Consider the following 114,143-nt stretch of genomic DNA (forward strand, 5'->3'; position numbering starts at 1 on the left):
ACGAGGACGTCACTGGCCGGTGTGTAGGTGAAGAACTCGCCGTTGTACAGGTGTTCCAGGAGCCCGCGCGCAAGGGACCGTACCGCCTCGTCGTCGAGCGTCCCGGTGTCCAGACAGCCGTCCGCGCAGAAGGTGGTGGCCACGAGGTTCGGGACGGAGGCGGGGTAGTACGCCCAGCGGGTCTGCACGTCGAACTCGTAGCGCCACAGCCCGGCGTGGCGCCCGGAGAGCTGCTCGGCGGCCGCCGACCGGCCCAGTCGCAGGGCGCGCTCCCGCCACACGGGGGAGGCCGAGAGCCTGGCGCAGGCGCCGGCCGCGGTGCCGACGGCCGTCGCGGTGCGCAGCGGCTGAATGCCCAGGACCGGACGCAGGTCGATCCGGCTGCGTTTGACGGTCTGCAGGAGCGCCTGCCGAAGCACACGGTGCACGGCCAGCCGTCCCAGCGGGCCGGTCAGCCCGTCGTACGGGTCCGGGCCCGCCCAGTCGCGGGCGTCGGCCCACCGGAAGAGCCGGTCCGCCAGGGCGAGTACGTCCGTGGCCTCGTTGGGCGAGCCGGGGAGGCCCGGGGCGCGGCGGTCCGGGCCGAAACGGTCCCGGGGTGAGTGGTCGGTGGGGGTTCCGGTCGGCATGGGCCCTCCAGGAGGATCGCCGGTGCTGGTGGATGTCCGTGGACGTCAGTGGATGTCGTCGGTGCTGTCAGGTGTGCTGTCAGGTGTGGTGTCGGGCGTGCTGTCGGGTGTGGTGGCGGGGCGGGCAGCCGCTCAGTAGGCGCCCCTGCCCGCCACGACGGCCCCCACCGTCCGGCACAGCACCCCGAGGTCCCCCGACGGGGACCAGTTGTCCACGTACCTGAGGTCCAGGGCGACCGTCTCGTCCCAGGAGAGGTCGGAGCGGCCGCTGACCTGCCACAGGCCGGTGAGCCCCGGCTTGACGGCCAGCCGGCGCCGCTCCACCTCGTCGTAACCGGCGGCCTCGTCGGGCAGCGGGGGTCGCGGACCGACCAGGGACATGTGTCCCTGCACCACGTTGAACAGCTGGGGCAGTTCGTCCAGGGAGCAGCGGCGCAGCACCCGTCCGACGCGGGTGATCCGCGGATCACGGCGGATCTTGAACATGCGGCCGTCCTGCTCGTTGGTCCCGGTCAGCTGATACCTCAGCCGCTCCGCGTCGGCGACCATGGTGCGGAACTTGGCCATGGTGAACGGTTTTCCGCCGCGTCCGATGCGCGTCTGCCGATGCACGGCGGGACCGGGGGAGTCCATCCGTACGGCGAGGGCCAGCGCCACGAACACCGGGGCGAGCAGCGCGATCAGCAGCGCCGCGCCCAGCCGGTCCGTCACCGACTTGAACAGCGTCGCGAGCCCCCGCCGCAGGGGCGGGGCCACGGCCAGCATGGTGAGCCCGGCCACGGAGAGGACGCCCACCCGGCGCCCGGCGACCTCGGCCAGACCCGGTACGACCACGAGCGGGCACTCCTCGCCGTGCAGGGCCCACGACAGCCGCCGCAGGCGCGTTCCGTTCATGTACGGTCCCGGCACGACGAGGACCACGTCCGCGTAGAGCCGCCGGGCCGCCTCCAGCACCGGGGCGGAGTCGGCCGACGGGCGTGGCGGTGCCTGTCGGCCGATACGGGTGGCGACCGGGGCCAGTGCGTGCGGGTCCTCGTCGCCGATCGGGCACACCCCGACGACGACGAACTCGTGGTCGGTCCGCTTCGCGAGGTGGCTCACCAGACCGTCGACAGCGTTCGCCTCCCCGATCACCAGGGCCCTGCGGACGGCCCGGCCGGCGCGGCGTCGCGCGACCAGGTGACGGTGGATCAGATTCTGTACGGCGGCGCTCATCGGGGCGCAGGGCACCAGGGCGGCCAGCGCGAGGAGGAACGGGGACTCCTCGCCCGTCGCCGCCCGCACCACGGCGAGCAGGCCGACCAGCACCGGCCAGTCCCGCAGCGCGGGGCCGATGTTGTCGCGTTCACCGAGACGGCGCCCGCTGTAGCGGTCCCGTGCGCCGCGCACGAGAAGCCATGCCGCGGCCGCCACCATCGCGTAGGCCGTGGCATGCGTGCCGCCGGCCAGCGCGAAGGCCAGATACACCGGCACGGCGGCGCAGGTCATGTCGCCGATGACGGCGGCCGGCGCGTACCAGACGGGCTTGCCGGTGCGGCGGCCGATCGGCGGCTGTTCCCGGATGACCTGTGCTTGCCCAGGTCTTGCCACTGGTACGTGGGGCATCGTCTCCCCGAACAGCCACATTCGCCCTCCAAGCGCATCAAAAAAGGACTATTCGAGTGTGAAGGGCTGCCCGGTGAACAGCGGGCCGCGACGCTGGGCTGTGGGCAATTCTCACCCGATGAGCAGAGCGCCTTGCCTCGTGCATATGCGGACGCCGGGCCGGGGGCGAGAGGTCCCCGGGAGGGTACGGAACAGGGAGTCGGGAGGGCATGGAAAGGGCGTCGGGAGGGCGCGGAAAAGGTGTGCGGGGCCGCCCGTCCGTCAGGCCGGGGAGTCAGGTCGGGGACAGCGCGACACGGAACATTCTGGGCCAGAACTTCCCGGTGATCAGGAACTGACGGGTGCCGGGGACCGCCGTGATGCCGTTCAGCGTGGACCCCGGGACGAGTTCGTCGTCGCGCAGCAGGCCCGAGGCGTCGATGCTCGCCGTGACCGCTCCGGAGGCGGGATCGATGCGCACGATCCGGTCGGTGAAGAGCACGTTCGCATACACGGCGGCACCGACGCACTCCAGCTCGTTCAGCTCCGTCACCGGCCGGCCCTCTTCGGTCACGGCGACCTCGCCCGTCTTCGTGAGCGTCCTGGGGTCACGGAACGTCAGCCGTGACGAGCCGTCGCTGGTCACCAGCCGATGCCGGGCCCGATCGAAGCACACGCCCCAGCCGTCGTCCTGGTACGGGACGCGGCGCAGCTCCGCGAGCGTCCTGGCGTCGCGCTCGATGGCGGTCCGGTTCCGCCAGGTGAGCTGCCACAGCGTTCGGCCGAGCACGGTGACGCCCTCGCCGAACAAGGGTGCGGGCAGGGTCGTGCGGACCGTGGGCTTCCTGCCCAAAGGCCCCGCTCGAACCGAGGACCGGCCGGAGATGCCGGTGCCTTCGTAGAGCGTGTCGCCGGCCATCTCGAGTCCCTGGGTGAACGCCCGCGGGTCGTGCGGAAAGGTCTTGAGCACCTTGACCCGCAGGTGCTCGACCCGGTGCGCGGCGACCCGCCGCCCATGCGCGGCCCCGTCTGCCGGATCGTCCGGGGCGCGCTCTCCCGTCGCGCACGACGCGAGCAGCAGCGCACCCACGAGCACGGCCGCCCCCGTACGGCGCGAGCGCTCAGACATGGCAGGAACCGTCCGGTTTCAGCGTGGCTCGCAGGGGTGTCACCAGGTTCTGCGGCAGGAGGACCGGGGCGCGGTCCGCGTGCGGCTCCAGCAGGTGCAGCACCAGCGTGCGGCGGGAGCGGGCGGGCAGCTCCAGGTCCAGCGTGTACACGGAGTGGCCGCGTTCGACGCCGGGCGCGACCTCCGTCGGGCGGCCGTCCAGGGTGGCGTCGGTCAGGGTGGCGCCGACGCCCGCGTAGTACGACACCAGGAGCCGGTTGTCACCCGGCCGGGTGCGGTAGGGCGGGGAGTCCTCCCGCAGCGTGACGTAACCGGGCAGCCCGGAGACCGGGGCCCGGTTGGCCAGGGTCACGGTGACGGTGACCGGGCGGTCGCCGCTGGAGCAGCCGCTCGCCTCCCAGACCAGGTTCCGGTCGAGGTAGTAGTCCAGTTTGGAGCCGGCCGCGTTGTTCACCACCAGCCCCGCGAAGGGACCGGGAGTCTCCGGGAGCGTGCCCGAGTAGGGGCGCGACTCGATGAGGCGTTGCTCCGCCGCGTGCGCGCTCCACACCTTCAGCCGTCCGTCCCGCTGGGCGTCGTTCAGGGCGACGAGCAGGGCGGGCAGCCGGCGCATGTCGTCGGTCGCGGTGATCAGGGGTCCGGCGGCGGCGCGGGCCGCCTCGACGAAGAACGCCTTGCGCCGGGCGACGTCGTCGTACATGGCGTAGCTGGCCCGTTCGGTGAGGTCCACGACGTTGTCGGCGGTGAGCTCGATGCCGCCCACCATGCGGGCCGGGCCGGTGACGCGCAGGAAACGGCTCAACGTGGTGGGGTCGACGGCGAACACACCGTCCACGCGCTCGCCGGTGTGTTCGCGCCACGCCGCGGCCCAGATGCGGGCCGCGTAGGGGAAGTGCGGGCTCATGTTGGAGTTGGCCCAGACGCGGGTGGGCTCGCTGCCCCGGTACCGGGCCGCGAAGTCGGCTCCCAGGTCGAGGTCCGTCTTCGCCGTGGCCATCTCGGTGTTGTTGCCGAACCGCTCGAAGGACAGATGACCCCGGTCGGCCGACAGCACCGCGAAAGCCCCCGGAACGCCCCCGGTACCACGCGCCTCGGCGATGTTCTGGAACGCGAGGAAATAACGCCGTTCCCCTTGGGCGCCGAGCATGGGCGGCAGGACGCGGGCCGCCAGGGAGGCGTCGGTCATCACCGGGCCGAGGCGGTCGATCTGCCGTGCGAGCCCGGCCCGGGCCCGGTCGGCCGCCGGCAGCCAGGTGGACCGGGGCAGCCCGTCCACATCGGCCTGCACCTCGGTCGCGGCGCGGGCGGCCCGGACGACTTCCGGCGCGTGCTTCTGCAGGGTCATGAGGGCCTCGGACATGCCGTCACCGCGGCTGTCCGGCGTGGGCGCCGGCAGGGCTCGCACCATCGGGGACAGCACATCGCCGGCCAGCCGGTCGGCTGCGTACGCGGCCCCGCGCGCGATCCTGACCGGGCCGCCGAGGAAGGGCAGCGTGGCCGCGGGGTACCAGGCCGGGCCGGTGGTGAGGCGATGGGCCCGAGCGGCGTGGGCGGCGGCGGAACGCACCTCCTGTTCCCGTTCCCGGGCGGACGCGGGCACGGCATCGGAGGCGGCGCCGGGCACGGGCGCCACCGACTGCCGCAGCGCGTCGAGGTCCCGCCCGGCCGCGATCAGCTCCGAACGGGCGAGCAGCCCGGTGACACCGATCCAGACGGCGCCGGCCAGGGGAAGCGCCGCGGCGGCCAGCAGGGTGTTCCTGAGCAGACGACGGCGGCCCGGTGCCCCCTCACGGGAGCGGCCGGGCCCGCGCATGCGGAAGGCGCCTCGGCCGGGGCCGGGATGCCGTGGTTCCGCCGTGCCGGTGTCCTGCTCCGTCATGAACTGCGGCGACGGCGCACGGCCAGCATCGTGCCTCCGCCCGCCGCGACCAGCCCCGCCGCGGTGCCGCCCAGCGCCAGGGCCTTTTCACTGCCTGTTTCCGCAAGGTTCGCGCGGTGATGGGGGTGCCCCGAGCCGCCGGGTTCGCTGCCGGGCAGGCCGAGCCTGCCCGGCACGCTGATGCCGACGGAAAGCGTCAGGTTGGGGTGGCGGGCGGTCAGTTTGAGCGTGTGGCTGCCCAGCGTGGTGCGCCTGGGGATGGTCACCTTGCCTGTGACGACTCCTGTCCTGGTCGCCCTGTACCTGCCCAGGACGACTTCTTGCGAGAACAGCGAGGCGGTGACCTCCTGCCTGGCGGCGAAACCGGTGCCGACGAAGGTCAGTGCACCTCCGGCGGGCACCGTGGTGCGGCTGAGGGTGAGGTTCGGGGGCGGTGGCGGGTACTGCGCATGGGCGGTCTGCGCCCCCACGAGCGGTGCCGCGACGAGCACGGCCGCCGATGCCGCCGATGCCAGAGCAGCCCGCCATCCGGGCGATGTCGTCATCTTCTTCACTCTCCTCGACTTCAGTCCGGGCCAAGCCGCAGCGTCGGCCGTGAGCAAGGTATGGGTACCAATACCTAGATACATGGAATAAATGGGATATATATGCACCGACTGGCGTGACGACGGCCAGAAGCCACCGGATGGTGGAGCGCTAGGTTCCCGACGGCCCACGTTCGGCGGGCCGACACAGGGGGTGGCTCCCCCGGTTGGCGCGCGCGAGTCCCTATCGTCGGCTGCGTACATAGGGAACAGAACATTCCATTTCGGGTGGTTCCCTCGGTCCCATGAGGGGTGCAGCTTGGATCTCCACGGATTCCTGAAGGCTCTTGCCGGACGCTGGCCGACCGTCGTGGTCTGTCTCGTTGTCGCGACCGGGGCGGCGCTCGCCGCGACGGGCTTGAGCACACCCGTCTACGAGGCCAGGACCCAGCTCTTCGTCGCCACCCGCACCGGCGACGACACCGCCCAGCTGAACCAGGGGCAGAGCTTCTCGCAGGCGCGCGTCCAGTCGTACGCCGCGATCGTGACCACCCGTCAGGTGACCCGGCCCGTGGTGGAGGAACTGCGACTGCGCACCACTCCGGAGGAACTGGCATCGCGGATCACCGCCGTCGCCCCGCTCAACACCGTGCTCATCGACATCACCGTCCGGGACACCGAGCCCAGGCGCGCGGCGCTCATCGCCAACGCCGTGGCGCAGCGGTTCAGCGCGGTCGTCGAGCGACTGGAGGCGCCCAAGCGCACGCCCGGCTCGGAGCGGTCGGGAAAGAGCCGCCTCACGGGCGACGGTGTCTCGCCCGTCTCCCTGGGCGTCACCCAGGAAGCAGTCGCCCCCGTCGGTCCGGTCTCACCCCGCCCGCTGCTGAACCTGGCCGCGGGAGTGCTCGGCGGCCTGCTGCTCGGTGCCGGACTCGTCGCCCTGCGTGAGACGCTCGACACCACCTTCAAGACCAGCGAGGCGCTGGCCGAGTTCACCACGCTGCCGGGTCTCGGCACCATCCCGTACGACAGGAACGTCCCCAGGCAACCGCTCGTCAGCGCCGACGGGCACTCCCCCCGTGCCGAGGCCTTCCGCAAGTTGCGCACCAACCTGCAGTTCTCGCAGGTCGACGAGGTGCCCCGGATCATCGCGGTGACAAGTTCGGTGCCTGGTGAGGGCAAGACCAACACCGCGGTGAACCTCGCCCTCTCGCTCGCCGAAGCAGGTCTGTCCACCTGCCTCGTGGACGGCGACCTGCGCCGACCATGTGTGGCCTCGGCCTTCGGTCTCGTCCAGGACGCCGGTCTGACCACCGTGCTCATCGGACAGGCCCGCGTCGAGGACGTGATGCAGCAGGCCGGCGGCCGGCTCTCGGTTCTCGCCAGCGGCGCCGTACCGCCGAACCCCACGGAGCTGCTCGGCTCGGCGCGCATGGAAGAGGTACTGCGCCAACTGGCGGACACCTACGAGGTCGTGATCGTCGACACCGCGCCGCTGCTGCCGGTCGCCGACACCCTCGGACTCGCCTCCTTCGCCCAGGGCGCGCTGCTCGTCGTCCGAGCCTCGAAGACCAGCCGGGAACGGGTCCGCACCGCCGCGGAATCGCTGGACCGCGTGAGTGTCCGCGTCCTCGGCACCGTCTTCAACATGGCTCCGGTGCCCCGGGGCGATCGCTACGGCACCTACGGGTCGTACGGCGAGCTGCCCGCCCCTCGTGTGTCGGACCCCCGGAAGGAGACCGCCGCGGCGACACGTCTCGCGGGCGGGAAATGACCCGGGTCCTGTTCGTCTGCACGGGCAACGTGCACCGCTCGGTGCTCGCCGAGCGGCTGCTGGCCGCGAGGCTTCCGCCCGGCTCGGCCGTACGGCCGGAGAGCGCCGGAACGCACGCACGGCCCTGGTCCGGCATGGAGGCCTCCACCAGGGCGGTGCTGGAGGACATGGGCGGTGACGGTTCCGGCTTCGCGGCCCGCCCGCTCACCGCGCGGCTCGTCGCGGGAGCGGCGCTGGTTCTCGGGCTCGCGCACGAACACCGGGAGGCGGCCGTACGGCTCGCGCCGACGGCGCTGCGGCGCTGCTTCACCCTGAAGGAGTTCGTACGTCTCGCTGTGGGGGGAGCCGACGCGGTACGGGGAGGGGAAGCGGGCGGGGAAGGTACGGCGACCACGCACGGCGGCGTACCGGATGGCCAAGTCCCCCGGGCCGTGGACGGTTTCGACCTCGTGGTCGCGGCCGCGGTCGGCCGTCGGGGCGCCGTCCCCCCGGTCCCGCCGGCCGAGGACGAGATCCCGGACCCGTGGGGGAGGCCCCACGCCGTGCTGTACGGGTGCGCCCGCGAGATCGACGGGGCGGTGAGCGCGCTCGCCCGGTTGCTGGACGGCGGAGCGGGCCGGTGAGCCGAAGGCCCGTGCGGAAGGACTCCGAGGATGCTCCGCCCGCGTCACCCGCGCAGATAGGCCAGGACCGCCAGCACCCTGCGATGGGTCGCGTCGGCCGGAGGCAGGTCCAACTTGGCGAGGATGCTGCCGATGTGCTTGCCCACGGCCGCCTCGGAGACCACCAGTTCGCGGGCGATCGCGCCGTTCGACCTGCCCTCCGCGATCAGCGCCAGGACCTCACCTTCGCGCGGGGTGAGCCGCTCCAGCGGGTCGCGGCGCCGGCGCAGCAGTTGTCGTACGACTTCGGGGTCGACGACCGTACCGCCGTCCGCGACCTCGCACAGGGCGTCCACGAACTCCTCGACCTGTCCCACCCGGTCCTTCAGCAGATAGCCGATCCCCGATCCGTCGCCGGTGTCCAGCAGTTCCGAGGCGTACGTCCGCTGGACGTACTGGCTGAGCACCAGGACGGGCAGCGCGGGCCGCTTCTCGCGCAGCCGCACCGCCGCGTGCAGCCCCTCGTCCTGGAACGCCGGGGGCATACGGACGTCCGTCACGACGATGTCGGGTGCGTGCTCCTCGACCGCGGCGACCAGAGCCGGGGCGTCCCCGACGGCCGCGACCACCTCGTGGCCGCAGCGGGTGAGCAGGCCGACGAGGCCCTCCCGCAGGAGCACGCTGTCCTCGGCCAGAACTACGCGGAGAGATCGGTCCGTTCGCAAGGAAACTCCACACGCAACAGGGTCGGTCCGCCCCGCGGACTGGACAAGGAGAGTCTGCCATCGAGCACCGACACCCGGTCCGCGAGTCCGGTCAGCCCGCTGCCGGCCGCGGCGTCCGCGCCCCCGTGGCCGTCGTCGCGCACCTGCAGGAACAGACGCCCGTCACGGTGCTCACCGCTCACCACCGCGCGGCTCGCCCCACTGTGCCTGGCGACGTTGGCGAGGGCCTCGCAGACCACGAAGTACGCGGCGGCCTCGACCGCCTGGGGCAGCCGTCCGGGCAGTTCCAGGCCGTCGGTGTCGACCGGGACCGTGGAGCGGTCCGCGGCGTCCGCGACCGCCGCTTGGAGGCCGTAGTCCGTGAGGACCTTGGGGTGGATGCCGTGGATGAGTTCGCGCAGCTCCGCGAGTGCCCTGCCCGCCTCCTCGTGGGCCGTGGCGAGTTGGTCGGCCAGTGGCCCGGGCGGCGCGTCCAGACGGGCCAGTCCGAGCGTCATCGTCAGGGCCACCAGGCGCTGCTGGGCCCCGTCGTGGAGATCGCGCTCGATGCGCCGCCGCTCCGCCTCGAAGGCGTCCACCAACCGGACGCGTGAACGCGCCAGTTCCGCGACCTTCGCGCCCAAATCGCCCTCGCGCGGCGCGATCAGCACACGCGTCAGTTCCGCCCGGGCACCGGCCGCGACCCCCAGGACATAGGCACCCAGCGCGAGGAGGACGAGCCCCAGCACAGCGGCGGCGAAGGCCGTCGGCCAGGTGGTGACCGTCCACTGCTTGAGCACCTTGGTCTCCCGGTCGTCGCCGGCCGTGGCCATCAGCAGCGGGGTCGCGGCCATGGACAGCGGGGCGAGCAGGGCGACCGTGATCGCGAGCGCGTCGACCGGCCACAGCAGCCCCGCGAAGAGCAGGGCGTACCCCAACTCCCGCCATGTCACCGGCTCCCTCATCCGCGTCGTCAGCCAGCACCACAGGCCCCCTGTCTCGGGCACCCGATGCCGGTCGGGGGCGGGGTCCCGGTCGATCAGGCGGAGCCTGTGCCGCTCCACCCAGGTCACCGGGATGCCGGAGAGGGCCGCGAGGACCAGCAGCGGAAGCCCCACGAGCACGAGGGCGAGGATGCCGCCCGCGGCCGCCGTGATCACGATGCCCACCAGGGCGACGACGCCGGTCAGGACGCCGGTGAGCAGGTACCCGGCCGAACGCCACGGCCACGACGACAGCAGGAAGTCCGGCCTGGGCAGGGCCTGCCAGACATTCCGGGGGTGCGCGGGCGGAGGGTTCGTGGGCCGTTGCCGGGGATGCATGGGCGTCACCGTAGAAGGGCGGCCCCGGGCGGTGCCATCGGGGCAGGGGGCGGATCGGAGGTATGCCTGGCCCTACCCCAAGTCTCGCTTCCGCCGTACCGCGCCGCGGTGCCTCCACACGGTTTCGTGAAGCCATGAACATCGACGCGATCCAGTTGCACTCCGTCAGCAGGCGGTACGGGGCGGGCGACGGTGTGGTGACGGCACTCGACGAGGTCTCGCTCGCCTTCGCCGAGGGAACGTTCACCGCCGTCATGGGCCCCTCCGGCTCGGGCAAGTCGACCCTGCTGCAGTGCGCGGCCGGGCTGGACCGCCCCACGTCGGGGTCGGTCACCGTGGGCGGGACCGATCTGACGAAGCTGAGCGAGACCAGGCTGACCCTCTTGCGACGAGAACGCATCGGCTTCGTCTTCCAGGCGTTCAACCTGCTGCCGTCCCTGACCGCCGAGCAGAACGTGGCGCTGCCCCTGCGGCTCGCGGGCCGCCGCCCCGCCCGGGCCCGGGTGCGCGAGGTGCTCGAACAGGTCGGCCTGGGCGACCGGGCGGGGCACCGGCCGACGGAGCTGTCCGGAGGCCAGCAGCAACGCGTCGCCCTGGCCCGCGCCCTGATCACCCGCCCCGAGGTGCTCTTCGGCGACGAGCCGACAGGTGCCCTCGACTCGCGGACCGGCCGTGAGGTACTGAGCCTGCTGCGCGGCATGGTCGACGGCGGGCGCCAGACGATCATCATGGTCACGCACGATCCGGTGGCCGCCGCGTACGCCGACCGCGTGGTCTTCCTCGTCGACGGACGGGTCGACGGTGAGGTGGCCGGTGCCGGTGCCGAGGACATCGCCGCGCGCATGACCAAACTGGAGGCCCTGCCGTGCTGAGCGTCGCCCTGCGCACCCTGCGCACCCGCTGGGTCACCTTCGCCGGCACGTTCGTCGCACTCTCGCTGGGCGTCGCGCTGATCGCGGTGATGGGACTGGCCCTCGCCTCGTCGCTCAACGCGCCCGCCGGGAAACCCGAACGGTTCGCCGCCGCGCCGGTCGTGGTCAGGGGAGCGGACACCCTGCGCGTGCCCACCTCGATCGGCGTCCGGGTGGACAAGCTCGCCCAGCCGCGTGCCGTGCCCGCCGGGACCGTCGCGAAACTGAGGAAGCTCGGCACGGTCGTCGAGGACCGGTCGTTCGCCGTACGGGCCCGGGGCGGCCCCGGCGACCTGGTGGGCCACCCCTGGTCCACCGCGGCCTTCGCCCCGTACGAGATCGACGCGGGACGCGCGCCCCGGGCGGCCGACGAGGTCGTCCTCAGCGGCGGCTGGGCGAAGCCGGGGGAGCGCGTACGGACCGATCACGGCACGGTACGGGTGGTCGGCACCGTACGGGTGGTCCGCACAGAACGGGTCGGTGGCCTCGCCGCCGGACGTGGCTTCGAGAACGCCGTCTTCTACGTCGACGAGCGCGCCGCCGCGCTGTCGACCGGCAGCGTCCAGCTCGTCGTGGACGCCGACGCGGCGGCCGTGCGCGAGGCGGTACGCGCCGGTACGGGCGTCCGGGTCCTCACCGGTGACGCGCGCCGTTACGCCGACGCCGACCCGGACCGGGACAGCGAGGCGCTCACCGCGATGAACGCCCTGTTCGGCACGGCCGGCGGTGTCACCGGCTTCGTCTCGGTCTTCGTGGTGGCGTCCACCTTCGCCTTCGCGGTCGCCCAGCGGCGCCGGGAGTTCGGGCTGCTGCGCACGGCCGGGGCGACCCCGGGACAGCTCCGCCGAATGGTCTTCGCCGAAGCCCTGGTGGTGGGCGTGCTCGCCTCGGCCACCGGATGCGTGCTCGGCGCGTACGGTGCGCCACGGCTGGCCGCACGGATGGTCGACGGCGGACTCGCACCGAGCTGGTTCACCATCGGCGACGCCACCTGGCCGTACCACTTGGCGTTCTGGACAGGCCTGCTCGTCGCGCTGTGCGGCGTGGTCGCCGCCTCCTGGCGGGCGGGCCGCACGGCCCCCGTCCAGGCGCTGGGCGAGGCCTGTGTGGACACCCGGACGATGACCACGGGCCGCCGGCTGTCCGGCCTGGCCCTGCTGGCGACCGCCGCCGTGACGCTCGTCCTGGCCCTCGTCGCTGACCCGGGCGAACTGCTGCACCGGAAGACCTATGTGAGCCGGCCGATGCTGCTGATCACCGCGGTCGCCCTGCTCGCGCCGGTCGTGGTGCGCCCGCTGACCCGGCTGATCGCCTGGTTTCCGGCCCAACTCCCCGGCGCCGGCGGCATGTTGGTCCGGGAGAACGCCGCCGCCGGTGTGCGCCGCACCGCCGCGATCGCGGCGCCGGTCCTGGTCACCGTCGCCCTGACCGGCTCGCTGCTGGGCGCCACCGCGACCCTGAACGAGGCGAAGGCCGACGAGACGCGCCGGCAGACGTCCGCCGACTTCGTCGTCACCCCGGCGAACGGCGCGGGCTTCGACGCGGCGACACTGCGCGGGCTGCGCCAGGTGTCCGGCGCGAAGGTGTCCGCGACCTCGTCGAGCGCCGTCCACGTTCTGGAGGACGGCGTGTCACTGGTCGAGTCCGAGGCACGCGCGGCGGATCCCGGACCGCTCGCCGCCACCACCCGGCTGCCGCTCGAGGCCGGGAGGACGAGCGACCTCGACGACGACTCGATCATCGTCAACCGGGAATGGCAGCGTCACACCGTGGGGCAGCGGGTGCGGGTGTGGCTCGGCGACGGCACGAGGAAGTCGCTGCGGATCGCCGCGGTGATGACCACGGGCACCGGAAACAACGGCGTGTACGTCACTCCGCGCAACGCCCCGGGCGCGACCGTCGACCGGGTCGACGTCGCCCTCGCCGCCGGTGCCGACGCGCGCGCCGTGGCCGCGGGGCTGCGTGCGGCGGTGCGTACCTCGGGCGGACAGGTCCTCACCAAGGACCAGTGGGTGCAGGCGAGTTACCCCGAGACGAACCGGACGACCCGGCTCGGCCTCCTGCTGGTCCTGGGCATCGCCCTCCTCTACACCGGTATCTCCCTGGCCAACACCATGGTCATGGCGACCTCCGACCGGGTGCGCGACCTGGCCGTGCTGCGCCTGGCCGGAGCCACCCGATGGCAGGTGCTCCGGCTGGTGGGTGCGGAGGCACTGACGGTCGTCACGGTCGGTGGAGTACTGGGACTCCTCGTCGCGGGGGTCAACCTGTCGGGCATGTGGAGCGCCCTGGGTCTGCTGTCGGCCCCGACCACGATCGAGATCCCGTGGACGGCCATCGGTGCGGTCGTCGGCGCCTGCGCGGTGCTGGCCGTCGTCTCGTCCGTCATCCCCGCCGCACTCGCTCTGAGGCGCCGAGCGGTGGAACTGGCGGGCGTCCGGGAGTGAATCCCAGTGGCGCTAGGTGGTCGTCCGTGCGGTGGTCGCGGCGATGGTTTCCAGCGAGCTGATGAGCAGGTCCCACAGACGCTCGGTGTGCAGCTTCGTCGCCACGGAGGTGTTCGCCGGCCCGGAGCCGCCGCGGAAGTCGGTGACCGTCATGCCGTAGGTCGCCGTACCCCGTAGCTCGACCTCGACATGGGCCGGTGTGACCTCCATCAGGCTCGGGTCGATGGCCCGGCCGACCGCGCACGCGTCGTGGATCGTGGCCGTCGCGCCGTGCACCTTGCCGACGGTGGCGTTGTAGTGGTCGAGGAGGTCGACGACGAACCGGGACACGGGCGTGCCCAACGCCCCGATACGGGCCAGCAGTTGCGGTGTGGCGGTGGCCTGGGCGGTCAGGTCGAGGCCGACCATGGTCAGGGGCCAGCCCGCCGAGAAGACGACCGCGGCCGCCTCGGGGTCGGCGTGGATGTTGAACTCGGCCGCCGGTGTGACGTTGCCGCGGGTGTACGACCCGCCCATCAGGACGACCTCCTCGACCAGTGCGGCGATACGGGGTTCCCGGCGCAGCGCCAGCGCGATGTTGGTCAGGGGTGCGGTCGGGACGAGGGTGATCTCACCGGGGTGGGCGAGGACCGTCTCGATGATCAGATCGACGGCGTGCCGGGGGTCGGCCTCCATGGCCGGGGGGATGAAGGCGGGGCCGTCCATCCCGGTGTCGCCGTGGATCTCGGCGGCGAGGGTCTGGTCGCGGACGAGGGGACCGGCGGCACCGGCCGCGACCGGTATGCCGTGCAGGCCCGCCAGGGTGCACACCTGGCGGGCGTTCAGGGTGACCTTCTCGATGGTCTGGTTGCCGGCGACGGTCGTGACGGCGACGATCTCGACGTCGGGGTTCCCCGCCGCGAGCAGGATGGCGATGGCGTCGTCGAGCCCGGGGTCGCAGTCGATGATGATCTTCTTGGGCATGGGCGTCCTTCGGGGTGGGACGGGATGCGGACCGGATCACTGGAAACAGCGTGCGCCAAGCCCACCCTGCCCTTGTCGGCCACACGCCACCCCTGTCGGCCCCACCCCGCCCCTTTCACGCAGGCTCGCCTCATTCACGCAGGCTCGCCTCATTCACGCAGGCTCACCTCATTCGCTCAGGCTCACCTCAGCGGATGCGAGGTCCTCCCCGATGCCTCGTCGATCTCGTCGTGCGCCTTGGTCAACAGCTTCATCGCCAGTTCGTTGAGCGCCCGCGCGCCCGCGACCTCCTCGCCGACTCTCGGCTGATTGGAGTCGGAGGGGTGGCGGCTGGCGTACCCGTGGGCGCGTACCTCGTTCCCGTCGGGGAGCCGAAGGAGAGCGGCGGCGCGGGTGCGGTGGTCGTCCTCCTCGAACTCGATCTCGACGTGCCAGCCGACGGCGGTCATTCCGCGCGCCGCGGCCGGTTGCGACTGTGTCGTCTGTGTCATTGCGATCACCTCCGAGGCGGGCCCCAGCCCCCGGTACGGGCCTCGGCCCCTACTACCAGAGTGTGCTTCTTCGCCCGACTCCGCACGGGATGACGGCCGACATCGACAAGGAGTGACGGAAAGACCACGAACCGCGCCGGAAACGAGGTTGTCGGCTCACCGCGGTGGGGTTTCCAGGATCAGGCGGATCTCCGTCACCTCATAGCCCGCGCGGTCGAAGGCGGCGGCCATCGGAACGTTGACGGTGTCCGTCGTGGCGGTGACGCGGTCGGCGCCCTCGCTCGCGTGGAACCTGGTGATCTCGGCGAGGACTTCGTCGATCAGGCCCTGTCCGCGCTGTTCCGGGACGACACCCAGGTAGCCGACGTTTCGGTGGTAGGGGGTCGCGGAAGGGATGGCCAGGCCCGCCAGAGTTCCGTCCGGGAGTTCGGCGAGGCGCCACCAGGAGCGCTCACCGGGACAGTCGAGGTAGAACTCGATGTCCTCGCGGGCCAATTGCTCGGCGTCCATCGAGCGGAGCTCGTTCCGTGTGTGCTGATCCAGGCTCCCGGCCGACAGCCGGATGAACGCGTCGAGGAACTCCTCGTCCGTACCCTCCCGGAAGATCAGCTTCCCCGCGGGCGCGGGGACCTCGGCGGCCGGTGTCCACTCGTACCGCAGACGCTCGATCTCGCTGCTCAGTCCGGACCTGCGCGCCGCCTCCCTGCGCCAGGCCACCGCGTCGACCAGCACGGGGTCGCTCCGCCAGTCGCGGGGCAGCGAGATGTTGTAAACGGGTAGAGTCCCGAAGGCGGCATGGCCGGCGGCCAGCAGCCCGGAGGCGATGGCGACCGGGTCGACGACGCCGGAGCGTACCTGGAGGCAGTCGAGTGCGATCGGCCGCGCGCTGTCGGCACGGCCCCACCACAGGGCGCGAGCCAGGATCTCCCCGTTCTCGTCCTCGGCGAACCAGATCCACTCGGGGCGGAACTGGTTGCTCGCGAGCTCCTCCCGGATCTTTTCCGCGGTCAGGGCGGGGACGGGACCGTCGGCCGGGTAGGCGGCGGCGCGGTCGAGGTCTGCGGGGTCTGCGGTGGCAGCGCGAAAAAGCATCCGATCATGGTCACACCGTGGGGCCGTACGGGACCACGTCTTTTTTCGACCAGAGCCGACCGGGGCGAGTGTCACGTGGTCTCAGTTGTCGAACCAGTCGAACCAGACGAACCAGACGACGAGGCGGACGTTCTCGGCTCCGTGGCGCTCGGCGAGGGTGCGCATCACCGTCCACACGTCGCCCCAGTCCTCGTCCCGCACCGCCTGTCGGGATGGCTTTCCGGGTCCGGGTCTCGCTGCTCGGCATCAGGTGCGTGTACACGCGGAGCGTGAATCCCGGATCGCTGTGACCGGCGCCGTTCGCGAGTGCCGGCCGAGTGTGGCGTGCGCGGGGAGCTCCCATCCCGTCCGCCATCGACCCAGGCAGAACCGAGCAGTCGCGGCCCAGGGCGTCAAGGTCGTTCGTACAGTGGCGCGCTCCACCTTGACGCCCTGGACCACGCCCGCTCCACGGTGTGTGGGTCGACGGCAGACGGGATGGGAGCTGGGGTGAGTGGTGGGTGGGCGCGAGTGAGATCATCACGTATGGCGTTGATTAAGTACATGACAAAGGCCAGAGATGAGCGATGGTGGATAGAGGGTCTCGGGCTCATGGCCGGAGCGGCCTGGGCTGGCTTCCGCGCTTTGAGTAACGGACGACCGCCACTACTGCGGGTGGGTTTCGGCGTAGCGGCGATCGGCTTCCTGGCTGCAACTGCGGGACTCATCATCGACCGAATTCGGGCAACCAGGCGAGGCCGCAGAGGTTCCACGGATGACACTGCCGCGGGCGAGCAGCAAGAGCCTTGATCGATGCCGGTTCGAGGGGGCCGCGGAGCGTGCCACTTCCGTGCCACAACGGGCGGGGACTCACGGGGAATCGAGGTGCGCCAGGGTGCGTACTTCCCCCACGTCGCCCAAGGCAGGGATTCCCAGGTCAGACCTGTGATCCCCCAACCTCGCTCCCAGAGCGGTGATCGACGGCAGCCGCACGTTCTACCGGTGCGCCGCCAATCAGGAGTAGAAGCCCCGGCCGTACTCCTCGGGCGCGACGGTGAAGTCGTCCGGACGATCGCGGCGCAGTTCCTCATACCGTGCCGCGAACACGTCGATGGCTTCATGAATCGTGCAGCCCAGCGCTTCACGGATCGCCATGATCGCAAACACGATCCGGTGATCGAGGATGTCGCGGTCTACGCTCGCCGGCAGTGCGGTCACGGCTCCTCCGAAGTCGCTGTACAGCAGCGGAGTACAGCAACTGCACAGATCACGGTCAACCGAGTAAGACCCCTGCCACCCTTGCCGAACAACCAATTGCCCCTCAGCGACTGTCGTGCCCATAGTTCGCATCGAGAGGGTCGCAATCCGGTCCGCTCCCTCATGTCACACTCCTGTAGCGCCTGCTGAGAGCGCATCGGACTTGGGGGCAGACATGACGACTCCACGCATTCGGAGAATCGCCGGCCAGATCATGTTCTGTGTCAGCCTGCTCTGGGCCTGTGGGGAGTCGATCTATGGAACCGGCATGTACCGCGTCGCCTCCATCCTGATGCTGATCGTCGGCGGGGTGACGCTTGTCGGCACGGCCCTCGATCACATCCGTCCCCGGCCGAAACGTCGCAGAGCGCGCGAGCAGGATGCCGGGAACTGAACACCCGCCCCGCCTGCCCGCCGTGTGCCCGCCTGAGGGAGGCCCTGAGACGGCGGTACAGCAGCGAAGTACAGCAACCACAGCGACCAGTACCGTCCCGTAGCGTCCCTGTAGACCCGATGCGCGGCCTGTATGACCGTCACTGACCGATCTATCTAGAGCTACGGATCAGACGTTGTCCCTGGCCAGTAGCTCTTCCTTCCGCCGGCGGGCGTAGCCCTCCAAGTCCTGCTTGATGGTCATGACGTCCTCGACACTTATTCGGATAGGCCCGCAGTGCAGGGCATCGCAGGAGCGGGGAAAGCTGCCGTCGATGAGGGAGACGCCGCTGAGTACGATGCCCGCCACCTCATCAACCGCAGTGCATAGCACCGGATGGAACGAGCAGTCTTCGTAGATGTTGCCCACCTGGATGCCGTTCGGGTTACCGGGGTCTGGTGTCTCGCTCATGGGAGCACCGTCTCAGTTTCCGTCTTATTCAGCGACGGTCAGGACCGTTCGGGAAGGGCCGGAAGCGAGAAGCCACCCGCCGATCATCCGCACGCGAACGCAGTTGAACCAGCCCGAACAAGACTCTGAGCAGGACCAACAGACTTGGAAAGCGTGCACCTGCCATCGGCAGGGGACGGAGTCGGTGCGCGGTCGGCGCTGGCAGGTCACTGCTTGGCCATCGACGAAGCCCAGTCGCCGGTTAGGTCCCGGACGAGTCTCCGAGCCGCCCCCAGGCAGACCAGGGATGCAGCCATTCCCTCCAGAGCTGGAACCCCCGGAAGCCGACCGCGCGCTTGAGACCATATACGCAGGCACTGACAACCGAACTGCCAGCTCAGGGGCTTGATCCGTTATACGGATTAGGCCGCTGAGTGGTTCTCGGGGCAGTGGGTCAGCTGATTTGCGAAGCGGGTTGGCTCTCCAGCAGTGCTTCCACCGTCAGGGTTCCTGCCAACGTGCCGGTCAGCCATTCCGCGAGGTCGATGCCCTGGGGCCAGTGCTCTCCTTCATGGGTGCACCACATGGCGCCCGCAGGATCGCGGAAGTCGACCAGCGACCAGATGGTGCAGCCCCAGTCGTAGATCAGCACCAGGCCGGCGGGGATGCGGCCGGACGGATCCGGGCCGTCCTGGTACAGCTCGGCGATGTCCCAGAAGTTGCCCTGCGCAGGTCCTTCGCTCACTCCCAGGATTCCTTCGGCCGGTCCGAAGCCGCCGTTGGCCACTTCGAGGTACAGGCGTCGCAGGAGGGGAGGCAGGGGGAACCCGATGATCTCTTCCGCTTCGGAGACAGCCTCCGGTGTCGCGGGTGGTGGCAAGGTCCCCGCCCGGGCTACGGTCCTCAACGCCTCGACAACCTCATCGTCAGTCACCGGCTCAGCCTCTCAACCCGGTGCGGTGGAAGCCATGCCTTCGAGGGCTGGAGTCGAACGGTCACTCGCCGCTGTGGGCCGACACCGATCGCTGGGCCGTCCCTGGGCCGTGCGAGGTCGCTCGACAGTGACCGGCGGCGACAACCAGTGACAGGACAGCTACCAGGGCAGTCGACGAAGGGCCAGGTCACGGCCCCCTGACCGAACGGGTTTCCTTCGAGGGGTAGCCGTCAGGCAAGATGGGGTGTATCTGCCCACTGCCGATTTCAAGCGTCCGGACGGTTTCTCTTGGCTGAGTTCATTTACACCATGCGCAAGACGCGCAAGGCGCACGGCGACAAGGTGATTCTCGACGACGTCACCCTGAGCTTCATCCCGGGTGCGAAGATCGGTGTGGTCGGTCCCAACGGTGCCGGTAAGTCCACCGTTCTCAAGATCATGGCGGGCCTTGAGCAGCCCTCCAACGGTGACGCGTTCCTGTCGCCGGGCTTCAGCGTCGGCATCCTCATGCAGGAGCCGCAGCTGGACGAGTCCAAGACGGTGCTGGAGAACGTCCAGGACGGTGCCGCCGAGCTGATGGGCAAGCTCAACCGCTTCAACGAGGTCGCCGAGCTGATGGCGACCGACTACTCCGACGCGCTCATGGAGGAGATGGGGAAGCTCCAGGACGACCTGGACCACTCCAACGCCTGGGACCTCGACGCGCAGCTCGAGCAGGCCATGGACGCGTTGGGCTGCCCGCCCGGCGACTGGCCGGTCACCAACCTCTCCGGTGGCGAGAAGCGCCGCGTGGCGCTCTGCAAGCTGCTGATCGAGGCTCCGGACCTGCTCCTTCTCGACGAGCCCACCAACCACCTCGACGCCGAGTCGGTGAACTGGCTGGAGCAGCACCTCACCAAGTACGCGGGCGCCGTCGTCGCCGTCACTCACGACCGGTACTTCCTGAACAACGTCGCCGAGTGGATCCTCGAACTGGACCGCGGCCGCGCGATTCCCTACGAGGGCAACTACTCCACGTACCTCGACAAGAAGGCCTCCCGCCTCAAGGTCGAGGGCCGCAAGGACGAGAAGCGCGCCAAGCGGCTCAAGGAAGAGCTGGAGTGGGTCCGGTCCAACGCCAAGGGCCGTCAGACCAAGTCCAAGGCCCGCCTCGCCCGTTACGAGGAGATGGCGGCCGAGGCCGACAAGATGCGGAAGCTGGACTTCGAGGAGATCCAGATCCCGCCGGGCCCGCGGCTGGGATCCATCGTCGTCGAGGTCCAGAACCTTTCCAAGGGGTTCGGCGACAAGGTCCTCATCGACGACCTGTCCTTCACCCTGCCGCGCAACGGCATCGTGGGCGTCATCGGCCCGAACGGGGCGGGCAAGACCACGCTGTTCAAGATGATCCAGGGCCTGGAGACGCCGGACTCCGGCGCGATCAAGGTCGGCGACACGGTCAAGATCAGTTACGTCGACCAGAGCCGCGCCAACATCGACCCCAAGAAGACGCTGTGGGCCGTCGTCTCCGACGAGCTCGACTACATCAACGTCGGTCAGGTCGAGATGCCGTCGCGGGCCTACGTGTCCGCCTTCGGCTTCAAGGGCCCGGACCAGCAGAAGCCCGCGGGTGTCCTCTCCGGTGGTGAGCGCAACCGGCTGAACCTGGCGCTGACCCTCAAGGAGGGCGGCAACCTGCTGCTCCTCGACGAGCCCACCAACGACCTCGACGTCGAGACCCTGTCGTCGCTCGAGAACGCGCTGCTGGAGTTCCCCGGTGCGGCCGTAGTCATCTCCCACGACCGCTGGTTCCTGGACCGGGTCGCGACGCACATCCTCGCGTACGAGGGTGAGTCGAGGTGGTACTGGTTCGAGGGCAACTTCGAGTCGTACGAGAAGAACAAGGTCGAGCGTCTCGGTGCGGACGCCGCGCGCCCCCACCGCGCCACCTACAAGAAGCTGACCCGGGGCTGATCGATCTTGCGGCACATCTACCGCTGCCCGCTGCGCTGGGCGGACATGGACGCGTACGGCCACGTCAACAACGTGGTTTTCCTCCGGTACCTGGAGGAAGCCCGTATCGACTTCCTGTTCCGCCCGGAGAAGGACTTCAAGCAGGGGTCCGTGGTGGCGCGCCACGAGATCGACTACAAGCGGCAGTTGGTCCACCGGCACACGCCGGTGGACATCGAGCTGTGGGTGACGCAGATACGAGCCGCGTCGTTCACGATCGCCTACGAGGTCAAGGATCCGGACCAGGTCTATGTCACGGCCTCGACGGTGATCGTGCCGTTCGACTTCGAGACGCAGCGCCCGCGCCGGATCACGGCCGAGGAACGGGAGTTCCTGGAGTCGTACCGGGACGACGTGGACGAGGCCGTCGCGGCATGACCGTGACCGCGCTGCACCTCGCCGACGACGGGGAGGCGGCGGACCTCGCCGCCTTCCTGGCCCGGCTGATCCACTACGACCGCGCCGCCGCCGTACGCCTCCAGGCGTACGGCACCGCGCTCGCGGTCTTCGGCCGGCCGCCGTCGTTCGAGGTCCTCGCGATCCGCACGGCGCGGCTCGCCAAGCCGTACGAGAACGGGCTCGACGTCACGCTCGACGTGACCGTCTCCGCCGGTGAACTCCTCGAGTCCATCGACGAGTCGGCGGCCACCGTGGGTGTTCCGGAGGCCGTCACCGGGCCGCCGTGGGCCGGGGTCCTCCCGCCCCGCGGAGGCTGGCGGCCGGAGCCGGGACTGCCCGGACCGGACGCCGTACGCGCGATGGTCGCCACCGCGGTCGCCGAATTCCGGTCCCGTACGCAGGAATTGGCGCCCGAGGCCCGTACCCGCGCCGAACTCGACCGCATCGGACGGGAGATCTGGTCCCGGCCGATCGGAGACACCGGACTTCCGGTGCGGGCCGCGCATGCGGCGCAGTCGCTCGGGTTCCTGCGCCCGGTGCGTCAGGCCGACCCGGGCGAGAGCCCGTTGGGGCTGTACTCGTCCGGGGCGTGGTTGCGGCTTCGTACGCCCTACGGATCGATCGCCGTGCGCAGGGCGGGACTCGGGGCGCTGGACGTCAGCGTCCGCTGATCTCAGCCTGCCGTGTTGATCATCGACGCGGCCGCGTACGTCAGGTAGTTCCACAGCGTGTGCTCGTGCTCCTCGGAGAGGCCGAGCTCGTCGACGGCCACCCGCATGTGCGCGAGCCAGGCGTCGTGCGCCGCCTGATCGACGGCGAACGGGGCGTGACGCATCCGCAGCCGAGGGTGACCGCGGTTGTCGCTGTAGGTCGTCGGGCCGCCCCAGTACTGGATCAGGAACAGGGTGAAGCGCTCCTCGGCCGGGCCCAGGTCCTCCTCGGGGTACATGGCCTTGAGCAGCGGGTCCTCGGCCACTCCCTCGTAGAAACGATGCACGAGGCGCCGGAAGGTCTCCTCGCCGCCGACCTGCTCGTAGAAGGTCTGCTCCTGAAGCGTGCCGCGCCGGATCTCTTTCACCTCACCATGGTCTCAGACCGGGTGACCGAGGACGCAAGGCTTAGGACCAGCGACCCAGCGACGCGGCGGCCCCGGCGGCCCTGGCGACCCGGCGATCCGGCGGGTGAGGCACTCGCCTCGCGGCCCGTCCCGCCGCACAGTGGAGGTATGAGCGCCCACGCTCTCGACCACGACCACGACCACGACCACGACCTCGACAACCTCGCCACGCTGGCGCGGGCCGCCCTGGTGCGCGAGATCGACCGGAGCGGCGCCTGGGCCGCCGACCCGGTGTGGCGGGCGGCGTTCGAGGAGGTCCCGCGCCACCTCTTCGTGCCGTACTACTACGTGGGTGCCGTGGGCGGCTTCGAGCGCGTGTGGGGCGAGGACCCCGACCCGCGCAGCCGGGAGCACTGGGTGCGCGGCGCCTACGCGGACGCTCCGCTGGCCACCCGGGTGCGCGACGGCGAGCTGGTCTCCTCCAGCAGCCAGCCGTCGCTGATGGCGATGATGCTGACCGCGCTGGAGGTACGGGAGGGGGACGCCGTCCTGGAGATCGGCGCCGGCACCGGGTACAACGCGGCGCTGCTCGCCCACCGTCTCGGCGATCGTCTGGTGACCACGATCGACCTCGACCCGGAGATCACCGAGTCCGCGCGCCGGCACCTGGCCACCGCCGGGTACCACCCGACCGTCGTCACCGGAGACGGCGCTCGCGGGGTTCCCGAGCGGGCTCCCTTCGACCGGATCATCGCGACCTGCACGCTGACCTCGATCCCGCGACCGTGGCTCGCCCAGTGCCGTCCTGGCGCCCGCGTCCTGGCACCGCTGGCCACCGGCCTGATCGCGCTGCGGGTCCGGGACGCCACGCACGCCGAGGGGCGCTTCCTGCACACGCCCGCCTATTTCGTGCCCCTGCGCGGCGCGAGCCGGGCCGAGGAACTGGAGCCGCAGCACCTGGGCGAGCTGCCGCGCCGGGTCCGCGGCGACGAGCTGCTCCGGTTCCTGCTGACCCTCGCGGCGCGCAGCCTCGCCCCGTACGAGGCGTACGAGCTCTGGGAGCGCGAGAACCGGCCCGTGCGCGAGCGGTACGGGGTCACGGTCGACGGCGCGGACGCCTGGGCGTGGCTGGACGACCCCGAGGGGCCGTACGCCTGGCCGCTGCCGTGACCCCTGCCGCGGGCTCCGCCGTCAGCCTCGCCTGATGGTGATCGTCGTCCAGGCGCCGACGTGCACCCGGTCGCCGTCCTGGAGCGGGACCGGCACGAAGGGCTGGATGGGCTCCTCGCCGCCGTTGACCGTGGTGCCGTTGGTCGAGTTCTGGTCGACGACCGCCCAGCTGCCGTCGGGCTGCTGGACCAGGACCGCGTGCTGGTGCGAGACGCCGGGGTCCTCGGGGGGCACCGAGAGGTCGATGTCCGGGGTGTCGCCGGTGGAGTGCCGACGGCGGCCGATCGTCAACTGGTTGCCGGTGAGGGGGCGCTGCTGCTCCGGGGAGTACGCGGGCAGGTTCAGGCCCGCGGCCTCGGGGCCGGAGCGCTGCATCATCGCCATGAAGTACTCGCGGTCGGGACCGATCGTCGCGCTCCAGGACAGCGACTGCCGCTGCTGCTGGTAGGCGGGGCCGGGGCCGGGCGGGGCCTGGGTCGAGCCGGGCTGCGGATAGCCGTAGCCGCCGCCCTGACCCATACCGGGACCACCGGGACCACCGGGACCACCGGGACCACCGGGGCGGCCGCCAGGACCACCGGGACCACCGGGCGAACCACCCGGCGGGGAGATCACCCAGTCGTCGTCACCGCCGCCGAAGGACGGGCCCGAGGACTGCGGACCGCCGGGCCCGGGCTGGCCCTGCTGCGGGAACGCGGGCGCGGCCGGCTGCTGGGTGAACGCCTGCGGGACGCCAGGTCCACCAGGTCCACCAGGTCCACCAGGCCCACCGGGCGTGGGCCCGGGCGGCGGCGGAACCGGACGGGACGGATCCGCGCCGAAGCCGCCGGGACCACCAGGACCGCCGGGGCCACCCGGGCCGCCCGGACGGGACGGATCACCGCGGAAGCCCGACGGATCCTGCCCGTAGGGCGGAATCGGTTCCGCGGGGCGGTTCATCTGCGAGGGCCGCGAGCTCTGGTACTCGAAGGGATCGTGACCGGGACCGTGACCGGGACCGGCGCCGGTCCCGCCCGGCTGCCCCTGCGGGGGCTGCTGGAAGCGCAGCGCCGGATTGGGCAGCCCGGGTGCGGGCGACTGCGGACGCGGCGCCGCCGGGGTGTACGAGGTCGCCGTGTTCGTCAGGAAGTTCCACCGGCACTCCTCGCAGAACGGCGCACCGCCCTCACGGGGCGTACGGCACTGCGGGCAGAGCTCCGGCTCGTGTTGGGGCACGGAGGACAGGTGTGGGCGCCCGCCTCCGGCCCCGGGGCCACCGGGGCCGGAGGGCGGGGGTGAGCCGGGCGGCGGATAGCCGTAACCGGCGGGGGGCGGCGGTGGAGGGGGCGGAGGCACGGCACCGGCCATGCGGTGACCGCAGACCTCGCACCAGTCGTCGGAACCCGACTGGTGTCCGTTCGGGCAGGTCGGCATGTCGGCGCTTCCCCCTCTCCTTTTCCGGCCGTTGTGACCGGGTTTCTCCAGTTCCCAGCGGGAACCGGGCTCGCTACTTCTTTACACGAACAGTCTTTGTGGACCGCGTCTCAAGGGTCATTTCGTCGGCCTCTTCGACCCTTGCCTTCAATCGCACAGTACCTGCCGCGGCGTCGACCACGTCCACCACCTTCGCAAGCAGTTTCGCAGTATCGGCGTTGCCCGACACGCTCGCGAGCTGAACGGCCCGGCCCAGCTTGGCCGTCGCTCCGTCGACATCCCCCGATTTGCGCAGATCCAGTCCTTGCTGGATGACTTGCGCCAGTTCCGCCTGTCCTGTGTAGTGCGCGACCTGGGCGTTGATCCTCGTCGAGGCCACCATGTCGTCGGTCCACACCGCCTTGACGAGCCCCTGCCCGCCGAGGTTGTGCACGCCTCCGTCGGCCCCCGGTATGACGAGCGACACCCGGGCGGCCAGCATCTCCTGGCCCACTCCGGCCGTGGGGACCTCGACGCACACGTGGTAGTCGCGTGACTCGTCGCCCCAGGACCCGGTGGGGTAGTCGCCGGCGCGTGGGCCCGCCTCGGTGCGACGGTCGGTCAGCTCCTCGACCGTGGGGGCCACTTGCTTGACGAACTTGATCTCGGTCCCCACGGGCGTCCACAGGCGCAGCGCGACGTCCGCGACCTCCTTGCCCATGGCCGTCTCCATCATCTGCGTGAAGTCGGCGGACAGGGCGGCCGGGTCCGCGACGATGTCGGCGGTGCCGAGCAGCGCCGAGGCGATCCCGGTGACCTCCTTGACCTCCCAGTCCGTACCCACTCCACGCGCGTCACAGGTGAAACGTCCGGCACAGGAGTCGAGGGCGGCCTTGAGGTCCTCGGGCGACTCGTGTTCGTTGCGGCCGTCGGTGAGCAGGATGCCGTGCCGGATCGACACCTCGGCCGAGGACAGCAGCCGGTCGGCGAGGCGCAGCCAGGTGCCGATCGCCGTACCGCCGCCCGCGCTCAGCCTGCGCAGTGCCTCCTTGGCCTGACCGCGGGTCGTCGCGTCGGCCACCGCGAGGCGCCCGCCCGCGGGGTAGACCTCCTTGGCGACGTGCGTGCCGCCGATCACCGCGAAGTGCACGCCGTCGCGCAGGGTGTCGATCGCGGCGGCCGTGGCGTCGCGGCCGCCGCGCATCTTGGTCGGCGGGTAGTCCATCGAGCCGGAACAGTCGACCATGATCGCCACGGCCGCGTCCGGGCCCCGGCCCGCCCCGTACAGGTGGGGCGCGCCGACCGCGCTCCCGACGGTGCCGCCGCCGGTGGCGCTCACCGTGACGATCGCGTTGACCTCGCGGCCGCCCTCGGGCAGGTACTCGTTCTGGTAGACGTCGACCGAGAACTGCGGCACGTTCGACTTCGAGAAATTGGCCATGCCTTCTTCGTCCCCCTCAAGACCTCCGGTGGTTGGCGGAGGCGATGACTGTATGCGGACCGGTCCCCTCCGGTCCGAGGCCGTCCCCGTGGGTACGGATTGCGCCCTTTCGCGGCCTCAGGCCGATCCTGCCCCCTGTGGCGGGGCCGGGAACGGGACGACGGCCACTGTTACGTTGTCGTGGCCCCCGCCGTCCAGGGCGTGACCCACCAGGACCTGGGCGCTGTGCAGCGGCCGCTCGGCGGCGTCCAGCGGCACGACCTCGGCCATCTCCTCGGCCGCCTCGGCGTAGTTCCACAATCCGTCGGTGCACACCACCACTACACCCGGCCGGTCCGGCTTGAAGGAAGCGGTGTGCGGCTCCAGTTCGTACGCGTCCGCGCCGAGCCAGCCCGTGATGGCGTGGGCGCGCTCGTCGGCGTACGCCTGCGCCTCGCTCATCAGGCCCGCGGCGACCATCTGCGCGGCCCAGGAGTCGTCCTCGGTGAGCCGGGCGGGCGGTGTGGCGCGGTCCACCGGAACCCAGTAGGCGCGGCTGTCGCCGACCCAGCCGACGATCAGCAGGGTGGGGGTGACGACCGCGCCGACGAGCGTGCAGGCGGGCGCGTTCTGGTGCGGGGCGTGCTCCTCGTGTGCGGGGGGCGCCTCCGCCAGCGCGTTGACGGCCTCGGCGGCCGCGAGGATCGCCTCGTGCATGGCCTGCTGCGGGTGGGTGCCGAGCGGCAGCGCCGCCAGCAGCGCCTCGTTCGCAGCGCGGGACGCGGCGAGCGAGGCCTCGTCGGGGCGGGTCGCCGAGGAGACCCCGTCGCAGACGATCGCGACGACCGCGGGGGAGCCGTCCGGCAGCGCGGTCGAGGAGATCGCGAACGCGTCCTCGTTGCGGTGGTGGCGCAGACCCCGGTCGCTGACCGCGGCCACCGCACCCAACTCCTGTTCCATGTGGTCCCGTTCGCGCGGCTGGGCGTGCCCGCAGTTCTCGCAGTAGCCGTCGCTGTCCACATGGCCGGAGCGGCAGGCGACGCACAGTTTGGTGCCCGCGGGGGGCGTGACGGATGCGCCGAGGTCCGCGGTCCGCGGATCGACAACCGGACCGGCGGGGGCTCCGGCCGGCGGGGCGAGCGGGTACTCGTCGGGCTCCGGGCGCCGGTCGAACCGCACGCCTGAAGGCTGTGCGCCTGACGACTGTGCGCCCGAAGGCTGTGCGCCCGAAGGGTGCCCGCCCGGCTGCTGGACCCCCGCGGACTCCGTGTCCGGGTGGGGGAGTTCGGAGCCGCCCGAGTCCAGGCCCCGGATGTCGGCGGCCCGGTGCACCGGCGCGGGCGTGTCGGAGCTCGCGGGCTCCGGTGCGTGGGGCCAGTCCAGGGACGCGGCGGCCTCGGAGGGGCGTGGCGACGAGCCGTTCATGGTGATCGTGGGGTGGTCCTGGGGCGGTGCGGGCACCGCCGACAGGTCGTACCCGCACGCACCGCAGAAACGGTCACCCGCCTCCAGGGGCTCCTCGCAACTGGGGCACCGCGAAAGGGCCGTGGGCTGGGGCATCTGGGACATCAATCACACCCACGTCCGGGGGCGGTAACGGTTGGCACGTTCCACCAGGTCGATCCTTTCCTCGCCGCCCTGCGCGAGGCGGGCCAGCGTGCGGTACGAGCGCTCCAGCGCGAAGCGCAGACCGCGCTCGTCCACCTCACTGCCGAGCAACACCCGTCCGCCGCCGGAGTGCGGGGCGGAACTCTGGCTACCGGAGAGTACCCAGTCCAGGGCGCAGCCTAGGACCTCCGTCGACAACTGCTCGCGTCGCACCGCGTCCAGACCGTATCCGTCCAGCGCCTCGACCTGGCCCGCGGCGGCGGTCAGATCGTCCAGGAACGCCGCTGCCGCCGCCTCCTCGGCCAGCCGCTGCCGCAGCCGCGCCCGCACCGCGGCGACCCGCGCCGCCGTGTAGTGGATCGACGACTCCGGTACGGACTCCAGAGTGCGCACGGAGCCGCGGCGCTCGCCCGCCGCGAGCTGGACGCGGGCCAGGCCGAACGCCGAGCTGACATAGCTGGGGTCGGTCGTCCACACCAGGCGGTAGTACTCGGCCGCGTTGTCCAGCTGCCCGAGCACCTCCGCGCACAGGCCGAGCGCCAGCTTCGGCGCGGGCTCGCCCGGGAAGGCATCGTAGATCGCGTCGAAGGACAGCGCCGCGGTCTCGTGCTCCCCGGTCGCCAGCGCCGCGACGCCCCGGTACCAGACCACCCGCCAGTCGTCGGGGTGGTCCGCCTCCAGCGCCTCCAGCGCCCTGCTCGCACTGGCCAGTTCACCCATCTCCAGGCGGGCCCGCAGCTCGCGCAGGCGCAGCTCCAGGGAGCCGGTGGGCGCCGCGTGCAGCGCGGTGATCAGCTCCGCGGGCGCCGAGGCCATCAGGCCCGCGAGGAAACCGGCGTTGGGGTCGCCCGGGTCGACGCGGGGGACCGGCAGCGCGAGCGCGGTGGCCGCGGCGTTCAACGGCTTGACCAGAGTGGCCGGGGCCGGGGCCGGGGCGGGCGCCAGGGGGAGCGGCGGGGTGCCGTTCGCCCCCGCTCCGTTGCTGCCGGGGGGCGGCGCGGACGCGCGCTTTCTCCCTCGTAGGGGCACCACCCGCGCCCCCAGGCGCGACACGTCTCCGTCCAGCTTCCCGAACAACTCGGTGTCCGTGACCTTCAGTTCCGGCCCGAACAGGGTGGACAGGGCCGGGCGTGCCCGCCCCGTCTGGAGGGACACGACCTCCCTGAGGACACCCGTAAGCTGCTCCGCCATCTCCTGCGCGGACGCGAACCGGCGCGCCGGATCGGGATCGGTGGCGCGCACCAGGAGCCGGTAGAAGGACTCGTACGTCCGGAAGACCTCGATGTTGTCGGGGTCCGGCAGCGAGTCCACGAAGACGTTCGTGTACCCCTGGAAGTCGAAGGTCAGCACGGCCAGGGTGCGGGCGACCGTGTAGAGGTCGCTCGCCACCGAGGGACCGACCTCGGCCACCTCCGGCGCCTGGTAGCCCACCGTGCCGTAGATGGCCGACTCGTCGTCGTCCATCCTGCGCACCGCGCCCATGTCGATCAGCTTGAGCTGGTCCTCGGTCTGGATCGCGTTGTCGACCTTGAAGTCGCAGTAGAGCAGATTGCGGCTGTGCAGATGGCCGAGCGCCTCCAGGGCCTCGATGCCGTACGCGCAGGCCTGCTCCACCGGCAGCGGATCGCGCTTCCCGTCCGCCGTCCGGCGCCCGTTGGCGATCTCCTTCAGCGACTTGCCGCCCACGTACTCCATGACGATGTACCCGTCCAGCGAACCCGTCCGCTGGTCCAGGTGCTCCACGAAGTTGTAGATCCGCACGATGTTGGCGTGCTCGATCTCCGCGAGGAAGCGCCGCTCGGAGATCGCCGCCTCCATCGCGTCCTGGTCGCCGGTGTCGAGCAGACCCTTGAGGACCACCCAGCGGTCGGAGACCGCCCGGTCGACGGCGAGGTAGACCCAGCCGAGCCCGCCGTGCGCGAGGCAGCCCACCACCTCGTACTGGCCGTGCACGATGTCGCCCGCGTGCAGCTTCGGCACGAACGAGTACGGGTGCCCGCACTTGGTGCAGAACCCCTCGGTGCGCCCCGCCCGCTCACCACGCGCACGGCCCACCGGCGCCCCGCAGTCGGAGCGCGAGCAGAACCGCTTCCGCTCGGGCACCTCCGGGTTCTCCAGCACCATCGCGCGCGGGTCGGGCCGCGGCACGTCCGGCACCTGCACCAGGCCGGCACCGAGCCGGCCGCGGCCACTGGAGGCGGCGGTCGAGCCCGAACTGCGCACCGACACCGAGCGGCCGGTCGCGTTGCCGGACAGCGAGCGCGACAGACGTCCGGAGACCGAGCGTCGCGACTGGGAGGAACGCGAGGAGGTACGGGAACTGGAGCCGCGGGAACTCGCCCGCGAACTGCTGCTGGAGCCGCGCGAGCTCTTGCCGCCCGCGGTGAGTCCGGTCGGGGGCGAGCCCACCATCCCTCCCCCAGAGGGGGGACCCCCAGCCGAGACGACGGGTGCCAGGCCGCACGTGTCGCAGTACAGCTCGCCGCCGCCCACGTCCTCGTACGATCCCGGGCAACCGGGCCGCTGGCACTTCTGCTGCTCACTCACACTGCATCACCTTCAACGCTCACGCGTGGGGCCCCCTACGGTCGGTGGGGCCGCCCTGCTCGGGCACCCGCGGGCTGAGCAGATCGGCGGCGGCCCGCTGATAGCGCAGCACCGCCTCCCCCGCCACCCGCAGATCGCAGGGCGCGCTCCACAGCATGCGCCGGGCCGCGTCGTAGCGCTCGATGAGGAACGGGTCCTCCGCGAGGCCGTGCCGCGCCACCTTCGCCTTGTACGCGTCGAGGCGGCCGCGCAGCTCCGCGCGGACCGCCAGCGGCGCGGTGACCGCGGTCAACGACTCGCGGGCGCGCAGCAGTTCGTCCTCGGCCTTCTCCTCCAGCGCCTCCAGGAGCGGCGAGAGACGGTGCCACTGGGCGTGTCTGCGGTACTCCGCGGCCGTCGCCAACTGCTCCTGCAGCGCCGTCGGCGGCCCGCTGACGGCCGGCACCTCGGACGCGGCGATCTTCGCCAGCACCTCGCCGCGGGCGCTCCTGGCCTCCGCGAGCGTGCGGTCGGCGCGGCTGAGCACGTCCCGCAGCCGCACGAGCCGGGCCTCCGCGTCCTGGCGGACGGTGAGCACCGCGTCGATCTCCCGGCGCACGTCCTCCAGGGCGCGCGCCTCGCGGTCGTACGTCGTCGTGTCGGGACGTCCGCCGCCGGGTGCCGAACTGCCCTTCGCGGGCGTCCAGAAGGCCAGCGGGTCGGAGACGACCTGCTGACGCAGGGTGCTCAGGGTCCGGGTGATCCGCTCCAGGTCGTCGCCGGCCGGGTGCTCACCGGGGCGTACGCCCACGGAGTGCGCGAGCTGGCGGGTGCGCTGGAGCTCCGCGGCCAGTAAATCGATCCGGGCGGGCAGCGCGGACCAGACGGCGTCCGCGGCGACGACCATGTCGAGGGACGACGCGTACAGCTCGTTCATCCGGTCCACCAGCGCCACCAGCGAGAACCGCTCGCTGAGTTTCCCGGTGCCGGCGAGCGTCGGCGCGTTCGCCGCGGCGGTGGCCGAGCCGGCGACCGTGATACTCGCGCCGCGCAGCAGCTCGGTCAGGTCGACCAGGTCCTCACGGCTCGACCAGCGCCGCCGCGCACGGATGTCACGGGCGGAGCGCAGCGCGTCCGTGTACGCGTCGAAGTACGCCCACAGCAGCGTGATCGACGCGTCCGCGGTCGACCAGCGCTCCTTGGTCGTACCCGTGAGCTCGGCGCCCTCGAGGAGTCTGCGGCCCGCGTGGTCCTGCAGGGCGAGGAGCGAGGTCTCGATGGCCTCGTGCTCCGCGCCGAGCCGCGCCAGCGCACGGTCCACCTCGTCCCGGTCCATCACCGGCCCGGGGGGTCCCGTGACGCCCATCGATCACCTCTCGCTCTCGGTCGTGCCCATTGTCCGCGTTCCCGCCGGCAGCGTTGTCCGCGCTGCCGCTACCCGGTTTCCGTCACTTGTAGTGCGCCGTGGGCGGAGTCTCCGACGGGGAGTCCGCCTTCAGGGTCGCGGACAGCCACTTGGTGTAAGAGGCCTGCCAGCCACCGCTCTTGCGGTAGTCCACGAGCACCTGGTTGACCCGGCGTACCAGATCGTCGGCGCCCAACTTCATCGCCACGCCGTAGTAGTCGTCGGTGAACGTCTTGCCCTTCAGCTCGACCGTCGGGTCCTGCGCCGCCTGGCTGGCGGCGAGCGCGCCGTCGGTCACCACGGCGTCGACCTGACCGAGCTGCAGCCGTACCAGGCAGTCGAGTTGGTTGGGCACCGTGGTGGTGATGTCCGTCGAGGAGGCGAGCGTGCCCGCCTTCTTGTCGGCCGACAGCCTGTCGTGCGCCGTCGAGCCCGCCGCCGAGCAGATCCGCTTGCCCGCCAGCGACTTGTCGTACCCCGTGATGTCCGAGGTCTTGGGGGCCAGTACCTGCTGTCCGGTCAGGAAGTACGGGGCCGAGAAGGCCACCTCCTTGAGGCGCGTGCAGGTGATCGTCATGGTGCGCACCACCATGTCGACCTTGCCGGACTTGATCGCGGGGATGCGCTGGTTGGTGGGGACGGCGCGGAAGCGGACGGCCTTCGGGTCGCCGAGGATCTCCTTCGCGATCTCGTGCACGAGATCGATGTCGAAGCCCTCCAGGTCGCTGCTCTTCGCCGTGTTGTTCGGATCGCGGTAGCCCCAGCGGTAGCTGTTCTGGTCGACGCCGACCGACAGATAGCCGCGCTGCTTGATGGCCGCGATCGTCTTGCCGCTTTCGTCGGCGGACGGGGCGGGGCTTTGGTCCTGCGGGTCGGTGCAGGCGGCGGCCTTCGCCTGGATGCCCCGGGCCACGCCCTGGCCGCCGGTGCCCGTACTGCCCTCCCCGTGGGCGCTGTTCAGCGGCAGCGACAGGGCGAAGACCGCGGTGACGACCAGGGCGAGGGCCATCGCACCCACGCCGCCCCAGCCCTTCAGGCTCGCCCTCAGACGTCGTGCGGTCATCGCCATGCCCCCTTTCACCGCTCCCCCTCTCACCGGTACTCCGAAAGCCTGCGACCGATGCCCAGCAGCGCGCCCGACGCGGCCAGCACCGCGAGGACGGCCGCGCCCGCCGGGAGCCCGCTCATCGCGTCCCGGCCGTTGCCGGCCGCCTGCTTGAACTCACTCTCCTCGTGCGTCAGCGCCGCCGCGAGATTCCTGTCCACGCCGTCGAAGCACTCGCCGGTCGGCTCGTCGGCCTTGGAGCCGATCACCTTGTTCAAGGCGCCCTGGTAGTCACCCCCGTCGTCGGCGTCGCGGGCCTCATGGTGACGGAGCTTCCAGGTCTTCATGTTGGCCGTCGCGGCCTCGACGGGCTGCTGGCCCGCCGTGTCGTCGGCGAGGCCCTCGGCCAGTGCCAGACCCTTGGTGAGGGTCTTCATGTCCTGCTGGAAGTCGTAGTCGTAGAGGTCCACGGACTCGGTCGCGGACACCTGCTTGGTCTCCGCGCCCCGGCTGACCAGCGTCAGGTTCTCGTTGCCCCGCGCCTTCAGGGAGGCGATCCGGGCGTCGTGCAGCGCGTTCAGCGAGCGAACCCCGTGGTTGTACGAGGAGTTCAGTCCGGCCCGGGCCACGCTGTGCCCGACCACCAGCCAGAGCAGCACGACCGCGGAGGCGGCCGTGGCGGCGACCAGTCCCTGGTTCAACACCCGGTTCGTACGGTGGTAGTGGCGCCGCTGGGCCCAGAAGAGCCCGCCGAGCGCGAGGACCCCGAGACCGATCGCGGCCCACGGGTAGGGCTTCGCGTCGGCGTAGTCGGCGCTCAGCCGGGCGTTCTCCCGCGTGTAGAGCTCCTGGGCCTCGGGGAGCATCTCGCCCTGCATCTTCTCGTTCGCGTACCGCAGATACGCGCCGCCGAGCGGATAGCCCTGCCGGTTGTTGGCGCGGGCCCGCTCGATCAGGCCCTTGTACTCCGGCAGCAGCTTGTTGAGCTTGGCGATGGTGTCCGCGGAGGGGGAACCCGGGTCGGAGTTGGCGGCGGCCGTGATCAGCCCCTGCGCGGCCGTCCGGATGTCCTTCTCGTACCGGTCGCGGGTGTCCGCGCTCTCCTGGCCGCCCGCGAGGAAGCCGCTGGAGGCCGCGGTGTTGGCGTCCGCGAGCGAACGGTAGATGTCCGCCGCGCCGGCGCTCAGCGGCTGGCTGCTGTGCAGCACGTCGTCCGCCGCGTTCGAACGCTCCGTCATCTGCCAGGCGGTGACCGTGCCGAACGCGACGACCAGGAGGGCGAGCACGGCGCCGATGAGGCGCAGCCGGCCCGGTTCCGTGGTCGCCGCGGCGCGCAGGCGGTCCACGCCCTCCGCCCAGGCGGTGCGGCGTGCGGGGGTGGCGTCGGGCGTGGCGGGTCTGCCCGGCGGCGAGGAAGGCCCGGACCGCGGCGCCGTCGCTGTCGCGCCGTGCTGTGCCGCTGTCGCGCCGGACTGCGGCGGGACAGCCGGCATCGTGGGCGTGGCCGGCTGCCCCGGTGGCGCCGGGGTGCCCTTCGGCGGTTGTGTCACTTGACCTCCCCCATGGTCATCCGTCGGTCACCTCCCCCGCGTACGCGGGAGCACGAAGAGAGGTGCACGGCCGCAAGTATCGCCGCCGGGGCTGACATCCGCACAGGCCTTGACTGGATCTTGTTCGGATTGCAGCCCACCCTTCGTACAGTGGTGGCCCGTTCGGACGGCAGCGCGATCTCGGCGCTTCGCGCCACCCCCCTGACCATGAATACGCCGCCGGTGTGTGTTCGGTTCCCTTTCGAATGTGCCGGTATTGGGGTGTGTGCGAGGGGTGCGCTTTTCGGGTGCGGGTGGGTGGGGGCTGGTCGCGCCCACGCGGCGGAGCCGCAGATGTCACAGCCCCGCGCCCCTAAAAGCCTGGGGCGAAGCCCCTCAACCCCCCTCGTAGAAGGCCCGTACGCGGGTGTGGACCTCGGCGGGGGCGTGGAGGTGGTCCAGGCCCAGGAGGGCGGCGCCCAGTACGGGGCGGGACGAGACCACCTGGGGGACCGCCTTGGGGGCCTGGGCCGACAGGAGTTCGCGGATCCGGTCGTCGAGCTGGGGATGGCGGGCGGCAAGGACCCCGCCGCCCAGCAGGACGGGGGTCTCCTCGGCGAGGAGGTCGAGGCGGGTCAAGGCGACCGTGGCCATCGCGACGACCTCGTCCGCGAGCCGGTCCACGAGAGCGCGAGCGATCTCGTCACCCTCCGCCGCCGTGGCGAACAGCACCGGAGTCAGTTCATGCCGGCGGTCGTGCTCGAGGTGCTCCAGGTGCAGCGCCTCGATCAGGGCGTACATGGACGGCAGACCGAAGTGCGCGGGGAGGGAGTGGGAGAGGGCCGTGGGGCCGCCCCGGCCGTCCTCCGCACGGGCCGCGTGCCACAGAGCCTCCTCCGCCAGGCCCCAACCCCCGCCCCAGTCCCCGGAGATCCGCCCGAGCGCCGGGAAGCGGGCGGTGCGGCCGTCGGGGCGCATGCCGACGCAGTTGATGCCGGCGCCGCACACGACGGCGACCCCGCGCGGCTCCGCCACCCCGGCGCGCAGGATCGCGAACGTGTCGTTGCGCACCTCCACGCTCGTGCCCCACGCGCGCGCGTGCAGCGCGGCCGCCAACTGCTCCTCCTCCACGGGGAGATCGGCGTTGGCGAGGCAGGCCGAGACATGGGCCACGGAGTCGACGCCCGCCTCGGCGAAGGCCCGGGCGACGGCCTCGCCCACGGCGTCCACGGCCACGGCGACCCCGACCACCGGCGGCCGGAACCCTCCGCCGCGCGCGGCCCCGACCACCCGCCCGTCCATGGACACGACCGCGACGTCGGTCTTGCTGTTCCCCGCGTCGATGGCCAGGACCATGCCCGCGGGGTCGGATCCGGCGGCCGCCTTGGCGCCGGGTCCGGATGACGTCATGCCCACGCGAGGTGCTCCCGGTTGTGCGCGATCAGTTGGTCGGTGAGGGCGTCGGCGTACTCGTACTGGCCGATGAGGGGGTGGGCGAGGAGGGCCCGGAAGACCCGGTCGCGACCGCCGCGCAGGGCGGCTTCCAGGGCCAGGTCCTCGTAGGACGTCACGGCGGCCGTCAGCCCCGCGTACAGGGGGTCGACCGGTGGGACCGGCAGGGGTGTCGGGCCGTGCGGACCGACGGCCGCCTGCACCTCGATCACGGCGTCGTCCGGGAGGAAGGGCAAGGTGCCCTTGTTGTAGGTGTTGACCACCTGGTAGGGGCTGCCTCCCCCGCCGAGCAGCGCGGCGGCGAGGTCGACGGCCGCCTCGGAGTAGTAGGCGCCGCCCCGCTTGGCGAGCAGCTCCGGCTTCTCGTCGAGCGCCGGATCGCCGTACATCTTCAGCAACTCCCGCTCCATCGCGGCGACCTCCGCCGCCCGTGACGGTTTCGTCCGCAGCTCTCGTACGACCTCGTCGTGCGCGTAGAAGTAGCGCAGGTAGTAGGAGGGGACCACGCCCAGGCGGTCCACGAGGGTGCGGGGCAGGCGCAGGTCGTCGGCGATCGTGTCGCCGTGCTCGGCCAGCAGCTTCGGCAGGACGTTCTCGCCCTCGGGGCCGCCGAGGCGCACCCCGGTCTCCCAGCTGAGGTGGTTGAGGCCCACGTGGTCCAGATGGATGTCCACGGGGGCGACCCCGAGCATTCCGGCGAACTTCCGCTGGAAGCCGATCGCCACGTTGCACAGCCCGACCGCCCTGTGGCCCGCCTGGAGCAGCGCGCGCGTCACGATCCCGACCGGGTTGGTGAAGTCGATGATCCAGGCGGCGGGGTTGGCGCGGCGGACGCGCTCGGCGATGTCCAGGACGACCGGGACCGTACGAAGGGCCTTCGCCAGGCCGCCCGCGCCCGTCGTCTCCTGGCCGATGCAGCCGCACTCCAGCGGCCAGGTCTCGTCCTGCTGACGAGCCGCCTGGCCGCCGACGCGCAGCTGGAGCAGGACCGCGTCGGCGCCTTCGACGCCCGCGTCCAGGTCGGAGGTCGTGACGATCCGGCCGGGGTGCTCCTGCTTGGCGAAGATGCGTCGCGCCAGGCCGCCCACCAGCTCGAGGCGGTCGGCGGCGGGGTCGACGAGGACCAGCTCCTCGACGGGCAGGGTGTCCCGCAGCCGGGCGAAGCCGTCGATGAGTTCGGGGGTGTAGGTCGACCCTCCGCCGACCACGGTGAGTTTCATGTGTGTGTCAACCCTTCACTCCGGTGAGCGTGACGCCCTCGACGAATGCCTTCTGTGCGAAGAAGAACACGAGGATCACGGGGGTCATGACCAGCACGGTCGCGGCCATGGTGAGGTTCCAGTCGGTGTGGTGCGCGCCCTTGAACGACTCCAGGCCGTAGGAGAGGGTCCAGGCGCCGGGGTTCTCGGAGGCGTAGATCTGCGGGCCGAAGTAGTCGTTCCAGGCGTAGAAGAACTGGAAGAGGGCCACGGCGGCGATGCCCGGCTTCGCCATCGGCAGGACGACCTTCAGCAGGGTCCTCAGGTCCCCGCAGCCGTCGACCTTCGCCGCGTCGAGGTACTCGTTCGGGATGGTCATCAGGAACTGGCGGAGCAGGAAGATGGAGAACGCGTCGCCGAAGGCCATCGGGATGATCAGCGGCCACAGCGTGCCGGACAGGTCCAGCTGTTTCGCCCAGAAGAGGTACATCGGGATGATGACGACCTGCGGCGGCAGCATCATCATCGAGATGACCAGCATCAGTGACAGGTTCCGGCCCCGGAAGCGGAACTTGGCGAGGGCGTAGGCGACCGGGATCGACGACACGACCGTCAGGGCGGTGCCGGCACCGGCGTACAGCAGGGTGTTCTTCCACCAGGTGAGGAAGCCGGGGGTGTCGAAGACCTTCTTGTAGTTGCCCCACTCCCAGGTGTGCGGGATCAGATCGCGGCTGAGTGCCTGCGAGTCGCTCATCAGGGAGGTCAGGAGGACGAAGACGAAGGGCAGGACGAAGAAGAGGGCGGCGGCGACGCCGAGGGCGTGGATCGCGACCCACTCCAGGAGGGCCTTGCGGCGGGCGGTGCGCTCGGCGGGCGAGACCGGGGCCCGCAACTCCACGGGCTTGTCGAGTACTTGTGTCATGGGTTTCAGTCACCTGCCTGGATGAGACCGCCCCGGCGCCGCATCAGGAACGCGGTGAACACCATGGACAGGGCGAACAGCACGAGCGCGACCACACAGGCGGAGCCGTAGTCGAAGCGCTGGAAGCCGAGGTTGTAGACGAGCTGCGGCAGGGTGAGCGTCGACTTGTCGGGGTAGCCGGGCTCGAACTGCGTACCGGCGCCCTGGATGACGCCCGACGCGACCTTCCCGGCGATGAGCGGCTGGGTGTAGTACTGCATGGTCTGGATCACGCCGGTGACCACGGCGAACATCACGATCGGCGAGATGTTCGGCAGCGTGACGAACCGGAACCGCTGCCACGCCGAGGCGCCGTCCAGCTCCGCCGCCTCGTACTGCTCCGTCGGTACGTCGAGCAGCGCGGCCATGAAGATGACCATCAGGTCACCGATGCCCCACAGGGCGAGCAGGGTGAGGGCCGGCTTGGACCAGGTGGGGTCGTTGAACCAGCCGGGGGCCGGGATGCCGACCTTCTCCAGGATCGAGTTGACCGGTCCCGTACCGGGGTTGAGGAGGAAGGCGAAGGCCATCGTCGCGGCGACGGGCGGGGCGAGGTAGGGGAGATAGAAGAGGGTGCGGAAGACGCCCGTGCCCGTCCTTATCTTCGTGATCAGCAGGCCCACGCCGAGTCCGAAGACGACCCGCAGGCTGACCATGACCAGCACCAGCCACAGGGTGTTGCGCAGCGCGGGCCAGAACAGCGGGTAGTGCTCGAAGACGTAGGTCCAGTTCTTCGTCCCGCTCCACGTCGGCGGTTTGAAGCCGTCGTAGTGCATGAACGAGAAATAGACGGTCGAGATCAGCGGATAGGCGAAGAAGACCGCGAAGCCGATCAGCCACGGCGACATGAAGGCGAGGGTGCGCAGCGCCGATCGGCGCCGCTTCGAAGCCAGAGTGACGGTGCTCATGGTCGTGGGTTACTTCGCCTGCGCGATGTCCGTGTCGATCTGCGCGGCGGTCGTCTGCAGACCCGCCTTCAGATCCTTCACCTTGCCGCTCTCGTAGTCGTATCCGAACTGCTGGATCGTCACGAGGTAGGTGCCGCCGTTGATGGACGCGGGAGTCGTCGTCGAGTTCGGGTTCGACGCGATGTCCAGGAACGTCTTGAAGCGCGGGTCGTACTTCAGCTTCGGCGACTTGAGCGCGGCCAGCGTCGAGGGCACATTGTGGATGGCGTTGGCGAAACCGACCACCGCGTCCGTGTCCGTGGTCATGTATTTGACCAGTTCCCAGGCCGCGTTCTGCTTCTTGCTGGTGGCCGCGATGCCCGCGATGGTGCCGGTGATGTACCCCTTGCCGTACTGGGCTGCCTGGTCGTCGGGAACGGGCAGCGGGGCGACGCCGATCTCGAAGTCCGGCTTGGCGTCCTCGGCCATGCCGAGCCGCCATTCGCCGTCCAGCTGCATGGCGACCTGGCCGGTGTGGAAGGGGTGTTTGGGGCCCCATTCGTCACCGAGCTTGGAGCGGTACTTCTCCAGCTTCTGGTAGCCGCCGAGTTCGTCGACGAGCTTCTTCTGGAGGGTGAATCCGGCGGTGAAGGCGGGGTCCTTGGCGAGGGTCGACTTGCCGCTGCTGTCGAAGTAGGTCGGGGAGAACTGGCCGAAGTAGTGCTCGGTGGTGGTCTCCCAGCCGTGGTAGGTCGGCATGAAGCCGAGCTGGGAGTAGGAGTCGCCCTTGGAGACGGTGAGCTTCTTGGCGTCCGCCTCGAATTCGGACCAGGTCTTCGGGGGGCTGGAGATCCCGGCCTTCTCGAACGCGTTCTTGTTGTAGTAGAGCCCGTACGCGTCACCGAGCAGCGGCACCGTGCAGCGGTTGCCGTCGAACTGGGTGTACTCGTTCATCGCCTTCGGGAAGGTCGTCGCCGGGTCGATCTTCGCCTTCTTGAAGAAGGGGTTGAGATCGACGAGCGCGCCGGAGGAGCAGAACTTGCCCACGTTGTTGGTGGTGAAGGAAGAGATCACGTCGGGAGCCTTGTCGCCGCCGGAGCGCAGGGCCTGGTTGATCTTGTCGTCGGTCATGTTGGCGACGATGTTGACGTGGATGTTGGGGTGCGTCTTCTCGAAACCCGCGACCAGGGCCTTCACGCCCGCGATCTCGCCGGGCGCGCTCCAGGCGTGCCAGAAGTTGATCGTCGTGTCCTTGGAGGCGTCGTCGCTCGCGCCCGAGGACGACTGGCCGGTACAGGCGGTGGTGAGGAGGGCGAGCGAGGCGGAAGCGGCGAGAGCAGTGGCGACTTTCCTGGATATTCCGGGCATGGTGGGATCTCCCTAGGGCAGGGCAGGGGTGGTGGTGTTCGCGGGACGGTTCGCGGAGCGGGGGAGTCGGTCGAGGGGTGGGCTCGGTGGCGGGTCGGACTCGGTGGCGGGCGGGACTCAGCGGGAGGTGTCGAAGACCTCGTCGCGGGTGGCCGCCAGCGCGCTCTCCAACGCGCCGCGCAGCACGGGGTGTTCGTGTACGTCGCCGACCACGAGGCGCGGCCTGGAGGCGGCCAGCTCCTCCAGCTCGGCCTGCACCAGGACGCGCAGCGGTTCGCCGCCGGCGGTGAGCGAGGCGCCGCTGAGCACGACGAGTTCGGGGTCGAGCACGGAGACGAGTGAGGCGAGACCGGTGGCGAGACCGGTCGCGTACGTCTCCAGGAGCCGCAGGTGCGGCCCCTCGTTGATACGGGCGGCCTGTTCGACGAGGGCGGCGGCGACCTCGGCGTAGGGCCCGGCCGGCACCGGCTGGATGCCCAGCTCGCGGGCGAGCTTGGGGATGGCCTGGGAGCCCGCCAGCTCCTGGTAGCCACCGCTGTTGGCCTTGGTCACCTGGCGTACGAGGGGTGCCCCGGGCACGGGCAGGAAGCCGACCTCGCCCGCGCCGCCGGTCCAGCCGCGGTGCAGTCGCCCGCCGAGGACGAGGGCGGCGCCGAGGCCGCCCTCGTTCCACAGCAGCACGAAGTCCTCGTGTCCCCGCGCCGCCCCGAGCCGCTGCTCGGCGATGGCCACCAGGTTGACGTCGTTCTCGTACTCGACGGGCATCGGCAGCGTGGCCGCGAGCTCGTCGAGGATGCTGGGGGAGTGCCAGCCGGGCAGGTGGGAGGCGTACCGCAGGCGGCCGGTGTTGGGGTCGAAGGCGCCGGGTGTGCCGATGACGAGCCGGTGGACGTCGCCGCGGGCGAGCCCCGCCGCCTTCACCGCGCCGTCGAGGGCGTCGGTGACCTGGCGTACGACGGGGTGCGCGGGGTGCCGGCCCGGGGTGGGCAGCTCGTACTCGCCCACGGTGCGGCCGGTGACATCGGCGACGGCGGCGAGGATGCGCGCGGGGGTGACGTCCAGGCCCGCCGCGTGGGCGGCCCTCGGATTGACGGCGTACAGCTGGGCGTTGGGACCCGGCCGGCCCTCGCTCGTGCCGGTGGCCAGCACGAGTCCGGCGGCCTCCAGCCGGGCGAGGAGCTGGGAGGCGGTGGGCTTGGACAGCCCGGTCAGCTTCCCGATCCTGGTCCGTGAGAGCGGTCCGTGCGCGAGCAGCAGATCGAGGGCGGCGCGGTCGTTCATGGCGCGCAGGACGCGCGGGGTGCCCGGCGTACCGGCGGATCCTGCCATGTTTGTCGACACCTGCCTTTCAACTGCCCAGTCGCTCAGCTTCCCAGGGTGGCCGCGGGGAAGTCCACTGCAAGATCATTGTTAGGAAGGTTTCCTATTGGTGGGAGGACGGTAGGCCGCGGGCCTCGGGGGCGTCAAGAGAAACCACCCCCGAGGCAACAGAGTCGTTACCTGGGCCGGAGGTCCGCACCTCGCCCCGGGCCTGCCCCGGACGCACGAAGTCGCCCCCGCCGCGGACGAATCCGTCCGCGGCGGGGGCGACTTGGGGTGAGCCGGGTGAGGTACCGTCCTCGGTTACTTCACGTCGACGTAGTCGCCCGTGGCCGTCGCGGCGCCCGTGGTGGCCGTACCCGCGAACCGGTAGCGGAAGGAGCCGTCCGCCGAGGCCTTGACCGTGGTGGTCAGGGCGCCCTTGGCGGCGGAGGTCACGGTCTTGACCGTCTTGTAGGCGGTGGCGTTCTTGGCCTTGAACTGGAGGACGACCGGCTGGCCCGTGTAGCCGGAGTACTTGGTGGTCTCCCAGTCGGCGCGGGTCAGCGCGCCCTTGACGGTGAGGGTCTGACCCTTCTTCACCGGCTCGGGGGTCGCGTCGGTGGTGAGCTTGGCGGCGCGCTTGACCTGTGTGGTGCCGAGGCCGCCCCACAGGTCGTAGCCGTACTCGAAACTGAGGTGGTCGCCGGAGTCGTCGGTGGTCGAGGTGGAGTGGCCGTAGAAGCCGGCCACCTTCCAGGTACCGGCGTCCGACGCGCTGTAGAGGTAGCCCCGCGGCTCGATGGCGATGACCTCGGTGCAGGAGTTCGTGACCGTGGTGGCGGTCGTGGAGGCCGTGGTGCAGCTCGGTATGTCGTCCGGCTCCATCTCGTTCTGCATCTTCGAGAGCGACGAACCGCGGTAGAGCGCGATGCCCGCGATGTTCGTCTTGTTGTCGATGACGAGGTCGGCCGGGTGGGTCAGGGTGTACGTGATCGGGACCTTCACCGTGCTGGTGGTGCCGACAACGATCGCCTTGCCGTTGTTGACCACCACGTTGGAGAAGGCGAGGTCCGGCGTGGCGGCCGATGCGGACGGCACGGCCAGGGCGGACAGGGCCAGGGCACCGGAAACGGCGGCGCCGATGGCGAACTTGCGCATGGATTCCCCACATTCGAAGCGGGCCCCTGGGCGTGGAGCTCCAGAACAAGGGCCCGCTGTTGGGGCGACAGTAGACGGCCGCCGGATGTGGCCGAAATGCGGGGGGTCTGTGAAAGGGATTAATTTCGAGGGCGCCCCCGCAGGCGCGTCACGGCTTCGTCACGATCGACAGATGTGCAGGTGGGAGGGGGTGCGAAGCTTTGAGGTGATCTATGTCGCCGAGGGCGGTAATGCGACGTCGGAGGGGGATGGTGGCGGGGTCGATATCCGGTCACCTTCACAGGTTCTTGTTCATAGGATCCGGCCGCATGAGACTGAACCGTTTGGAGCGAGGCGGGGCGGCGGCGTCATGAGGCTCGTGAAGCTGCTCATGGCGTGCTGGCGCGCGGCCGTGGCCAAGTGCGTGTCGCTGGCGCTCACCATGATGCTCATCGACCTTGTGAACGACGGTTTCACCTGGGATTCCGTGAGCGGGGAAGTGGTCTTCGCCCCTCTGGTGTGGGGGATCCTCACGCTCGCGGTGGCGGCCCTCGGGGTGTGGTCGCTGTGGCGGCGGGCCGGTGCGGCCGGCATCGCGCTCTCCGTCGAGGCGCTGGACGACCGGCAGACACATGCACTGCGCCCGGCGCCGGTCTCGGACGGGTGGCAGGAGCGGGTCCGCGAGGAACTGGCGGCGTCGGAGCGGGCGTTCCTCGTCGCCGAGAAGGGCCACGAGGAGATCCACTTCCGGTGGCGTCCCGGGCGGGGGAAGCAGTCCGTCTGGGGATCGATGTCCTTCGACGCGCCCTCGGGAGAGGCCGTCCTCGACGTCCGGGACGGTGAGGGGCTCCTGGGAGTGGCCGGACTGGGCAAGGGGTCCTCGTTCGCGGCGGTGTGTCAGATAGCCGAGGCCACCGGGCTGAAGTCCGCGACCGCCCGTGGATGAGCCGTCGTGGTGCGCGGCGTCCGGTGTGTCCTACGCCGTCGTGAGCTGCCTCAGCCCTCCAGGAACGGAGCCGTCTCAAGGATCGGGTACGGGGCGGGGAGCGGGAGCGGATCGCCCAGGTCGACCTTGGTCTCGGAGTCGTAGTACGCCTCCGTGGGGTCGTCGCCGGGCAGGACCGGGTCGGTGTAGCAGTGGGCCGTCTTGGCGTTGCGGTTGATCAGGACGTAGACGGGGACGCCCGCGGCGGCGTAGGTGCGCAGCTTGGGGCCGGTGTCCGTCTCGTGGTTGGTGGAGGTGACCTCGCCGACGAGCGCGATCATGTCGATGGGGTACCAGCCCTTGTGGGCTTTGAGGTACGAGTCGTCGAGCTCGGTCGGCTCTCGGCGTAGGACATAGAAGTCTGGGATGAGCAGAGACATGGTCGTGCCGTCCTTGTGGGCGGCCCGGTAGCCGTTTCCCATGCCGACCAGGTGCCCGGCTGAGTCGAACTGAACGGCGAGCTTGAAAGCTCCATTGTTGTGCTTGTGGTTCGGCTGCGGCGGCACGATGACCGTCCCCTCGACGTACTCGGGTCGAATGGGCGCCGTGGACGCCTGTTCGAACGCGATCAACAGATCGATGGGGTCCTGCAGCGGGTTCATGACCGGCTCCATGATGGGTTCGGCGCTCATCGATGGCTCTCCCTCGTCACGCTGATGCCAGGCTACGCCCGTGCCGGGTGCCCCGGCAGAACGATGGGCCGACCGCACGCCCTGTTGCCTGGCGATTCCGTGAGCGTTCACCCGAACGAGCGTGCTGAACCGTTACGGCGGCCAAGGCGACGTACAGGCGAGGGGGCGGCGCCCGGAACACCCGGGTGCCGCCCCCTTTCGCCTTCTCGTACGGTCGGGGCCTACTTCGGCGCGCTCGACGGGGCCGGGATCGATGCGGGGGCCGGGATGGGGGCGGTCGCCTCCGACTGGGGGGAGGCCGGGTTCCCCAGGGCCGACGGGGCCGCCACCGCGGACGTCGGGTCGACGGGCTCCTCCTCGGGAAGTGCCGTGGGGCCGCCGACGATACGGATGTCCGCGGCGTCGAAGGCGCGCTTGATGCGCCAGCGCAGTTCACGTTCGACGCTCATCGCCTTGCCGGGCATCGTCTTGGCCGAGACGCGGACGACCATCGAGTCGAGCAGGACGCTGTCGAGGCCGAGGACCTCGATCGGGCCCCAGAGGCGCTCGTTCCAGGGCTCTTCCTTGGTCATCGCCTCGGCGACCTCGTCGAGGGTGCGCTTCACCTTGTCCAGGTCCTCGTTCGCGCGGACCGTGACGTCGACGCCGGCTGTGGCCCAGCCCTGGGAGAGGTTGCCGATGCGCTTGACCTCGCCGTTGCGGACGTACCAGATCTCGCCGTTGTCGCCGCGCAGCTTGGTGACGCGCAGGCCCACCTCTATGACCTCACCGGAGGCGACGCCCGCGTCGATCGTGTCGCCGACGCCGTACTGGTCCTCCAGGATCATGAAGACGCCCGAGAGGAAGTCCGTGACCAGGTTGCGGGCGCCGAAACCGATCGCCACACCCGCGACACCGGCGGAGGCCAGCAGCGGGGCCAGGTTGATCTGGAACGTGCCCAGGATCATCAGCGCGGCGGTGCCCATGATCAGGAAGGACGCCACCGAGCGGAGCACCGAGCCGATGGCCTGCGAGCGCTGCCGGCGGCGCTCGACGTTCACCAGCAGGCCGCCCAGGGCCGTGCCGTCGACCGCCTGGACCGTGCGGGTCATGCGGTCGATGAGCTTGGTGATCGACCGCCGCACCACCACTCTCAGCACCCCCGCGATCACCAGGATCAACAGGACGCGCAGACCGATCGCCAGCCACGTGGACCAGTTCTGCTCGACCCAGCTGGCGGCGTTGGTCGCGCTCTGCTGGGCGTCCTGAAGCGTGGCGGTCGTCGGGTCCGTCGTCGCCGAGGGGGACGGCGACGGGGTGGACCCCAAGGCCGACAGGGCGGTCAAGAACACGGCAGGTACCTCCAGGCGTAGCGGTCCGCCCGCGGCTCGGGGACAAGTGAGGGCAGCGGCGGGCAGAACCACCACACTAACGGGGCAACGCGCGAGGCTCGTTGCAATGTTCGGGGGAGAGACCGTACTCACCTGGGGATGAAAGAGGGTGTGGTCGAAAACACTCCCAGCCCGTTACCGGGACATGGTGGCGCTTCCACCAGGCAAGAGGGGAGACTGACTGCAGATCGTCCCGGCGCGAGCCACGCGCCGCCGGCGTACAAGGAGGCATCCGTGCCGCATGTCCTGGTCCTCAACGCGTCGTACGAGCCACTCGGCGTCGTACCGCTCCGCCGCGCGCTCGTCCTCGTCCTCGAGAACAAGGCCATCTGCCTCGAGGAATCCGGCGCCTTTATGCACAGTGCAACCGTTACTGTCCCCGCACCCAGCGTGGTCCGGCTGAAGAGGTTCGTGCGGGTCCCTTACCGGGGGCCCGTTCCGCTGACCAGGCGAGCTCTGTTCGCCCGCGACGGCGGCCGGTGCATGTACTGCGGTGGCGTCGCAACCAGCGTCGACCACGTCATCCCGCGCTCCCGCGGGGGTCAGCACGCCTGGGACAACGTGGTGGCGTCATGCCGCCGCTGCAATCACACCAAGGCCGACCGTCACCTGGTCGAGATCGGCTGGCGCCTGCGCCATAAACCCGCCCCGCCGACGGGGCTGGCCTGGCGCATCATCGGAACGGGGCATAGGGACCCGCGCTGGCTGCCGTACCTGCAGCCGTACGGCGCGGAGGATGCGATGGCCCGGATCGACGGCATTTCCGCCTGACGATCCGGGCCTTTGTGTTCCCTGGCCCCGGTGGCCCGTGGCCCGCCCCGTACGGCCCCGTGTCAGGCGCGGGGTCCTTCGGGGCGGGCGCCGCGCAGCGCGTAGAGTGCCGAGCCCAGCACGAAGAGTGCGAGGGCGGCTGCCCAGGCGCCGGGCTGGGGGCCCGACTGCGTGGGCCAGGTCAGGACGGTCTCGGTGCTCATACGCGGCGAGGCGGCCGACAGGTACACGGCGCTGAAGTACAGCATCGTCGGCATCCAGCTCGCCCGGGCGCCGAACAGCACCGCCCCGACCGCCGTGATGCCGACGGCCCCGAGCGTGTTGCGGACCATCCCCGCCGAACCGAACGTCTGTGCGTCTCCCGGTATGGCGAGCGCGAGCACCGTCGCCGCGAGCGCGGTGAGGACCAGCAGATGGGCCAGGCGCCTCGGCCACCAGGGGCGTACGGCGGTGTCGTCCAGGTCCCGCGCGTACGAGTGGAGGCTCAGCCCGATCGCCGCCGAGGCCAGCAGCGGGGCGAGGGAGAGCATCGGGACCCTGCGATACGGGTCGAGGAAGGCGTCCGGGCGGCCCGCCACCCAGAAGGTGAGGAGGGCGGCGCAGGCGAGGGCGGCCAGAGTGGTCGGGACGGCGCGGGAGCGGGCGTAAAGGGTGAGGGGCGTCGGCGGGGTGGCTCTGCGCGGGGCGTTCACAGGGACGGGACCTCGCTCGGGTTCGGGTCGCAGTCGTGGGCGGTGGCGAAGTAGCGGCTGAGCCAGGAGCGGCGTTCGTCGTCGGTCATGGCGGTGAGGTGCGCGTACGCCTTGTCCTCGGCGCGGAGCTTCGCGAGTTCCTTCGTGTCGCCTCGCTGCCGGGCCGATGCCACGGAGCGCTCGCGTATGTCCTTCTGTGCGGAGTCCGGGGCCAGCCAGCGCACTACGGCCTCTTGGGTGACCTGGACGCGCTCCGCGGACGGCGACTCCTCGCAGTCCGGGCCGACCAGCATCATGGCGGCCTCCCAGGCGTACTGCTGCGGATCGGTCACCTTGCCGCGGACGGCGCTCCAGCCGATCGGGGTGAGCATCGGCAGTTCCGCCTCGTCCTTGTGCGGGCGGCGCGGCAGGTCCTCGAAGCGGACCGGCAGGTTCCGCACCCCGTCCAGGCGGCCGGTGAGACCGGACAGCACATGGGTCACCTCCGGCAGCATGTCCGGGTGGACGGCGCTGACGCAGATACGCGGGGTGGTGGAGTCGTCGCACACCTGGCGGTGGGCGAGCGGGTTGTCGCGCAGCATGCCGTCGCCCGTGTGGACCAGGAGGACGGCGGCGCCGAGCGCGGCCGCGAGCGGCAGCAACGCGGTGGCACGGCGGTACGCGGCAAGGGCCACGGCCGCCGCGGCGGCGAGCCCGGCCGGCCACAGGGCCGACACGAGCGGATACCACCAGACCGGGACGTCGTAGTCGCCGACCAGGCTCAGGTAGGCGGGAGCGAGGTTGCGGAAGCCCGACTCCGAGAGGCCGAGGGTGCCGTACAGGACGTACCCGCAGATCGCGAGCGCGGGAGCGGTCAGCCGCCAGGGCAGCAGCCGTCCGGCCGCATGGCCGAGCAGCGTGCACGCGGTGATCGAGAGCGCGGCCCCGGCGAAGACGGTCGGGACCGGGCCGCCCGCCGACGCGTACGGCGCGCAGGCGAGCAGCGCACCGGCCACCGCCACGAGGTATGCCACCGCCAGCCAGCAGGCGAGCGGCAGGGCGGCCGTCAGGAGCTGGGCGAGCGGGGTACGAGCGGTCGAGGCCCGCAGCTCCGTCATCCGCAGCCGGCGCTCCCGGCCGCCCTGCCATGCGCCCGCCGCGAGCGCGAACGGAACGCCGATCACGCCGGCCGCCACGCTCAGCCTGCCTGTCGTCTCCCCCCAGCTGCCCTGCCACAGGGTCGCCGTGGAGGCAAGCATCCAGGCGAGGGCGAGCAGCAGCGCCGCGGCCGCCCAGGGGGCGAACCCGCGCAGGGACTCGACGCGGAGAGGGTGGGGGGCGCGCTGGATGCGTACGTTCATCGGGCGGACCCCGTCGATGCGCGGTGGCCGCGCAGGACCGTGGTGTAGCCGCGTTCGATGGCGTTGCCGTCGGACTCGTGGCCGTCGGCGCCGAGGGCGGCGAGGGAGTGGGGTGTGCCGCGGTAGGCGACCTGACCGGCCTCGATCAGGGTGACGTCCGTGCAGGCCGCGGCCACGTCCTCCACCAGGTGGGTGGAGACGATCACCGTGGCGCTCCGGCCCAGCTCCCGCAGCAGCGCCCGGAACTCCACGCGCTGCTCGGGGTCCAGGCCCGCGGTGGGCTCGTCGAGGAGCAGGACACGGGGATCGTTCACGATGGCCTGGGCGATGCCGACGCGCCGGATCATGCCGCCGGACAGCGTTTTGACCTTCGCGTCGATACGGTCGGCGAGCCCGACCCGGGCGACGGCGTGCTCGACCGCTGCGGAGGCGTCGGCGGTCGGCACCTCCTTCAGCCAGGCCACGTACGCCACGAACTCCCGCACGGTGAACCCCGGGTAGTACCCGAAGTCCTGCGGCAGATACCCCAGTTCGCGGCGGACGGCACCGCGCTTCTGCCGGTGGCGGAGGTCGTTGCCGAGCATCCTCACCCGGCCCGCGGAGGGCTCCGCGATCGTCGCGAGGATGCGGATGAGGGAGGTCTTGCCGGCGCCGTTGGGGCCGAGCAGGCCGTGGACGCCGGGGCCGAAGTCCAGGTCGACGGCGTTCAGCGCGGTGGTCCTGCGGTGCCGGACGGTCAGTCCGGAGACTCGTATGGAGGCGGTGGTCGCGCCCACACCGTCGTCCGTCATCGAAGTGCCGGACAAATCAAGGGAGTTCACATCGTCTCCAGACGGTCGTACGAGGAACGGCGCGCGGCGAGGAGGAGGGCGCAGAGCGCGGACGCCGCCGCCCAGCCCCACTGCGGCGAGGCGCCGGTGAAGTAGAGGGAGAGCTGATGCGTGAGGCGGGCCGTCAGGTCGGGGCTCGAAGCCGCGAGGAGGGGCGCCGCCAGCGCGAGCAACCAGCCGCAGCCCACCACCCCGGAGGCGGTACGGCAGCCCACGTATCCGGACAGCGCCAGCGTGGCCAGGGTCAGGGCGAGGCCGGGCAGCAGCCAGGCGGCCGCCGTGGGTGCCTGCGGCAGGCGCGGGTCGGCGGCGGGGAGCAACAGCCCCGCCACCGTCAGCAGCGGCACGCTCACCGTCAGCACGGCGGCCGTCCGCGTCAGCACCAGCCGAAGCCCGCCGGAGGGCGACGTAGCGACGATCTCGTGCAGTGGATCGGCATGCCGCCCGTACGAGAGGGCGACGCCCGCCACGGGTACGACCGGGGCCACGGCCAGCAGCAAGGGCCGCGCGCCGTCGAACCCGCCCCCGTACGCGAGCACGAGCGCCCCCACGGCGACCAGCACGACGGCCCCGGCCCAGGCCCCGCGCAGAGCGGGCCCCGCCGCCCAGAGGATCCGCCCGAGCCGCCCCCCGACGGCTCGGGGGCGCCTTGAGGCGGCGGGTACGGGGGTAGGCGCCGGCGCCGACTCGAGTACCGCCGTCAGCACCGCGTCGCGCACCTCCGCCAGTACCACCCCCGCCGCCCCCTCCCGCGCCGCACGCGAGACCCTTGCGGCGCACGTTCCGCAACTCTCCAGGTGTTTCTCCAGGGACCAGGCGTCCGTCTCCGGAAGGGAGCCGTCCGCGTAACGGGCGACGAGGTCGTCGGGCGCATGCCAGCCGGTCATGCCGTGCCTCCCAGCAGCGAGGGGTCCAGGAACGAAGCCGAGGACGGATTCACGTGCGCGAGCGCCGCGCGGAGTTCCGCGCGGGCGCGCCTGGCCCGGGTCTTGACCGTGCCCTCCGGGATACCGAGCAGCCGGGCGGTCTCACGCGTGGTCAGCCCGTCGACGACCGTGGCGCGCAGCACCTCGCGGAGTTCGGGCGAGATGCGGTCCAGGGCCGTACCCACGTCCCCGTACTCCAGGCCCGCCAGCACACGATCCTCGGCGGAGGGCGCGGGCACGGGCGCCGCGTACTCGACGCGCTCGGCCCGCTCCTGCACCCGCCGCGCGTCGACGAGCCGCCGCGCCGCGATCGTCCACAGCCAGCCGCCCGCCTCCTCGCCCCGGTGCGTGGCCGCCGACCGCCACACGGTCACGAAGGTGTCCTGCAGCACCTCCCGCACGACCTCGGGATCGTCGCACCGCCGGGTCAGCCGCGTGTGCAGCCACCCGGCGTGCCGGTCGTACAGCGCGGCCATCGCCGCCGAGTCCCCGCCCGCCACGGCCCGCAGCAGCGCGGCGTCCGTGGCGTCCTCCCGGTGGCCCCCCATGGGGCGGAACAGTCTCACACCCTGTCTATCGACCCCCGCGAGGCCGTCGGTTCACACCACGGCACATCACTTCACGGCAGTCCCGGGACTTCACGGCAGTCCCGAGCCGCGCCGGGTACGGTCTGTGACCAAACGCACCTTCTCCGTCCTCGTACGTCTGCGAACGCGCCCACTGGGTAGAGCTGCACACACCCGCATCCGCCGTACGACGACAAGGAGGCCCCCGTGGCCGCATCGGCACACCTTCTGCTCTCGGCCCTCTCCAAACGCCCGACGGAGCCCTCCGTCGAGCCTCACGTGTGCGTCTTCAGTGCCGAGGGCGCCAGCACCGAACCGCCGCTGACCAGCGAACCTCCCCTCCCCGACGCCGAGCCGCTGACCAGCGAACCGCCGCTGGCCGATGCCGCGCACCTGACCAGCGAGCCCGTCTCCACCGGCGCCGCCACGGACGCCTCGGGGGTATAGATGGCGCCTCGCCCGCCCGCGGACCACTCACCCGCCGGTTCCGCGCCGGCCGAGCCTCCGGACCCGCACGCACCGCTGGCGCGGCTCGCCGCACTGTACGGCGTCGCCACCTCCTACAGCCCCTCCCCGGACCGTACGGTCGCGGCCACGGACTCCGCGGTCGTCGCGGCCCTGGCGGCGCTCGGCGTCGACGTGAGCACCCCGGACGCCGTCCGCGCGGCACTCGCCACCCAGGAGGCCGAGACGCGGGAGCGGCTGCTGCCGCCGACGGTGGTGTGCTGGGGCGGCAGCCCGCCCGCCGCACTCGCCGGACTGCCCGCCGGCACCCGGCTGCGCATCACCACCGAGCAGGGCGAGACCCGTGCCGCGGCCGAGCAACTCCCGCCCGGCGTCCACACCCTGCACGCCACAGCTCCCGACGGCCGCACCGCCGAGGCCCACCTCGTCGGCGCCCCCGCCCGGCTGCCCGCACCGCCCGGACGCACGTACGGACTCCTCGTCCAGCTGTACTCCCTCCTCTCCCGGCGTTCCTGGGGCATGGGCGACCTCGGCGACCTCGCCGAACTGACCGCCTGGTCCGGCCGGGCGCTCGGCGCCGGATTCGTGCAGGTCAACCCCCTGCACGCGGCCGTACCCGGCGCCCCCACCGACCCCTCCCCGTACCGGCCCTCCTCCCGTCGCTTCCCCGACCCGGTCCACCTGCGGGTCGAGGACATCCCCGAGTTCGCCCATGTCGACGACCCGGACCGGGTGCGGGCGCTGTCGGAGCGTGCCGAGCGACTGCGTGCATCCGTGCTGCACAAGGGTGCGTTGATCGACCGCGACGCCGTGTGGGAGCTCAAGCGCGAGGCGCTGGAACTGGTGCGCGAGGTGCCGCTGGGGCCCGGCCGACGTGCCGCCTACGTCGACTTCCTCGCCGAGGAGGGCGAGGCGCTGGAGGACCACGCCACCTGGTGCGCGCTCGCCGAGGTGTACGGCCCCGAGTGGCAGCGGTGGCCCGTGGGACTGCGTGACCCGCGCTCACCCGCGACCGCCCGCGCCCGCGGCGAGTTGATGGACCGCGTCGACTTCCACAGCCGTCTCGCCTGGCTCACCGACGCCCAGCTCGCCACCGCCCAGCGGTCCGCGCGTGACGCCGGGATGGCGGTGGGACTTGTGCACGACCTCGCGGTCGGCGTGCATCCGGGCGGGGCCGACGCGTGGGCGCAACAGGAGTACTTCGCGGCGGGCATGTCGGTGGGCGCGCCCCCGGACGCGTTCAACGCGCGCGGCCAGGACTGGGGCCTGCCGCCCTGGCGCCCGGACCGGCTGGCCGCCTCGGGCTACGCGCCGTACCGCCACCTCCTGCGCGCCCTCTTCCGGCACGCGGGCGCCCTGCGCATCGACCACGTCATGGGCCTGTTCCGGCTCTGGTGGGTGCCGCAGGGACAGCCGCCCACGGAGGGCACGTACGTCCGTTACGACGCCGAGGCGATGCTCGCGATCCTGACCCTGGAGGCCTCACGGGCCGGGGCCCTGGTGATCGGCGAGGACCTGGGCACCGTCGAGCCCGGGGTGCGCGAGACGCTGCACGAGCGCGGGGTGCTCGGCACCTCGGTGCTGTGGTTCGAACGCGACTGGGACGGCGACGGGAAGCCCCTGCCGCCCGAGCGCTGGCGCCCCGACTGCCTCGCCACCGCCACCACCCACGACCTGCCGCCCACCGCCTCCCGGCTCACCGGCGACCACGTCGAACTCCGCGACCGGCTCGGCCTGCTCACCGGCTCCCTGGAGGACGAACGGACCGCGGCCACCGCGGACACGGGGGAGTGGCTGGCGCTGCTCGCCCGCCTCGGGCTGCTGCACGGGGCGAGCGACGCGGGTTCGGCGGTGTCGGAGGAGGCCGAGATCCAGGCCGTGCACCGCTTCCTGCTGCGCACCCCGGCCCGCATGATCGGTGTGTGGCTCCCGGACACGGTCGGGGACCGGCGCCCGCAGAACCTGCCGGGCACCTGGGACCAGTACCCGAACTGGCGGCTGCCCATCGCCGACGCCGACGGCCGCCCGGTGACCCTGGAGGAGCTGGCGGCCTCGCCCCGGCTGCACGCGCTGATCGATGTGCTGCGAGGACGGTCCGGGGACCGCGGTGGGCGGTGCGGGCGGGGGTGAGGCCTCCGTACGGCACCCCGGGCGCGCGACTCATTCAGGTGTTCGCTACGTTTGCACCGTGGACAAGAAGAACGCCCTGCGCGCCGGCGCCCTGGCTTCCGGTACGACGCTGATGATGCTGCTCATGTCGTCCCCCGCGCTCGCGCTGACCCGCGACGACGGTGACGACCCCGGCAAGGGCCTGAGCGTGATCGAAACGCTCGGCCTCTACGTCGCGACGCCGATCGTCCTGTTCCTGATCATCGCGGGCCTCGTGGTGGTCCTGGACAAGTCCGACAAGCAGCCGAAGCGGACCTGATTCCGGCCCGCTTTCCGCAGCCCCGGCCTCTCGCCGGGGTCTCTGGAATCCTTCTCGATCGAGGGAGTCCGCACACCCGCCGGGTGCGCGGACTCCCTCGACGCGTTTTCGGAGGGCCCCGACGTGTTGTGAACCCGCTGGCGGATCCGCCGGCGGGGCACCCTCCTCGGAAGTCGTGAACACTAAAGCGGTTTAGTGTTCACGACTTCCGGCGCACATGGTGGGGAGCCGACATGGCCGACCGGGGGCCGTTACGGATGCGGCGCTGTGAGGTAGCGCTGCACCGTCGGTGCCAGCCACGCCACGACCTCCTCGCGCGGCAGCGCGACGGCGGGCGGGAAACGCAGGACGTAGCGGGCCATCGCCATGCCCAGCACCTGTGAGGCGGTCAGCGCGGCCCGTGCGGGTGCCTGCTCCGGGTCGGGGCACACCCGCAGCGCGACCGGCATGAGCTGGTCCCGGAAGATGCCCTGCATGCGCTCGGCGCCCGCCGGATTGGTCACGCCGACCCGGAGCAGCACGGTGAGGACCTCGTTCTCCTCCCAGAGGTCGAGGAAGTGGCTCACCAGGACGCGGCCCACCTCGTGCGGATTCAGCCCGTCCGGACCCGGCAGCCGTAGGTCGACGTCGAGGACCGCGGCGAACAGTCCTTCCTTCGAGCCGTAGTACCGCATGACCATCGACGGATCGATCCGCGCGTCCTTGGCGATGGCGCGGATCGTGGCGCGCTCATAGCCGTCGGCGGCGAAGCGTTCGCGCGCGGCGGTGAGGATGGTGGTGCGGGTGGTGTCCGAGCGGCGGGCCGCGGGGGACGGGGCGGGTGCGGGGAGTTCCTTGTCCGGCATGCCAACAACCGTAGGCCAACAGTTGTTGACAGTCCAGAGGGGTCACTTTATGTTGGTGAACAAGCGTTGGCCCACGAGCGTTGGCCCACAAGCGTTGGCCCACAAGCGTTGGCCCACAAGAGTTGGCCTACAAATGTTGGCTCACGGGTGTTGGTCCACGAGTGTTGGCATAGGGAGGCCGCCATGAACGGCAAGGCGAACGACACCACCGGCATCACCGGCATCACCGGCACCACCGCGCCCCGGAACGTGATCGTCGTCGGCTGCGGCCCCACCGGCCTCCTGCTGGCCGGAGACCTCGCCACCGCCGGTGTCCCCGTCACCCTCGTCGAGAAGCGCCCGCACAAGATCAGCAACCTCTCCCGCGCCTTCGTCCTGCACGCCCGCACCCTGGAGCAGCTCGACGCCCGCGGTCTCGCCGACGAGCTGGAGAGCCACGGCCGGACCCTCGACCGCATCCGTCTCTTCGGCCGGCTCTCCGTCGCCCTCGACGCTCTCCCCTCCCGCTTCAACCACCTGCTCGTGATCCCGCAGTACGAGGTGGAGAAGGCGTTGGAGCGGCGGGCGGTCGAGGTCGGGGTGCGGTTCGTGTACGAGACCGAGGTGACCGGACTGCGCCAGGACGCGGAAGGCGTCACGCTCGAAGTCCGGGGTGCGGACGGGGAGGTGGGAGAGCTGGCGGCCGCGTACGTCGTCGGGGCGGACGGGATGCGCAGTGCGGTGCGTGAGGCGGTGGGGCTGCCGTTTCCCGGGAAGTCGGTCATCCGGTCCGTCGTCCTCGCCGACGTCCTGCTCGCCGAGGAGCCGGAGTCGATCCTCACCGCCAACGCCGTCGGTGACGCCTTCGCCTTCATCGCGCCCTTCGGGGACGGCTACTACCGCGTGATCGGCTGGCACCGCGGCCGCGACGTCCCCGACAGCGAGCCGCTCGAACTCGACGAGGTCAAGGAGATCGTCCGGCTCTCCCTCGGCCGCGACTACGGCATGCACGACGCCCGCTGGATGTCCCGCTTCCACAGTGACGAGCGCCAGGCGCCCTCGTACCGCGTGGGCCGGGTCTTCCTCGCCGGGGACGCCGCCCACGTCCACACCCCGGCCGGCGGCCAGGGCATGAACACCGGCCTTCAGGACGCGGCGAACCTCGGCTGGAAGCTCGCGCTGGTCGTCAACGGCCACGCGGGTACGGATCTGCTGGACACCTACCAGGCCGAGCGCCACCCCGTCGGAAAGGCGGTGCTGCGCAGCAGTGGCGGGATCGTCCGACTCGCGATGGCCAAGCACCCCTGGACGCTGGCGCTGCGCTCCGCGCTCACCACGGTCCTCAACGGCGTCGGTCCCATGGGCCGGAAGGCGGCGGGCCAGATCACCGGCATCGGCTTCGCCTACCCGGCCCCGCGGGGCTCCCACGCCCTCGTCGGCACCCGCGTCCCCGATGTCGCCCTTGAGGGCGGCCGCCTCTACGAGGCCCTGCGCGGCGGCCGGTTCGTGCTCGTCGCACCGGCGGCGGTGGTCCGGGCGTACGGCCTGGACGACCTCAAGGGCCGCGAGGACCGCCTCACCGTGGAGAGCTGGGCGAGCGACCGGCGTACGACACTGCTGGTGCGGCCCGACGGGTACGCGGCCTGGGCCGCGGAATCCCCCGCCGCGCCGGCCGTGGCGGCGGCCCTGGCGGCGGCGCTGGGTGACTGACTAGGCTCCGGTACCCAACACCAACTCGCGCAACAGGTCGGCCAGTTGACCGGCGCGTTCCTCGTCGAGGTGGGCCAGGGCCTCAGTCTGGACGGCGAGTCCCGCGGTGACGGCCTCGTCGATGAGCCGCAGTCCCTTGTCCGTGAGCGTCACCTGGAGCCCGCGCCGGTCGTGCGGGTCGGGGGAGCGCCGCAGCAGTCCGGCGCGTTCGAGCTTGTCCAGGCGCCCGGTCATGCCGCCGGTGGTGAGCATGAGCGTCGCCGAGAGCTGCCGGGGCGAGAGGGTGTACGGGGCGTCGGAGCGGCGCAGGGTGGCGAGTACGTCGAACTCCCCGCGTGAGATCCCGTGGGGCGCGTACGCCTTCTCCATCCGGTCGCCCATCGTGCGCGCGAGCCGGAAGACGCGGCCGAAGACCTCCATCGCGGCGGTGTCGAGGTCCGGCCGGACGGTGGCCCACTGCTCGACGATCGCGTCGACGGGGTCCTGGGGCGTCTTCATGGGGGCGAGTATCCGTCGAGGGGTCGATCGCCCGCAAGAAAGTAGCTGACGAGGGAGTTGCTTGGAAGAAAGTGACTTGACGGAAAGTAACTTGCAACTAAGCTACTTTCGCTGACCTACTTTTGAATCGGGTGCCCTCATGGCCGCGAACACGAACCGTCCCACCCTCATAGCCCTGACCGCGCTGGCCCCCATCTCGTGGGGGAGTACCTACGCCGTCACCACGGAGTTCCTCCCCGCCGACCGGCCCCTGTTCACCGGGGTGACGCGAGCCCTGCCCGCCGGGCTGCTGCTCCTCGCGTCGGCCCGGGTGTTGCCGCGCGGCGCCTGGTGGGGGAAGGCGGCGGTGCTGGGCGCGCTGAACATCGGCGCCTTCTTCCCGCTGCTGTTCCTCTCCGCGTACCGGCTGCCCGGCGGCATGGCGGCGGTCGTCGGCTCGGTCGGGCCGCTGTTCGTCGCGGGCCTCGCGGCGCCGCTGCTAGGTGACCGCCCGACCTCGCGGACGCTCCTCACGGGTATCGCCGCGGCCCTCGGGGTCAGCCTCGTCGTGCTGAAAGCGGCGGGTGCACTCGACGCGGTGGGGGTGCTCGCGGCGCTCGGCGCGACCGCGTCGATGTCCACCGGCACGGTGCTCACCAAGCGGTGGGGACGGCCGGACGGGGTCGGTCCGCTGGCGCTGACCGCCTGGCAGCTGACGGCGGGCGGGCTGCTGATCGTCCCGGTGGCCCTCCTCGTCGAGGGCGCGCCGCCCGCGCTGGACGGCCGGGCGGTCGGCGGATACCTGTACCTCGCGCTGGCGAACACGGCGGTGGCGTACTGGCTCTGGTTCAGGGGCATCGGCCGGCTCGGCGCCACACAGGTCACCTTCCTCGGCCCGCTGTCACCGTTGACCGCGGCCGTCATCGGCTGGGCGGCGCTGGGGCAGACACTGACGCCGGTGCAGGTGGCAGGGATGGTGCTGGCGTTCGGGGCGACGGTCTTCGGGCAGCTCGGGCCGCGTGGCGGGCGGCCGACTCCCACAGGTGGCACGCGGAGGAAAACAGCCCCGGTCGAATACCCCTCCCCTTTACAGGGACATGCCTTGACACTCTGATACCCCGAGTCGAGTCTTGACGAGACGCGGTCGGCGATCGTGCCGCAGCACTCAACGTCCCTACTGGAAGAGGAGCCGGTGTGCGCGCCAAGATCGTGATCCGTCCGCTGGACAAGAAGGAGACCACCGGCGACAGCGACACGAACGGCACCTGACCGGAGCCCGGCATGCGGGGAACCCCGTATCCCACCCTCGGCGAGCTGCTGCGACGTGCTCGCGCGACGGTGGCGGCGCGGCCCGGTGTACTGCGGTTGCGTGTCGTCGGGACCTCGCGTGCCGGCCGGCCGCTGTGGCTGCTGTCGGCCGGACACGGCCCCCGGCACATCCTCACGGTCGCCGGCGCGCACGCGAACGAACCGGTGGGCGGGGTCACCTCGCTCTCCCTGGTCGACAGGTTCGCGCGGGAGCCGGCGCTGCTCCAGGAGCTCGGCTGCACCTGGCACTTCCTGCTCTGTCTCGATCCCGACGGCGCGAGTCTCGCTGGGCGATGGATGACGGGGTGGTCCGGCGAGGGGCGGGCGACCGGGGCGTCGCCGACCCTCCGGGGTTACTACCGGCGCTTCTACCGGCCCGCCTTCGCCGCTCAGCCCGAGTTTCCGCCCGTCGCGAGTGATCCGCGTCCGGCGATGCCGGAGTCCGAGGCGCTGGTGCGGCTCCTCGACGAACTTCGGCCGGTCGTGCAGTTCTCGCTGCACGGTGTCGAAGTGGGCGGATCCTTTCTGCAGTTGACTCGTGCGCTGCCGGGGGCGGCGGCCGCCTACCGCCGGATCGCGGCGGACCTCGGCATTCCCCTGGAACACCGGCCGTTCGACGGCATGGGATGGCTGGCCGAGAGCCCGGGGGTGCTGGTCCTGCCGGACGGGAGCCCCACCGAGGAACGGGACCCGTCCGGCTTCACCTCGCAGGCGACCTGGCTCTACGCGATGCGGCACGGCACGGTGTCGGCGGTCGTCGAGGCGCCCTTCTGGAGCGTGGCGGGCGTCAGCGATCCGCAGCCCGTGGCCGAGCCCCGGCGCGAGGTCGCGGAGGCGAGTGAGATCCTGCTCGGCCGCGCCAAACAACTGGAGGCGGTGGTGGGGGAGCTGGGGCCCAGGTCACCGCGGACCCCCGACCAGATCGCCCACTTCACCGCCGCCCGCGAGCTCATGGACATCGGCCCCGGAGTCGTGGACACCTGGAACTCCGCCGAACTCGCCACCACCGTGGGCAACTCCGTCTCCCTCGGTGTCGCCGCCCGGCGCATCCCGCTGCGCGCGGCGGCCATGATGCGACAGGGCCTGGGCGGCGCACCCGCGCTGGACACCCTCGTGGAGACCTGGTCCCGTGAACTGGCGAGCACCTTCGACGCCCGCTGGGTCCCGGTGGCCGACCAGACCGCGCTGCAGATCCGCACGATGCTCGTACTCGCCCGTGCCCTGGTGTGACCTCACGCGTCCGCGTACGAGTGGGGGCGCCCGGCGCGACGCCGGACGCCCCCACTCACGTACGACCGACTACGCGTCCGCCGCCGCCGCGTCCGCCGCCTGGGCCTTCAGCGCGCGCTCGACCCCGGAGCGGGACTCCGAGATCAGGCGCCGCAGGGCCGGGGTGGGCTCGGCCGAGGCCAGCCACGCGTCCGTCTTGGCGAGGGTCTCCTCGGAGACCTGGATGGACGGGTAGAGACCGACCACGATCTGCTGGGCGATCTCGTGCGAACGGGCGTCCCAGATGTCCTTCACCACGGAGAAGTACTTGTCCGTGTACGGGGCGAGCAGTTCGCGCTGGTCGGTCTGCACGAAGCCGCCGATCACCGCTTCCTGCACGGCGTTCGGGAGCTTGTCGGACTCGACGACCGCGGTCCACGCCTCCGCCTTCGCCTCCTCGGTGGGACGCGAGGCCCGGGCCGTCTCCGCGTGCCGCTCACCCGCCGCCGTCTTGTCGCGCTCAGCCTCGGCGGCGATCTCCGCCTCGTCGTAGCGCCCGACCGCCGCGAGCCGCTGGACGAACGCCCAGCGCAGCTCGGTGTCGACGGCGAGGCCCTCGATGCTCTCCCGGCCCTCCAGCAGGCCCTCCAGGAGGTCCAGCTGTTCCGGCGTACGGGCGGTCGCCGCGAAGGCGCGCGCCCAGGCGAGCTGGTGGTCGCCACCGGGCTGGGCGGCGCGCAGATGTGCGAGCGTCGCGTCCGTCCAGCGGGTCAGCAGCGCCTCACGGGCCGTCGGGTCGGCGTACTGCTCGATCGCCAGCTTCACCTGGCGCTGCAGCGACTGCACGACACCGATGTCGGACTCCTTGCCGATGCCCGACAGGACCAGGGACAGGTAGTCGCGGGTGGCGAGCTCCCCGTCGCGGGTCATGTCCCAGGCCGAGGCCCAGCACAGGGCACGGGGGAGGGAGGACTCGAAGTCGCCGAGGTGCTCGGTGACGAAGGCGAGCGAGTCCTCGTCGAGGCGTACCTTGGCGTACGACAGGTCGTCGTCGTTGAGCAGGAAGACCGCCGGGCGACGCTTGCCGACCAGCTGTGCCACGGCCGTCAGCTCGCCGTCGACGTCCAGCTCGACGCGCTCGCCGCGCACCAGCTTGCCGCTGTCGTCGTCGAGGTCGTAGAGGCCGATCGCGATGCGGTGCGGGCGCAGGGTCGGCTCACCCTTGGCACCCGCCGGGAGCGCCGGAGCCTCCTGGCGGATCGCGAAGGAGGTGATGACGCCGTTCGCGTCGGTCTCCACCTCCGGGCGCAGGATGTTGATGCCGGCGGTCTGGAGCCACTTCTCCGACCAGGTCTTCAGATCACGCCCGGAGGTCTCCTCCAGGGCGCCCAGCAGATCGCTGAGGCGCGTGTTGCCGTACGCGTGCCGCTTGAAGTACGCCTGCACGCCCTTGAAGAACTCGTCCATGCCGACGTAGGCGACGAGCTGCTTCAACACGCTCGCCCCCTTCGCGTACGTGATGCCGTCGAAGTTGACGAGGACGTCGTCCAGGTCGTTGATCTCGGCCATGATCGGGTGGGTGGAGGGCAGCTGGTCCTGCCGGTAGGCCCACGTCTTCATGGAGTTGGCGAAGGTGGTCCAGGAGTGCGGCCAGCGGGAGTCGGGGGCGTACGCCTGGCAGGCGATGGAGGTGTACGTCGCGAACGACTCGTTCAGCCAGAGGTCGTTCCACCACTCCATGGTCACGAGGTCGCCGAACCACATGTGGGCGAGCTCGTGCAGGATGGTCTCGGCGCGCACCTCGTACGAGGCGTCGGTCACCTTGGACCGGAACACGTACTGGTCCCGGATCGTCACCGCGCCCGCGTTCTCCATCGCGCCGGCGTTGAACTCCGGCACGAAGAGCTGGTCGTACTTCTTGAACGGGTACGCGTAGTCGAACTTCTCCTGGAACCAGTCGAAGCCCTGCCGGGTGACCTCGAAGATCGCGTCCGAGTCGAGGAACTCGGCGAGCGAGGGCCGACAGTAGATGCCGAGCGGAACGCTCTGCCCGTCCTTCTCGTACACGCTGTGGACGGAGTGGTACGGCCCGACGATCAGCGCGGTGATGTACGTGGAGATCCGCGGCGTCGGCTCGAAGACCCAGGTGTCGTCCTTGGGCTCGGGCGTCGGGGAGTTGGAGATCACGGTCCAGCCGGAGGGCGCCTTCACGGTGAACTGGAAGGTGGCCTTCAGGTCGGGCTGCTCGAAGCTCGCGAACACCCGGCGCGCGTCCGGGACCTCGAACTGGGTGTAGAGGTAGGCCTGCTGGTCGACGGGGTCGACGAAGCGGTGCAGGCCCTCACCGGTGTTGGTGTACGCGCAGTCGGCCACGACACGCAGGACGTTGCGGCCCTCCAGCAGCCCCGGAAGCGCGATCCGCGAGTCCTCGAAGACCTCGGCGGGGTCGAGAGGGTCCCCGTTCAGGGTCACCTCGTGAACGGCGGGAGCGACCAGGTCGATGAAGGTCTCCGAGCCGCTCTCCTCGACGTCGAAGCGCACCGTGGTCACGGACCGGTAGGTGCCGCCCTCCTGCGCGCCCGAGAGGTCGAGATCGATCTCGTACGAGTCAACGGTGAGCAGCTTCGCGCGCTGCTGCGCCTCTTCGCGGGTCAGGTTTGTGCCAGGCACGCGGTCATCTCCTCGTTATGTGACGGTTGCGCCATCCTTCCATGGGACCTGCACGGATGCGATGTCCGTTTCCCGCCGGTGCCAGGCAGGCGCGGGCGCGAGCCTGGAGACATGACGACGGACACGACGACGTACACGACGACGGACATGACGACGTACACGGCACGTCCCATCGACCCGGCGGCCCTGAAGGATCTCCGCACAGCTGACGACGCGGACCGCCCGATGGTTCCCTTCGCGGACGAGGAGGGCGGCGCACCGCTGCGCTGCTGCCTTCGGCGCAGTGAGCCGGGCGAGCGGATCGCCCTCGTCTCCTACGCGCCGCTGCGCCGCTGGGCCGCCGCGACGGGCGCCGACCCGGGCGCGTACGACGAGCAGGGCCCGGTCTTCATCCACGCCGACGACTGCCCGGGCCCCGACCCGCACGGCCACCCCTTCCCGGGCGCCCACCGCACGGTCCGCCACTACTCCGCCGAGGGCCACATCCTGGGCGGCCGTCTGGTCGAGAACGTCGAGAACGCCGAGAGCTCCGCCGCCTTCGACGACGCCTTCGATGAGGCCTTCGCCGATCCGCAGGTGGCGCTGGTCCATGTGCGGGCCGTGGAGTACGGGTGCTTCCTCTACGAGGTGCGGCGGGCGTGAGAAGGGGCGGTCACCGTGCGGTGACCGCCCCCGGGGCACGTGGCGCGGGCGTCAGCCCTTGAGCTCCGTCAGCCCTTGAGCTCCGCCGCCACCAGTTCCGCGATCTGGATCGCGTTCAGCGCGGCGCCCTTGCGGAGGTTGTCGTTGGAGACGAAGAGGGCGAGGCCGTGCTCGACCGTCTCGTCGGTGCGGATGCGGCCCACGTACGACGCGTCGCGGCCGGCGGCCTCGAGCGGGTTCGGGATCTCGGAGAGGGCGACGCCCGGGGCGCCGGCCAGCAGCTCGGTCGCGCGCTCCACGCTCAGCGGACGCGCGAAGCGGGCGTTCACCTGGAGGGAGTGGCCGCTGAACACCGGGACGCGGACGCAGGTGCCGGAGACCTTGAGCGCGGGGATCTCCAGGATCTTGCGGGACTCGTTGCGGAGCTTCTGCTCCTCGTCCGTCTCGTGCAGACCGTCGTCGACGATCGACCCCGCGAGCGGGAGCACGTTGAAGGCGATGGGGCGCTTGTAGACACCCGGCTCGGGGAAGTCGACCGCGCCGCCGTCATGGGTCAGCTTGTCGGCGTCCGTGGCGACCTTCAGTACCTGGCCGTGCAGCTCGGCCACGCCCGCGAGGCCGGAGCCGGACACCGCCTGGTAGGTCGCGACGACCAGCGCCTCGAGCCCCGCCTCCTCGTGCAGCGGCTTCAGGACGGGCATCGCGGCCATCGTCGTGCAGTTCGGGTTGGCGATGATGCCCTTGGGGCGGTCGGCGATCGCGTGCGGGTTCACCTCGGAGACCACCAGGGGCACCTGCGGGTCCTTGCGCCACGCGGAGGAGTTGTCGATCACGACCGCGCCCTGCGAGGCGACCTTCTCGGCCAGCGCCTTGGAGGTCGCGCCGCCCGCGGAGAACAGGACGATGTCCAGGCCGGAGTAGTCCGCCGTCGCCGCGTCCTCCACCGTCACACCGTCGAGCACCGTCCCGGCCGAACGCGCCGAGGCGAACAGCCGCAGCTCCTCGACCGGGAACTTCCGCTCGACGAGGATCCTGCGCATGACTGTGCCGACCTGACCGGTGGCTCCGACGATTCCGACCCTCACGGCGACTCCCTTTACGTGCGTTCTCCATGGTCCAGCGCTTCCATCATGCGTCTGACCGGTGCCCGCGTGTCCAATCCTTTGCCCGTGCCGCCCGAGGAATGGGACGCGTCCGCCGTCCGGTGTCCGTTCGGCATCCGAAAGAAACCCTTCCGTCGGCCGCCGGGGACCGCAAGCCGTGCGGCGTGGACCTCCTCACGGGCCCCGGCCCGGTGTGACGTACGACTCGTCGGGGTACGGCCGAACGTTTTGGCCCGCACCGGCGTCGTAGAGGAAACGCGGGAGGGGAGGGGCGGAGTGCTGCGCAGAAAGGCACGCCGTGCCCAGGGGGCGGACGATCCCCTGGACGCGGCCCAGGAACGCCGGGTGCGGGCCGTGCTCGCGCTCGGTGGCGTACCGCAGGCGGACCTGCCGGACGGGGTGCAGCAGGTCCGCCTGCGGTTGCTGGAACGCGCGGCGAAGGGGGACGAGGCGCCGCGTGACGTGTCCGCGTGGGCGGCGGTCGTCGCCTCGAACCTGGCGATGGACTGGCACCGGGCCAAGCGGCGTCAGGAGCGGCTCGGCGAACGGCTGGCCTCGCTGCGGCAGCCGGCGGACGCCCGTGACGAGGACTCCAGCGTGCTCTCGCTCGCCGTGGCGCAGGGCCTGGACGAGCTGCCCGACGCCCAGCGCCAGGTCCTCGTCCTGCGTTTCTACGCCGATCTGTCCGTGCGCGGGATCGCCGAGGAGCTGGGCATCCCGGAGGGCACGGTCAAGAGCAGGCTGCACTCGGCGGTCCGCGCCCTGCGCGCCCGCCTGCACGAGGACGAGGTGGTGTGACGTGGCCGAGTATGAGGGAGTGGACGCGCTGTTGGCCGCGATCACTGACGAGCCTCTGCCCGAAGGGGTCGGCGACGACCCGGAGTTCATGGCCGAGCACCGGTCGGCGGTGGCCGATGTGGCGCTGCTGCGGGAGCAGTTGGCGGTCATCGGGGACGCGCTGGCGGACCGTGCGGAGGAGGCGAAGCCGGTCCCGGTACGGGCCCCCAGAAAGCGCACCCGTCGCCCCGAAGGCGCCCCGAGGAACCGCGGCCGGCGTCCCCTAGCCTTCGCCCTGGGCACGCTCGTCGTGGCCACCGTGGCCGCGATGGTCGTCGGCATGGGCTGGCTCCTCGCGCACAACGGGGGCGGTGGGGCGATGAGCACGTCGGACAGCAGCGACGCCAAGGCGGCCGACAACGGGAGCGCGGGGGCAGGGGCCTCGCTCAGCGGCCCGGGTTACCTCGCCTGCTCCCGGCTGGTCGCCGAGGGCACGGTCGCCCACGTCGAGCCCCTCCCCGGCACCACGGAGAACCGGATCACGCTCCATGTGGACCGCTATTACAAGCCGGAGAAGGGGAAGGCCGAGGTCGTCCTGGTCCTGGACGAGGAGGTGGCTCCCCGGCCGCGCGAGGGCGAGCAGGTGCTCGTCGCCCTCCACGACGACCCGGCGACACCCACCGGCTGGACCACGGGGCGCAAGGCCATCGCCGACGAACGCGCGTGGATCGTCAAGGCGCTGCCCGAGTCCCGCACTCTCACGTGCCCGTGAAAACCCGCAGTCTGACGTGCCCGTGAAAACCCGTACTCTCCCGTGCCCGTGAAAAAGGGCGGGCGCCCGTTCCCGGACGCCCGCCCCTTCACCGCCGTAGGTGTTACGGCGTGACCTTCTCGATCTTCACGCTGCCGAGGCCTGCGGCCGTCCCGCGGGCGTTCACCAGCTGGACCCGGCCGAAGAACTCACGTCCCTCGGGAGCCGGCGCGGCCGCGGTGACCTCGCCGGAGACCGTCGCGGTGCCGCCCGTGGCGAGCTTGACCGGCGTGGACTCGTCGACCTTGACCGAGCCGAGCGCGGCGGAGAAGAACACGTCACGGTAGTCGTACGCGGTCGAGCCCGACGGGACCGAGTAGCCCACGACCTCGATGGTGTACGTACCGGCGGCGGGGTTGGGGATGGAGACCGCCTCCTCCGCGTCGCCGTCCGCGGACTGCGCGACCTGCTTGCCGGCGGAGTCGTACACCGTCAGGTCCAGGTCGGCTGCCGTGTCCGAGACGTTGCCGATGGCGACGTCGAGCGACGCGGCGCCCGCGGGCACGTCGACCGTGCTGGTCTGCGTGGCGCCGTCGGCGATGGTCGGCCGGGCCGTCTTCGAGGAGCCGAGCGGGCCGCCCTTCAGGGTGCCGTCGAGCGCCGCGAAGTTGTTCGTCACCTTCCAGGAGGCGGTGACCGGGGTGCCGACCTTGGCCTCTGACACGGTCACGGTCTCCGGGTCGAAGGCCGCGCCGAGCACGGTGGCGTCCAGCGTGTACGGGTTGTCGAGCAGCGGCGACGTACGGCGCGCCTCGACCTCGACCTCCCAGACACCGGGCTGCGGGTCCGCGTACGCACGCACGTCGGGCTTGCAGCCGTTGGTGTTCGGGTAGTTGCTGTAGCAGTACGGCGTGCCGGTGTCCTCGACCGGGACACCGTACGGGTGGATGGAGATGAACCGGGTCTGGCTCAGGTCCTTCAGCCCGCCGATCGCGACCTCCAGCGCCTTCGCGCCCTCGGGCACGGTCAGGAAGTACGACTGCGTGCTGTTGCGCTGCACCGAACTCGACTTGGAGAACGTGTACTTGAGCGGCGTGGAGACCACGACCGTCGTCAGGATCTGCTTGTCGACGCCCTCGGTCCGCGGGTCGTCGACCTCGAGGATCGCGCTCTTGATGCCGGACGAGGAGGCCTTCGCGGTGACCTTGACGGTGACCGGCTTGTTCAGTTCGAGCTTGACCTCGTCGGAGCCGGCGATCCTGAAGGTGTCACCGGCGTTGTTCTCGAAGTGCAGCTCGTGGCGGATCGCCTTGTCCGGGCCGGACGTACGCGTGATGGTGATCTCGTACGACTTCTTCACGCCGGCCTTGAGGCCGCCCTCGCGGTCGTAGAGGCCGGTGCCGAAGCCCGGGGTCTTCAGCGCGTAGTCGATCGCGGTGTCGACGGGGGCCTTGACGGTGTAGTCGTGGGCGGTCGCGTCGTCCTTGATCGACTTCCACGCGTCCACGATGTTGATGAGGCCCGCGCCCTCCTCGTACGCCTGCACACCCTTGATGTGGTCGGCGGTCGAGGTGAGGGCCGTGCGCAGCTCGGCGGGCGTCAGGGCGATGCCCTTCTGCTTGGCGGCGCTCAGCAGCAGCGCGGACGCGCCGGCGGCCTGCGGGGAGGCCATCGAGGTGCCCTGGAGCATCGAGTAGCCGGCCGGCAGGGAGTAGCCGGCCTGGGCGACCGGGGAGCCCGGCAGCCAGGTCTGCGTGGTGTTGATCGCGGCGCCGGGCGCGGTCAGCGTCGGCGTGAAGCCGCCGTCCTCACGCGGACCGCGCGAGGAGAACGGCATCATCGCGTACTTCTTCTCCACGACGGAGCCGTAGTTGGCGGCCCAGGTGTCCTTGGAGATGGACGCGCCGACCGAGATGACCTTGTCGGCCAGGCCGGGGTCGCCGATGGTGTTGGCGCCGGGGCCGGAGTTGCCCGCGGAGATCACCAGCTGGACACCGTAGGTGTCGATGAGACGCGTGTAGAGCTCGGAGCGCGCGTTGTTGCCGTCGTTCAGCGCGGGCAGGCCGCCGATGGACATGTTCACGATGTCGACGCCGTGGTTGACGACGAGGTCGAGCATGCCCTCGGTGAGCGCGACGTTGGTGCAGCTCGGGCCGAACACGCAGGCGCGCGACGAGACGATCTTCGCGCCGGGGGCGGCGCCGTTCATCTTGCCGCCGAACAGGCCGTTCGCGGAGGTGATGCCGGCGACGTGCGTGCCGTGCTCGCTCGCGATCAGACCGATGTTGACGAAGTCGGCCTTCTTGCCGACCCAGTCGCCCCCGTAGGGGTCCATCGGCACGTCCTTGCGGATCTGCACGACGAACGGCTGGCTCTCGACGACGTCGGTGGCCGGGTTGTCGGTCCCGAAGCGACCGATCTGGTAGCCGTCCTTGTACGGCTTCATCGCGGTGTCGTCGGTGAAGTCGTGGTTGTTGTTCACGTCGACGGTGACGGTGCCGGCCGCCGGGTCGTACAGGACGCCCCACGCGTCGGTGGTGTCGCCGTCACGGTTCACGTCGCCCGCGGCGTCGCCGCCCGCGGTCGCGGACTCCCGGAACGTGCTGATCTCGTACGAGCCCGCCGGGGACGTCCAGCTCTGGCCGCCGTAGGTGAAGGCGGGCCCGGAGACCGCGCTGACCATGGGCCGCCAGCTCAGGTCGTTGTCGAGGATCGGGTCGGTCGAGGTGACCCAGTCGACGATCTTGCGCTCGCCGGTGGTGGTCTTCTGCAGCGCCGGGTGGCTCAGGTCCACACCGGAGTCGAGGATGCCGATGGTGATGCCCCGGCCGTCCGCCTTCGGGTTCTTCTTCACGAAGTCGACGGCGCCCGTCTCGAAGGACGGGTTGTACGGGTTCTCGGCGGGGGTGTTCTTGTCGGGCGCGGCGTAGGTCTTCGTGGCCTTCGAAGAGGCGCCCTTGGCCGTGTCGGCGCTCGGCGTCGGGTCGTCGAGCGCGATGTCCTGGCGCAGGTCGATGGCGTGCACCGAGGTCAGTTTGGTGGCGGCGGCGATGGCCGCGTCGGCCTTGGCGGTCGGGACCGTGGCCCGGACGTAACCGACCTTGTCGTACGTCTGGCCGACGGAGCCGCCCTTGACCGCGTCCATCTCCTTGGCGACCTGTTCGGTCTGCCCGGGAGCGGTGGCGATCATCATCGTGACGTTCTTGGCGCCGTCGGCCTTGGCGTCGGCGAGGAGGTCCGCGTCGTCCGAACCGAGCTTGGCGCTCGCGGACTTGGTGCCCGGGCCGGGCGTGGCGGGTGCGTGGTCCGCGGAGAAGGCCATGGGTATCGGCCCGGCCGAGGAGAGCGCGGCCACCAGGCCCGCGGCCACGGCGATGCGGGCCACGCGTCTCGCGCCCGATATCGGTGCGCGCTGAGGATCGGTCATCAGCATCCCTTGTAGGTAAAGGAACGAGCGTGGAGTGACCGGTCCCGACGTTCCCCGGGACACGATCACATCAGTCCGGTATGTGGACCCGGATGACCGCTCAGCTTTACCTAAGGGGCAGTTGTTTGGGGAGAGTTGACCGTGGCGGGATGGAACCATGGCGTACTTCCGCCATACGCCACGCCGGTCAAAACACGGTATGACGGGACATGGTCAACCAATCGGCGACTGCTCGCCGCCCGCCCTCCGGCCGCTCAGGCCTCCCGTGTGCGCGCGTAGTGGCGGGACGCCTTCGCGCGGTTACCGCAGGACGCCATCGAGCACCAGCGGCGGGTGCCGTTCCGCGAGGTGTCGAAGAAATGCAGGATGCAGGCGTCGTGGGCGCAGTGGCGGATGCGGTCGGGGGCGGTGGCGAGCAGTTCGAGGTAGTCGCGGGCGGCGAGCCAGGCGGGCCCCCAGGACGGGTCGCCGAACTCCGCTTCCTCACCGGGTCCTTGGGCGGTGAGTGTCACGCGGACGCGGCCGTGCGCGAGGACGGAGTCGATCCGGGCGGCGGTTTCCTCCAGGGTCCCGTCGACGGCCGAACGCAGGGCGTCGCGGGCTTCCCGCACATGCAGCAGCACGGTGTCGTCGGCCGGGAAGTCCAGCCCGTTCGCCGCCAGCCACACCGCCAGGCCCTCGGTGTCCGTCAGCAGGTCCTGCGTCACTCCCTCGCGGTTCCAGCGGGTGTTGAGCAGGTCGAGCGAGACCGGCTCCCCGGTGAGTGGACGGGGATCGGCGGTGGTGGACATGAGGAGCTCCCTTCGGCGCTAACCACTCAAGAGTAGGTCACTGGTTGACGCCTTCCACTCTAACCTCTAATCTCGATGACAAGGGTTAGCTCTTCCGTGGGGCGGCCGACGACAGACGGGACCGTCATGACCTTGCGCACCGGCCACATCGGCCTGAACGTCACCGACCTCGACCGCTCGCTCGCCTTCTACCGCGACGTCCTGGGCTTCGGCGTGCTCTCCGAGGGCAAGGAGGAGGAGCGGCGGTACGCGTTCCTCGGATCCCTCGCCGGTGACGGCCGCCCGGTGCTCACCCTCTGGCAGCAGGCGCGGGAGCCGTACGACAAGGCCCGCGCCGGTCTGCACCACCTCTCCTTCGAGGTGGACTCGGTCGACCGGGTCAGGGAGTACGAGACGGCCCTGCGCGACTACGGCGTCGACTTCGCGCACGAGGGCGTGGTCGCCCACCGCGAGGGCTCGGCGTCCGGCGGCATCTTCTTCCACGACCCCGACGGCACCCGGCTGGAGATCTACGCGCCGAGCGGGGCGGAAAACGCCCCGGTGCCGTCCGCCACCGCTCCCACCTGCGGTTTCTTCTAGGATCTCGTGAGAGAGGGGCGCGCCATGACGTACCACTCCGGTTCACGGGCCGTGCAGGACCGGGTGGGTGTGCGCGAGCTCGCCGATCACGTGGGGCGGTCCGTCGGACAGGGCATCCGCCCCGTGGCCGCCGCGTTCCTCGAACTCCAGCCGATGCTGGTGGTGGGCGCGGCCGACCCGGCGAGCGGAGCGGTGTGGGCCTCGCTGCTCACCGGCGAGCCCGGGTTCGTACGGGCGACGGGCGTCCGGCAGATCTCGGTCACGGGCGGCGGCCCGCGCGAGGGCGACCCACTGGCGCCCGCGCTCGCCACCCTGGGCACCTCCGTCGGCACGATCGCGCTCGACCCGCGCACCCGCCGGCGTATGCGCGTCAACGGCCGGGTCCGCCCGACCCCCCGCGGCTTCGCGATCGAGGCCGACCAGGTCTTCTCCAACTGCCCGAAGTACCTCCAGAAGAGGGAGTCGTACGAGAAGGCCGAGCGTTCGCCGGCCACGCCCCGTCGGTCCGCCGAGCTCTCCTTGGAGCAGCGGCGGTTCGTCGAGTCCGCCGACACCTTCTTCCTGGCCACCGTCCACGCGCACGGCGCCGACGCCAGCCACCGGGGCGGCAACCCCGGCTTCGTCCACGCCCCCTCACCGCACGAGCTGCACTGGCGCGACTACCCGGGCAACTCCATGTTCCTGACCCTCGGCAACCTGGAGGCCGACCCGCGGGCGGGGCTGCTCTTCCTGGACTGGGTGTCGGGGTCGGTGCTGCAGCTGACGGGCAGGGCCCGCACGCGGTACGCGGCCGACGGGCGGCGCACGGTCCGCTTCACCGTCACCGGGGCCGTTCAGACGCCCGCCGCCAGCCCGCTGCGCTGGTCGCCGCCGGAGTACTCACCGGCCAATCCGGCGCTGCCGTAGGCGACTTGCCGGGCCGCCGTACCGTAACGTCTGGGCATGCCGAAGCAGTTGAGGGTGGCGGCCTACGCCGTATGCGTGCGGGACGGGCGGATGCTGCTGGCCCGCTGGGTCGCGGGTGACGGAAGCAGGCGGTGGACCCTGCCCGGCGGCGGCATGGACCACGGCGAGGATCCCTACGACACCGTCATCCGCGAGGCCGAGGAGGAGACGGGTTACGCCGTCGAGCCCGTCGCGCTGCTCGGTGTCGACTCCATGCTGCGCTCCCACCCGCGCCGACTCGGCCCGCCCGGCGACTTCCACGCCCTGCGGATCGTCTACGAGGCCCGTGTCACCGGCGGCGAACTCCGCCACGAGACGAACGGCTCCACCGACATGGCGGCCTGGCACCCCCTCGACGAGGTACCCGCCCTCGACCGGGTCGCACTGGTCGACGTGGGACTGCGGCTGTGGCGCGAGCGGCCGCCCGTCGGGCGCGTCGGCTCCGAAACGGCGGGGGATTGACTTGCTCCTCGGGCTGGAGCCCGAGGATTCTGGCCTTCTCGTCCGTTGCTGTGCCGCTACGCGGCACAGGGTTGGGGCGGGAATCCGTGGCTTCCTGTTTCTTCGCGCTGTGCCGGGACGAGTCCTGGTCCTACCGGCGCTCCGCAGGCTGTCACCGCCAGTCCGGCGGCCGTTTTGACGTTCTTCGCGGCATTGTGGTCCCGGTCATGGACGGCGCCGCAGGCGCTACAGGTCCATTCCCGGACGCTCAGGGGCTTGGGACCGTCTTTGACACCGCAGGCCGAGCACGTCTGGGAGGTCGGCTCGAACCGGCCGATCCTGACCAGGGTCCGCCCGTACCGGGCGGCCTTGTACTCCAGCATGTGCACGAACGCCGACCATCCGGCGTCATGGACACTCCTGGCCAGCCTGGTGCGCGCGAGTCCATTGACCGCCAGGTCCTCCACGCCGACCGCTTGGTTGTCGCGGATCAGCTTCGTGGAGAGCTGGTGATGGAACTCGCGGCGCGCATCGGCCACCTTCGCGTGGGCACGGGCGACCTTCAGGCGGGCCTTCTCCCGGTTCTTGGATCCCTTCTGCTTGCGGGACAGCTCCCGCTGGGCGCGTTTGAGTTTCTTCTCCGCGCGGCGCAGGAACCGCGGGGAGTCGATCTTCGTCCCGTCCGAGAGGACGGCGAAGTGGGTGAGTCCCAGGTCGATGCCGACGCTCTGGTCGGTGTCGGGCATCCGGGCGGCGTCCGCGGCCGGGTCGGTGTCGATGACGAACGAGGCGAAGTACCGTCCGGCCGCGTCCTTGATCACGGTGACCGAGGAGGGCTGTGCGGGCAGGGTGCGTGACCACTTCACCTTCACCGCGCCGACCTTGGGAAGGTTCAGCCGCCCGGAACCGGTGACCGACCAGCGGGCATTGGCCGTGAAGCGGATCGACTGGCGGCTGTCCTTGCGGGACTTGAACCGGGGCGCACCGCTCTTCGCGCCCTTACGCTCGCCCTTGAGGGAGGCGAAGAAGTTCCGGTACGCGGATTCCGCGTCGCGCAGGGACTGCTGGAGGACGACCGCGGAGACCTCGCCCAGCCAGGACCGCTCGGGTGTCCGCTTGGCCTGGGTGATCAGCTTCCGGGACAGCACACTTGCCGTAGGGAAGGGTTCGCCCGCCCTGCGGGCGTCCTCGCGCACGCGCACGGCATCGTTGTACACGACGCGGGCACACCCGAACGCCCTTGCCAGCGCGAGGCGTTGGCCCGGTTCCGGGTACAGCCTGAAGGCGTACCGAAGCTGCATGCGGTGATCGTACGAACGAGCGCCACCCACTACCAGAGAGAACGTGTGTACGGTCGATACTCCCTCGAACCGGGGGGTCGCGGGGCGGCCGGGCCCAACGGGCCACCCACTCCAGCTGGTCCTTTGCCCAGCTGGGGCAGTTCATCGCGTACAAGGCACGCAAGGCCGGGGTGCTGGTGGTGCACGTCGATCCGGCGTACACCTCTCGCACCTGCGCCGAATGCGGGCACGTCGACAGGGCGAACCGGGTGAGTCAGGCCTGGTTCGCGTGCCGGAACTGCGGATTCGCTGATCACGCGGACCGGAACGGCTCCCGCAACATCCGCGCCAGAGCGTGGGAGTTGTGGCGACGCGGGGCCCAGTCAACGGCCCCCGTCCCACCACCGCACCAGCGGAGTGGGACTGGACGCAAACGCGGCATCACTGCCAGTGATGCTCGTTGTGCAAACCCGGCGCTTTAGCGCGGGTAGTTGACCACGAGCTCCGTGTTGCGGTCCCGCGAGGCGCCGGCCAGCTCGGTGCTGCGGCCCGGGGAGTTGAAGGCGAGCTCGCGGTAGAGGGCCGCGAGTCCGGTCTGGCTGAGGTCGGAGAAGTCCGTGCGGTGCGGGGCCGCCGACTCGATGAGGGTGGTGAACAGGGAGAGCGTGCCGTCCTTGTTGTCGACGACCTCGATGATGCGCGCGAGGTGCGGGAAGTCGACGTGGGAGGCGGTGTTGATCTCCCAGAAGGAGCCGTGGTTCGGCGCGGAGTGCGCGATGATCTCGTTCTTGTGGGTGTGGCCGTTCACCCAGGCCAGCACGTTGCGGTGCTTGGCGAGCGTGGCGACCACGTCCTCACCGCCGTGGCGCTTGTCGCTCGGGTGCGCGGGGTCGGTGCGGCGGTTGGTCATCGACTTGCTGGTGTGGTGGCTGAAGACGATGGCGTACGAGTCCTTGTTGTCGCTCAGCGTCTTGTCCAGCCAGCGCAGCTGGGTCGTCCCGATGGAGCCCATGTAGTGGCCGCCCGGGTCGGTGGTGTCGATGCTGATGCCGATGATGTCGTCGGAGATGCGGAAGGCGTAGTACTGGGTGCCCGCGGCGAGGTTGGCCGCCGAGTAGCCGTGGCCGACCGGGCCGGGGCCGGTGTGCGCGGGGTCGAGGTGCGCCTTGAGGTACTCGGCGGGCGTGAAGGGGGCGCGCGACTCGTCCGGGGTGACCGCGCGCAGCTGCCGCGCATGCGTCTTGAGGAGGTCCCTGAGCTGGGTGCCCTTGGGGTCCTTGTCGTTCTTGATGGCGGCGCGCAGGGCGACGCTCGCCGAGGCGGGCAGCGTCATCAGCTTCTTGCCGCCGACGGCGAACTCGGCGAGGAAGGAGTCGCCGTGCCGGTAGCAGCCCAGCGGCAGCGCGTCGTGGTTGCCGACCGTGGAGTACCACGGCAGGCCGAGGCCGGGGCTGCGCAGCTCACGGATGGCGGCCGCGAGGAAGCCGTGCAGATGCGGGAAGCCACGCTGCTTGTCGGCGTCGCGCAGGGCCGCGTCCGGCTGCCAGTACAGCTTGAGGCCGCTGTTCTGGACACCCTCGTAGTGGCGCGGGTCGCCGCTGTTGGGGCTGATCCGGCCGCCGCTCATGACCTTCAGGAACCAGTCCAGCTCCGTCTTGGAGTTGTTGTCCGTGTTGTCCCCGGTGGTCATGACGAAGTGCAGCGGGGAGCCGGTGACGGGGGCTCCGCGCAGCGCGTTGACCCGCTCGACGAGCGAGACGGCGCCCGCCACGGTCAGCGACTCGTGCGGACGCCAGGCGTTCGCGGCGCCGGAGCGCAGGTACTCGAGCCGCAGCGGGTGCTGGACGTCGATCAGGTGCAGGTCGGTGAACTGCACGAACGCGGCGAGCGCGGTACGCCGGTCGGCCCGCCCGGACTTGGCCGCGGCCAGGTCGCTTCGTACGACCCGCTTCCAGGCGGGGCCGTCGCCGAGCCGCCGGTAGCCGTCCGTGCCGGAGCGCGCCGCGGCCACGCTCTCCAGGGTGGTACCGCGCACGTAGGGGGCGAGGGGTGCGGCGGGTGCCTGCCGGGACACGGCGAGGGGCGCCTCACCCGCGTCCGTGGTGGCGGCGTGCGCCTCGGAGTCGGGCCGCAGGGCGTAGCCGATGCCCGCGGAGAGGGTCACCGCCCCGGTGGCGGCGAGCAGGGTACGGCGGTTCATGGCGGCGGAAGTGGCGACAGAGCGTATGCGCGACATGGCGCGATCTCCCCGAGTGCGAACGCGTCGGCAGTGGTCGCGGGGGGTTCGTTGCGGTAACTCCCCGCTCACTCTGGATCGTTGGCACCGGGGGTGACCTGGACGTTAACGAGGCGGCAACGGCCGACGCCGATCACCGTACGTGGATCTTGGACCACCCTGCGCGTCCACGGCCCCTCTCCGAACGGCCGGGAGGCGGTCACTCCGTGTTCATTTTCCGGGGTACTGGACCAGTTCCCGGCCGCCGGACCCCCGCCGCTACGACACGAAGACACCCACTCGAGCAGCTCGTGGCGATCGCGATGACCCACAAGCCGCTCTTTACGCCGGGCGCGTCCTGGAGTTACTCCAACACGAACTATGTGCTGGCCGGCGTGGTGATCGAGAAGGTCACCGGCCACTCGTACGCCTCGGAGATCCGCCGCCGCGTCATCGAACCGCTCGGCCTGCGCGCCACGTCCGTCCCCGGCACGCGGACGACGCTCCCGCGGCCCAGCGGCCGCGCGTACTCGAAACTGGTCCGGACGACGACGGGCCCGACGTACGACGTCACGCGGGACAGCGATGCGGTGATCGAGGGGGAGTTCTGCGCCGAGTAGGCCTCTGAACGGCCTCCTCGGTGGAGGTCAGCGCGGGCTCCACTCGCCGTCCCCCAGCACCATGTCGGGATCGAACATGACGATCACGGCGGCGATCAGGAGGACGGCGAGGGGCCCGGCGAGCATGAAGAGCAGGAACGACAGCAGACCGGCGGGCGACTGGGAGGCCGTGACCTGCTGGGTGACGTGCACCGAGACGGCGGCCATACCGGTGTAGTGCATCCCGGTCACGGCCACGCCCATGACGAGGCTCGCCCCCAGGCTCGACCACAGGGTGTGGATGGATACCGCCGCCCACAGGGCCGCGGTGGCGGCGGCCACCGCGATCAGCACGGACAGCGCCACGGTCGGCACGTCGTACCGCAAGGTCCCGGGCATACGGATGGCGGCCATGCCGATGTAGTGCATGGCGGCCACGCCCAGGCCGGTGATGACACCCGCCACGCCGAGATTCAGCGGCGCGGCGCCCCGATAGCCGACGAGGAAGACCCCGACGGCGACCACGGCGATCGCGACAACCAGGCTGAGCACGGTCATCGCCGAGTCGTAGCTCACCAGCGCGCCCCCGACGCTGAAGCCGATCATGGCGATGAAGTGCATGGTCCATATGCCGCAGCCGATGGACACCGCGCCCAGCGTCAGCCAGCCGGCCTTGCGGTCCTGACGTCTGCGCTGCAGCGACCGTGTCGTGCAGCGCAGTCCCAGGGCCGCTCCCAGGCAGGCCATCAGATAGGCCGCGATCGGGGTCGCGGCCCCGTAGTAGAAATCGGAAACATCGGCGGTCATGACGGGGCGTCCCTTTTCCTGCGTGACGGGGGGCGGTACCGCGCCGTGGCGCGGAGTCGATGAACAGCCCTCCGGTCGGGAGGCCTCTGAAGAACCGTCAGGGGTCGGATCAAGCCACCTGGCTGACTTGTTCGCAATTCAAACACACTTTGACCACATCCTCTCCTTGTCGAAGAGGAGTTCTACATAAAGATGCAAAGTGCTCCTCAATGATCAGAAAAGCCCCGGAAGGGGTGAAGTGAACGCGCCGAACAATCAGATGAAGTCATCTTCGAAGCAAATGAAAGACTCGAAGGACTCGAACAATCAGAAAGAGATTCAAAGTGGCACTTCTCCATAGCGGCGCGGTCCGCCGCACCGGCACGCTCGTACTGGGTTCGGCGCTGCTCGCCGGCTCTGTCCTCGGCGCGGGAGCCGCGTACGCCGCCGCCCCGACCGGCCCGACGGCGAAGATCGGCGGCTGGTCCAAGCACGTCGAACTGAAGCCGGGTGGCGTGTCCAGGACGTTCACGATCACCGTGCGCAACCGGACCGACCACACCCTCAAGGGCGTCGACATCGGCTACAGCACGTACGCCGCCGAACGACCGGTCCTCAAGGAGTACACCCACGGCATGTGGAAGACCGTGCGGTGGGGGTGCAAGCACCAGCGCAACGCCGGCGCCCCCTCGTTCGCGGCGTTCGCCTCGGGCCGGACACTGAAGCGCGGCGCCACGGTCACCTACACGGTGCGGGTGTCCCTGCCCCGGCACTGGGACAAGAGCGTCTCCAGCGTGCAGGCCCAGGCGGGGGCGCGGGGCGAGGGCTGGAGCGACTTCCGGTCCGTCGACTTCAGGGTCGCCCGCTGACCCTCGGTCACCGAGAACCCAGGAGGAGGGGCCGCCGAGGCACCGGCGGCCCCTCCTCTCCCCTCCTGATACCGCTCCGGTCCGTCACTACCGGGGCAGGACCACGACATACGCCGCCGGATCCCGGTCGTTCGCCGCCATCAGCGCGGTACGGACCACCGTCGCCTGCTGCTCCCTCGCGTCCCGCAGCTTCCTCGGAGTGATGTGGACGACCGTGATGCCCAGCCGCTCCAGGTGCTCGCGCTTACGGGCGTACTCGGACCAGAGGGCGTCGTCCTGTCGATCGCCCGGCCGGGGCGCCCGGGTGTCCAGCTCGACGGCCACCGCCTGCTCGGGCCAGTACGCGTCGAGGCCGCCCAGGTGCGGGCCGCCCGGCAGGCGCAGGTCGACGTTCCAGACCGGGTCGGGCAGGCCGTACTCCCGCACCATCCGGTAGAGGCGGTCCTCCGCGATCGCCCGGCCCTCCGCCAGCAGCGAGTCCACCGCGTCCACCACGTGCGGGCGGCTCAGCAGCCGCGCCTGCGTCAACTCCCGCACCACCGCCGGCGGTTCACAGTGCCCGGCGCGCACCGCCTCCGTCAGCAGCCGCCGTACCGCGCCCGCGTCCGACAACTCCGCCACCGCGTCGGCCAGGGCGCGCGGCACCGGGGCGACCGGGAGACCCGTGAGGTACGCCGGGGTGGGAAGCGAGGGCGTACGGACGATGTGGGCGCAGCCGTGCGAGCGCAGCCGGCGCAGCCGGGGGACCAGGACGTCGATCCTGTCGAGGGAGGTCAGCGGGGGCGCCGAGGTGAAGCCGTGCAGGGTGAGCGCGGCCAGGCCCGTGATCAGCGCGTCCGTGTACGGCCGTGGGGCGTGCGGTTCCTCGGCGCCGGGCTGGACGGGGATGCCCGGCGCCGGCGATGGCGCGGGGGTGCGGCCCGCGAACAGCAGGACCGCGTGCAGGCGTTCCTCGGAGGTGGGCGGCCCCGGGTGGAGGAGGAAGACGCCGGGGAGGATCTGCTGCCAGGGGCCGCCCGGCCGGCACCGCTCGTTCGTGTCGGCGGCCGTGACGCCGTGGGCGCGCAGCTGAGCGGTGGTCAGGACCCGCCGCTGTGTGCGGGACAGGTGGCGCAGGGGGAGGGGGGAGAGCGGGGTGTTGTGGTTCATGAACGGGGGTTTCCCGCGTCCGGTCCGTCCCCTAACCGCTGTTACACGCCCGTCGACAAATCCGGACAAGCTCGTCCTAAAGTACGGGCGTTCGACTGCCGAAAGGCGCTGGTCCCGATCGGGGTTACGGGGCCCTGTGCGCGGGTTCGGTAACGGGGCCCGGGACGCCGCGTCGGCGACCCGGGCCCCGTCATTCCGGGGCCCGTCGTCCCTACGCGCCCGCCGCCGCGTCGCACGCCTGCCCCCGCAGGGCGCGCGCCAGGTCGTCCCGCGCCTCCAGGACCAGACGGCGCAGGGCGGGGGGCGCGTCCTCGTGGGCGGTGAGCCAGGCGTCCGTCGCGTCCAGGGTCTCCTGGGAGTCCTGGAGGGACGGGAACAGTCCCTTGACCACGTCCATGCCGATCTGGATGGACCGCTCGGCCCAGACGCGCTCGATGGCCGCGAAGTACTTCGCGGCGTACGGAACCAGCAGTTCCCGATGGGAGGGCTGCGAGAAGCCGGCGATGGTCGCCTCGACCAGCGCGTTCGACAGCGCGTCCGACTCGACGACCTGGGCCCACGCCTGGGCCTTGACCGCCGCCGAGGGGCGGGCGGCGAGGCAGCGGACCTGGTGGCGCTTGCCGGAGGCCGTGTCGTCGCGGGCCAGTTCGGCCGCGAGGAGGGCCTCGTCGGCGACGCCGTGCGCGGCCAGCGGTTCCAGGAACGCCCAGCGCAGCTCCTGGTCGACGTCCAGGCCGTCGACCTCGGCGGTGCCCTCCAGCAGATGCAGCAGCAGGTGCAGATCGGTCTTCTCGGAGGCGACCGTCGCGAAGAAACGGGCCCAGGTCAGCTGGTGCTGGCTGCCGGGCTCGGCGAGCCGCAGTTCCTTCAGGGCGCCCTGGGCGAGCAGCCGGCCGCCCTCGGCCCGCCACTCGGGGGTCGCGTAGTGGACGAGCGCCGAGTCCGCCCAGGCGTGCAGCATCTGCAGGACGCCGATGTCGGACTCGCGGCCCGCGAAGCGCAGCACCAGGCTCACGAAGTCCCGCGCCGGCATCAGCGCGTCCCGGGTGAGGTTCCACAGCGCCGACCAGCACAGCGCGCGGGCGAGGGGGTCGGTGATGTCGCCGAGCCTTTCGCGCAGCGTGTCCAGCGAGTTCTCGTCGAAGCGGATCTTGCAGTACGTGAGGTCGTCGTCGTTGACGAGGACCAGTTCGGGGGCGTCCACGCCGACCAGCTCCCCGACCACCGTGCGGGGGCCGTCGACGTCCACCTCGGCGCGGGCGTACCGCACCAGGGAGCCGTCGGCGCCCTCACGCCGGTACAGGCCCACCGCGACACGGTGCGGGCGCAGTTCGGGGTGCGACTCGGGGGCCTCCTGGAGCACGGCCAGCTCGGTGACGCGGCCCTCGGCGCTCAGGATCACCTGCGGGGTGAGGGAGTTCACCCCGGCCGTCTGGAGCCACGCGCGCGACCAGGTCGCCAGATCACGTCCGCTGGTCTCCTCCAGGGCCGACAGCAGATCGCCGAGGCGCGTGTTGCCGTACGCGTTGCGCTTGAAGTAGCGGCGCGCGCCCTCCAGGAACGCGTCCTGCCCGGCGTACGCGACGAGCTGCTTGAGCACGCTCGCCCCCTTCGCGTACGTGATCCCGTCGAAGTTGAGCTTGGCGTCCTGCAGGTCGCGGATGTCGGCGGTGACGGGGTGGGTGGAGGGCAGTTGGTCGGCGCGGTACGCCCAGGACTTGCGGCGGTTGGCGAAGGTGATCCAGCCGTTCTCGAATCGGGTCGCCCCGACCAGCGCGAACGCGCCCATGAAGTCGGCGAAGGACTCCTTGAGCCACAGGTCGTCCCACCACTCCATGGTGACGAGGTCGCCGAACCACATGTGCGCCATCTCGTGCAGGATGACGTTCGCCCGGCCCTCGTACGACGCCTCGGTCACCTTCCCGCGGAAGATGTACTCCTCGCGGAACGTGACGAGCCCCGGGTTCTCCATCGCGCCGAGGTTGTACTCGGGCACGAACGCCTGGTCGTACTTCCCGAAGGGGTAGGGGAAGTCGAAGTGATCGTGGAAGAAGTCCAGGCCCTGCTTGGTGACGAGGAAGACGTCGTCGGAGTCGAAGTAGGGGGCCAGGCCCTTGCGGCACATCGCGCCGAGCGGGATCTCCAGCGTCGTACCGTCGTCGAGCGTGCGCGTGTAGCTGTCCGTGACGTAGTGGTACGGGCCCGCCACGAACGCGGTGATGTACGTCGAGATCGGCTTGGTCTCGGCGAACTTCCACACGCCGTGGACGAGTTCACCGACGCCGTTGCTCCAGACCGTCCACCCCTCGGGGGCCCGCACCTCGAAGCGGAAGGGGGCCTTGAGGTCCGGCTGCTCGAAGTTCGCGAAGACGCGCCGGGAGTCGGCGGGCTCGTACTGGGTGTAGAGGTAGACCTCGCCGTCCTCGGGGTCGACGAAGCGGTGCATGCCCTCGCCGGTGCGGGAGTAGGCGCACAGCGCGTCGACGATCAGCTCGTTGTGGGCCTGGAGGTTCTCCAGCCGGATGCGGGAGCCGTCGAAGACCTCGCCGGGGTCCAGAGCCTTGCCGTTGAGCGAGACCGCGGTGACGCTCGGTGCGACCAGGTCGGCGAAGCTCGCGGCGCCGGGCTCCGCGCAGCGGAAGCGGATCGTGGTCATCGAGCGGAACGTACGCGGTTCGGTCGCGGTGTCGCCCAGGGCGGAGCACAGATCGAGGGAGACCTCGTACCCGTCCACGGACAGCAGGGCTGCCCGCTCCTGGGCCTCGTCGCGGGTCAGATTCTCACCGGGCACGGGCGGCACTCCCTCGGGGCGGCGTCACGGACGGATACTGCGGAACGGATGTCCGGCATCCGGTGTCGGATACGGCTGGACAGGAGCGATCCTGCCATGTGCCCCTGACGCTGGACACCCGGGAATGAGGCGAGTGACCTCCGGTGTTGCTCGGGGAAACACCGTTTTCCGAGGAGAACCATGCCCGAGACCGCTGCTCCCAAGACCCCCGTCGACTTCTGGTTCGACCCGCTGTGCCCCTGGGCCTGGATGACCTCGCGCTGGGTGCTGGAAGTGGAGAAGGTCCGGGACATCGAAGTCCACTGGCACATCATGAGCCTCGCGGTCCTCAACGAGGACCGGCTGGACCAGCTGCCCGAGGAGTACCGGGACATGCTCGCCACCCAGGCCTGGAAGCCCATCCGCGTGGTCACGGCCGCCTGGCAGAAGCACGGCGAGGACGTCCTCGGCCCGCTCTACACCGCGCTCGGCACCCGTATCCACAACCAGGGCGAGGGCCCGACCCTCGAGGCGATCGCGGGCGCCCTCGAGGAGGTCGGCCTCCCGGCCTCCCTGCTCGACTACGCCGAGCAGGAGGACTTCGAGTTCGACGCCGAGCTGCGCGCCTCCCACAAGGAGGGCATCGAGAAGGTCGGCCAGGAGGTCGGCACCCCGGTGATCGCGGTCCCCGGCGCCGACGGCGAGCAGGTCGCCTTCTTCGGCCCGGTCGTCACGCCCGCCCCGAAGGGCGAGGCCGCGGCCAGGCTGTGGGACGGCACGCTGCTGGTCGCCTCGACCCCCGGCTTCTACGAGATCAAGCGGACCCGCACGCAGGGCCCGGACTTCAGCAACCTGTAAGGGCGACCAGGTTCATTCCGGCTCGGGCATCTTCGCGGGCGGGTCGAACGGCTTGACCCGCCACGCGTGCCGGATGTTGCGGCAGTCGAAGTCGGTGCGGCCGCAGATCCAGTAGTCGTCCACATACGCGTTCGGCTTCTGGAGGTTCGCCAGTTCCCGGATGACCGCCCGCTCCCGGTCGTCCCGGGGCTGGCGGTGCGGCTGGTCGGACCCGCATGTGTAGCAGGGATACGTCTTTTCCCTCGGCATCCCGCAACGATGCCCCGGAAGCGTTCGTACCGTAAGGCCCCGTGAGGCTCCTTTTCGCTCTTCACGGGGCCTTCGCTCGCTCTCCGGACAGGCGCGGACGGTGGGCTTGCGCCGGAGCGCGCACGCGAGTGCGCCGCGACCGGGATACTGGCGGGTCATGAGTACGACGAACATGACCCACAGCGCCGTGAGTCCCGCAGCTCCGGTGAGCACGACCCTGTTGCTCGCCCGGCACGGCCGGACCGTCTGGCATGCCGAGAACCGCTACGCCGGAGTGAGCGACGTCCCCCTCGCCGACGAGGGCCGTGCCCAGGCCGAGGCGCTGGGCCGCTGGGCCGCCGGGCACCCCGTGGACGCCGTCTGGACGTCGACGCTCTCGCGCGCCGCCGCCACGGCCGAACCCGCCTGCCGTGCCCTCGGTCTCACCGCGCACCGCGAACCGGCACTGCGTGAATGCGACTTCGGGGTGGTGGAGGGCCGTACGCTCGCCGAGTTCGAGGCCGAGAACCCGGCCAGGGCGAAGGCGTACCGGGCCGACCCGGTGTCGTACCCCTTCCCGGAGGCGGAGGACCCGCGCACCGCGGCGGCCCGCGGGGCGGCCGTCCTGCGCCGCATCGCGGCCGCGCACCACGGCGAACGTGTCCTGGTCGTCGCCCACAACACCCTGCTGCGTCTGGTGCTCTGCTCTCTGCTGTCCATCCCGCTGGGCGAGTACCGCCGGGTCCTCCCGCGCCTGCGCAACGCGGCGATCACCGAACTCCGTATGACGGACGGGGCCGCCGCGCTGCTGTCGCTCAACGTGCCCTGCGCCTGACGCGGGCGGTGTACGCAGGAGGAGGGCCCCCGCGAGTCACGTCCTCGCGGGGGCCCTTTGTTTCTCCCTCGTGCGGGTAGCGCGAGGGCCTTTCGGGGGAGCGGGAAGGATCAGCGGGCCGCGCGGGCCCGCTGCCATACGTATCCGACGGCCGCCAGGAACAGCGTCATGCCGCCGGTCGAGTACAGCTGCACCCGGGTGTCCGGCTGCCGGGCCATCAGGATGAAGATCGCGACCATGCCGGCCAGCGCCAGCCAGGTCAGCACGGGGAACGCCCACATCCGCACGACCAGCTTCTCCGGTGCCTCGCGCTCCACCCTGCGGCGCAGCAGCAGCTGGGAGACCGCGATGAAGATCCACACGACCAGGATCACCGCGCCGATCATGTTCAGCAGCCACGGGAAGACGTCGTCCGGCCGCCAGTAGCTCAGCAGCACGCACACGAAGCCGAAGACGCAGGAGGCGAGCACCGCGACGCGCGGGACCCCGGCGGAGACCCTGCCGAGGGCCTTCGGGCCCTGGCCGCGCTCCACCAGCGAGTAGGCGATGCGCGAGGAGCCGTAGATGTTGGCGTTCATCGCCGACAGCAGCGCGACGAACACGACCACGTTCATCAGCTGACCGGCGCCGGGGATGCCCAGGTGGTCGAGGGCGGCGACGTAGGGGCCCTTCTCGACGACCTCCTTCGAGTCCCACGGGACCAGCGTGACGATGACCGCCATGGAACCGATGTAGAAGAGCGCGATGCGCCACATCGCCGTACGGACGGCGCGTGCGACGCCCTGGACCGGGTTCTGCGACTCGGCCGCCGCGATGGTGACCGTCTCCATACCGCCGTACGCGAAGACCGACGCGAGCAGGCCGACGACCAGCCCCTCGCCGCCGTGCGGGAGGAAGCCGCCCTGGCCGGTGAGGTTCGAGGTGCCGGGGGAGTCCGTGCCGGGCAGTACGCCCGCGACGGCCAGTACGCCAAGGACCAGGAACAGGCTGATCGCGCCGACCTTCAGCGCGGCGAACCAGAACTCGAACTCGCCGAAGTTCTTCACGGCGGCGAGGTTCGCGACGCAGAAGACCGCCATGAACAGGGCCACCCAGGCCCACTCGGGCGTACCCGGCAGCCAGCCGGTGACGATCTTCGCCGCCCCGATCCCTTCCAGCCCCACGGCCGTGCAGAGCAGTACCCAGAAGGACCACCCCGCGGTGAAGCCCGCCCACGGTCCGATCGCCCGCTCGGCGTGCGCCGAGAACGAACCCGAGGACGGATACGCGGCCGACATCTCGCCGAGCATCCGCATCACCAGCATGACGAGCAGACCGGAGACCGCGTACGCGATCACGATCGACGGTCCGGCGGCGGCGATCCCCGCGCCGGACCCGACGAACAGACCGGCGCCGATCACGCCGCCGAGGGCGATCATCGACAGATGGCGCTGTTTGAGGCCGTGGGACAGCGGGGCGTGTGTGCCGGGATCGGTGGGTGGGGTGTCGAGGGTGGTGCGGGACATGAGAGCGGGTGGTCCCTTACGTGCGAGTGAGCAAAAACGCCCACAGTCTGGGCAGCCTCTCCGCTCAGAGGGAGAGGCTGCCCACTATGCGGACACCCGCGGTACGGAGCGTGAGATTCCTTTTACTCGGCCACGGAGGTGTAGTGCGAGGCGTCGCCCTCGATCGAGTAGCTCTCCTTGCCCTCGATGCCGACCGGGATGTCACCGGCGACGGTGACACGGTTGAGGCGGCGCGGCTGTCCGTCGTAGTTGTCGATGGCGTAGTGCTGGGTGATGCGGTTGTCGAACAGGACGAGCTGGTTCGGGGACCAGTGCCAGCGCAGGATGTTCTCCGGGCGGGTGACGTACGACTGGAACAGGTCGAGCAGCTTGCGGGACTCGCCCACCGACAGCCCGACGATCCGCTGCGCGAACCCGCCGATGAACAGCCCGCGCTCGCCGGTCAGCGGATGGACCCGGACGACGGGATGGGCGGTGCGGAACTTGATGGACGTGAACTGGGCGCGCTGGGCGGCCTGTTCCTCGTCGATCTGCTCGTCGGGCACCGCGTAGTCGTAGTCGTTGGTGTGCTCGGCCCACAGGGTGTCGGCGAGCGTGCGCAGCGGGGCGGGCAGATCCCGGTAGGCGGCCGCCGAGCTGGCGATCAGGGTCTCGCCGCCGTACGGCGGGATCGTGATGCTGCGCAGGGTGCTGGCCTGGGGCGGGTTGAGGACGAAGGTCACGTCGGTGTGCCAGTGGTTGGCGCGGCCGCGCTCGCTGTCGACGGGGAGCACGTTCGGGGCCCCGTCGACGGCGGCCACCGTCGGGTGGGCGGTGGTGAGGTCGCCGAAATGGCGGGCGAAGGCCTGCTGGCCCTCGTCGTCGAGGTGCACGTCGTCGAAGACCAGGGCCTTGTGGACGTCGAGGGCGTCGCGGACGGCGGTGACCTGCTCCTCGTCGAGGGGCTTGGAGATGTCCAGGCCCAGGACCTGGGCGCCTATGTTCGCGGTGACCTTGCGGATCTCGATGGACATGGTGAAGTCCTTTCAGACGAGGGCAGGTTGGGCGTACTGGTTGGCGGGCCGGGGCAGCCCGTATCGCTCGCGCAGGGTCCCCCGGGGGCCGTACTCCGTGCGGAGCAGACCGCGGGCGCGCAGGATCGGGACGACGTGGTCGACGAAGGCGTCGAGGCCGGAGGGCAGGACCGCGGGCATGATGTTGAAACCGTCCGCGGCACCCTGGGCGAACCAGGTCCCGATCGCGTCGGCGACCTGCTCCGGCGTACCGGCGAAGGTGAGGTGGCCGCGTCCGCCGCCGAGCCGGCCGATCAACTGCCGTACGGTGAGCCGGTCACGGCGGGCGAGTTCGACGACGAGCGTGTAGCGGCTCTTGGCGCCCTCGATGGCCTCCTCGGGCGGCAGGTCCGCCGGGAGCTGGGCGTCCAGTTCCAGTGTTCCGGGGGCCAGTTGCAGCAGGCGCTCCAGGCGGTCCACGCCGTGCGTGTACACGATGTGGTCCTCAAGGAGCCGCTCGTTCGCCCGCGCCTCGGCCTCCGTCGAGCCGAGCACCGGGACGATGCCGGGCAGCACCTTGATGTGCTCGGGGTCCCGGCCGGCCGCCGCCGTACGGGACTTGAGGTCCGCGTAGAAGGCCTGGGCGTCGGCGAGGGTCTGCTGTGCGGTGAACACCGCCTCCGCGTACCGGGCCGCGAACGCCTTGCCGTCCTCGCTCGAACCCGCCTGCACGAGGAGCGGATATCCCTGGGGTGAACGGGGCACGTTGAGGGCGCCCTCGACACTGAAGTACGTGCCCTGGTGGCGTGGCGGGTGGATCTTGGCGTCGTCGCCCCACACGCCGGCCGCCTTGTCGGCGACGATCGCGTCGTCCTCCCAGCTGTCCCAGAGCTTGAGCGAGACGTCCAGGAACTCGGCGGCGCGCGCGTACCGTTCGGCGTGCGCGGGCTCGGCGTCGAGGCCGAAGTTGCGGGCGGCCTCCGCACCGGCCGTGGTGACGATGTTCCAGCCCGCCCGGCCGCCGCTGACGATGTCGAGAGAGGCGAACTTGCGGGCCAGGTTGTAGGGGGAGTTGTAGGACGTGGACGCCGTGGCGATCAGGCCGATGTGCTCGGTGGCCGTCGCCAGTGCGGTGAGCAGGGTGAGCGGTTCCAGGGAGCCGGCCGGGCGCTGGGCCAGGTTGTTCCACAACTGGGGTCCGTCGGCCAGGAAGAGGGAGTCGAAGGTGCCGCGTTCGGCGATCCGGGCCAGCTCGACGTAGTGGGCGAGTTCGACGTGGGCGTAGGGGTCGCTCTCCGGCAGCCGCCACGATGCCTCGTGGTGGCCGGTGTTCATCAGGAAGGCGTTGAGGTGGAGTCGGCGGGTCATGCGTGGTCCTCCGTCACACCGAGGGCGGCAAGGAGGCGCTCCCGGTATTCACCCAGTACCGGCTCCCGGTAGGAGCGCGGGTGGGGGCGGTCGATGGTCAGGTCGAGACCGATCCGGCCCTGGTCGAGCACGAGCACCCGGTCGGCGAGCACGATCGCCTCGTCCACGTCGTGGGTGACGAGCAGCACGGAGGGCCGGTGGCGCTCCCACAGCTCGCGCAGCAGGACGTGCATCCGGATCCGGGTGAGTGCGTCCAGGGCGCCGAACGGCTCGTCGGCCAGCAGGAGTTCGGGTTCTCGGACGAGCGAGCGGGCCAGGGCGGCGCGCTGGGCCTCGCCGCCGGACAGCTCGTTGGGCCAGGCGCGTTCGCGGCCTTTGAGGCCCACCTCGGCGAGGGCTTCGCGGCCCTTCTCGGCCGCTTCCTTGCCGTTCGTGCCGAGCAGCACGTTGTCGAGCACCCGCCGCCAGGGCAGCAGCCGGGAGTCCTGGAAGACGACCGACACCCGCTCCGGGGCGGTGAGCCGGCCGCTTCCGGCGACCTCGTGGTCCAGGCCGGCGATGGCGCGCAGCAGCGTGCTCTTGCCGGAGCCGCTGTGCCCGAGCAGGGCCGTGAACTGTCCGGCGGGCAGGTCGAGGTCGATGTCGTCGAGGACCGTACGGCCGTCGAACGAACGGGTGAGACCTCGGAGTCGGACGGCCGGGGCGGCGGTCAGCTGCTGAGTGTGCGGCGCCATGACAGCACCCTCCGTTCGACGAGACGGACCGCGCTGTCGGAGGCCAGGCCGAAGACGCCGTAGATCAGCAGGCCGACCAGGATGACGTCCGACTGGCCGTAGTTCTGGGCCTGGAACATCATGTAGCCGAGGCCGCTGGTGGCGTTGATCTGCTCCAGGACCACCAGGCTCAGCCAGGAGCCGGTCACCCCGAGGCGCAGCCCCACGAAGAAGCCCGGCAGTGCGCCGGGGATGACGATCTGGCGGACGAACTGGAGCCTCGACAGGCCCTGGACCTCCGCGAGTTCGACGTAGCGGTGGTCGATGCCGGACAGCGCGGCGTGCAGGTTGAGGTAGATCGGGATGTAGACGACGATCGCGATGATGGCGATCTTGAAGGTCTCACCGATGCCCAGCCAGAGGATGAACAGCGGGATGAGACCCAGGGTCGGGATCGCCCGGTTGAGCTGCACGGTCCCGTCGATCAGCGCCTCGCCGATCCGGCTGAGCCCGGAGGCCAGTGCGAGGACGACGCCGGCGGTGAGGCCGAGCGCGAAACCGTAGGCCGCGCGCTCCAGGGAGGTCAGCACGTCCGTGGGCAGCGTGCCGTCCGTCCACAGATGGCCGGCGGTCCTCAGGACTGTCCAGGGCGCCGGGATCGCCCCCGGGTCCAGCTGTCCGGCGGCGGAGGCGGCCGCCCACAGGGCGAGGAAGAGGGCGGGGCCGATGAGCCGGGAGGCGGCCAGACGCTTGCCGGGAGCCAGGCCCCGGCGCCTCCTGCGCCGTACGGCAGGCGTGTCCTCGGCGGCGGTCACCGGCACGGCGGCGGTGGTGGTCGTGGTTGTCGCCATGGCCGTCACTTCCGGTACTCCGCCGGGACGGCCTTCGCCGCGATGCCCTCGAAGCGCCGGTCGAAGAGCGAGCCGACCTTGAACCCCTTCACGAAGCCGCCCTCGGCCAGCAGATCGGCGGTCTCCTGCTCCCACTTCACCGCCTCGTCCCAACTCGGCGGGAACAGCGGCTTGTTGGCCAGCTCGGTGATCGACTGGGCCTGCGCGAGGGTCAGGTTCTGCGTCTTCACGTAGAACTCCGCGTTCCAGGCGTCCGGGTGCTCGTACGCCCACACCTGTCCCTGCGCCCAGCGCGGGATGTACGCGGCGACCGCGGCCGCCTTCGCGGAGTCGGCCAGCACGGCGGACGGCGCCCACAACAGGTTGAGCAGGTCGACCACGTCGGTGGTGATCGCGCGGGCGCCCTTCGACTCGTACTGCTTGAGGTACGCCGGTGCCTGGCTGTTGGCGAGCGGGGCGATGTCGACCTGGCCCGACTGCAGGGCCGTGAAGAACTGGTTGCTGGTCAGCGGGACCAGCTTCACCTCGTCGTACGCGAGCCCGGCCTCCTTCAGCGCCCGCAGCAGGACGACGCCTTGGGCCTGACCCTGGGAGAACGCCAGCTTCTTGCCCTTGAAGTCCGCGACGGTGTGGATGTCGCTGCCGGGCTTGGTGGCGAAGAGGTAGTTGGGCTTGCGGGTGAGGTTGATCGCGACGATCTTGGCGTCGTAGCCCTGGTAGTGCGCCTGGATCGGCGGGATGCCCGCGTTGTTGGCGACGTCCAGGGACTTGGCGCGGAAGGCGTTGATGACATCGGGTCCGGCGCCGATGTTCACCCAGCTGGAGACGGTGAACGGCAGGTCGGTCAGGCCCGCGAGCTTGAACTGCAGCTGCTGGACGTTCTGGTACGAGGCGATCCTCAGGCTCGTACCGGCGGGGACCTTGGCGGACAGCGGGGCGGACAGGGACCCCTTGGACTCGCTGTCGGCGGCACTGGCCCCCGCGCAACCGCTCAGTCCGGCCGCGGCGGCCACGCCGAGCAGGGAGGACAGGAACAGCCGGCGGTCCACACCGGACGCGGAAGGGGACGACGAAGGAGACAGTGGTGGCATGGGAGGACTCCGGGGATCCAAGTGACGGGAATGCGCGCGGAATTCCGGGCAGGGGGAATTCAGCAAGGGAAAGACGCGAAACAAGCGCGCAAGAGGAGGAGAGAGGCGCGCGCCGAAGGCGCGGCAAAGGAAATCGGGTGATCGTCGACGCGTCGATGCGTCAGCAGGTCACCACATCAACAGGTCACCACATCAGCACGTCAACGCGGTGACGTGGCAGCGACCCGGCGTCAGCAACAACGCGTGCGTGCGACCCGCATCAGGTCGACGACGCGGCACTTGGTCAGCGGAACCTGCACCCGCGAGCTGCTCATGAAGAGGATGCTCCTGTCCTCGTACGACCGCTGTCAACATTCGGAGTTTCTGAATTAATTCGCCCCCGGTGACAGGCTCAGCGGATCCCGGTACACCACGTCGAGCGCCACGGATCCACCCGCCACGGCGAGTACGGAATCCGGGAAACTGGTCGGCAGGACGGAGGCCGCCCGGTCCGCCCCCACCTCCGCGCGCAGCGCCCCGAGGCAGTCCTCCCGGTGCACGGTCCCGACCTCCGCGACGACGACCGTGTCCGGGTTGAGCACGTCCAGCAGCAGCCGGGCCGCCCGCCCGACCGTCCGGGCCCGCTCCAGCAGCAGACGTACGGCCACGGGGTCGCCGTCGGCCGCGGCGCCGATCACATGCATCGGATCGGCGACGGTGATGACGCCCGCCTCCCGCGCCCGCCGGCACAGCGTCCGTTCGCTCAACTCGGCCTGAAGGCAGCCGGTCCGGCCGCAGTCGCACCGTTCCGAGCCGCCCGGCAACGGCAGATGGGCGATCGCCCCGGCCTGGGAGCGGGGACCGTGGTGCACCTCGTCGTGGGTGGCGAAGGCGGCGTCCACCACGTTGCCGACGAACAGGTGCAGCACGCTGCGGCTGCCGCGCACCCGCCCGAACAGCCGCTCCCCGTTGACCAGTGCCCGCGCGTGCCCGTCCACATGGACCGGCAGCCCGGTTCGCGTCCCGAGTGCGTCCCGGACGTCGACGTCGCGCCAGCCGAGCAGGGGGTGCTCCACGATCGTCCCGGAGTCGCGGTCCACCCAGCCGCCGGCCGCGACGCCGACGCCGAGGGGGGTGCGGCCGGGGTGGTCGGCGAGCAGGGCGGCCAGCCCGGCGGCGGCGTTCGCGAGCACGCGGCCGGGTTCTGTGCCGCCGTCGTGGGCGAGCCGTCGTTCCGTCACGACCCGGCCGCGCAGGTCGAGCAGGGCGACGGTGGTGTAGGGGACGGCCACGTGGACTCCGCCGACCACGAACCGGGAGTCGTCCAGGTGGATGGGGACGTGGGGACGTCCGACGCCGTTCGACTGCCGGGGCGTCGGAGCCTCCCGGATCAGGCCGAGCGCGGTGAACCGGGCGCAGTAGTCGGTCACCGAGGCGGGGGAGAGGCCGGTCAGCCGGGCGACGGTGCTGCGGGCGACCGGGCCGTGCTCCAGCACCGAGCGCAGGATGACGCTGGCGCTGGTGCGGCGACGGTCGCCGACGGCGGCGCGATGGGGTGTCGTGGGCGGGGAGGGGGCCAGGGAGGTACGAGGCATGGCGCTTCCTAGGGAGCGTGTCCGAAACTGTGCCGTCTCGACGTGGTCTCGACTCGAGTGGTCTCGACTTGCTTGGTCTCGTCTCGGCGAGCCGGATGCGCTCCGCCCGCCCTACCAGGGGCGACAGGTGGAGGTGCCCTGGCGTCGCAGGTCGACATAGCGACGCGACGCGAAGTTCTCAGCCTGGGCGACCATGCCCTGAAGGGTAGGTCTTACCCCCGATTCCGGCCAGAGGAGCCCGGTTCCTCGCCCCCGCCGCCCCTACCCGTCCCATTCCGGGGGCTGCGCCCCCAGACCCCCGCATCGGCCTGAAGGGCCTCGTCCTCAAACGCCGGACGGGCTGAAGACGCGGGCCGGGGCGGAGGCTTCCAGGGGCGCGGGGAACTGCGCGACCAGCCCCCACCGGCCCGCAGCCGAACAAAGACGCCCGGCAGGCGAATTGGTGGGTCCCTACAGGCCGCGCTCGAACCTCTCCCGGGACAAAACCATCCCACCTCAGTGACCAGCATCACGCCCCGATAGGTGTACACGGCCTCCTTTGTAAGGGCTCCACCAAGCCCCGGATCCCCGCTTTGTCGACCGCGCACGGTGATCCACCCGTCCCCCTGGGATAGCGTCACCGTGTCCCGACCCCCCGTCACCCGCCGGAGTCCCCATGAGCACCGCTGCCGCCACCCCCCGCCCAGGCATCCGCCCCGGCGAGGTCCTCGCCGACCTGCTCCCGGCCTCCCGCGTCAGGGACATCGCCCTCGTGCTCGGCGGCGCCGCCCTCACCGGCCTCGCCGCCCAGATCTCCCTGCCCGTACCGGGCTCCCCGGTCCCGGTGACCGGCCAGACCTTCGCCGCCCTCCTCGTCGGCACGGCCCTCGGCGCGGGCCGCGGCTTCCTCTCGCTCGCGCTCTACGCCCTCGTCGGCATGGCCGGCATGCCGTGGTTCGCCGACGGCGGCTCCGGCACCGCAGCCCCGTCCCTCGGCTACATCCTCGGCATGATGCTCGCCTCCGCCGCCGTGGGCGCCCTCGCCCGACGCGGCGCCGACCGCTCGTTCCTGCGCATGGCGGGCACGATGCTGCTGGGCGAGGCGATCATCTACGCCGTCGGCCTCCCGTACCTGGCCGCCGCCACCGGCATGTCGCTGAGCGCGACCCTCGCGGCGGGGTTCACCCCGTTCCTGATCGGCGACGCCCTGAAGGCGGCGCTGGCGATGGGCGTCCTGCCGACTGCCTGGAAGTTCCTCAACCGCTGAGGCCGTAGTTCCCTCGCGAGAGGCTCGCCGGGTCGTACTTCGATTTCGACCCGGCGAGCCTCTCGCGCGTTTCGGGCCCGGGAGGTCGCAGAAGGCGGGCCGGGGCGCCGCGCACACGGCGTCCCGGCCCACGCCGTCACGCCTGCGGCTGCCGGCGAGGCCGCCGCTGGGCCCACCACATCCCCGCCGCCCCGACGGAGACGAGCGCCGCCCCCGCCGCGCCGAGCGGCAGAAGGTCACTCCCGGCGCCGGTCTTGGGCAACTGGTCGCCGCCGGGTGTCACCGGCTTGTTCTCGGTGTCGAGCAGCAGCGGAGTGGCCGGGGCGTTCGGCGACGGATTCGTCGTACCGAACGGCACCGGTCCCTGCTGCCAGAACGTCTTCTTCCCGGCGCTGTCCTGAACCGGCAGGCAGATCTTTCCGGTCTTGCTCAGATCGAAGGTCGCGGCGACGGCGTACGACCGCGACTTTCCGGCCGCGAGATTACCGACATCGCACACGAATCCACTGTTCGAACCCTTGGGCAGATCCTTTTCCGCCATGGCGGAACAACCCTTGACGCTCTTGACCTTCAGGCCGTCGAAGCCGACCACCAAAAGCCGGATCTTTCCGCTGTCCTTGGTCCCCTCGTTCTTCACCGTGGCGGTCAGCGCCGTTTCGTGCGAGCTGTTGTCCACCGAGATCTTCTCGGGCAACAACGTGGTCAGCTTCACGCCCGCCGGTGCCGGGTCCACGACCTTTCCCCCCTTGCTGCTCCCCGGTCCCTGGTCGTCCGCGACGGCGGTGAAGGAAAGGATCATCACGGCCGAGAAAGATGCCGTGAGCAGCGATCCCGCGATGGTCGTCGTGTGACGAGAACTCATGTTCGTCCCCCTTGGCTGCGCCTGAATTCGCAGTACTTGAAGAGGTACCACAAGATTTCTCCGCACTATGCTGGTACGGCATGAAGTGTGACCATTGTGTTTCTGCTGTGGCGGACGATTGAGGCGGGTGTTGAGGGGGTGCAGGGGATTGACGGGGAATACGAGTGACGGTGTTCCGGGATTATTGGTGACGGGTCGATATCGGCTGGCCGAAAGTATCGGCCAGGGGGGAATGGGGCGGGTGTGGCGAGCCACCGACGAAATGCTCGACCGGCAGGTCGCCGTCAAGGAAATGCGGATCGACGGACTCGACCCGGAGGACACCCGAACCCGCCGCGAACGCACTCTGCGCGAAGCCAGGGCCACGGCCCGGATCGACCATCCCAATGTCGTGCGCATCTACGACGTCGTGGACCAGGGCGAGCGGCTGTGGATCGTCATGGAACTCGTCGCCGGCCGCTCCCTCGAGCAACTCGTGGTCGAGGACGGCCCGCTCGACCCGCCCACCGCGGCCCGTATCGGGCTCGAACTGGTCGCGGCGCTGCGCCAGGTGCACGCCGGGGGAGTGCTGCACCGGGACATCAAGCCGGGCAACGTCCTGGTCGAGCGGCGCGGCCACCGTGTCGTCCTCACCGACTTCGGCATCGCCGCGCTGCAGGACGCGGAGGCGCTCACCATGGTCGGGATGCTGGTCGGTTCCCCCGACTACATGGCACCCGAGCGCATCTCCGGCCGCCCCCAGGGCCCGCCGTCCGACATCTGGTCGCTGGGCGCGACGCTCAGCGCGGCCCTCGGTGGCCGCTCGCCGTTCTCCCGTTCGACCACCCTGGCGACGTTGCACGCGGTCCTGTACGAGGAGCCAGAACTTCCCTCCACGGCTGGTGACTTGGGGGAGATCCTGGCCGCCCTGCTGGAGAAGGAGCCGTCGACCCGACCGGGCCTGGAGGAACTGGAGACGGCGTTGCGCCCGATCGCGTTCCCCCGACCGGAGGAGACCGAATCCCCGTCCCCGGAAACGGGACTCGTACCCGAACCGGCGCCGGAGTCACCAGAAGCTCCGGAAGTGCCAGAGACACGGGCATCACCGAAAGCGTCAGATACATCAGATACATCAGAGACACCGGAGGCATTCGAGACGCCAGAGGTGGAAGGGACGGCTGAGCCTCCCGACGCACCGGAGAAGACGGAGACGCCGGAATCCGCGCCACCCCCCGTCCCTCCGTTCCACCAGGAGTCGCCCACGCGCGCACTCCTGGACGTGAGCCTTATACGCGCCGCGCAACACCCCCCGCCCCAACGGAACCCCGAACCGACCCCCGTATCGCCCCCCGAGCCGGACCTCGTACAGGACGCCATCCCGGAGCCCGACCCCACACCTGCACCCACACCCACACCCACACCCACACCCACACCCACACCCACGCCCGCACCCACGCCCGCACCCACACCCACGCCCGCACCCACGCCCACACCCGGCCCCGACCTCACCCCCACACCCGAGCCCAGCGCACCCCGGCCGCTTCCCGAACCCCCCTCCCTCGCCACACACACCACGGTCTCCCGCGTGATGATCACGCCGCCGGGCGAACTCCCCGGCCCCGCCGTGCTCTCCGCCCCACGGCGGGGCCGGCGCCGGATGGGCCTGGCCGCCGCCGGGGGTGTGGTGGTCGTGGGAGCCGTCGTAGGGCTCGTCATGACGCAGACCGGCGGCTCCTCCCACGACACGACCGGCGCGCTCACTCCGACCTCGACCTCGACCGCGTCATCGTCCTCGTCGACGTCACCGAACTCCGCGCAGAACCCGTCCACCACCCCCTCCTCCCCACCCCCCACCGTCGACGGCACGTCACGCCCGCCGAGCCTGCCGGCGGGCGCCCGGAAGGAGGCCGGGCTGTACGCGTGGACGCCGCCGCAGGACTGGCAGCGGGTGGCGCAGAGCGGTTCCGAGGTGCACTACACCTCGCCCGACCGCGCGCAGGAGATCGTGGCCAACGCGACCCCGGCCCGGGGTGACCTGCTGGCGCAGTGGCAGCAGGCGGAGGTGGACACCAGCAAGGGCCTGAACTACCGCCGGATCCGCCTGGAGCGCACCACGTTCCGTGGCGCGCCCGCGGTCGTCTGGGAGTACACCGTCACGGCCAAGGGCCGGCTCTGGCACGTCCGACTGCTCGGCTTCCGCTCCGGTGGCACGTCGTACGAGATCAGCACCTGGTACCACCCCGACATCGAGGCGACCGCGCTCCCCGTCTACGACGAGGTCAAGAAGAGCTTCACGCCCCTGTGAACAGATAAGGGGAGGGGCCCGGCGGCAGCTGCCGCCGGGCCCCTCCCCCTCACCGAATCCGTCGAACACCGCGTCCGGGTGCTCAGGCCTCCGACGTGGCGTCGACCGGCTCCCCGGCGCCCACCGGCGCGCCGACGGCCGCCGGCTCGGTCGCCGCGGAGCCGCCGAGCTTCTGCTTCACGAAGGCGATCACGAGCACGATCGCGGCGACGAGCAGCGACAGCAGGACGGTCTCGCGTCCGTCGTGTTCCGTGTCGGTCAGCATGTAGCCGAGGACGAAGACGATCAGCGCGGCCGTCGCCCAGGTCAGGTAGGGGTACAGCCACATCTTCACGACCAGCTTCTCCGGCGACTCGCGCTGGATGATCTTCCGCATCCGCAGCTGCGAGAAGCAGATGACCAGCCAGACGAACAGGGCGACCGCGCCGGAGGAGTTGACGAGGAAGAGGAAGACCGAGTCGGGGAACTTGTAGTTGAAGAAGACGGCGACGAAGCCGAAGACGACCGAGACGACGATGGCGGCCATCGGCACACCGCGCGAGGTGGTCTTCGCGAACACCTTGGGCGCGTCACCGCGCTCGCCGAGCGAGAACGCCATCCGGGAGGCCGTGTAGAGCCCGGAGTTCAGGCAGGAGAGCACGGAGGTCAGCACGATGAAGTTCATGATCTGACCGGCGTGCGCGATGCCGAGGGAGTCGAGGGCGGCGACGTAGGAGCCCTTGTCCTTGATGGAGGGGTCGTTCCACGGCAGCAGGGACACGACGACGAGGATCGAGCCGAGGTAGAAGACGGCGATGCGCCAGATGATGCTGTTGGTGGACTTGGTGACGGCTCGCTGCGGGTCCTCGGACTCACCGGCGGCGAGGGTCGCGATCTCGCTGCCCATGAAGGAGAAGACGACCAGGAGCACACCGGTGAGGATCGCGCCGGGCCCGTGCGGCAGGAAGCCGCCGTGGTCGCTCAGATTCCCCAGGCCGGCCTTCGGGGCGTCGACACCCGGCAGCACGCCGAAGATCGCGAGCGCGCCGACGACGATGAACGCGCCGATCGCCACGACCTTGATCCCGGCGAACCAGAACTCGAACTCTCCGTACGAGCCGACGGAGACCAGGTTGGTCGCGGTGAGCACGATCATCACGATGAGCGCCCAGCCCCACTGCGGTACGGCGGGCACCCATCCTTCGAGGATCTCGGCCCCCGCGGTCGCCTCGACGGCGAGCACGACCACCCAGAAGAACCAGTAGAGCCAGCCGATCGAGAAACCGGCCCAGCGCCCGAGAGCGCGGTCCGCGTGTGCGGAGAACGAACCGGAGGTCGGGTTCGCGGCGGACATCTCGCCCAGCATCCGCATCACCAGCACCACGAGCGTGCCGACGAGGGCGTAGGAGAGGAGGATGCCGGGCCCTGCGGTGGCGATACCGGAGCTGGAGCCCACGAAGAGGCCGGCGCCGATGACGCCACCGATGGCGATCATGGTCAGATGACGGTTCTTGAGCCCGGCCTGGAGGCCCGAACCGGGTTCTCCAGGGCCTCCGTGGCCGCTTGCGGCCTTTGTGGGGGTCGGCTGCGAGGTCATAGGGGGGATTCCTTTGCGCCGGGTGAGCAGATTCCCGTACGAGCGGTGTACGGGCCCGCGCGGGTCCTTGTAGGGACCCTGTAACGAGCCGGTCCAGTGAATCGGAGGCAAAGAGATTCGTGAACCTTTGAATCCAGATCGTTACTTGAGGTTTCCTTGAGGTTTGTAGCCTTGCTCACACTTTTCGTCGGCGACACCCGGCGAGAACGATCCGAAACAGCCGTGTCACACTCGGACCATGCGCGTGTATCTCGGCTCCGATCATGCCGGTTTCGAACTCAAGAACCACCTCGTCGAGTGGCTCAAGGCCGCCGGGCACGAGCCCGTCGACTGCGGGCCCCTCATCTACGACGCCCAGGACGACTACCCGCCGTTCTGCCTCCGCGCCGCGGAGCGTGCGGCGGCCGACCCCGAGGCCCTCGGCATCGTGATCGGCGGCTCCGGCAACGGGGAGCAGATCGCCGCGAACAAGGTGGACGGTGTGCGTGCCGCGCTCGCCTGGAGCGAGGAGACGGCGTCGCTCGGCCGCCAGCACAACAACGCCAACGTGGTGGCCGTGGGGGCGCGTATGCACACCCAGGAGGAGGCGACGAAGTTCGTGGAGGTCTTCCTCTCCACGCCCTTCTCCGGTGACGAGCGCCACGTCCGCCGTATCGACATGCTGTCGGCCTACGAAGAGACGGGCGACCTCCCGCCCATCCCGGCCCACCACCCCCAGCAGGCCTGACTCCCGGGGCTGCGATCCGCATCTTCAGCCTGTCCGGCGTGTGAGGACGAGGCCGTTCAGGCCGATGCGGGGGTCTGGGGGCGGCAGCCCCCAGGGACGGGACGGGTAGGGGCGGCGGGGGCGGAACAAGCCCCGAGCCTTCAGCGCCGTACGAGAGACTGCCGCACGAGGAGGACCCCGTGCCCGAGGGGCACACGATTCACCGGCTGGCCGAGGACTACGCGGCCAGATTCACCGGCAATCCCACCTGCGTCACCAGCCCCCAGGGCAAGTTCACCGACGCCGCCGCCCTCCTCGACGGCACCCCCCTCGAACGCGCCGACGCCCACGGCAAACACCTCTTCCTCGCCTTCCGCGCCGCCGACTGGATCCACATCCACCTCGGCCTCTTCGGCAAGGTGAACTTCGGCGACGCCCCCGCCCCGCCCCCCACCGACACGGTCCGCCTCCGCCTCGCGAACGCCACGTCGTACGTCGACCTCCGCGGCCCCACCACCTGCGCCCTGATCACGGACGACGAGAAGCGGGCGATACACGCCCGCCTCGGCCCGGACCCCCTCCGCGCGGACGCGGACCCGTCGGCGGCGTACCGCCGTGTCTCCCGCAGCCGTACGACGATCGCCGCCCTCCTCATGGACCAGAAGATCATCGCGGGCGTCGGGAACGTCTACCGCGCGGAAGTCCTCTTCCGTCACGGCATCGATCCGTACCGCACGGGGAAGGACATCACCCCGGCGCAGTGGGACGCGGTCTGGACGGACCTGGTGGCACTCATGCGCGAGGGCGTCCGCAACAACCGCATCGACACCGTCCGTCCGGAACACACCCCGGAGGCCATGGGCCGCCCACCGCGCGTGGACGACCACGGCGGCGAGGTGTACGTGTACCGCAGGGCCAACCTGCCCTGCCACATCTGTGGCGGCGAGATCCGCACCGCCGATCTCGCCGCCCGCAACCTCTTCTGGTGCCCGACCTGCCAGAACAACTGAACCGGCTTCGGACGCCTGGGGGCTAGAACCCGTGCGGCAACCAGGGCGCGACCGCCGACGAGAAGCCCACCGAGGCCTCCGCGAGCGCGCCCTGCCGCAGCTCCCGCACCCGCCCCGCCGCCGCGAGCGAGGCCAGGGACACCCCGCCGAGATACGCCGCCCCCAACTCCCGTACGGACAGGGCGAGATCGGCGGTGTCCGAGGTACGCACGCAGATGGCGCCCTTGGTGTCCCCGGTGAGCCGCCAACGCCCCTCGTTCCAGGGGCAGAACGCGTCCTCCACCTCGAACACCACGTCCACCGGCGCCTGATACGTCCGTGCCTCCAGCGCGGCACCGACGTCCACGAGCCGCACGTGCAGCGCGTCCCGCATCCGCACCGCGCAGCGCCGGATGTCGGACACCATGTACTGCCACGCCTCGTCCACGGGGCGACCGCGCGCCACGAGCGTGGACGTCAGGTCGATCTCGAAGAGGAACCGCCACAGCGCCGCGTGCGTCGCCGGGTCGAGCGCCTCCAGTTCGTCGAGTACGACGGTGAACGCGGCCCCGCGGTGGTCGCCGCCCCTCTTGATCCGGTACCGGGCGTAACCCACGACCTCGTGGTCCCGCTCGGCGATCACGCACTGCAACGGCGAGGCGCCGTCCCGGTCGCCCTCCGGGTCGAGCAGCACCACCCGCTCCCAGCCGGGCCGCCGCGCCAGCCTCCCCGGCCGGCCCGGAACCAGCCGCGCGTACACCGCCTCGCACGCGTCGAGTACGTCGGTCGGCGCGGCGTACCGCAGACGTACGTCATCGGTGCCGGGCGGTACGGACAGTCGTACCCGGGTCGTGTCGATCTCGGCGTTGTACTGGTGGGTCGCGATGCCGTAGCCGAACCGGCCGTAGATCACCGGCTCCGACGCGGTCAGCACGGCCAGCGGCTCGCCCCATGAGCGGATGTCGTCCAACTGCCGCCGCATCATCGACCTGAGCAGCCCGCGCCGCCGGTGCGTGGCCGCGACCGTCACCATCGTGATGCCCGCGGCCGGTACCGAGGTGCCGCCGGGGACCGTGACCCGGAAGGAGAACGCCCCCGAGGTGCCCACACACTGGTCGCCGTCCCAGATACCCAGGAATCGGTCGTACTCTGTCAGCGCGTTCCACACCTCGCGCTCCTCGGACGACTCCGGTACGCCCCCGAACGCGCGGATCAGGCTGTCGTACCACGTGTCCCACTCGGGCTGCCGCAGAACCCGCAAGTCAGTCGTCATACGCCATGCCTACCAGCCGCAATGCAGTACGAGCGAGGGAATTTCCCCCATCCCCGGAGGTGCCGTTCACTGTGATGTTGAGCGCTCGGACGGGGGACAAGTGGGACCTCCCGTGCCAAGCACCTGGTCCGATGGATAGGGTCCCGAACTAATGGCAGCAGGACGAGAGCGGCGCGCGGAAGCCGAGACGTTCACGGCCCGGTTGAAGAAGCAGTGGCACCGGGCTCGCACCGGCGTGCGCAGATCCGCCGTCGACTACTTCCGCGGTGACGGTTCGGACTGGATCGCACTGGCCGGTCTGCTGCTGACCATCCCCGTGATCGCGGCCACGACGCTGATGAACTCGGTCTGGTGCTCCCCGGCCGCGCTGGTCCTCCCGATCGTCGCGGGCGGCCTTCTGCTGCGCCCCGCCAGCCTGCTCGGCCTGTACGCGGCCGCCGCCACCGCGCTGATAGTGGAGTCCGTGAAGCTGGGCCCGTACACGGAGGGCCCGTCCCGGGTCACCCCGGGCGTGGTCCTGGTGGTCGCCGCCTGCGGCTTCTTCGGGCTGCTGATCGCCCAGTTCCGCAGCCGTGTCGGTGTGCCCTGGCGGCGCGGCGGCACCATGCTCTTCGACCTGCGTGAACGCATCCGGGTACAGAGCAAGCTGCCGGGCCTGCCGCTGGGCTGGCACCGGGAGATGGCGTTGCGCCCGGCGGGCGGTCAGTCGTTCTCGGGGGACTTCGTCGTGGCCGCACGTACGAACAGCGGCCGAAGCCTCGAAGTCGTCCTGACCGACGTGTCCGGCAAGGGCATGGACGCGGGTTCGCGCGCCCTGCTCCTCTCCGGAGCCTTCGGCGGTCTCCTGGGATCGCTCCCACCCCACGCCTTCCTCCCCGCGGCGAACGGCTACCTCCTGCGCCAGGACTGGGACGAGGGCTTCGCCACCTCGATCCACCTGGTCCTGGACCTGGACTCCGGCGACTACGAACTCTTCTCCGCCGGGCACCCACCGGGCCTTCAGCTCAGCGCGGGCAGCGGGCGCTGGGAGGAGAAGGCCGCCGAAGGTCCACTCCTCGGGGTGTACGACGGTGCCCAGTTCGACCCCGTCAAGGGTTCCCTGCGGCCCGGGGACGTCCTGATGCTCTTCACGGACGGTCTGGTGGAAACCTCCGACCGTGACATCGTCGAGGGCATCGACCGCCTCACAGGTGAGGCCGACCGTTATGTCGCCGGCGGTTTCCACGGCGCCGCGTGGCACCTCATCGAGGCCGTCGCCAAGGACGTCAACGACGACCGGGCCCTCCTCCTGATCAGCCGAGAGGGCCCCACGGCAACCCGCTGACGACGGCCTTCTCGATGGTCGAAGGGGCTGACCGGACAGGGGCCGTATGTTGCGCCCCTTTTGTAGGGATCCACCGTCGGGCGGTTGTCATGCTCGGTCTGACGGCGGTCACGGTCCCGGCCCACGCGGCGCTGCGGCGGGAGACACTGGAGGCGTGACGCAGACTCTCCTGACCCTGGCCGAAATAGAGGCCCTCGCCCGTACGGCGCACGCCGCCCAGACCGACAAGGCGGGGCGGCCGTACACCGAGCACCTCCAGGCCGTCGCGGACGGGGTCCGTGAGCGCGGGGGCGACGACGAGCAGATCGCGGCGGCCTGGCTGCACGACGCCGTCGAGGACGACGTGCTCTCCGAGGACTGGCTGCGCGAGGCCGCGCTGACCCGGCGGACGAAGGACATCGTGCTGGCGCTGACCAAACGCGAGGGAGAGCCCCCGGAGTCGTACGCGAAGCGCATTCGTACGACACCGGGAGCTCTCGTGGTCAAGGCGTCGGACCTGGCGCACAACGGCGATCCGGCCCGGCTCGCGGTCCTCGACGAGCACACCCGCGCGCGGCTGACCAAGAAGTACGCCGCGATGCGGACACTGCTCGGACTGCCGCCGGGCTGACGGTGACTACGCCGGGGCCTTGGCCCGTTCGCGGGCCAGCTCCGTGACGTCCCGTCTGAACGCCCACTCCATGCTGGGCTCCATCGCGAAGCGGAAGACCCGCCGGACCGGCGCCGTGCACAGCAGGGTGACGGCCGCGCCCGCGACGAGGGTCACGAAGATCTCGCCGAGCGGCCGGTGCAGCCACTTGTGGTCGAACCAGCCCCAGTAGTCGCCGCCCTTGACCAGGAAACCGTGCAGCAGATAGCCGTACAGCGTGCCCGCGCCGAGGGCCGTGAACCACATCTTGCGGCGCGGCACCCAGGCGAAGAAGCACGCGGTGAGCAGCAGCGAGCAGCCGAGCAGGGCGAGCACCATCACGGGGCCGACCCACCAGGGGACACCCAGTTCCTGGGCGCTGTCGCGGTGGTAGAACCAGCCGGGGTTCATCCGCGGCACCGCCCACCAGCTCACGACCAGCGCGGCGGCGAACACCGGCACCGACAGGATGCGCACCTCGCGGCGGCGTACCAGCTGGAAGTGCTCGGGCTTCATGCACAGGCCCAGCACGAAGAACGGCAGGAACTGGAGCGCCCGCTGCAGATCCAGGTCGTCACCGATGGACGGTGAGGTGGTCGCGAGCATGGCCACCGCGATGGCGAGCGGAAGCGGCCAGCGGACCAGCTTCCACAGCGGCGTCGTCAGCCGCCAGATGAACAGCGCGCACAGGAACCAGGTGAGGAACCAGGGGTCGAGCAGGCTGACCGGCAGCGACGGATCGTCGTCGGCCCAGCGCTTGAAGAGGACGTACGCCACTTCGAAGACGACGTACGGCACGGCGACACCGGTGACCAGCCGCTTCAGCCGGTCGGGGCGCATGTCGAAACTGCGGGAGAAATAGCCGGAGATGATGATGAAGGCCGGCATGTGGAAGGCGTAGACGACCATGTACGCGGCTTCGAGGACGCGGCTTTGGCCCTTCAGGGGCTCCCAGGCGTGGCCCATGGCCACGAGCACGATCGCCAGGTACTTGGCGTTGTCGAAGAAGGCGTCACGCGGTCTGCCGGGTTGGGCGGCCGCGGCGGCGGTGGCGCCGGCCGGCTGCGAAGGTGGGCCGGACGGCTGACTCGGGGCAGAGCGCGGGGTCGCCGCTGCCTCCGTCGACCGCTCTGCCGGGGGGAGCGGCGCTCGACGGGGACCGTTCGGCCGGAGCGAGTTCGTCACAGGCACTCCGACCATGAACGGTGGGGAGCGGGGGAGACGATCCAGGACCTTGCTGCGCTTGCGGGGGACGAGGCGGCGTGGAACATCTGAGGCACCCTAGCGTTGTCTGTGCGTTTTCGTAAATCTCCTGGCGTCATTCCTGCATATCACCTGTGAGTTCGTCCGTGAGTTGCTCTTCGAGTACCCCGGATTTGAGGATATCCCCTTACCGTGTTCGGCAGTTGTGGCGCCGGTCTGTCCGCATTCGTCATGACTAATTGGTGCATAACACTCGCGGGCGACTCTGGCGAAATGTCCGGTCTTCGGTGCCTTCGGGGGCATGTTCCCGGCGTCTTCCGGGGTTTCTTCGCCGAGCCTGTGACAACAATTGGAAATACCTGCGAACAGGATGTGTGGACACGGCAACGATCATTCTGAATTTCCCAGGCGAGTGCACGGTCTAATTGGCTTGCGAGGCCGTGAAGTTGGCCTGTCCCGGGAGGGTGGGGGAGTCCGGTTTCCAGGTACCGCCAACCGACGATGCGTCACCTGCGGCATACGCGGGCCGGGTTGGTGGCACGATGGTTCTGGCGGGGGTGTGCGGGGCTGCACCCCCGGGCCGGGAGAGCGGACCGACCGTAGGGTGTGATCAGTTGTGGCCATCTCGCTGTCAGTGGTACTGCTGTTGGCGATCATCCTCGTGGTGCTGATCCGAGGGGGATCGATCAAGGCGGGGCCCGCCATCGTCGCGGTGCTCTTCGGCTTCTTCCTCGCGTCGACCGGAATGGCTCCGTCCATCCAACGGTTCCTCGACTCGATAGCGCAGACGATCAACTCGATCAGTTTCTGATCTCCGAGCGGGACGGGCCGGCGCTTCACCGTCGCCCCATTCACGGACGCGGCCCCGACGGTCGCGCCCCGGGCCGACCGCGCTCTCCAGGCCCGGCTCGATCAATGATCCGGCGGCCGACCGGGAAAACGATCAGGGCTGCGCCGGAGGAGTGATCCTCCGGCCCGGAAGATCGTGTACGCACACGGGCGCGGGCCCGGTGAGACGGCGACCCGCGCGTCTGTGGGCCCCCGTCGGCATTCCCCGCTGGTCACGCCTCGGATTCTTGCCACCAGTTCAACGGCTCTCCGTCCGGCCCGAACACGTTGCTGAATCCCCACTCGAGCGGCGTGTCCACACCCGCCGCCCACGTTTCCATCACGGCCTCGACGGCGGGGAATCCGGCGGCGGACGCCACCGTCACCACGATGAACCGCCGGTCGGCAGGCGCCTCCACCAGGCCACCCAGGGGGGCGAAGGCGCTGATCAGGGACTCCAGGGATTCGGCGGTGAACGGAGTCCCGCCGAAGGCTTGGACGCAGAGGTTCGGGCCTCGCCGCTCGATCTGGAACCGGCCATCGGCGTCGATCTTCAGCAGATCCCCCGCCGCGCAGCCCTCGACCATGCCGGGGCTGCCCATCAGTTCATAGCTGTCAGGACCGACAGCCCGGGCGGGAAGCGTCTCGAACACCGGCCTGCCGGAACCGGCGAAGCCGACCCGGAGCGCCACATGGCGATGGCTGGAGTCCGCCGGGCTCTCGATGCTCATCCCGGCATGCTCGCAGAGGCGTCAGGGGGACACGACGGTCGGGTCGGAGTCCCGCAAAACGATCAGGGCCAGGTGGAGGAATGAACCTCTGACCTGGCCCTGAGCCGTATGGAGCGGGCGACGGGAATCGAACCCGCGTAGCTAGTTTGGAAGACTAGTGCTCTACCATTGAGCTACGCCCGCACGGGGAGCGCCGCAGGTCAGTGACCCGGGCACAGGAGGCATCGTAGCGGTTCGCACCCCCTGCCCGCACACCCCGTTCCCCGACCCCGCGGACGGTCGTGAAATGCGGCAGCCGCACCGTCTCCGGGCATGTACCCTACGTGTCGCACCGACGGGGTGTGGCGCAGCTTGGTAGCGCGTCCGCTTTGGGAGCGGAAGGCCGTGGGTTCAAATCCCGCCACCCCGACCACCAGCCGGTTCCGGCGACACGTGAGGCGACGGATCAGGCGAGAGAACAGGCGTCCGACGGCCGATGGCCGGGATCGCAAGATCGCCTTTTGGGGCGTGTACCGCCTGCGGTTACTATGCAGGTTGCGCGCCCGTATGTCTGCACTGTTACGTCTCTCAAGGGCCGCGAATCCGCTGAGGCTCTGCCCGATCTCGGCAGAAACAAGCAGCAGAACCCCGCAGCAGTACCCCCAAGAAGTCAGCCACAAGGAGACCGAACCGTGAAGAGCGCCGTGGAGAACCTGAACCCGACTCGGGTTCGGCTCACTGTTGAGGTGCCCTTCGAGGAGCTCAAGGACAGCCTCGACGCGGCGTACAAGAAGATCAACCAGCAGGTCACGGTGAAGGGCTTCCGGAAGGGCAAGATCCCGGCGCGCATCATCGACCAGCGGTTCGGTCGCGGTACCGTGCTCGAAGAGGCCGTCAACGACGCGCTCCCGAAGTTCTACACCGAAGCGGTCAACGAGGCTGAGCTGAACGTCCTCGGCCAGCCCGAGGTCGACATCACGGAGCTGAAGGACGGCGAAACGCTGAACTTCACCGCCGAGGTCGACGTCCGCCCGACCATCGAGATCCCGGACTACTCCGGCATCGAGGTCGAGGTCGACGCTGTCGAGGTCGGCGACGAGGACGTCGAGAAGGCCGTCGAGGAGCTCCGTGAGCGCTTCGCGTCCACCTCGCCCGTCGAGCGCGCCGCCCAGGACGGCGACGTCGTCACGATCGACCTGGAGGCCAAGGTCGACGGAGAGGTGCTGGAGGACGGCGTCGCAGCCGACGTCTCCTACACCATCGGCTCCGGCGAGCTGCTGGACGGCATCGACGAGGCCGTGAAGGGCCTGGAGGCCGGTGGCGAGGCCACCTTCGCCTCCGAGCTCAAGGGCGGCTCGGCAGCCGGCAAGGAGGCCGAGGTCACCGTCAAGGTCACCCAGGTCGCCGCGCGCGAACTGCCCGAGCTGGATGACGACTTCGCGCAGCTCGCCTCGGAGTTCGACACCCTCGAAGAGCTCAAGGCGGACAGCCGCAAGCGCCTCGAGAACATGAAGCAGTACGACCAGGCCACGCAGGCCCAGGAGCGTGTCCTGGAGAAGCTGCTCGAGCTGGTCGAGGTCCCCGTCCCCGAGAAGCTGCTCGAGGACGAGATCAACACCCGTAAGCACAACCTCGAGCACCACCAGCTCGGCCAGATGGGTCTCGACCTCGCGAAGTACCTGGAGATCCAGGGCAAGACCGAGGAGGAGTTCGACGCCGAGACCAAGGAAGCGGCGATCAAGGGCATCAAGACCCAGTTCGTCCTGGACGAGCTCGTCAACAAGGAGAAGCTGAACGTCAACCAGGAGGAGCTCACCGAGCACCTCATGCGGCGTGCGGCCTCCTCCGGCATGTCCCCCGACCAGTTCGCCCAGGCGGTCGTCGAAGGCGGCCAGGTCCCGATGCTGGTCGGCGAGGTCGCCCGCGGCAAGGCCCTCGCGGTCGTCGTCGAGGCCGCCACGGTCAAGGACACGAACGGCGAGGTCGTCGACCTCGACGACGAGGAGGACGAGACCGAGTCGGCCACCGAGGTCGTCGCCGGGGTCACCGACGGTGACGAGGCCTCCGCCGAGGCTTCCGAGGAGAAGCCCGAGGCGTAAGCCCACGGCGCTTCAGCAGCTGTAAGACGGCCCCCGAGGACACTTGTGTCCTCGGGGGCCGTGGGCCTTCAGGGGCGCGGGGCTGTGACATCCATGCGGCTCCGCCGCGTGGGCGCGCTCAGCCCACGACGGGCCGCACCCGCCGACACACCGCCCGTGGCAGACGCGACCGCGGCTTTGCGGGGGCGGATCGCACAGTTCCCCGCGCCCCCGACGGGGCGCAGCCCCGCCGAACCCCCTGTCCAACCCAGCGGAGCGCATGCGCTCACAGCGAACAGTTCCTTCTGCGGGATTCCCCGGAGGGACCCGCGCGTTAGGGTCCATGAATACGAGGGCAGGGGAGTCCCCGAAGCCGCCCCGGGCGGTTGTCGCACCGGGGTCCCACGCCCCCAGCAGAAGACGTGAGACGGCCCGGCGCCGTCGTAAGACGAGCAGGTGGATACGTGACGAATCTGATGCCCACAGCTGCCGGTGAACCCTTCGGTGGTGGCCTCGGCGACCAGGTCTACAACCGGCTGCTCGGCGAGCGGATCATCTTCCTCGGCCAGGCGGTCGACGACGACATCGCCAACAAGATCACGGCGCAGCTGCTGCTCCTTGCCTCCGACCCGGACAAGGACATCTACCTCTACATCAACAGCCCCGGCGGATCGATCACGGCCGGCATGGCGATCTACGACACCATGCAGTACATCAAGAACGACGTGGTGACGATCGCCATGGGCATGGCGGCCTCGATGGGCCAGTTCCTGCTCAGCGCGGGCACCCCCGGCAAGCGCTTCGCCCTGCCGAACGCCGAGATTTTGATCCACCAGCCCTCGGCCGGCCTCGCGGGCTCCGCGTCGGACATCAAGATCCACGCCGAGCGGCTGCTGCACACCAAGAAGCGGATGGCCGAGCTGACCTCCTTCCACACCGGTCAGACGGTCGAGCAGATCACTCGTGACTCGGACCGCGACCGTTGGTTCGACCCGATCGAGGCCAAGGAGTACGGCCTCATCGACGACATCATGCCCACCGCTGCCGGTATGCCGGGCGGTGGCGGCACCGGGGCGGCGTAAGCCCCTCAGCGCCCCCCAGGGCGGCGTTGGGCCCCTTCGCCACTCCCCGGCACTCCCAGTGCCCCGGAGTGGCCCAGAAGGCCCTCCAGCGCCCCAGCTGACCGCCTCAGGCTCTTACAGGCTCTTCAGGAGACACAGTGAACGACTTCCCCGGCAGCGGCCTCTACGCCCGCACGCAGGCCGAGTACACCGGTCCTCGTGCGGAGTCCCGCTACGTCATCCCGCGCTTCGTCGAGCGCACCTCGCAGGGCGTGCGTGAGTACGACCCGTACGCGAAGCTGTTCGAGGAGCGCGTGATCTTCCTCGGCGTGCAGATCGACGACGCCTCCGCCAACGACGTCATGGCGCAGCTGCTGTGCCTGGAGTCGATGGACCCCGACCGTGACATCTCGGTCTACATCAACAGCCCCGGTGGCTCGTTTACGGCCCTCACGGCCATTTACGACACGATGCAGTTCGTGAAGCCCGACATTCAGACGGTCTGCATGGGCCAGGCCGCCTCGGCCGCCGCGATCCTGCTGGCCGCCGGTACGCCGGGCAAGCGCATGGCGCTTCCGAACGCCCGTGTGCTGATCCACCAGCCCTACAGCGAGACCGGCCGCGGCCAGGTCTCGGACCTCGAAATCGCTGCGAACGAGATCCTCCGGATGCGTGCGCAGCTGGAAGAGATGCTGGCCAAGCACTCGACCACGCCGATCGAGAAGATCCGCGAGGACATCGAGCGCGACAAGATCCTCACCGCTGAGGACGCGCTGGCGTACGGCCTGATCGACCAGATCATCTCCACCCGCAAGATGAACAGTTCCGCGATCGTCTGACGTATCGCTGTATCGTCTGCCGCTCGTCCGTCGCCCGTTGGCGTGGTCCACGACAAAGTGAACCGCGCCAAGGGGGGCCCGAACGGGGGGCTCGGCAAGGTACCGTCGGACATAAGGCAGCACCAGGAGCCGCTGGACCTAGGCGTCTCCCAGGCGAAGGGGAAGCACACCGTGGCACGCATCGGTGACGGCGGCGATCTGCTCAAGTGCTCGTTCTGTGGCAAGAGCCAGAAGCAGGTCAAGAAGCTCATCGCAGGCCCCGGTGTGTACATCTGCGACGAGTGCATCGATCTCTGCAACGAGATCATCGAGGAAGAACTCGCGGAAACGAGCGAGGTCCGCTGGGAGGAACTCCCGAAACCCCGCGAGATCTACGAGTTCCTCGAGGGGTACGTGGTCGGCCAGGAGTCGGCCAAGAAGGCCCTCTCAGTCGCGGTGTACAACCACTACAAGCGGGTCCAGGCCGGTGAGAACGGCGGCGGTCAGAACCGGGACGACGCCATCGAGTTGGCGAAGTCCAACATCCTCCTGCTGGGCCCCACGGGCTCCGGCAAGACTCTGCTCGCCCAGACGCTCGCGCGCATGCTCAACGTCCCGTTCGCCATCGCCGACGCGACGGCGCTCACGGAGGCGGGGTATGTCGGCGAGGACGTCGAGAACATCCTGCTGAAGCTCATCCAGGCGGCCGACTACGACGTCAAGAAGGCCGAGACGGGCATCATCTACATCGACGAGATCGACAAGGTGGCCCGTAAGAGCGAAAACCCGTCGATCACGCGAGACGTGTCCGGCGAGGGCGTCCAGCAGGCCCTGCTCAAGATCCTGGAGGGCACGACGGCCTCCGTTCCGCCCCAGGGCGGACGCAAGCACCCCCACCAGGAGTTCATCCAGATCGACACGACGAACGTCCTGTTCATCGTGGGCGGCGCCTTCGCGGGCCTGGAGAAGCTCATCGAGTCGAGGGCGGGTGCCAAGGGCATCGGCTTCGGCGCGACGATCCGCTCCAAGCGCGAGCTCGAGTCCAAGGACCAGTTCGAGGCCGTCATGCCCGAGGACCTGGTGAAGTTCGGCATGATCCCCGAGTTCATCGGCCGACTGCCCGTCATCACCTCGGTCCACAACCTCGACCGGCCGGCGCTCCTCCAGATCCTCGTGGAGCCGCGCAACGCGCTCGTGAAGCAGTACCAGCGCCTGTTCGAACTCGACGGCGTGGAGCTGGACTTCGAGCGCGAGGCCCTGGAAGCCATCGCCGACCAGGCGATCCTCCGCCAGACCGGCGCGCGCGGCCTGCGCGCCATCATGGAGGAGGTCCTCCAGGCGGTGATGTACGAGGTTCCCTCGCGCAAGGACGTGGCGAGGGTCGTCATCACGGCGGACGTCGTCCTGTCCAACGTCAACCCGACGCTGATCCCGCGCGACGCCCGCGGGCGTGGCCCGGGCGAGCAGAAGACGGCGTAACCGCCACCGCACGGACGTACGGCGAAGGGGCCCCGGTCAACCGACCGGGGCCCCTTCGCCGTTGCTGTGCTCGCGGTTGACGCGTGCGGTCAGATCTTGACGTGGACGGTCAGATCTTGACGCGGACGTCGTTGCGGAGCTTGGCGACGAGGGCCGCCGTGTCCTCCATGGTGGCGCTCTTGCCGGTGAGGAAGGCGGCGATGTCGATCGAGGTGACGGAGGCGACCGTGCTGTGGTCGCCCCAGATGCACAGGGGCACCTTCACGGTCTTGGGGGCGCCGGCCGCGGAGGTCGACGAGTCGGTGTTCGTGATCTCGGCCTCCTGGCACTTCAGGATGCCGTTGCTGAAGCCCGAGGGCTTGAACTCCTGCGGGCTGCCGAGCAGCTTGCCCTTGCTGCTGTCCTTGCTCTGGTCCTTCTCGGACTCCGTCTTCACCTTGGCGAACATGGCGTCCACGACGGCCGCCGGGTCGTCGATGGTGCCGTACACCCCGCTGTAGGACAGGTTCTTCGCGGTCATGCCGGTGCCGTTCACATAGCCCGCGCCGGCGTCCTTGGCGTTCTTGACGCCCCACTTCTGGAAGTCCTTGATGTCGCTGTCGGACATCGAGGGGGTGTCGCTGGAGCTGTTGGACTTCTTGTAGGTGCCGTTGACGACCTTCGCGGGCGCCGTCAGCTTGTGCGGGCCGTCGTCCGCGACCGAACCGCTGGTGCCGCCACCACCGATGACGAGGTACGCCGTCACGGCGATCGCGGCGACGACGGCGACCGAGCCGATGATGAGCGCCGTCTTCTTCTTGCCGCCGCCGGGCGCGGGCGGCTGCGGGGCGCCGTAGGGCTGCTGGCCGTAGGGAGGCTGCTGCCCGTAAGGGGACTGCTGGCCGTACCCGGGCTGCTGACCGTACGGTCCGGGCTGCTGGGGCGGGGCGCCCTGGGGAGTCTGCTGGGGGTAGCCGTAGCCGGGCTGCGGAGGAGCCTGCTGCGGGTAGCCGTAACCGGGCTGGGGAGCCTGCGGCGGCTGGCCGTAACCGGGCTGAGGAGCCTGCGGCGGCTGGCCGTAAGGGCCCTGCTGCCCCGGCTGACCGTACGGTCCGGGCTGCTGGGGCGGCCCGCCGTACGGGCCCGGCTCGTTGTAGCTCATCTCTGGGTTCCCCTCCAGATGCTTATGTGTTCCTGACATCCTGGCGTAACCCCTGGGGTGCCACGGCAGTGGGGGGCGGACCGTTACGAAGAATCGTGTTTCGGGACAGGGCGGTGACGCCTCTAAACTGACCCCGTGACCGAGAACTCTCAGCAGCCGCAATCAGAGCCCACTCCCGAACTGCCGACCCAGTACGCGCCGGCCGACGTAGAGGGGACGCTGTACGAGCGCTGGGTAGAACGCGGTTACTTCGAGGCGGACGCGAAGAGCGACAAGCCGCCGTTCACCGTTGTCATCCCGCCGCCGAACGTCACGGGCAGCCTGCACCTCGGGCATGCCTTCGAGCACACCCTCATCGACGCCCTCACCCGCCGCAAGCGTATGCAGGGTTACGAGACGCTGTGGCAGCCCGGCATGGACCACGCCGGCATCGCCACGCAGAACGTCGTCGAGCGGGAGCTGGGCAAGGAGGGCAAGTCCCGCCACGACCTGGGCCGGGAGGCCTTCGTCGAGCGCGTCTGGCAGTGGAAGGCCGAGTCCGGGGGCCAGATCTCCGGCCAGATGCGCCGCCTCGGCGACGGTGTCGCCTGGTCCCGTGAGCGCTTCACCATGGACGAGGGTCTGTCCCAGGCCGTCCAGACCATCTTCAAGAAGCTCTACGACGACGAGCTGATCTACCGCGCCGAGCGCATCATCAACTGGTGCCCGCGCTGCCTCACGGCGATCTCGGACATCGAGGTCGAGTACCAGGACGACGACGGCGAGCTGGTCTCCATGAAGTACGGGGAGGGAGACGACACGATCGTCGTCGCCACCACCCGTGCCGAGACCATGCTCGGTGACACCGCCGTCGCCGTGCACCCCGACGACGAGCGCTACAAGCACCTCGTCGGCAAGAACATCCGCCTCCCGCTCACCGAGCGCTTCATCCCGGTCGTCGCGGACACCCACGTCGATCCGGAGTTCGGCACGGGCGCGGTCAAGGTCACCCCGGCCCACGACCCGAACGACTTCGAGATCGGCCAGCGCCACAACCTGCCGAACATCGCCGTGATGGACGAGCACGCGGTCATCACGGTCCCGGGTCCGTTCCAGGGCCTGGACCGGCTGGAGGCCCGCTCCGCCATCGTCGCCGCGCTGCGGGCCGAGGGCCGGATCGTCGCCGAGAAGCGGCCGTACGTCCACTCGGTCGGCCACTGCTCGCGTTGCAAGACCACCATCGAGCCGCGGCTGTCCATGCAGTGGTGGGTCAAGGTCGGCCCGCTCGCCAAGGCCGCCGGTGACGCGGTCCGCGACGGCCGGGTCAAGATCCACCCGCAGGAGATGGAGAAGCGGTACTTCGACTGGGTCGACAACCTCCACGACTGGTGCATCTCGCGGCAGTTGTGGTGGGGCCACCGCATTCCGGTCTGGTACGGCCCGAACGGCGAGGTCGTCTGCGTCGGCCCCGACGACGAGGCCCCGACCGGCGAGGGCTGGCACCAGGACACCGATGTCCTCGACACCTGGTTCTCCTCCGGCCTGTGGCCCTTCTCGACCCTCGGCTGGCCGGAACAGACCGAGTCGCTCGGGAAGTTCTACCCGAACTCCGTGCTGGTCACCGGCTACGACATCCTCTTCTTCTGGGTCGCCCGGATGATGATGTTCGGCCTGTACGCGATGGACGGCACCCCGCCGTTCCACACCATCGCCCTGCACGGCATGGTTCGCGACCAGTTCGGCAAGAAGATGTCGAAGTCCTTCGGCAACGCGGTCAACCCGCTGGACTGGATGGACAAGTACGGCTCGGACGCGCTCCGGTTCACGCTCGCGCGCGGCGCCAACCCCGGCGTCGACGTCCCGATCGGCGAGGACTGGGTCCAGGGCTCGCGCAACTTCGCCAACAAGATCTGGAACGCCACGCGCTTCGCGCTGATGAACGGCGCGACAGTCGAGGGCCCGCTGCCGGACGCCTCGGAGATGTCGGCGACCGACCGCTGGATCCTCTCCCGTCTCAACACGACGGTCGCCGAAGTCGACGCGCTCTACGACGACTTCCAGTTCGCCAAGCTCTCGGACGCCCTGTTCCACTTCGCGTGGGACGAGGTCTTCGACTGGTACGTCGAGCTGTCCAAGACGACGTTCATGGCGGGCGGCGAACCGGCGAAGGTCTCCGGGCGTGTCCTGGGCGAGGTCCTCGACGTCACCCTCCGCCTTCTGCACCCGATCGTCCCCTTCGTCACCGAGACGCTGTGGACGACGCTGACCGGCGGCGAGTCGGTCGTCATCGCCGAGTGGCCGACCGACTCCGGCTTCCGCGACGCGGCCGCCGAGCGGGAGATCGAGACGCTTCAGCAGGTCATCACGGAGGTCCGCCGCTTCCGTGCCGACCAGGGCCTGCAGCCCGGGCAGCGTGTCCCCGCCCGGCTGACGCTCGACGGCACGGCGCTCGCTCCGCACGAGGCGGCCATCCGGCAGCTGCTCCGGCTGCAGCCGGAGGGCGAGGCCTTCGCGGCGACGGCGACGCTTCCCGTCGCCGGGGCCACGGTGGCGCTCGACCTCTCCGGCACGATCGACGTCGCGGCCGAGCGCAAGCGACTCGCCAAGGACCTCGCCGCCGCCGAGAAGGAGAAGGCCCAGGCGAACGCCAAGCTCGGCAACGAGGCGTTCCTCGCCAAGGCGCCGGACCAGGTCGTCGACAAGATCCGTACGCGGCTCGCCAA

Annotated in this window: 98 protein-coding genes, 2 tRNA genes and 2 pseudogenes (2 of these 102 running past the window's edge); 41 read left to right on the plus strand and 61 right to left on the minus strand. The window is 70.6% G+C overall.

All coding sequences use genetic code 11. The annotated features are described in order from the left end of the window. The 5 genes from OG568_RS32515 to OG568_RS32535 all read right to left on the minus strand — a co-directional run. Window positions 1-629, minus strand: partial view of a hypothetical protein gene (locus OG568_RS32515; RefSeq protein WP_329534114.1) — the 5' portion only. 634 nt of this gene lie to the left of the window's left edge; 629 of the gene's 1,263 nt are visible here — the first part of the coding sequence; the start codon lies at window positions 627-629; its stop codon lies beyond the left edge, outside the window. A 132-nt stretch (window positions 630-761) separates the two neighbouring features. After that, window positions 762-2,219 (minus strand): sugar transferase, encoded by a 1,458-nt coding sequence (locus tag OG568_RS32520; RefSeq protein ID WP_329534115.1) that lies wholly within the window; start codon window positions 2,217-2,219, stop codon window positions 762-764. A gap of 289 nt (window positions 2,220-2,508) precedes the next feature. Next, complete coding sequence (locus OG568_RS32525) at window positions 2,509-3,342, minus strand: glutaminyl-peptide cyclotransferase (protein WP_329534116.1); 834 nt, start codon at window positions 3,340-3,342, stop codon at window positions 2,509-2,511. Next, complete coding sequence (locus OG568_RS32530) at window positions 3,335-5,221, minus strand: DUF4012 domain-containing protein (RefSeq protein WP_329534117.1); 1,887 nt, start codon at window positions 5,219-5,221, stop codon at window positions 3,335-3,337. The genes OG568_RS32525 and OG568_RS32530 overlap by 8 nt, the downstream gene beginning before the upstream one ends. Further along, the gene (locus tag OG568_RS32535) at window positions 5,218-5,766 is read right to left on the minus strand and encodes a hypothetical protein (RefSeq protein ID WP_329534118.1); all 549 of its coding nucleotides are present in this window, start codon (window positions 5,764-5,766) and stop codon (window positions 5,218-5,220) included. The genes OG568_RS32530 and OG568_RS32535 overlap by 4 nt, the downstream gene beginning before the upstream one ends. A 298-nt stretch (window positions 5,767-6,064) precedes the next feature. Between OG568_RS32535 and OG568_RS32540 the strand changes: the two genes are divergently transcribed. Next, the gene (locus tag OG568_RS32540; RefSeq protein WP_329534119.1) at window positions 6,065-7,519 is read left to right on the plus strand and encodes a polysaccharide biosynthesis tyrosine autokinase; all 1,455 of its coding nucleotides are present in this window, start codon (window positions 6,065-6,067) and stop codon (window positions 7,517-7,519) included. Next, window positions 7,516-8,142: an arsenate reductase/protein-tyrosine-phosphatase family protein gene (locus OG568_RS32545; RefSeq protein ID WP_329534120.1), complete on the plus strand. Its 627-nt coding sequence runs from the start codon at window positions 7,516-7,518 to the stop codon at window positions 8,140-8,142. Before OG568_RS32540 ends, OG568_RS32545 begins: the two co-directional genes overlap by 4 nt. Window positions 8,143-8,186: 44 nt before the next feature. Here OG568_RS32545 and OG568_RS32550 read toward each other — a convergent pair whose 3' ends face one another. Beyond that, the gene (locus OG568_RS32550; protein WP_329534121.1) at window positions 8,187-8,846 is read right to left on the minus strand and encodes a response regulator transcription factor; all 660 of its coding nucleotides are present in this window, start codon (window positions 8,844-8,846) and stop codon (window positions 8,187-8,189) included. Then, window positions 8,819-10,084: a sensor histidine kinase gene (locus OG568_RS32555; RefSeq protein WP_329536521.1), complete on the minus strand. Its 1,266-nt coding sequence runs from the start codon at window positions 10,082-10,084 to the stop codon at window positions 8,819-8,821. Before OG568_RS32555 ends, OG568_RS32550 begins: the two co-directional genes overlap by 28 nt. Window positions 10,085-10,281: 197 nt before the next feature. Between OG568_RS32555 and OG568_RS32560 the strand changes: the two genes are divergently transcribed. Both OG568_RS32560 and OG568_RS32565 read left to right on the plus strand, forming a co-directional pair. Next, the gene (locus OG568_RS32560) at window positions 10,282-11,019 is read left to right on the plus strand and encodes an ABC transporter ATP-binding protein (RefSeq protein WP_329534122.1); all 738 of its coding nucleotides are present in this window, start codon (window positions 10,282-10,284) and stop codon (window positions 11,017-11,019) included. Further along, the gene (locus tag OG568_RS32565; protein WP_329534123.1) at window positions 11,013-13,505 is read left to right on the plus strand and encodes an ABC transporter permease; all 2,493 of its coding nucleotides are present in this window, start codon (window positions 11,013-11,015) and stop codon (window positions 13,503-13,505) included. The genes OG568_RS32560 and OG568_RS32565 overlap by 7 nt, the downstream gene beginning before the upstream one ends. A gap of 12 nt (window positions 13,506-13,517) precedes the next feature. On the opposite strand, the gene OG568_RS32570 is transcribed toward OG568_RS32565, so the two are convergent. The 4 genes from OG568_RS32570 to OG568_RS32590 all read right to left on the minus strand — a co-directional run bounded on the left by OG568_RS32570 (window position 13,518) and on the right by OG568_RS32590 (window position 17,248). Further along, window positions 13,518-14,468, minus strand: a complete 951-nt coding sequence (locus OG568_RS32570) for a nucleoside hydrolase (RefSeq protein WP_329534124.1) — start codon at window positions 14,466-14,468, stop codon at window positions 13,518-13,520. Between the two features lie 182 nt (window positions 14,469-14,650). After that, window positions 14,651-14,959, minus strand: a complete 309-nt coding sequence (locus tag OG568_RS32575; protein ID WP_329534125.1) for a DUF1876 domain-containing protein — start codon at window positions 14,957-14,959, stop codon at window positions 14,651-14,653. Window positions 14,960-15,115: 156 nt separating this feature from the next. Then, the gene (locus OG568_RS32580; RefSeq protein WP_329534126.1) at window positions 15,116-16,051 is read right to left on the minus strand and encodes a GNAT family N-acetyltransferase; all 936 of its coding nucleotides are present in this window, start codon (window positions 16,049-16,051) and stop codon (window positions 15,116-15,118) included. Between the two features lie 993 nt (window positions 16,052-17,044). Further along, window positions 17,045-17,248 carry a hypothetical protein gene (locus OG568_RS32590; RefSeq protein ID WP_329534127.1) on the minus strand — a complete coding sequence of 68 codons (204 nt, stop codon included), beginning with the start codon at window positions 17,246-17,248 and terminating at the stop codon, window positions 17,045-17,047. Window positions 17,249-17,462: 214 nt separating this feature from the next. Between OG568_RS32590 and OG568_RS32595 the strand changes: the two genes are divergently transcribed. Further along, the gene (locus tag OG568_RS32595) at window positions 17,463-17,681 is read left to right on the plus strand and encodes a hypothetical protein (RefSeq protein WP_266592653.1); all 219 of its coding nucleotides are present in this window, start codon (window positions 17,463-17,465) and stop codon (window positions 17,679-17,681) included. Between the two features lie 168 nt (window positions 17,682-17,849). Here OG568_RS32595 and OG568_RS32600 read toward each other — a convergent pair whose 3' ends face one another. Further along, entirely contained in the window at window positions 17,850-18,131 is a 282-nt protein-coding gene (locus tag OG568_RS32600) for a hypothetical protein (protein ID WP_329534128.1), read from the minus strand. A gap of 433 nt (window positions 18,132-18,564) precedes the next feature. After that, the gene (locus tag OG568_RS32605; RefSeq protein WP_329534129.1) at window positions 18,565-19,044 is read right to left on the minus strand and encodes an SMI1/KNR4 family protein; all 480 of its coding nucleotides are present in this window, start codon (window positions 19,042-19,044) and stop codon (window positions 18,565-18,567) included. Window positions 19,045-19,332: 288 nt separating this feature from the next. Here OG568_RS32605 and ettA point away from each other — a divergent pair, with 288 nt between their 5' ends. From ettA to OG568_RS32620, 3 genes are read left to right on the plus strand one after another with little or no spacing between them, the layout of a single operon-like run. Beyond that, window positions 19,333-20,997 carry an energy-dependent translational throttle protein EttA gene (ettA, locus tag OG568_RS32610; RefSeq protein WP_329534130.1) on the plus strand — a complete coding sequence of 555 codons (1,665 nt, stop codon included), beginning with the start codon at window positions 19,333-19,335 and terminating at the stop codon, window positions 20,995-20,997. Window positions 20,998-21,003: 6 nt separating this feature from the next. Beyond that, entirely contained in the window at window positions 21,004-21,414 is a 411-nt protein-coding gene (locus OG568_RS32615; RefSeq protein WP_329534131.1) for an acyl-CoA thioesterase, read from the plus strand. A gap of 2 nt (window positions 21,415-21,416) precedes the next feature. Further along, a complete protein-coding gene (locus tag OG568_RS32620; protein WP_329536522.1) occupies window positions 21,417-22,106 on the plus strand; it encodes a hypothetical protein in 690 nt (229 codons plus the stop codon). Between the two features lie 2 nt (window positions 22,107-22,108). Here the strand turns inward: OG568_RS32620 and OG568_RS32625 are convergent, their stop codons facing one another. Beyond that, complete coding sequence (locus tag OG568_RS32625) at window positions 22,109-22,513, minus strand: globin (RefSeq protein WP_190168926.1); 405 nt, start codon at window positions 22,511-22,513, stop codon at window positions 22,109-22,111. Window positions 22,514-22,660: 147 nt separating this feature from the next. Between OG568_RS32625 and OG568_RS32630 the strand changes: the two genes are divergently transcribed. Next, a complete protein-coding gene (locus OG568_RS32630; protein ID WP_329534132.1) occupies window positions 22,661-23,662 on the plus strand; it encodes a methyltransferase domain-containing protein in 1,002 nt (333 codons plus the stop codon). Between the two features lie 21 nt (window positions 23,663-23,683). Here the strand turns inward: OG568_RS32630 and OG568_RS32635 are convergent, their stop codons facing one another. From OG568_RS32635 to OG568_RS32700, 14 genes are all read right to left on the minus strand, one after another. Continuing rightward, window positions 23,684-25,075: an FHA domain-containing protein gene (locus tag OG568_RS32635; protein ID WP_329534133.1), complete on the minus strand. Its 1,392-nt coding sequence runs from the start codon at window positions 25,073-25,075 to the stop codon at window positions 23,684-23,686. Window positions 25,076-25,148: 73 nt separating this feature from the next. Then, window positions 25,149-26,495, minus strand: a complete 1,347-nt coding sequence (locus OG568_RS32640) for a vWA domain-containing protein (protein WP_329534134.1) — start codon at window positions 26,493-26,495, stop codon at window positions 25,149-25,151. Window positions 26,496-26,612: 117 nt separating this feature from the next. Then, on the minus strand, window positions 26,613-28,046 hold the full coding sequence (locus tag OG568_RS32645) for a PP2C family serine/threonine-protein phosphatase (RefSeq protein WP_329534135.1): 1,434 nt from the start codon (window positions 28,044-28,046) through the stop codon (window positions 26,613-26,615). After that, complete coding sequence (locus OG568_RS32650) at window positions 28,047-30,629, minus strand: serine/threonine-protein kinase (protein ID WP_329534136.1); 2,583 nt, start codon at window positions 30,627-30,629, stop codon at window positions 28,047-28,049. 19 nt (window positions 30,630-30,648) lie between these two features. After that, on the minus strand, window positions 30,649-31,974 hold the full coding sequence (locus tag OG568_RS32655) for a hypothetical protein (RefSeq protein WP_266582517.1): 1,326 nt from the start codon (window positions 31,972-31,974) through the stop codon (window positions 30,649-30,651). An 82-nt stretch (window positions 31,975-32,056) separates the two neighbouring features. Beyond that, window positions 32,057-33,076, minus strand: coding sequence for a glutamate ABC transporter substrate-binding protein (locus tag OG568_RS32660; RefSeq protein WP_329534137.1), 1,020 nt, complete (start codon window positions 33,074-33,076; stop codon window positions 32,057-32,059). A gap of 29 nt (window positions 33,077-33,105) precedes the next feature. After that, on the minus strand, window positions 33,106-34,608 hold the full coding sequence (locus tag OG568_RS32665) for a hypothetical protein (RefSeq protein ID WP_443077801.1): 1,503 nt from the start codon (window positions 34,606-34,608) through the stop codon (window positions 33,106-33,108). A 375-nt stretch (window positions 34,609-34,983) separates the two neighbouring features. Continuing rightward, window positions 34,984-35,997: an N-acetylglucosamine kinase gene (locus OG568_RS32670; RefSeq protein WP_329534138.1), complete on the minus strand. Its 1,014-nt coding sequence runs from the start codon at window positions 35,995-35,997 to the stop codon at window positions 34,984-34,986. Beyond that, window positions 35,994-37,259 carry a 6-phospho-beta-glucosidase gene (locus OG568_RS32675; RefSeq protein WP_329534139.1) on the minus strand — a complete coding sequence of 422 codons (1,266 nt, stop codon included), beginning with the start codon at window positions 37,257-37,259 and terminating at the stop codon, window positions 35,994-35,996. Before OG568_RS32675 ends, OG568_RS32670 begins: the two co-directional genes overlap by 4 nt. A gap of 7 nt (window positions 37,260-37,266) precedes the next feature. Further along, window positions 37,267-38,160 carry a carbohydrate ABC transporter permease gene (locus OG568_RS32680; protein WP_266413886.1) on the minus strand — a complete coding sequence of 298 codons (894 nt, stop codon included), beginning with the start codon at window positions 38,158-38,160 and terminating at the stop codon, window positions 37,267-37,269. Window positions 38,161-38,165: 5 nt separating this feature from the next. Beyond that, window positions 38,166-39,107: a carbohydrate ABC transporter permease gene (locus OG568_RS32685; RefSeq protein ID WP_266624762.1), complete on the minus strand. Its 942-nt coding sequence runs from the start codon at window positions 39,105-39,107 to the stop codon at window positions 38,166-38,168. Window positions 39,108-39,116: 9 nt separating this feature from the next. Next, window positions 39,117-40,454 carry an ABC transporter substrate-binding protein gene (locus OG568_RS32690; protein ID WP_329534140.1) on the minus strand — a complete coding sequence of 446 codons (1,338 nt, stop codon included), beginning with the start codon at window positions 40,452-40,454 and terminating at the stop codon, window positions 39,117-39,119. A 117-nt stretch (window positions 40,455-40,571) separates the two neighbouring features. Next, complete coding sequence (locus OG568_RS32695) at window positions 40,572-41,783, minus strand: ROK family transcriptional regulator (protein ID WP_266650763.1); 1,212 nt, start codon at window positions 41,781-41,783, stop codon at window positions 40,572-40,574. Between the two features lie 294 nt (window positions 41,784-42,077). Continuing rightward, entirely contained in the window at window positions 42,078-42,914 is an 837-nt protein-coding gene (locus OG568_RS32700; RefSeq protein ID WP_329534141.1) for a hypothetical protein, read from the minus strand. Between the two features lie 349 nt (window positions 42,915-43,263). Between OG568_RS32700 and OG568_RS32705 the strand changes: the two genes are divergently transcribed. Further along, a complete protein-coding gene (locus OG568_RS32705) occupies window positions 43,264-43,839 on the plus strand; it encodes a hypothetical protein (RefSeq protein WP_329534142.1) in 576 nt (191 codons plus the stop codon). 50 nt (window positions 43,840-43,889) lie between these two features. Here the strand turns inward: OG568_RS32705 and OG568_RS32710 are convergent, their stop codons facing one another. Both OG568_RS32710 and OG568_RS32715 read right to left on the minus strand, forming a co-directional pair. After that, window positions 43,890-44,510 carry a Uma2 family endonuclease gene (locus OG568_RS32710; protein ID WP_329534143.1) on the minus strand — a complete coding sequence of 207 codons (621 nt, stop codon included), beginning with the start codon at window positions 44,508-44,510 and terminating at the stop codon, window positions 43,890-43,892. A gap of 221 nt (window positions 44,511-44,731) precedes the next feature. Further along, on the minus strand, window positions 44,732-45,856 hold the full coding sequence (locus OG568_RS32715) for a mechanosensitive ion channel domain-containing protein (protein ID WP_329536524.1): 1,125 nt from the start codon (window positions 45,854-45,856) through the stop codon (window positions 44,732-44,734). Between the two features lie 258 nt (window positions 45,857-46,114). On the opposite strand from OG568_RS32715, the gene OG568_RS32720 reads away from it, so the two are divergent. Continuing rightward, window positions 46,115-46,651 carry an HNH endonuclease gene (locus OG568_RS32720; protein ID WP_067370302.1) on the plus strand — a complete coding sequence of 179 codons (537 nt, stop codon included), beginning with the start codon at window positions 46,115-46,117 and terminating at the stop codon, window positions 46,649-46,651. Window positions 46,652-46,713: 62 nt separating this feature from the next. On the opposite strand, the gene OG568_RS32725 is transcribed toward OG568_RS32720, so the two are convergent. From OG568_RS32725 to OG568_RS32745, 5 genes are read right to left on the minus strand one after another with little or no spacing between them, the layout of a single operon-like run. Then, the gene (locus OG568_RS32725) at window positions 46,714-47,343 is read right to left on the minus strand and encodes a hypothetical protein (protein WP_329534144.1); all 630 of its coding nucleotides are present in this window, start codon (window positions 47,341-47,343) and stop codon (window positions 46,714-46,716) included. Then, a complete protein-coding gene (locus OG568_RS32730; protein WP_329534145.1) occupies window positions 47,340-48,683 on the minus strand; it encodes a hypothetical protein in 1,344 nt (447 codons plus the stop codon). Before OG568_RS32730 ends, OG568_RS32725 begins: the two co-directional genes overlap by 4 nt. Next, the gene (locus OG568_RS32735) at window positions 48,680-49,474 is read right to left on the minus strand and encodes an ABC transporter ATP-binding protein (protein WP_329534146.1); all 795 of its coding nucleotides are present in this window, start codon (window positions 49,472-49,474) and stop codon (window positions 48,680-48,682) included. The genes OG568_RS32730 and OG568_RS32735 overlap by 4 nt, the downstream gene beginning before the upstream one ends. Before the next feature lie 26 nt (window positions 49,475-49,500). Next, window positions 49,501-50,400 (minus strand): zf-HC2 domain-containing protein, encoded by a 900-nt coding sequence (locus OG568_RS32740; RefSeq protein ID WP_329534147.1) that lies wholly within the window; start codon window positions 50,398-50,400, stop codon window positions 49,501-49,503. Further along, the gene (locus OG568_RS32745) at window positions 50,397-50,987 is read right to left on the minus strand and encodes an RNA polymerase sigma factor (RefSeq protein WP_329534148.1); all 591 of its coding nucleotides are present in this window, start codon (window positions 50,985-50,987) and stop codon (window positions 50,397-50,399) included. The genes OG568_RS32740 and OG568_RS32745 overlap by 4 nt, the downstream gene beginning before the upstream one ends. Window positions 50,988-51,212: 225 nt before the next feature. Between OG568_RS32745 and OG568_RS32750 the strand changes: the two genes are divergently transcribed. Genes OG568_RS32750 through OG568_RS32760 form a run of 3 tightly spaced genes read left to right on the plus strand, consistent with a single transcriptional unit; the run spans window position 51,213 to window position 53,898 of the window. Further along, window positions 51,213-51,452 carry a hypothetical protein gene (locus OG568_RS32750; RefSeq protein ID WP_329534149.1) on the plus strand — a complete coding sequence of 80 codons (240 nt, stop codon included), beginning with the start codon at window positions 51,213-51,215 and terminating at the stop codon, window positions 51,450-51,452. Then, the gene (gene malQ / locus OG568_RS32755) at window positions 51,453-53,600 is read left to right on the plus strand and encodes a 4-alpha-glucanotransferase (protein WP_329534150.1); all 2,148 of its coding nucleotides are present in this window, start codon (window positions 51,453-51,455) and stop codon (window positions 53,598-53,600) included. Between the two features lie 58 nt (window positions 53,601-53,658). Continuing rightward, on the plus strand, window positions 53,659-53,898 hold the full coding sequence (locus OG568_RS32760) for a hypothetical protein (protein WP_266413900.1): 240 nt from the start codon (window positions 53,659-53,661) through the stop codon (window positions 53,896-53,898). Window positions 53,899-54,149: 251 nt separating this feature from the next. Here OG568_RS32760 and OG568_RS32765 read toward each other — a convergent pair whose 3' ends face one another. Beyond that, window positions 54,150-54,743, minus strand: coding sequence for a TetR/AcrR family transcriptional regulator (locus OG568_RS32765; protein WP_329534151.1), 594 nt, complete (start codon window positions 54,741-54,743; stop codon window positions 54,150-54,152). Window positions 54,744-54,926: 183 nt separating this feature from the next. Here OG568_RS32765 and OG568_RS32770 point away from each other — a divergent pair, with 183 nt between their 5' ends. Next, complete coding sequence (locus tag OG568_RS32770; RefSeq protein WP_329534152.1) at window positions 54,927-56,432, plus strand: FAD-dependent monooxygenase; 1,506 nt, start codon at window positions 54,927-54,929, stop codon at window positions 56,430-56,432. On the opposite strand, the gene OG568_RS32775 is transcribed toward OG568_RS32770, so the two are convergent. Further along, window positions 56,433-56,930: a MarR family winged helix-turn-helix transcriptional regulator gene (locus tag OG568_RS32775; RefSeq protein WP_329534153.1), complete on the minus strand. Its 498-nt coding sequence runs from the start codon at window positions 56,928-56,930 to the stop codon at window positions 56,433-56,435. Window positions 56,931-57,069: 139 nt separating this feature from the next. Between OG568_RS32775 and OG568_RS32780 the strand changes: the two genes are divergently transcribed. Beyond that, on the plus strand, window positions 57,070-58,023 hold the full coding sequence (locus OG568_RS32780; protein ID WP_329534154.1) for an EamA family transporter: 954 nt from the start codon (window positions 57,070-57,072) through the stop codon (window positions 58,021-58,023). Between the two features lie 167 nt (window positions 58,024-58,190). Beyond that, window positions 58,191-59,447 carry a M14 family zinc carboxypeptidase gene (locus OG568_RS32785; protein ID WP_266413905.1) on the plus strand — a complete coding sequence of 419 codons (1,257 nt, stop codon included), beginning with the start codon at window positions 58,191-58,193 and terminating at the stop codon, window positions 59,445-59,447. Between the two features lie 69 nt (window positions 59,448-59,516). Here the strand turns inward: OG568_RS32785 and pepN (OG568_RS32790) are convergent, their stop codons facing one another. Continuing rightward, window positions 59,517-62,096, minus strand: coding sequence for an aminopeptidase N (gene pepN, locus OG568_RS32790; protein ID WP_329534155.1), 2,580 nt, complete (start codon window positions 62,094-62,096; stop codon window positions 59,517-59,519). A gap of 147 nt (window positions 62,097-62,243) precedes the next feature. Between pepN (OG568_RS32790) and OG568_RS32795 the strand changes: the two genes are divergently transcribed. Next, window positions 62,244-62,738 (plus strand): DUF1203 domain-containing protein, encoded by a 495-nt coding sequence (locus OG568_RS32795; RefSeq protein ID WP_329536525.1) that lies wholly within the window; start codon window positions 62,244-62,246, stop codon window positions 62,736-62,738. A 68-nt stretch (window positions 62,739-62,806) separates the two neighbouring features. Here the strand turns inward: OG568_RS32795 and OG568_RS32800 are convergent, their stop codons facing one another. Then, window positions 62,807-63,823: an aspartate-semialdehyde dehydrogenase gene (locus tag OG568_RS32800; RefSeq protein ID WP_329534156.1), complete on the minus strand. Its 1,017-nt coding sequence runs from the start codon at window positions 63,821-63,823 to the stop codon at window positions 62,807-62,809. Window positions 63,824-64,117: 294 nt separating this feature from the next. Here OG568_RS32800 and OG568_RS32805 point away from each other — a divergent pair, with 294 nt between their 5' ends. Both OG568_RS32805 and OG568_RS32810 read left to right on the plus strand, forming a co-directional pair. Continuing rightward, window positions 64,118-64,639: a sigma-70 family RNA polymerase sigma factor gene (locus OG568_RS32805; protein ID WP_168508699.1), complete on the plus strand. Its 522-nt coding sequence runs from the start codon at window positions 64,118-64,120 to the stop codon at window positions 64,637-64,639. A gap of 1 nt (window position 64,640) precedes the next feature. Then, window positions 64,641-65,390: a hypothetical protein gene (locus OG568_RS32810; RefSeq protein ID WP_329534157.1), complete on the plus strand. Its 750-nt coding sequence runs from the start codon at window positions 64,641-64,643 to the stop codon at window positions 65,388-65,390. Between the two features lie 103 nt (window positions 65,391-65,493). Here OG568_RS32810 and OG568_RS32815 read toward each other — a convergent pair whose 3' ends face one another. Both OG568_RS32815 and OG568_RS32820 read right to left on the minus strand, forming a co-directional pair. Continuing rightward, window positions 65,494-68,796 (minus strand): S8 family serine peptidase, encoded by a 3,303-nt coding sequence (locus OG568_RS32815; protein WP_329534158.1) that lies wholly within the window; start codon window positions 68,794-68,796, stop codon window positions 65,494-65,496. Between the two features lie 254 nt (window positions 68,797-69,050). Further along, complete coding sequence (locus OG568_RS32820) at window positions 69,051-69,587, minus strand: CGNR zinc finger domain-containing protein (RefSeq protein ID WP_329534159.1); 537 nt, start codon at window positions 69,585-69,587, stop codon at window positions 69,051-69,053. 126 nt (window positions 69,588-69,713) lie between these two features. Between OG568_RS32820 and OG568_RS32825 the strand changes: the two genes are divergently transcribed. Genes OG568_RS32825 through OG568_RS32835 form a run of 3 tightly spaced genes read left to right on the plus strand, consistent with a single transcriptional unit; the run spans window position 69,714 to window position 71,573 of the window. Further along, entirely contained in the window at window positions 69,714-70,166 is a 453-nt protein-coding gene (locus OG568_RS32825; protein ID WP_329534160.1) for a VOC family protein, read from the plus strand. Between the two features lie 24 nt (window positions 70,167-70,190). Next, window positions 70,191-71,072 (plus strand): pyridoxamine 5'-phosphate oxidase family protein, encoded by an 882-nt coding sequence (locus OG568_RS32830; protein ID WP_329534161.1) that lies wholly within the window; start codon window positions 70,191-70,193, stop codon window positions 71,070-71,072. Between the two features lie 36 nt (window positions 71,073-71,108). Beyond that, window positions 71,109-71,573 carry an NUDIX hydrolase gene (locus OG568_RS32835; protein ID WP_266413913.1) on the plus strand — a complete coding sequence of 155 codons (465 nt, stop codon included), beginning with the start codon at window positions 71,109-71,111 and terminating at the stop codon, window positions 71,571-71,573. A gap of 56 nt (window positions 71,574-71,629) precedes the next feature. Here the strand turns inward: OG568_RS32835 and OG568_RS32840 are convergent, their stop codons facing one another. Beyond that, complete coding sequence (locus tag OG568_RS32840; protein ID WP_329534162.1) at window positions 71,630-72,853, minus strand: RNA-guided endonuclease InsQ/TnpB family protein; 1,224 nt, start codon at window positions 72,851-72,853, stop codon at window positions 71,630-71,632. A gap of 89 nt (window positions 72,854-72,942) precedes the next feature. Here OG568_RS32840 and OG568_RS32845 point away from each other — a divergent pair. Beyond that, window positions 72,943-73,314, plus strand: a pseudogene (locus OG568_RS32845) (zinc ribbon domain-containing protein); the annotation flags it as partial. Here the strand turns inward: OG568_RS32845 and OG568_RS32850 are convergent. Further along, on the minus strand, window positions 73,311-75,068 hold the full coding sequence (locus OG568_RS32850) for a TIGR03767 family metallophosphoesterase (protein ID WP_266413915.1): 1,758 nt from the start codon (window positions 75,066-75,068) through the stop codon (window positions 73,311-73,313). The pseudogene OG568_RS32845 and the gene OG568_RS32850 overlap by 4 nt on opposite strands. A gap of 281 nt (window positions 75,069-75,349) precedes the next feature. Here OG568_RS32850 and OG568_RS32855 point away from each other — a divergent pair. Next, window positions 75,350-75,622 (plus strand): annotated as a pseudogene (locus tag OG568_RS32855) (serine hydrolase); the annotation flags it as partial. A 72-nt stretch (window positions 75,623-75,694) separates the two neighbouring features. Here the strand turns inward: OG568_RS32855 and OG568_RS32860 are convergent. Continuing rightward, window positions 75,695-76,453: an MHYT domain-containing protein gene (locus tag OG568_RS32860; RefSeq protein WP_329534163.1), complete on the minus strand. Its 759-nt coding sequence runs from the start codon at window positions 76,451-76,453 to the stop codon at window positions 75,695-75,697. Window positions 76,454-76,776: 323 nt separating this feature from the next. Between OG568_RS32860 and OG568_RS32865 the strand changes: the two genes are divergently transcribed. Next, window positions 76,777-77,301: a hypothetical protein gene (locus OG568_RS32865; protein ID WP_329534164.1), complete on the plus strand. Its 525-nt coding sequence runs from the start codon at window positions 76,777-76,779 to the stop codon at window positions 77,299-77,301. A gap of 87 nt (window positions 77,302-77,388) precedes the next feature. On the opposite strand, the gene OG568_RS32870 is transcribed toward OG568_RS32865, so the two are convergent. Further along, the gene (locus OG568_RS32870; RefSeq protein WP_329534165.1) at window positions 77,389-78,450 is read right to left on the minus strand and encodes a hypothetical protein; all 1,062 of its coding nucleotides are present in this window, start codon (window positions 78,448-78,450) and stop codon (window positions 77,389-77,391) included. 211 nt (window positions 78,451-78,661) lie between these two features. Then, complete coding sequence (pepN, locus tag OG568_RS32875) at window positions 78,662-81,241, minus strand: aminopeptidase N (RefSeq protein WP_329534166.1); 2,580 nt, start codon at window positions 81,239-81,241, stop codon at window positions 78,662-78,664. 180 nt (window positions 81,242-81,421) lie between these two features. Between pepN (OG568_RS32875) and OG568_RS32880 the strand changes: the two genes are divergently transcribed. Then, a complete protein-coding gene (locus OG568_RS32880) occupies window positions 81,422-82,078 on the plus strand; it encodes a mycothiol-dependent nitroreductase Rv2466c family protein (RefSeq protein ID WP_329534167.1) in 657 nt (218 codons plus the stop codon). Between the two features lie 12 nt (window positions 82,079-82,090). Here OG568_RS32880 and OG568_RS32885 read toward each other — a convergent pair whose 3' ends face one another. Further along, window positions 82,091-82,327, minus strand: coding sequence for a hypothetical protein (locus OG568_RS32885; protein WP_266582483.1), 237 nt, complete (start codon window positions 82,325-82,327; stop codon window positions 82,091-82,093). Between the two features lie 157 nt (window positions 82,328-82,484). Here OG568_RS32885 and OG568_RS32890 point away from each other — a divergent pair, with 157 nt between their 5' ends. Further along, window positions 82,485-83,141, plus strand: a complete 657-nt coding sequence (locus tag OG568_RS32890; RefSeq protein ID WP_266413922.1) for a histidine phosphatase family protein — start codon at window positions 82,485-82,487, stop codon at window positions 83,139-83,141. Between the two features lie 110 nt (window positions 83,142-83,251). Here the strand turns inward: OG568_RS32890 and OG568_RS32895 are convergent, their stop codons facing one another. From OG568_RS32895 to OG568_RS32925, 7 genes are all read right to left on the minus strand, one after another. After that, window positions 83,252-84,646 (minus strand): amino acid permease, encoded by a 1,395-nt coding sequence (locus tag OG568_RS32895; RefSeq protein WP_329534168.1) that lies wholly within the window; start codon window positions 84,644-84,646, stop codon window positions 83,252-83,254. A gap of 122 nt (window positions 84,647-84,768) precedes the next feature. After that, the gene (locus OG568_RS32900) at window positions 84,769-85,659 is read right to left on the minus strand and encodes a TauD/TfdA dioxygenase family protein (RefSeq protein WP_329534169.1); all 891 of its coding nucleotides are present in this window, start codon (window positions 85,657-85,659) and stop codon (window positions 84,769-84,771) included. Between the two features lie 12 nt (window positions 85,660-85,671). Further along, on the minus strand, window positions 85,672-87,006 hold the full coding sequence (locus tag OG568_RS32905; RefSeq protein WP_329534170.1) for an LLM class flavin-dependent oxidoreductase: 1,335 nt from the start codon (window positions 87,004-87,006) through the stop codon (window positions 85,672-85,674). Then, window positions 87,003-87,740: an ABC transporter ATP-binding protein gene (locus OG568_RS32910; protein ID WP_266413926.1), complete on the minus strand. Its 738-nt coding sequence runs from the start codon at window positions 87,738-87,740 to the stop codon at window positions 87,003-87,005. The genes OG568_RS32905 and OG568_RS32910 overlap by 4 nt, the downstream gene beginning before the upstream one ends. Next, window positions 87,716-88,570, minus strand: a complete 855-nt coding sequence (locus OG568_RS32915; protein WP_329534171.1) for an ABC transporter permease — start codon at window positions 88,568-88,570, stop codon at window positions 87,716-87,718. Before OG568_RS32915 ends, OG568_RS32910 begins: the two co-directional genes overlap by 25 nt. A gap of 5 nt (window positions 88,571-88,575) precedes the next feature. Beyond that, window positions 88,576-89,661, minus strand: coding sequence for an ABC transporter substrate-binding protein (locus tag OG568_RS32920; protein WP_329534172.1), 1,086 nt, complete (start codon window positions 89,659-89,661; stop codon window positions 88,576-88,578). 368 nt (window positions 89,662-90,029) lie between these two features. Continuing rightward, a complete protein-coding gene (locus OG568_RS32925; RefSeq protein ID WP_329534173.1) occupies window positions 90,030-91,235 on the minus strand; it encodes an ROK family transcriptional regulator in 1,206 nt (401 codons plus the stop codon). A 655-nt stretch (window positions 91,236-91,890) separates the two neighbouring features. Here OG568_RS32925 and OG568_RS32930 point away from each other — a divergent pair. After that, the gene (locus OG568_RS32930) at window positions 91,891-92,481 is read left to right on the plus strand and encodes a biotin transporter BioY (RefSeq protein WP_266413931.1); all 591 of its coding nucleotides are present in this window, start codon (window positions 91,891-91,893) and stop codon (window positions 92,479-92,481) included. A 136-nt stretch (window positions 92,482-92,617) separates the two neighbouring features. Here the strand turns inward: OG568_RS32930 and OG568_RS32935 are convergent, their stop codons facing one another. After that, window positions 92,618-93,343, minus strand: coding sequence for an LPXTG cell wall anchor domain-containing protein (locus OG568_RS32935; protein WP_329534174.1), 726 nt, complete (start codon window positions 93,341-93,343; stop codon window positions 92,618-92,620). Between the two features lie 187 nt (window positions 93,344-93,530). Between OG568_RS32935 and OG568_RS32940 the strand changes: the two genes are divergently transcribed. Continuing rightward, window positions 93,531-95,627 carry a protein kinase domain-containing protein gene (locus OG568_RS32940; protein ID WP_443077802.1) on the plus strand — a complete coding sequence of 699 codons (2,097 nt, stop codon included), beginning with the start codon at window positions 93,531-93,533 and terminating at the stop codon, window positions 95,625-95,627. An 82-nt stretch (window positions 95,628-95,709) separates the two neighbouring features. Here the strand turns inward: OG568_RS32940 and OG568_RS32945 are convergent, their stop codons facing one another. Next, entirely contained in the window at window positions 95,710-97,203 is a 1,494-nt protein-coding gene (locus OG568_RS32945; protein ID WP_329534176.1) for an amino acid permease, read from the minus strand. Between the two features lie 238 nt (window positions 97,204-97,441). On the opposite strand from OG568_RS32945, the gene OG568_RS32950 reads away from it, so the two are divergent. Together OG568_RS32950 and OG568_RS32955 are read left to right on the plus strand one after the other, a co-directional pair. Next, on the plus strand, window positions 97,442-97,930 hold the full coding sequence (locus OG568_RS32950) for a ribose-5-phosphate isomerase (RefSeq protein WP_329368360.1): 489 nt from the start codon (window positions 97,442-97,444) through the stop codon (window positions 97,928-97,930). A 179-nt stretch (window positions 97,931-98,109) separates the two neighbouring features. Beyond that, window positions 98,110-98,919 carry an Fpg/Nei family DNA glycosylase gene (locus OG568_RS32955; RefSeq protein WP_329534177.1) on the plus strand — a complete coding sequence of 270 codons (810 nt, stop codon included), beginning with the start codon at window positions 98,110-98,112 and terminating at the stop codon, window positions 98,917-98,919. Window positions 98,920-98,941: 22 nt separating this feature from the next. Here OG568_RS32955 and OG568_RS32960 read toward each other — a convergent pair whose 3' ends face one another. Continuing rightward, complete coding sequence (locus OG568_RS32960) at window positions 98,942-100,171, minus strand: GNAT family N-acetyltransferase (RefSeq protein ID WP_329534178.1); 1,230 nt, start codon at window positions 100,169-100,171, stop codon at window positions 98,942-98,944. 151 nt (window positions 100,172-100,322) lie between these two features. Here OG568_RS32960 and OG568_RS32965 point away from each other — a divergent pair, with 151 nt between their 5' ends. Then, window positions 100,323-101,495, plus strand: coding sequence for a PP2C family protein-serine/threonine phosphatase (locus tag OG568_RS32965; protein ID WP_329534179.1), 1,173 nt, complete (start codon window positions 100,323-100,325; stop codon window positions 101,493-101,495). Window positions 101,496-101,664: 169 nt separating this feature from the next. Next, window positions 101,665-102,105 carry an HD domain-containing protein gene (locus OG568_RS32970; RefSeq protein WP_443077898.1) on the plus strand — a complete coding sequence of 147 codons (441 nt, stop codon included), beginning with the start codon at window positions 101,665-101,667 and terminating at the stop codon, window positions 102,103-102,105. A gap of 6 nt (window positions 102,106-102,111) precedes the next feature. On the opposite strand, the gene OG568_RS32975 is transcribed toward OG568_RS32970, so the two are convergent. Further along, the gene (locus tag OG568_RS32975; RefSeq protein ID WP_329534180.1) at window positions 102,112-103,308 is read right to left on the minus strand and encodes an acyltransferase family protein; all 1,197 of its coding nucleotides are present in this window, start codon (window positions 103,306-103,308) and stop codon (window positions 102,112-102,114) included. A 634-nt stretch (window positions 103,309-103,942) separates the two neighbouring features. Here OG568_RS32975 and OG568_RS32980 point away from each other — a divergent pair. After that, window positions 103,943-104,137: a hypothetical protein gene (locus OG568_RS32980; RefSeq protein ID WP_054231893.1), complete on the plus strand. Its 195-nt coding sequence runs from the start codon at window positions 103,943-103,945 to the stop codon at window positions 104,135-104,137. A gap of 250 nt (window positions 104,138-104,387) precedes the next feature. On the opposite strand, the gene OG568_RS32985 is transcribed toward OG568_RS32980, so the two are convergent. Together OG568_RS32985 and OG568_RS32990 are read right to left on the minus strand one after the other, a co-directional pair. Beyond that, complete coding sequence (locus OG568_RS32985) at window positions 104,388-104,885, minus strand: DUF4265 domain-containing protein (RefSeq protein ID WP_329534181.1); 498 nt, start codon at window positions 104,883-104,885, stop codon at window positions 104,388-104,390. A 109-nt stretch (window positions 104,886-104,994) separates the two neighbouring features. Beyond that, window positions 104,995-105,068 (minus strand) — tRNA-Gly (locus OG568_RS32990). Between the two features lie 152 nt (window positions 105,069-105,220). Between OG568_RS32990 and OG568_RS32995 the strand changes: the two genes are divergently transcribed. The 5 genes from OG568_RS32995 (at window position 105,221) to clpX (ending at window position 110,300) form a co-directional block, all read left to right on the plus strand. After that, window positions 105,221-105,297 (plus strand) — tRNA-Pro (locus OG568_RS32995). Window positions 105,298-105,556: 259 nt separating this feature from the next. Then, window positions 105,557-106,963, plus strand: coding sequence for a trigger factor (gene tig / locus OG568_RS33000; protein ID WP_329534182.1), 1,407 nt, complete (start codon window positions 105,557-105,559; stop codon window positions 106,961-106,963). A gap of 455 nt (window positions 106,964-107,418) precedes the next feature. Continuing rightward, window positions 107,419-108,024 (plus strand): ATP-dependent Clp protease proteolytic subunit, encoded by a 606-nt coding sequence (locus OG568_RS33005; protein ID WP_266421778.1) that lies wholly within the window; start codon window positions 107,419-107,421, stop codon window positions 108,022-108,024. A gap of 137 nt (window positions 108,025-108,161) precedes the next feature. Continuing rightward, a complete protein-coding gene (locus tag OG568_RS33010) occupies window positions 108,162-108,842 on the plus strand; it encodes an ATP-dependent Clp protease proteolytic subunit (RefSeq protein WP_266624702.1) in 681 nt (226 codons plus the stop codon). A gap of 171 nt (window positions 108,843-109,013) precedes the next feature. After that, complete coding sequence (clpX, locus tag OG568_RS33015) at window positions 109,014-110,300, plus strand: ATP-dependent Clp protease ATP-binding subunit ClpX (protein WP_054231969.1); 1,287 nt, start codon at window positions 109,014-109,016, stop codon at window positions 110,298-110,300. A 109-nt stretch (window positions 110,301-110,409) separates the two neighbouring features. Here the strand turns inward: clpX and OG568_RS33020 are convergent, their stop codons facing one another. Then, window positions 110,410-111,441 (minus strand): hypothetical protein, encoded by a 1,032-nt coding sequence (locus OG568_RS33020; RefSeq protein WP_329534183.1) that lies wholly within the window; start codon window positions 111,439-111,441, stop codon window positions 110,410-110,412. A 135-nt stretch (window positions 111,442-111,576) separates the two neighbouring features. On the opposite strand from OG568_RS33020, the gene OG568_RS33025 reads away from it, so the two are divergent. Next, a protein-coding gene (locus OG568_RS33025; protein ID WP_329534184.1) for a valine--tRNA ligase crosses the window boundary here: on the plus strand, window positions 111,577-114,143 show its 5' portion. Its footprint extends 58 nt past the window's final position; only the first 2,567 of its 2,625 coding nucleotides appear in the window; its start codon is at window positions 111,577-111,579; its stop codon lies beyond the right edge, outside the window.

This window comes from Streptomyces sp. NBC_01450 (assembly GCF_036227505.1).
Taxonomy (GTDB): domain Bacteria; phylum Actinomycetota; class Actinomycetes; order Streptomycetales; family Streptomycetaceae; genus Streptomyces.

What these genes read in the sequence shown, in the direction of transcription:
- OG568_RS32675 (WP_329534139.1), bottom strand. Translation starts at nt 37,259, where the DNA reads ATGAAACTCACCGTGGTCGGCGGAGGGTCGACCTACACCCCCGAACTC.
- OG568_RS32925 (WP_329534173.1), bottom strand. Translation starts at nt 91,235, where the DNA reads ATGCCTCGTACCTCCCTGGCCCCCTCCCCGCCCACGACACCCCATCGC.
- OG568_RS32735 (WP_329534146.1), bottom strand. Translation starts at nt 49,474, where the DNA reads ATGACGGACGACGGTGTGGGCGCGACCACCGCCTCCATACGAGTCTCC.
- OG568_RS32635 (WP_329534133.1), bottom strand. Translation starts at nt 25,075, where the DNA reads ATGCCGACCTGCCCGAACGGACACCAGTCGGGTTCCGACGACTGGTGC.
- OG568_RS32545 (WP_329534120.1), top strand. Translation starts at nt 7,516, where the DNA reads ATGACCCGGGTCCTGTTCGTCTGCACGGGCAACGTGCACCGCTCGGTG.
- OG568_RS32985 (WP_329534181.1), bottom strand. Translation starts at nt 104,885, where the DNA reads ATGAGCATCGAGAGCCCGGCGGACTCCAGCCATCGCCATGTGGCGCTC.
- OG568_RS32860 (WP_329534163.1), bottom strand. Translation starts at nt 76,453, where the DNA reads ATGACCGCCGATGTTTCCGATTTCTACTACGGGGCCGCGACCCCGATC.
- OG568_RS32880 (WP_329534167.1), top strand. Translation starts at nt 81,422, where the DNA reads ATGCCCGAGACCGCTGCTCCCAAGACCCCCGTCGACTTCTGGTTCGAC.
- OG568_RS32900 (WP_329534169.1), bottom strand. Translation starts at nt 85,659, where the DNA reads ATGTCCATCGAGATCCGCAAGGTCACCGCGAACATAGGCGCCCAGGTC.
- OG568_RS32765 (WP_329534151.1), bottom strand. Translation starts at nt 54,743, where the DNA reads ATGCCGGACAAGGAACTCCCCGCACCCGCCCCGTCCCCCGCGGCCCGC.
- OG568_RS32630 (WP_329534132.1), top strand. Translation starts at nt 22,661, where the DNA reads ATGAGCGCCCACGCTCTCGACCACGACCACGACCACGACCACGACCTC.
- OG568_RS32840 (WP_329534162.1), bottom strand. Translation starts at nt 72,853, where the DNA reads ATGCAGCTTCGGTACGCCTTCAGGCTGTACCCGGAACCGGGCCAACGC.
- OG568_RS32935 (WP_329534174.1), bottom strand. Translation starts at nt 93,343, where the DNA reads ATGAGTTCTCGTCACACGACGACCATCGCGGGATCGCTGCTCACGGCA.
- OG568_RS32525 (WP_329534116.1), bottom strand. Translation starts at nt 3,342, where the DNA reads ATGTCTGAGCGCTCGCGCCGTACGGGGGCGGCCGTGCTCGTGGGTGCG.
- OG568_RS32945 (WP_329534176.1), bottom strand. Translation starts at nt 97,203, where the DNA reads ATGACCTCGCAGCCGACCCCCACAAAGGCCGCAAGCGGCCACGGAGGC.
- OG568_RS32680 (WP_266413886.1), bottom strand. Translation starts at nt 38,160, where the DNA reads ATGACACAAGTACTCGACAAGCCCGTGGAGTTGCGGGCCCCGGTCTCG.
- OG568_RS32885 (WP_266582483.1), bottom strand. Translation starts at nt 82,327, where the DNA reads ATGCCGAGGGAAAAGACGTATCCCTGCTACACATGCGGGTCCGACCAG.
- OG568_RS32775 (WP_329534153.1), bottom strand. Translation starts at nt 56,930, where the DNA reads ATGAAGACGCCCCAGGACCCCGTCGACGCGATCGTCGAGCAGTGGGCC.
- OG568_RS32785 (WP_266413905.1), top strand. Translation starts at nt 58,191, where the DNA reads ATGCGGGGAACCCCGTATCCCACCCTCGGCGAGCTGCTGCGACGTGCT.
- OG568_RS32730 (WP_329534145.1), bottom strand. Translation starts at nt 48,683, where the DNA reads ATGAACGTACGCATCCAGCGCGCCCCCCACCCTCTCCGCGTCGAGTCC.
- OG568_RS32710 (WP_329534143.1), bottom strand. Translation starts at nt 44,510, where the DNA reads ATGAGCGCCGAACCCATCATGGAGCCGGTCATGAACCCGCTGCAGGAC.
- OG568_RS32690 (WP_329534140.1), bottom strand. Translation starts at nt 40,454, where the DNA reads ATGCCCGGAATATCCAGGAAAGTCGCCACTGCTCTCGCCGCTTCCGCC.
- OG568_RS32745 (WP_329534148.1), bottom strand. Translation starts at nt 50,987, where the DNA reads ATGGGGGGCCACCGGGAGGACGCCACGGACGCCGCGCTGCTGCGGGCC.
- OG568_RS32700 (WP_329534141.1), bottom strand. Translation starts at nt 42,914, where the DNA reads ATGCGCAAGTTCGCCATCGGCGCCGCCGTTTCCGGTGCCCTGGCCCTG.
- OG568_RS32915 (WP_329534171.1), bottom strand. Translation starts at nt 88,570, where the DNA reads ATGGCGACAACCACGACCACCACCGCCGCCGTGCCGGTGACCGCCGCC.
- OG568_RS32960 (WP_329534178.1), bottom strand. Translation starts at nt 100,171, where the DNA reads ATGACGACTGACTTGCGGGTTCTGCGGCAGCCCGAGTGGGACACGTGG.
- OG568_RS32570 (WP_329534124.1), bottom strand. Translation starts at nt 14,468, where the DNA reads ATGCCCAAGAAGATCATCATCGACTGCGACCCCGGGCTCGACGACGCC.
- OG568_RS32770 (WP_329534152.1), top strand. Translation starts at nt 54,927, where the DNA reads ATGAACGGCAAGGCGAACGACACCACCGGCATCACCGGCATCACCGGC.
- OG568_RS32850 (WP_266413915.1), bottom strand. Translation starts at nt 75,068, where the DNA reads ATGTCGCGCATACGCTCTGTCGCCACTTCCGCCGCCATGAACCGCCGT.
- OG568_RS32705 (WP_329534142.1), top strand. Translation starts at nt 43,264, where the DNA reads ATGAGGCTCGTGAAGCTGCTCATGGCGTGCTGGCGCGCGGCCGTGGCC.
- OG568_RS32890 (WP_266413922.1), top strand. Translation starts at nt 82,485, where the DNA reads ATGAGTACGACGAACATGACCCACAGCGCCGTGAGTCCCGCAGCTCCG.
- OG568_RS32820 (WP_329534159.1), bottom strand. Translation starts at nt 69,587, where the DNA reads ATGTCCACCACCGCCGATCCCCGTCCACTCACCGGGGAGCCGGTCTCG.
- OG568_RS32580 (WP_329534126.1), bottom strand. Translation starts at nt 16,051, where the DNA reads ATGCTTTTTCGCGCTGCCACCGCAGACCCCGCAGACCTCGACCGCGCC.
- OG568_RS32560 (WP_329534122.1), top strand. Translation starts at nt 10,282, where the DNA reads ATGAACATCGACGCGATCCAGTTGCACTCCGTCAGCAGGCGGTACGGG.
- OG568_RS32530 (WP_329534117.1), bottom strand. Translation starts at nt 5,221, where the DNA reads ATGACGGAGCAGGACACCGGCACGGCGGAACCACGGCATCCCGGCCCC.
- malQ (WP_329534150.1), top strand. Translation starts at nt 51,453, where the DNA reads ATGGCGCCTCGCCCGCCCGCGGACCACTCACCCGCCGGTTCCGCGCCG.
- OG568_RS32640 (WP_329534134.1), bottom strand. Translation starts at nt 26,495, where the DNA reads ATGGCCAATTTCTCGAAGTCGAACGTGCCGCAGTTCTCGGTCGACGTC.
- OG568_RS32780 (WP_329534154.1), top strand. Translation starts at nt 57,070, where the DNA reads ATGGCCGCGAACACGAACCGTCCCACCCTCATAGCCCTGACCGCGCTG.
- OG568_RS32685 (WP_266624762.1), bottom strand. Translation starts at nt 39,107, where the DNA reads ATGAGCACCGTCACTCTGGCTTCGAAGCGGCGCCGATCGGCGCTGCGC.
- OG568_RS32825 (WP_329534160.1), top strand. Translation starts at nt 69,714, where the DNA reads ATGACCTTGCGCACCGGCCACATCGGCCTGAACGTCACCGACCTCGAC.
- OG568_RS32660 (WP_329534137.1), bottom strand. Translation starts at nt 33,076, where the DNA reads ATGACCGCACGACGTCTGAGGGCGAGCCTGAAGGGCTGGGGCGGCGTG.
- OG568_RS32600 (WP_329534128.1), bottom strand. Translation starts at nt 18,131, where the DNA reads ATGAGCGAGACACCAGACCCCGGTAACCCGAACGGCATCCAGGTGGGC.
- OG568_RS32835 (WP_266413913.1), top strand. Translation starts at nt 71,109, where the DNA reads ATGCCGAAGCAGTTGAGGGTGGCGGCCTACGCCGTATGCGTGCGGGAC.
- OG568_RS32965 (WP_329534179.1), top strand. Translation starts at nt 100,323, where the DNA reads ATGGCAGCAGGACGAGAGCGGCGCGCGGAAGCCGAGACGTTCACGGCC.
- OG568_RS32920 (WP_329534172.1), bottom strand. Translation starts at nt 89,661, where the DNA reads ATGCCACCACTGTCTCCTTCGTCGTCCCCTTCCGCGTCCGGTGTGGAC.
- OG568_RS32655 (WP_266582517.1), bottom strand. Translation starts at nt 31,974, where the DNA reads ATGGGCGTCACGGGACCCCCCGGGCCGGTGATGGACCGGGACGAGGTG.
- OG568_RS32740 (WP_329534147.1), bottom strand. Translation starts at nt 50,400, where the DNA reads ATGACCGGCTGGCATGCGCCCGACGACCTCGTCGCCCGTTACGCGGAC.
- OG568_RS32595 (WP_266592653.1), top strand. Translation starts at nt 17,463, where the DNA reads ATGACGACTCCACGCATTCGGAGAATCGCCGGCCAGATCATGTTCTGT.
- OG568_RS32830 (WP_329534161.1), top strand. Translation starts at nt 70,191, where the DNA reads ATGACGTACCACTCCGGTTCACGGGCCGTGCAGGACCGGGTGGGTGTG.
- OG568_RS32795 (WP_329536525.1), top strand. Translation starts at nt 62,244, where the DNA reads ATGACGACGTACACGGCACGTCCCATCGACCCGGCGGCCCTGAAGGAT.
- OG568_RS32695 (WP_266650763.1), bottom strand. Translation starts at nt 41,783, where the DNA reads ATGGCAGGATCCGCCGGTACGCCGGGCACCCCGCGCGTCCTGCGCGCC.
- OG568_RS32535 (WP_329534118.1), bottom strand. Translation starts at nt 5,766, where the DNA reads ATGACGACATCGCCCGGATGGCGGGCTGCTCTGGCATCGGCGGCATCG.
- OG568_RS33005 (WP_266421778.1), top strand. Translation starts at nt 107,419, where the DNA reads ATGCCCACAGCTGCCGGTGAACCCTTCGGTGGTGGCCTCGGCGACCAG.
- OG568_RS32670 (WP_329534138.1), bottom strand. Translation starts at nt 35,997, where the DNA reads ATGACGTCATCCGGACCCGGCGCCAAGGCGGCCGCCGGATCCGACCCC.
- OG568_RS33020 (WP_329534183.1), bottom strand. Translation starts at nt 111,441, where the DNA reads ATGAGCTACAACGAGCCGGGCCCGTACGGCGGGCCGCCCCAGCAGCCC.
- OG568_RS32895 (WP_329534168.1), bottom strand. Translation starts at nt 84,646, where the DNA reads ATGTCCCGCACCACCCTCGACACCCCACCCACCGATCCCGGCACACAC.
- OG568_RS32930 (WP_266413931.1), top strand. Translation starts at nt 91,891, where the DNA reads ATGAGCACCGCTGCCGCCACCCCCCGCCCAGGCATCCGCCCCGGCGAG.
- OG568_RS32870 (WP_329534165.1), bottom strand. Translation starts at nt 78,450, where the DNA reads ATGAACCACAACACCCCGCTCTCCCCCCTCCCCCTGCGCCACCTGTCC.
- OG568_RS32815 (WP_329534158.1), bottom strand. Translation starts at nt 68,796, where the DNA reads ATGACCGATCCTCAGCGCGCACCGATATCGGGCGCGAGACGCGTGGCC.
- OG568_RS32950 (WP_329368360.1), top strand. Translation starts at nt 97,442, where the DNA reads ATGCGCGTGTATCTCGGCTCCGATCATGCCGGTTTCGAACTCAAGAAC.
- OG568_RS32575 (WP_329534125.1), bottom strand. Translation starts at nt 14,959, where the DNA reads ATGACACAGACGACACAGTCGCAACCGGCCGCGGCGCGCGGAATGACC.
- OG568_RS32905 (WP_329534170.1), bottom strand. Translation starts at nt 87,006, where the DNA reads ATGACCCGCCGACTCCACCTCAACGCCTTCCTGATGAACACCGGCCAC.
- OG568_RS32910 (WP_266413926.1), bottom strand. Translation starts at nt 87,740, where the DNA reads ATGGCGCCGCACACTCAGCAGCTGACCGCCGCCCCGGCCGTCCGACTC.